This is a genomic window from Francisella sp. Scap27, assembly GCF_013394105.1.
Lineage (GTDB): Bacteria > Pseudomonadota > Gammaproteobacteria > Francisellales > Francisellaceae > Francisella > Francisella adeliensis.
The window spans coordinates 115,343-230,685 of the sequence record NZ_CP041326.1; the positions used below are offsets into that span (position 1 = coordinate 115,343).

Sequence of the window (115,343 nt, forward strand, 5' to 3'; positions counted from 1 at the left end):
ATTTATAGTAACTCCTGCATGCATAATTTTTTCACAGGTTTCATAAATATTATCAACTAAAAATGCTAAATGGCCAAAGTTACGGCCAGTAGAGTAGCTCTCTTCGCTGCCCCAATTATATGTAAGTTCTAATGTTGGAGCTTTTTCAACTTTAGCTTTTTCATAGTCTTCTGGTGCACATAAGAATATTAAAGTAAATTCTCCTTTGTCATTATCATAACGACTAACTTCTTTTAAACCTAAAACATTACAGTAAAAATCAAGTGATTTTTCTAGGTCTTTAACACGAACCATAGTGTGTAAATACTTCATTTTATCTCCGTTTAATATATTTAATTATGATAATAATATTATACTAAATTAGATGTTATAATACTAACAAAGCCTATATGTGATAATACTATGATCGAAACAGATAGAATAATTTCAGCAAATATAACTCAGTCGAATGACGAGAAAGTTATTGATCGAGCAATTCGTCCGAAAACTTTATCTGAATATGAAGGTCAACCTGTTGTTCGTGAACAAATGGAAATATTCATAGAAGCTGCAAAATCACGAAATGATGCCTTAGATCATACACTTATATTTGGTCCTCCAGGTCTTGGTAAAACAACATTATCAAACATTATAGCTACTGAAATGGGTGTGGAACTTAAACAAACTAGTGGTCCTGTACTTGAAAAAGCGGGAGATTTAGCTGCACTTTTAACTAATCTTGAAGAAAATGATGTCCTTTTTATAGATGAAATTCATAGATTAAGTCCGGTTATAGAAGAAATTCTTTATCCTGCAATGGAGGATTATCAATTAGATATAATGATTGGAGAAGGCCCAGCTGCAAGATCTATTAAAATTGATCTGCCTCCGTTTACACTAGTAGGAGCAACTACAAGAGCTGGCCTTTTAACATCACCACTTCGTGATAGATTTGGGATTATCCAGCGCTTAGAGTTTTATTCTATAGAGGATTTATCTAAGATAGTATATAGATCAGGAGAGCTTTTAGAGCTTGATATAACAGAAGATGGAGCAAAAGAAATTGCTAAACGATCGCGAGGTACACCTCGTATAGCAAATAGACTTTTGCGTAGAGTAAGAGACTACGCCCAGGTTAAAAGTGATGGGAAAATCACTTTAGACATAGCTGATAAAGCGTTAGGCATGCTAAAGGTTGATCCTGTAGGGTTTGATCATATGGATCATAAGTATTTGCTTACTCTTATGGAAAAGTTTGCTGGTGGGCCTGTAGGTTTAGATACTATGGCAGCAGCGTTAAGTGAAGAAAAAGGGACTATAGAAGATGTTATAGAACCTTACCTTATCCAGCAAGGTTATATAATGCGTACAGCAAGAGGGCGTATAGCTACTTTAATGGCGTATAATCATTTTAAACTTAAAATACCAGACAATTTGAACGCTGTTAATCAGCAGGATTTGGGACTTTAAGGTTATTTATTTATAGCATTGTCAGCTTTTTTCATTACAGTAGCAAGCATCATCATAAACCCTGCTAATATTAGTATTACAAAATCCATTCCATTTATTTCTGCTGTGATGAATCTTTCACCTACGGGATTGTTATAACTTAAAACAAGAGAGATCAAAGGACCGTATATTATTTGGGCAATAACCCAATATACAAATGCCCAACCTATTTTTTTATATGTAGTAGTAACTTTCTCGGAAAAAATTTCTAAGTTTTGGTAACAGCCGAATAATCTGATAAAAAGACGCAATATGTATAGTAAACTTAATGTGGGAATTAGACTTACACATAAAGCTAAGATTCTTGTATATATTGAGGGGGGATGATTTATTTGAAATAATTGCTCTTGATAAATGCCAAACTCAGTAAATAGATCTGTAGGAGTTTGTACAGTAGCCCAGTATAAGGGAGGTAAAATTATTGTTATAAGAAATATTAGAACAAATATTAATTTATAAACTGTATTGCATTTTTGGAAACGATTAGTCATAAGTTATCTATCACCTTAAGTTATTGAACGGAATTTATTTTCCTATACCAAATAAATAATACTACAGCAGCGCTTAATTTTGCAATACACGGGAATAAACAGTAAATAATTTTTAGAATTATCTCAAGATGATTATCGCTATTATTAAGTTGTGAGTTTAGTAAAGGTAAAGCAATAATCGTTGCTAATGCAAAACAAAATTTACCCAAAAAAGCTAAGATTGCATAGTAACCATTTCCAAGGTTTTTACGCTCTTTACAGTCAATCCACTTCGCTAAAAGTATACTTGGCAATATTAGCTCACTTGCAAATCCAGCACCTGCTAAGAAACTAATAACAGAGAAGCCTACTGTGTCTCCCTTACCTAATAGCAGAGCAAAAGCAAATACCAATACACAAAATATTAAAGCTAATCCCCAAGTTTTAATAATGCCTATTTTCATTGCAAGTTTCTTTATAAAAGGAATAAAAAGTATTGCTCCTAAGAAATACACAAAGATATATAAACCTGTTAATTCAGCTGTATCTAATATATATCTACTAAAAAATACTAAAGTAACAGCTGGAATAGCAGAACCTAAAGCACTCATAATATAAGCTATAAACAAGAACACTCCATCTCTATCGAATGCTTTAATATAGCTTGAAATCTTAAAGGCATGAATATTTTTGTTGGCAACTTTTGTAGTATTTAGCCATTTGATAAAAAAGATACTTGCTAAGATAATAAGTATACTTGCAACGATAGAGTAAATTAAATAGCTAGTTTTTTGTGAAAAAAATATTAATAAAATAAATGGTAATACTGAGGCTATCAAAACACCAGTTATATTGAAAGTCTCTCTTACACTGATTATAGTAGATTTATCATCATCACTTTTAAGCCAAAGAGCACCTTTTGTAGCTACAAATATAGTCAAATAACTAAATGAAATTGTTGCTAGAAATATACCGATAAATAAGTTGATGAGTTTATTGCTAAAAATTGGAGAGCAAGTAATCGTTACACCAATAATAAATGCTAAAATAATAACAACAAAGCTGACTTTTTCATAAGATTGAAACTTATCACAGTACCAGCCAATAAAAGGGTCTAATAATGCATCAAGTATTCTAAGACTAAAAAGAACTACACTAAGTAAAGTAAGGTTAACTCCAAAACTTTGATGGTAATAGTCTGGCAGAAATATATAAATAGGCACGCTAGCAAAAGCTATTGGCATAGCTATAAAAGAGTAGTTAAATATATGCTTTGTAGATGCTTCCATACTAATAATCTATATTTTTGTTAATATAATATTAGCACTTTGTAGTGTATGTTTGGATTAAGTTTTTGTAATGAGTAATGAGTAATGAAGTTAAGGAAGGAGCTCAAATATTGTTATTAATTTTATTTTTTTTAGAGTCTTCACATTTTATTTTTTCTTTATTATTCTTTTTGTCATTACAGGAGTATGCCGTTTCACTATCTATAATAAGGTAAAAAGGAACTTTATCTGCAAAAACAATATTTGCTAGCAGCGTAAAGGAAGTATAAGCTAAAAGTTTTTTCATATTCCATTCCTTTGTAATATAGTTTTAAATTTAAGAATTATTTCTATCTACATGATCTCCTGAGAACGCGTCAGAAGAGTTTAATTCACCAAGAGAGTCACTAAATTCTTGACTTGCTGTGTTTGTTTTGTCTGTGAAATTAGAGTCAGTTAGAGCCTGTTGACTTAATTCGGTATTTTTATCACTAATTTGAGAATTTATACTTGTTATTTCAGAGCTTAAATCTGGGGCAGCAGCCACACCAGTATCATAATTTGATTTAGCTGTTTCAAGATTTGAAATTTCTGTAGTTCTATTAGTTACAGCGGTATTAGCTGCTGTATATTCAGCGCTATCTGTATCTTCAATACTGTCACGATATGCAGTAAGTTCAGTTAGTCCAGCATTAGCAAACTCAGTTGGCGTTGATTCTGAGGTAAGAACATCACCGTTATCGTTGAGAGTACTTAGAGAAGATGAATAGTTAGCCTCTAAGTTCGAGGTATCATAAGGATTAAAATAATCATCCATTACACCTCTAGCATCATTTATTAAGTCAGTATTATTTTGTTGATTTGTTAAAGCGGCATTTTTTAAAACATTTAATGAACCTAGAGAGCCTTCTGTAGTAGTGTCATCAGTACTTGCATCAACATAATCTGTAGTTAAATCATTCCATGCTTGATGTGCTGCAGCTATAGCGGTATCTCTAATGCCTTCAAGACTTGTATATTCTTCATTATAGGCACTTTGATCATCATTTAAGTCTGTATCAGTAGAGTTACAACCATTTGGCATGGCTCCTGATGGTGGGGCGGAATTACTTGTTTCATTACGAATATTACATTCCCAATTTATTAAAGAGCCATTATCATTAATTCTAGGAGTCAATGCAATTTGATAAGTAGAGCCATTTATAACTGGGTGAGATAATAACGTACCATTATTTGCTTTAAGTTCACTCATTATAGCGACATTATCATCACCAAGATAATTATCTTTTACATTAGCAATACCAGATTGAAATTCTGCATCTGTAGTGACACCAGAGTTTTGAATGAAATCAGTAATAGCCTTGCGATAATTATCCATCTTACTAATCTCATCTTGAAAGCGTACCCTCATAATATAGTTTGAGTAGGCTGGAACAGATATAGCAGCAAGTATAGCTACGATTGCTATTACAACCATTAATTCTACTAAACTGAACCCTTTATTATTTTTTAAAAATTTCATAAACACAATATAATCAATAATATACATATATTATAAAGGATTATTTTTAATCTTCTAGGTACATTATTTACATAAAATGCTAAAATGCTAGGCAATATTATTTTTAATTAATCTTTACTATGAATGTTAGAAAACAAAATCCTTTCTTTATGTTGTGCTTTTTTGAGTACTTTGAGAGATTTGGTTATTATGGGTTTAGCTATACTTCTATATTATTCTTTATGAGTAATAATGGCTTTAATTTTGATGAAACACAAGCGGTATTATTATTTGGTAGTTTCGCTGCTTTAAGTTATGTATTTAATGCTGTTGGTGGTGTAATTGCTGATAGGGTACTAGGTATAAAACGCACAATGTTTGTCGGTGGTATTATGCTACTTATTGGGTATGCGTTGCTTGCTTTCTCAGCGATGATTGTTTTTAAACCACTTATATATGTAGCTGTAGCAACTGTAGTATTAGGGGCAGCACTATTTAAGCCTGCACCAACAAATCTTATCTCTAGAATATATACTGATCATTCAAAGATTGATTCGTTATATACTATATTTTATATGTCTATAAATCTTGGTTCGCTTACAGCGTCACTGTTTATACCATATTTGGCTAGTAATTTTGGCTATACTTTTACATATTCTTTATGTTCAGTCGGCTTTGTTCTTGCAATTGCAAATACTTTAATCAGCTATAGTAGTATAAAAGATATTGATAATTCTGTAGGACATTTAAGCCTAAATATTGGTATGTATCTAAAATTAGTTTTTGGAATACTATCTACAATATTTCTATTGAGTGTGATTTTAGCTCATGGTAATTTAGCTGATTTAGTTCTATGGGGTGGGGCGTTATTGATATTTACTATATTTGGTATGCAAATCTTTATAGAAAAAGATCCTTTAGCTAAAAGAAAGATACTTGTGGCAATAGTACTATTATTCTACGCAGTAGTTTTCTTTTGTATCTATCAGCAAAAGTTTACATCGTTTTTGCTGTTTAACATTCATCATGTGGATTTACATTTCTTAGGTTTTAGCGTAAATGCTCAATCTGTACCAGGAGTTTTAAATACTGCGGGAGTAGTTTTACTATCACCAATACTAGCAACTATTTATATTAAACTAAAAGATAGAGATTTGTGTTTACCACACAAGTTTGCTTTAGGAATATTACTTTGCGGTAGTGCGTATGGAGTTCTTTTCTTGGCCTGTTTCTTAAATGTTCCAACTTCTAAAATTAGTATTTGGTGGGAAGTTTTAGCTATTACAATTTGCTTTTCTTCTGCAGAACTTCTGATAAGTGCTTTAGGTTTAGCTTTGATGGCAAAACTTCTACCTAAGAGAATTATGGGTTTTGCAATGGGTACTTGGTTTATAACTAGTGCGATAGGTATAAAGCTTGGCACAATGATAGCTACTTATACAAGTAGTGGCGTAAAATACGATACTAGCAAAGGTTTTGACACAGAAACTACAATCGCTAGTTACTATGGTTATCAGCATTTGTTTGGCTCTATATTTGTAGTTGCGGTTGTTATAGCTATTTTTGCTTTTTTGATCGGTAAAAAACTAAATAAAATGATTCAAGAATAAATATTTCTTAATTTAAATAAGTAAGGAAAATTAATATGAAAAAGTTGTTTCTAGTAGTAGTTTTTGTTTTTACTATAGATGCATCTTTTGCAAGGGATATTGTAAATTATCCACTGTTTGAGTCTAATCAATTATGCTCTAATGCGAAGCCATATTGTGGTGGTAATTGTAGTAATACACCATTTTATCCAACAACATGTAAACCTACAAGCTATGGATCTGCTTGGTCTGGTGGCGGAGCTACAGTAGAGACAAAGCTATTATATTGTGCAAATTCAACATATGCGAACTGTCATTATTCTGGACCTTTAACTCCTACAGGCACAAATCCTGATAATATTGGCTTACCATGCAAAGTAAGTGAAGATGGTAAGACTGCTAATTGTAAGTGTAAAGTTTTTACAGGCCCCAATTATGTAAACATTGATGGAATTATGAACTTAGGTGCTTATTATGAAACAATAGCTGTATGTGGTAAAGATGGCTCCAAATGTAAAAATTTAACAACTTGTCATCCTGATGGTAGTGGAGATTGCAAAGGTATAGAGGCACCTGTATGTAAGTATATAGCTGAGCAAAATAGTGAAGATGATAAAACATCTTTTATACCAGGTGCTGATGTGATATCAACATACGGGTTTGATATGAATAAAGATTATAATATTGCAAAACCAGGTGATGGAGTAAAGTGTTCAAACATAGATGTTGCTGGATGTATGACTCAGCCATGCAAATATGAGAAAAGCTCAAAAGAATATGCAATTTGTAGTTGTCCGGTCACAAAAATGAAGGTGATGATGTTAAGTCAAAAAAATGTATCTTGCGATCTTCCAAAAGGGTATGTTTGGGAATAAAGATAGCTAAAACCAAAATATTTCTTATTAATTTTTTCTGGAAATTATATTTTTACTTTAAAGATGTTACATAAATACAATAGTCAAAAAGAACTGCTACCTATCTATTATGATGATTGTCTGAAACAACTACTCACATTAAAATACTTATAAAATATATATTTATAGCCTCTATCAATTCTAAAAAATTCCATATTTGCTATAATACTCATTAAGTTTTATAAAGGACATAAAAATGCAACTAGTCAATGATATGAAAGATAAGGCTCTAGCTGAGCTAAGTCTTGTCACAGATAAAAAATCAGTAGAAGATTTAAAAGTAAAATACCTTGGTAAAAAAGGTGAGCTTACAGGTATGATGAAGCTAATAGCTACTCTACCAAATGAAGAAAAACCAAAGCTTGGTCAAGCTGTAAATATAGCAAAACAAGCTCTTCAAGATGCTCTAAATATCAAGCTAGAGTTATTTGAAACTCAAGAAATCAATGCAAAGCTAGCTGCTGAAAAAATAGATGTAACGCTAGATGGTGTTGGTCAGAATCAAGGCTCACTTCATCCAGTTACAAAAACTTTGAATCGTATAGAAGCATTTTTTAAACAAAATGGTTTTAGCGTAGAAGTAGGCCCTGAGATAGAGAGTGACTATTATAATTTTGAGACATTGAATATCCCATCTCATCACCCAGCTCGTGCAATGCATGATACTTTTTATATAGATGATAATCATGTACTTAGAACTCATACTTCAGGTGTGCAAATTCGTACAATGGAAAATCAAGAGCCACCAATTAGAATCATCGCACCAGGTAGAGTGTATAGATGTGATTCTGATATTACTCATACGCCGATGTTTCATCAAGTAGAAGGTTTATTAGTTGAAAAAGATGTATCGTTTGCAGATCTTAAAGGTTTGTTACACGCATTTTTAAATTCATTCTTCGAGAGAGATTTGAAAGTTCGCTTTAGACCATCTTACTTCCCATTTACAGAGCCATCAGCAGAAGCAGATATGGAGTGTGTGATGTGTAATGGTAAGGGCTGTAGAGTCTGTAAACAAACAGGTTGGCTTGAAGTATTAGGTTGCGGAATGGTGCATCCTAAAGTGCTAACAGCTGGTAAGGTTGACCCTGAAGTTTATCAAGGTTTTGCATTTGGTATGGGTGTTGAGAGATTATCAATGCTTAGATACGGTATAGATGATTTGAGAATGTTCTTTGAGAATGATTTGAGATTTTTGAGACAGTTTTAATATATAGGAATTTTACATGAAATTTAGTCATAACTGGTTAAACGAGTACCTAAGTGATACTCAATCTAGCCAAGAATTAGCAGATACACTTACGCTAGCAGGCTTAGAAGTTGATGCTATAGAACCTGTAGTTGCAGAGAAAGTAAGCGGTGTAGTTGTCGGTCAAATAAAGACTATCACAAAACATCCTGATGCAGATAAACTAAACATCTGTAGTGTAGATATTGGTGAAGCTGAAAACTCTACTATAGTTTGTGGTGCTAAAAATATATACGAAGGTATGAAAGCACCTGTAGCGACTATTGGTGCGGTATTACCGGGTAATTTTAAAATCAAGAAATCAAAACTGCGTGGTCAAGAATCATTTGGGATGATGTGTTCTGAAGAAGAGCTTGGTTTAGCAGAAAAAGCTGATGGCCTTATGGATTTACCAACAGATGCTCCTGTGGGTCAAGATGTAAATACTTACCTAAATCTTGATGATAATATGATTGAGGTTGACCTTACACCAAATAGAGCAGATTGCTTGAGTGTGTTTGGTATTGCTCGTGAAGTATCAGCTCTTACAAAAGCAGATTTAAAAGAAGTTGCTATAAAAGATATTTCAACAACTATCAACGATACTAAAGAAGTTACAATCACGGCTACAGATGCTTGTAAATCTTACTATGGTTGTATTATTAAGAATGTAAATAATAATGCTCAAACACCTCTATGGATAGTTGAAAAATTACGCAGAAGTGGAGTTAGTTCTATATCATTTTTCGTAGATGTAACTAACTATATAATGCTTTTGACAGGTCAACCAATGCACGCATTTGACTTGGATAAATTAGATGGTGCTATAAATATTCGCTATGCTAATAATAAAGAAAAACTAACTCTTTTAGATGATACAAAAGTTGAACTTGAGTCAGATACTCTAGTAATTGCTGATGAGAAAAAAGCATTAGCAATCGCAGGTGTGATGGGAGGATTAGATTCATCAATTACTGGTTCAACCACAAGTATATTCTTAGAAAGTGCATTTTTTGTACCTGAAAAAATAGCAGGTAAAGCGCGCAAATATAATCTACACACAGATTCATCACATAGATTTGAACGCGGTGTAGATCCTAAACTTGCAAGTCAAGCGATGCAGTTAGCTATTAATCTAATAGTTGAAATTGCAGGTGGCGAAGTTGCTCCAATTCATGCTCAAGTTGATAATAATTTTGTAGAAAAGCAAGCTACTATTAGTCTTTGCATCAATAAACTAAATAGAGTTTTAGGTACAGAGTTTGATATTTCTTATGTATCAGAAGTGCTTAGCAATCTTCATATGCAAGTTACTCAAAAAGATGAGTGTTGTTTAGAAGTTGTAGCTCCATCTTATCGTTTTGATATGGAAATCCCAGAAGATTTAATCGAGGAAGTTGCTAGAGTATACGGCTACTCAAAACTACCTGAAACTATGCCAAGCTACAAAGCTAAGAAAATCAATATTTCTGAGACTAAGCAAGCTATAGCGACACTTGAGAGTAGACTTGTAGATAGAGGTTATCAAGAGGCGATAAATTATAGTTTTATTGACCCTAAATTTGATGAGTTTTTCTTTGCAGAAAAGGGTATAGCTATTAAAAACCCAATCTCTCAAGATTTATCAGTGATGAGACAGTCACTTATACCAGGGCTCTTGAATGCTTTTAAAGCAAATGTAACTCGCCAACAAACTAGGGTTAGATTATTTGAGAAGGGTGCTTGTTTTAAACTTGAGAATGGTACTAGAAAACAGTTTGATAGAATTGCAGGACTAGTATTTGGTGAGCTAAATAGCGTAAACTGGTCAGCAACTAAAAAAGTTGATTTCTACGATGTTAAAGCAGACTTAGAAAGCTTATGTTCTGATATAGTAGATTTAAACTTTGAAGTTTGTGATGATGTAAACTGGCTTCACCCAGGTCAATCGGCTTATATAGTAGCTAATGGTAAAAAGATTGGTGTGATTGGTGTGATTCACCCAACTACGCTAAAAACATTCCAAATAAAATCAAAAGCTCCGATAATTTTTGAACTTGATTTGGAAGTGCTAAACTCTAAAGAAATACCAAGCTTTAACAAAATATCTAAATACCCATCAGTATCAAGAGATGTATCTTTCTTGGTAGAAAAGGGTGTATTAGCTGGAGATATTGTCAAAGCTATCAATAATCTTGATATTAGCATTTTGCAAAATGTAAATATATTTGATGTATACCAAGATGATGCAAATCCACGTAAGAGCTTAGCTATTAGTATGCTTTTCCAAGATAACGCTCAAACTCTAGGTGATGATGTTATCAATGAGAATGTTGATAACATTTTAAATACTTTAAAAGATAAATTTGCTATTGAGCAGAGAGTTTAGATAGGTAGCTTAACTTCTTAATAAATACTATAATATTATTTAGTTTTTATTAATGCCATTCTAACCTAAAGGTACTATATGAAAGAAGCTCAAAAGTATTTTGTATTTATTATCTGTTTATTATTTGTTGTTTTAGCGTTTTTTTTGCAAGTATCTCCTGCAACAAATGCATCTTATATGGAAAGAGTTTTAAAATTAACTCATGAAAATAGCATAAATATATCTGCGATATATTTTTTACCATTTGTCTTATTACAAATACCTAATGGTATATTTTTTGATAAGTATGGCATCAAATATTTATTACCTATAGGTATATCTATAGTTATTTTAGGTAGTTTCGTATATTGGTTATCTATGGGAAGCATTACAGTTGCATTAGGACGTTTTATTACAGGGATAGGAGCTTCAATGGCTTATATCTCAGCTTTGTATGTAGCATTAAGAAGCTTCAAAAAACAATTTTTTCCTCTATGTGTAGGTCTTGCAGAAGCATCGTGTACATTGGGAGCTATTATTTCTGGAAATGTTTACCATTATGTTTTAAAAAATTTCGGCTGGGATACGGCAAATATAATTGTTATTGTATTTGCTTTTATTTTACTTCTAATCTCTATAGTTTTACTAAAAAACTACAAACCATCAAATACTTATTCGAATAAAAGTCAAAGCTGGTCTCAAACAATAGGGCAAATAAAAGAATTATTTAAGTCAAAAATACTATTATTTATATTTTTATATGCTTTTACAAGTTGGTTGATTATTATGAGTTTTGCAGGGTATTGGGCAAAAAGTTATTTTATGCAGATGCATGGGTATTCAGCGGAAAAGGCTATGACTTTAGGAGAAATATACTGGGCTAGTTTTTTAGTTTCAGGAGTTATCTCAGGTTTTTATTTAAAGACATTAAAAAGAATAAAACAGCATTTGTATCTGGTGGCTACACTTGGGGTTATATGTTATAGCCTTATGATTACACCAATCTTATTTAGCTACTCAACTCTTATAGTATTTGCGGTATTTGCAGGAATATCAGCATCTGGAGTTATTACCTCTTTTGCTTTGACATCGTATATAGTAAGTGATGATTTAGCTAGTACAGCGGCAGCTATTAATAATACTTTTGTTATCTTAGGAGGGGTTATTGGTCAGATAAGTTTTGGATATGTTGTAACAAATACAAATTTTAAAAATCTACCTATATCTGAAAATATAAATGTACCATTTTATATTGGACTTTGTTTTCTATATTTCTTCTCAATAATGGCTCTTTTATTTATAGCAGCAGCCTTAAGATCTATTAAAGATAAGTAGGTATAATGCCCAAACTTTGGGTAATGCTGTTATCAATAAGAATGTTGATAAAATTTTAAATACTTTAAAAGATAAGTTTGCAATTGAGTAGAGAATTTAAGATTTGAAAATCATATTTTCTTGTTTTCCTAATCCTTCTATTTCTAAAGTTACAATATTTTTTTCTTTTAAGTAATGAGTTTCTAGTCCTAAAATTTCATTTTCTAATTGAACTCCTTGCGGTGTACCAGTCAAGATAACATCACCAGGCTCTAAAGTAAAATATTCACTTAGCTTAGCTACTAACTGAGTTATTCCAAATATCATAGTTTTAGTTGAACCATCTTGGACAGTTTCATCATTTATTTTTGTTTTTATAGAAAGGTTTTCAGGATTAATCTCATCTTTAGTGACTATATATGGTCCAAGGGGGCAAAAAGAGTCGCAACTTTTCCCCATATTATATTGGCCTGGATTTTGAAGTTGTAAAGCTCTTTCAGATACATCGTTACCAATACAGTATCCTAAAATATGCTCTAAAGCTTCATTTTCAGATATGTTTTTTGCGGGTTTACCAATAATTACAGCTAGCTCATTTTCATAATCAAGTTTATTACAGTTTTTAGGTATATATATAGGATCATAAGGACCTGTTATGCTACTTGATGGTTTTTGAAAAAATATAAAATTTGTTGGTTTAACTTTAGGTCCACCGAGAAAGTTTATTCTTTCTAGATGATCTAAATAATTCATACCGATTGCTATAATTTTCCCAGGCTTTTGAATACAACTTGAAATATTTTTCTTTTCGATTTTACTAGTTAATATTGGTAAAAAGTTTAAATTAATATTGTTCTTTACTATCGATTCAAGCTTTAGAATATTGTTAGGGCAAATATCATCGACTAAGTTCTTAATGTTATATAAAGTATCTTCAGAAAGGATGCAAGGATAAATCGTTTTTTGATACTTATATCGTAAGAATTTCATATAACTTCAATCTCCGTGATAAATTTATTTTTTTAACTTTATTTAAGTTTAGAAATGATTTTTAAGAATTGCTATTGTTTATTATACTCTTATATTTGCTATATCGAATACTTAAGATATAGTGATTTATATAGTCATCAATGAAATACTGATCAAATTCAAATAATTTTTAATCATCATAAGCAATTTATAGGTTTCTTCTAAAAATCTTTATAATTTTATTCCCTTATGCTATATTTAATGGTGTTATTTTGTAACACTTTATATCTGTGATAAAAACATATTCATAAGAGGTTGTAATGAATCTAGAATTTGAAGGTAAATCTGAGTCAAGTGATAAAATTGTTTTATCAGATATCTATAAGAAAGATAAAAATATAGCTATATGGAAAAGATCTTTTAGTAAAGAACTACTGACTTCCATCGATAATTTTATTAGTAGTCATAAAAAAGATTCGACTCTTCCTATTATTGTAAAGCCTAATAATGTTTATGATACATTGATAAATGAACTACCTGATTTTGCTTTGAAATCTTATTTAATTGAAGATATCTCAACTATTGTTGATATGTTTTGCTACTTATTTGATTTAGAGCAAGCTGGCTTAAGATTAGCGACTATCAACAAAGCTATGTGTCCTCGTTTTCATGTGGATCGTGTACCTTGTAGGTTAATTAGTTGTTATTCAGGCAGTACAACTGAGTGGCTTAAGAGTATTGATGTAGATAGAAGTTTATTAGGTGTTACTGATGCTCCTTTTGATAATAAGAGTACTGAAATTCAAAGGCTAGATACAGGAGATGTTGCTTTATTGAAAGGAGAAGCATGGGAAGATAATGAAGGTAATGGACTTGTCCATCGATCACCAAATATTTTAGATAGTAAAACTAGGTTACTACTAACATTAGATTTTGCATAAAGTTTAGTTCTCTATATTTATACAGTTTTGGCATAGTCCTTTCATTTCTATATTCCAACTTTTAATTTGATGTTTAGTAAGTTTTTTTAGTTCTTCAAGAATTTTTGAATTACAAGTATGAGACTCATCAACAAAACCACAGTTTTGGCAAACAAAAACTTCGACACCAGTATGTTTGTGATTTTCTTTGCAAGCTATATATGAATTTATACTTTCAATCCGATGGATAAAATTATATTTAAGCCAAAAATCAATCGCTCGGTAAATAGTAGGGGGATTTATATCTCTATCGCAAGAAATGATTCTAAGAATATCGTAAGCACTAATTGGCTTAGTTGATTTATAAATTACATCCAAAACTTGCTGGCGTGGAGGTGTAAAGCGGAGTTTATTGTTTTCACAATAATGCTTTGCGTTTTTCAGATAATTACCCATCTTTAATTTCAGTCTATAATTTTGCACCAATTATAATCTAATGCTAATCCCAATACAAATTGGTACGATTTTAGCCTGTTGGTAAATATTAAAGAATTTTTTTATCTATCATTTTAAGTACTATTATAGCTAATGGAGGTAGTCCTATTATAAGCCCTAATGTCGCTTGATTTTTAACATAGATATATGAAACAGCTAATGAAAAAACTGCAGCTATAAATATTTTAATAAAACAAAATAATGCAGATGATGCCCCTACATGATTATCGACTCCTTTATATGCAGCGACATAAGTAGCTGTATATTGAAATGCATTACCACTAATAATTAATGTACAAAGAATTATTATTATTAATGGGTTTATTCCGACAGTAAAATAAGAGATTACTAGTAAAAAACTAAAAAATGCAGATATTAAAGCACAATATATCATAACCTTATCCATATTCATTCTGCTTATTCTATTTTTTAATAAAAGTATAAATATTACTGGAACAACTATCATTATTGCTGATGTTAAAGAATAGCTTATAGTTGAGAAACCCATTTTAACCTGAAATAAATAAGGAGTAACTTCAACAAAAGAGAACATTAATGAGGATGCTAAACCACTACATATAGAGTTTAAAATAAAAGATTTATTGCTCAAAACTTTTTTATATGAGTCTAACCATTTATCTTTAGTGCTTGCTAAAGGCTTTAAATGAAGGTAACTAAATATTAGATAGATTGTTACGATAGCTAATATAGCGTGAAGTGCAAAGTTACTTCTCCAGCCTATAAATTGTTGCATTACACCACCTATTAATGGTGATAAAGGAGGGACAAATAATACTATACTACTTACAATAAGGTTTGCATTTGCCAGAGATTGATTATTCTTATCAAAGGCATCCTTCATTATAGCTCTATATGATACAAAAGAACACGACATACCAATACCCTGTAAAAAACGGAAAAATAAAAGCTGGGTAGGTGATTGTGATATGCTGCAAAATATACTTGCAATAAAGAATATGGAGTAACCTATTATTAAGGATTTTTTTCTACCATATTTGTCAGATAAATGTCCAAAGATTAGCATCGAACAAGCCATACCAAAAAAGTATAGTCCAATAGTAAGTTTAGTAATACTCTCACTCGTATTAAAGTATTTTGTAATATAGGGCAGTGACGGCGTAAAACTATCTATTGCTAATTGAGACATTAACCCAAAAAAGCAGAGTAAAAAAATAATAGTTCTGTCAGAGGAGTTTCTATTCGTTTGGCTGTTAAACATATTTTTTATGGTTTATTCGTACTAAAAAGAATATTATAAACTAATATTTGGTAAAGTGTTATGTTGTAACACTTTGTTTTGTGGTGTATTATGTTGCCAAATAAATATAATTAATAAATCTTAATATGGATAAAATAATAGGAATAAATGATTTATATGAAGAAATTTCACAATTAAAAGATTTTTCTCCTAGTGAAAAAGTTAACAATGCTTTTAGTGATTTGGTTCAGCTAGCCATGAAGTTTGATAGAAAGCTTGAGTTATCTGAAGATAAGAAAGAACATCTGCAATATTTATCAGCAGAAGCTGAATATCAGCTTGAAAAATATTGGGCTGATAAGATAATAAATTCTATTGACCCTCTTAAAGAGCTAGAAACATTTCCTTATTTTAAGAATTATCAAGATTTAACCACTCTTGAATATAATAGTTTATATAGTTGCTCAGAACATAAAAGTCATAAAGTTATATTTATAGGAGGAGGTTTTTTGCCTTTAACATCAATTGTATTAGCAAGTAAATATAATATTTCATCGACAATAATAGATATAGATAAAGAAGTAACTGAAAAATCAAGAATATTGGTCAAAGCATTAAAATTAGATCATTTAATAGATATTCAAAATTCAGCGGGACAAACTTTTAACTATCAAAATTATAATACAATTTTTGTTGCAGCTCTTGCCGGATTAGATTCAAAAACTAAGACTGAAATATTTAATCAAATAAAATCAACTTCCCCAAAAAAATCTCATATAGTTGCTCGATCAAGCTGGAATAATAGGGAATTACTATATAGACCAATAGATGAGTCGATTTATAAAATTTTCACACCAATAATAAAGGTGGATCCCTTTCATGATGTAGTTAATTCTATTGTAATATTAGAAAATAGTTTATAAGTTGGTATAGAGAGTCTTATAATGGATAATGTAAATACAGTTAAATTGGCTTATACATTAATAGGAAAGAATGTGTAATATACACATTCTTTTATTTATTATGATTTCTAAACCAATATTATCAGTCAATAACTTAAGCCTTACTAATTCAAAGCATATATTGTTTAAAAACATTTCTTTTGACTTATTTCAAGGTGAAGTACTTGCAGTTATGGGGCCTTCAGGTATTGGTAAATCTATGTTGTCAAAAGCTGTAGCAGGCTTTTTACCACCAAGTATTTTAGTTGAAGGAAGCATAAAACTAAACGGTAATGAAGTTAGTCAATTAACAATGTCTCAGCGGACTAAACAACAGCGCCCTGCAGTCATTTTTCAAGATGCTTTGAGAGCTCTTAACCCTTTAGTATTAGTCGGGGAACAATTATGCTTAGCTTTAACAGAAAATAAAGTTCGATTAAACTCAAAAAATAAAAAAATTATTATATCACTTCTTAGAGAGTTAGATTTTGTAAATCCTGAGACAATACTTACAAAGTATCCAAGCCAACTTTCAGGTGGACAGCGTCAAAGAATTTGTATAGCAATTTCTTTGCTTGGAAATGCTAATTTTATTATAGCAGATGAGCCAACTAGTGGACTAGATCCAATTATAGAAAATAAAATACTAGAATTGTTCCGTTCGAGAATTCAGCAACATAATATTAGTGGGCTATTAATTACCCATGATTTATCAACCGCACTGGAGTGTGATAAGATATTAATTATCTCAGATAATACCGTTATAGCTTATGGTTCGCCACGAGATACTATTAAGCGTAGTAACCATCCTTTTTGTAAAAAAATTTCACAATTATTATTGCCATATAGCTTTTCAACTTTAAATCAACCTACTCAATATAATTCAATCGAAATTCGTTTTGAACAAGTGAATGTTCATTATTATTTAAAATCAAAGTGGATGGGTGGAAAACCTTTTATAGCATTAGACTCATTAGACTTAACGATAAAAGAACGAAATCTTGCAGTTATTGGGCCATCTGGAGCTGGTAAATCTACTTTTATAGAATTATTGTTTGGTCTCCGTAGACCAAGTTCAGGGGAGGTGTATATTGACGGATATCCTCTTTCAAGAATTTCAGTAAGACAACATCAAAAACTATGTAAGTATATTCAATTGATTCCACAAGAACCTCAATCAACTTTAAACCCCTTTTATACGGTAAGTCAAATTTTGTTAGAGCCTCTAAATAATATGGGTATACTTCATGATCAAAATAAGAAGGTTCAAGAGGTTCTCATCCAAGTTGGTTTAGATTTATCCCTTTTAGAGTGTAATCCACAACAACTTTCTGTTGGCCAAGCACAAAGAGTGGCAATAGCAAGAGCATTAATTATCAAGCCAAGTATACTTGTAGCAGATGAGCCAACAAGTAGTTTAGACCCAATTAGTCGCCAACAAATTATTGATTTACTAATAGAAATTAAGAAAAAGCATAAAATATGTCTGATTTTGGTTACTCATGATCTTTATGTTGCACAGGTTTTATCTGATGAAATTTTAGTTTTAGATAAAGGACAAGTAGTGGAATATGACACATCACAAAATATAGTAAATAATCCCAAGCATCCAACTACTAGAGAGTTATTAATCCCAAAAATTAAAAATAATAAGGTTTATTAGAGAGGTTTTGTATGTGCAATAAATTATTAAAATTAGTCTTTCCAATAGTTTTCAGTATCTTGCTGATAAGCTGCTCTGATTCTCAGAAAAGTAAAGCTGAAAATAAAAAAGAACATACAGGTAAAGAATCAAAAATTAGCATTGCAATGATGCAACCGCCAAGAACAGGCTTATCACCATTATCAGATGATGCCTTTAAATTATCGCGTTGGAGTACAGCGGAGACACTAGTAAAATTAAATGAGAAGTCAGATGCAATGCCAATGTTAGCGACTCAGTGGGATCAGATAGACCCATTAACATGGCACTTTAATATTCGGAAAGGAGTTAAGTTTCATGATGGTTCAGAACTTAATGCAAACACTGTCGCAAACTCACTGCAAAAAGCACTTGATGCAGCACCAAAACCACGCATACTAGATGGTATTGAGTGGAAAATTAATGTAATTGATGATTCTACCGTTGAAATTAAAACAACTTTTAATGATCCATTGTTACCAAGTCGTTTATCTAGCCCTCAACTATCCATTTTATCTAATAAAGCATATAAAGATGATGGTCGTGTTATTCCTATAAATGCAGGTACTGGACCATTTGTTTTGACTAATATCAATGGACAAACAAGTGCGAAATTAAAGCGTTTTGATAAATATTGGGGGGAAAAAGCAAAGATTAATGAGGTATTTGTTGAGTATGTTCCTAATGGTTTTGCAAGAGCCGCAGCTCTTCGTACAGATAAAGCCGATATTGTAGAAACTGTGCCTGTATCTCAAATTGCTATGATTGACTCCTCTAAACTTCATGAAGTTGCAATGCCACGAACAAATACACTTTATTTGAACAATAAATCTAAAGTATTTAAAAATATAAATCTACGAAAAACTGCTACAGAAGCCGTTAAACGAGAACAAATCATCAATATTGTTTATGAAAATCATGCAGATTTAGCTAAAGGTTTATTAGGTCCTGCATTAAAGTGGGCTGAGCCAATTCGAGAACAAAATCCTAGAGTTGATAATGTTAAAGAAGGGCGTGTTAATGGTGATAGGATTACTATTGGTACTTTTATGGACCGTGCAGAATTACCTGAAGTAGCAGTATTACTTAAGCAACAACTTGAAGCCGTTGGCTTTGTAGTTGATTTAGATATTCGTGAATATGCTCAAATTGAAAGCGATGCATTAGCTGGTAAATTTGATGCATTTTTATTATCCCGTGCAACAGTTCTTGATTCTGGAGACCCTGTAGCATACATGCAAAGTGACTTTGGCTGTAATGGTTCATTTAATCTTGGGCAGTTCTGTTCTAAAGATGTTGATACAGCATTAGCATATGCAGATAGCCAACCTTTAGGTAAATTGCGTCAACAAGCTATAATTGAAGCAGAAAATAAAATTCTTGAACAATATGCTGCAATTCCTTTATTACATGAACGCATTATTCAAGGTGAAGATAGCCGTGTAAAAAATGTCCAGCGTGACCCAAGAGAACGCAGGCTAATTGATCAATTTACTGAGGTAAATAGTTAAATGATTTGGTTATCACGCTTACTATCACTTTGTTTTATTATTGTGTTAGTCGGGCTGATGCCTGATATTGCGGGTATTGATCCTGCACAAGCTATTCTACGAGCCCGTGCAGGTGCCCAACAATTAATGACTAATGAAGCCCTTCAAGCGATTAATAATGATTTAGAATTAAGTCGAAGTACAGTTGAGCGTTTGTGGGATTGGTTAATACATGCATTCCAAGGAGATTTAGGAGTCTCTTGGGTAGATGGTTCATCTGTCACAGAACATATTCAGCATGCAGCTAAAACTTCATTGTTACTAATGACAAGTTCGCTTACTATAACTTTTATACTATGTGGTATTAGCATGCTATATAGTATTAAGCGTTTACAACAAGATTATGTTAACAATAATCACAATAGCTTAAGTTCGGCATTAATTTCTTTACCTGAGTATGTGGTTGCCTCATTATTGATTTTGATATTTTCCATTTGGTTAGGTTGGTTTCCACCATATGGCTGGCAGGGACTACAAAATCTTTGGTTACCAAGTTTTGCACTGGCGTTACCTGCAGCTGGTTTGTTTAGCCGTTTACTTAATGATAGTCTTAGACGTGTTTTGAGTGAACCATGGATAATTACTTGGCTTTCAGCTAATGTTAGCAGAGCAAAAATATTAAAATTTGCATTGCGGCGTGCTATTAGTAGTTTGATTCCACAAATTGCCATGATTATAATAGGCTTAACTGGTGGGGCTGTAGCAGTAGAAAAAATATTTTCTATTCCTGGTATAGGAAGTTTGATTTTAAAAGCTGTCAAATCACAAGACTTACCTTTACTTCAGGGTGGTTTATTAGCATTGCTAATATTTTCAATTTTAATAAGTAGTGCAAGCATTTTATTTCAAAGATGGTTATTAGGTCATAGCATCACAAATGGTAAATTAATAAGTAATCATAAAACATTTTGTTTCACACAAAGTTGGGCAAAAAGAATAATTAGTATAGTAATTTTCTCATCTCTAATATTTTGTACCGGTTGGGCATTACTACGAGATCCTTATTCTATCGAGTTTACTCGCTTAGCTTCTCCAAGTCTTGCAGCTCCATTTGGCGCTGACGCTGTGGGTAGAGATTTATTTGCTCGTGTAGGTTCAGGAATGTTCTCAACACTAGGAATAGGCATATTGGCAACATTTTTGAGTTTTGTAATTGGTTTAATGCTTGGTTTTATAACTCGGTTTAGTCAAGGATTAATTGAGATAACTAAAGGTGTACCATACATTGTTGCGGGTTTATTAGTAGCAGGAATGACAGGGATGAATCCAAACAGTGCTTTGATAGCTATTGTGTTAGTATCATGGGCACCATTAGCAGCCCATTGTGCCAGTTTAGTGTTAGAAGCAAGAGCCCAACCTTACACACACTTAGTTTCTGTTTGGGGAACAAGCCGATGGAGAGTGTTACGCTATTATTTATTACCATATATATTGCCTCCACTAATTCGACATGCTTTGCTTCGTCTTCCAGTTATAACCCTAAGTCTAACTTCACTTAGTTTTATAGGAGTAGGGGTAAAATCTCCAAATCCAGAGTGGGGATTATTAATTGCAGAGAACTTACCATATATTGAGCGATCTCCACAAGGAGTATTATTACCAATTTTAGGATTAATGCTTATAAGCATAGCTATTAATTTATTGTTTGATGATTGAATTAAAATCGTTCTGCCATATTGCTTATCGGGATCGTAGGGCAAGGTAGATGATTTATAATGTGTTATGTTGTAACACTTTGTAAATTTGTGTATCATAGGTTTTAATTTCAGAATCAAATATAAATATAAAAATGAAAAAACTTCCAGTTACAGTATTATCAGGTTTTTTAGGATCTGGTAAAACAACTCTTTTGAGTCATATATTAAACAATAGCAATAACTTAAAAATTGCTATGATTGTGAATGATATGAGTGAGATTAATATTGATGCAGAGCTGATTAAAAACCATGATTCTCATATTTCAAGAACAGAAGCTAAAATGGTTGAGCTAACAAATGGCTGCATCTGCTGTACTTTAAGAGAGGACTTACTTACAGAAGTTGAAGAACTTGCTAAATCTGAAAAATATGACTATCTAATTATAGAAAGCACAGGTATTTCTGAACCATTACCAGTGGCAACTACTTTTGAATTTAGAGATGAAGATGGAAAAAGCCTAGCTGATGTAGCTTATATAGATACAATGGTTACAGTAGTTGATAGTGTGAATTTTCTGAAGCATTATGGGTCAAATGAGTACTTAAAAGACTCTGGGGAAAGTCTCGGAGAAGAAGACGATAGAGCTATAGTTGACTTAATGGTCGAACAAATTGAATTTGCAAATGTGATAGTTCTAAACAAAGTAGATGATTGTTCAGTAAATGACAAAAAAGTTGTTAATTCTATCATTAAAGGATTGAATGTAGATGCTGAAGTTATTGAATCAAATTTCTCTAAAATTGATGTAAATAAAGTTATCAATACTAAAAAGTTTAATCTTGAAGAGGCTGAAAATCATCCTTTATGGAGTAAAGAATTATATAGCTTCAAAGAGCATATCCCTGAGACTGATGAATATGGCATACAATCTTTTGTCTACCACTCGATAAACCCGTTTAATCCAAAAAAGTTAATGAACTTTTTTAACAATGTCGAATGGCCAGGAATAGTAAGGGCTAAAGGCTTCTTTTGGATTTCAACTCGCCCTGACTTAGTAGGAGAAGTATCTCAGGCTGGTTCTTTGATTAGACATCAAGGTATGGGAATGTGGTGGGCTAGTATGGACAAAGACCAATGGCCAGATACTCCCGAATTTCAGCAATTAGTTAAAGATAGATGGCATGATGTAAGTGGTGATAGAAGGCAAGAAATAGTCTTTATAGGACTTAAAGATGAAATGAAAGAGGGAGTTGTTCGAGCAGAATTAGACAAGTGTTTAATCAATGATTATTGGGATAATCCTGATAAATATAAAAACCTATCAGACCCATTTCCACAATGGTTTGAAGATGACGACTTAGAGGAATAAATAATGGGTAACTTTGAAATTACAGTTTTATTAGTAATACTGGTTGTAACAGCTGTATCTGGCATATTTCCATTTATGAAGAAAGCATCTAATCCTGAAGGTTTTAGTTTTCCTATAGGGGATGCTTTGGCAAATGGGATATTTCTAGGAGCAGGGTTAATTCATATGCTATCAGATTCAGCAGGTGATTTTAGTGAACTAAATATAGACTATCCATTTCCATTTTTGATAGCAGGGATTACAATTTTGTTATTTTTATTAATGGAACATATTGGCGGTACGCTATCTAAAAATAATAAAGGTAATCTATCATTTATAGCAATTATGGCGACTATAATGCTATCTATACATAGCTTCTTTGAGGGTGCAGCTTTGGGTATATCAGCAGAACTGAGTGTTGCTTTTGTTATATTCTTGGCGATAATCGCACATAAGTGGGCTGCAAGTTTTGCTTTAGCGATAAATATAAATAGAACAAATTTAAAATTTGTTACTAGAATTACACTCTTTGGTATTTTTGTGATAATGACACCACTTGGGATATTATTCGGTCAAGTAGCACAAAATTATGTAACAAATCCACTTGTTGAGCCAGTATTTACAGCTATAGCTGCTGGTACTTTTATCTATATGGGTACTTTACATGGTTTAGATAGGTCTGTACTTATCAAAGATTGTTGTAATACTAAGCAATACACTTTTGTTATAATTGGTTTTGCAATTATGGCTGTCGTTGCTATTTGGACTTAGAATAATTACAAAAAATATTTTCTTTATGAAAATTTCACAAAGGTTACAGATGATAGAAAGAAATTATCAATTAACTTTACTAATTATTGATAGAATTAACCCTTATCTATCTCAATGGATTTATCTAATATAAGAGATAAATCATCTCCAGTTTTTTTATAATTATAAGTGTTTAACATCACCGAACCATCAGAGTTTCTGCTAGTTTCATAGATGAAGTAAGGATTACCATCAACACTATCATTATAAATTGTAGCAACACTTGCTAAATCTCCAGCATGAGATTTATCTGTAGCTTGAGTTCTAAAGGAATCTCTATCGATAAGTTGAGCTGTTTGATTTTGCTTTTTATCTTGGGATAGCATAACCATATTTGTATTTAATGGTAAACCAGCAACAGCAGGGTATATGCCTTCACCAATATTATTATGGTACTCAGCAGTTAGTATCATCTCTTTTTTAACTTGATCAAAACTTGGTTCAACCATGTAACCACTTAATGTATTTGTTCCATCAATATTAAATACTAATCCTGCTTGATAATCATGATTTCTTCCTGGCGTAGGTACTGGTTTTGTAAAGGTTGTCATCGCAAGATTATCACCCTTAATATCTTTAGGTATTTTTAAGTTAACCAACTGATTAAAGTCACTATACTTATCATTACCTTGATCATCAGCCGTTCTATTTACAGTATAAAAATACACTTCCATATTAGAAGAATCTAAACTATCAGAAGTGGCAAAAGTAAAGTACTGCTCTTTTTGTGTCTGCCAATTTTCTCCAGAATAAGCGATAGTAGGGTTATGGCCATTAGCTAGTTTTAGTTGTGTATGATCGTCTTTCTTATCATCATCTAGAATATCTTTAACAGAATAAATATATGCAAAATTTGACATAGAATCATTAGTTGCTAATACTAGAATATTATCATGCCCAATATTTATAAATTGATCTAATTTTCCTTTTAAACTTGTAATCTTTTTAGGTAAATTAACTTTTTCAAATTTCTCAGGGTTATCAATAGAAACTTTGACTGCTTCAATATCTTTCTGTTTACCGCTATTATATACAACAAGAAAATTTTCTTTATCCAAATTTACAATAAATTGTTCTTGTCCTTTTGGTTTAGCGGCATAAGCAAATGCTGTACTTAATAATAATGAGCTAATTAAAGTTTTTTAAAATATGTTTGTCATATTTACTGATTCCTATTTGAGTTTAAATTTCAGAATGAATATAACAAATTATTAATGCTTATACAACTTTATATAAATTCGTGTATTAAAATCTATTTAGCCTAGTTTAGGCAATTATGTATAGAGCACTAATAAACATATTGATTACATTAACGGTGTCAAAATCTTTAAAAAACTCTCAGCTATTAGACTACTTCGTTTATTACTCATATGATCTGTTTTTAATGTTGAGTCCTCTAAAAGCTTAGTTGCCCATTTATATACTTCACCTACATGGTGTGAGCTGTATAAAAATGTAGCAATTTCATAGTTAAGGAACAAGCTTCTATTATCTAGGTTTACAGAGCCAAGCATTGCTAAGTTATCATCAATTAATACAGCTTTAGCATGCATCATATTTGCAGTGAAATGGACATCTATACCACAAGCGACAAAATCTCTAGTATAGCTATCTCTAGCCTTATCTACAATTTTATGATTTGAGCTTTTAGGTGTAATAATTTTAATTTCTAAACCTCTTCGCTTTGCCAGTATAATAGTTTGATAAAGCTCTGCTGATGGAATTAAGTAGGGCGTTATTATCCATACTTTTTCTTTTGCAGAGTTGATAGCTGTCAGTAATCCTGCATATAATTGATCTTGTTGTAAATCTGGTCCTGATGGAATAACTTGTACAAAGCCTTCCTCCTCAACAGGGGTTGAAGGTGTAAACTGCAGTTCTTGATTTGTAGCAAAGTGCCAATCTGAAGAGAATATTTTTAAGAAATAGCTAAGAGATTCCCCCTGTATTTTAAATAGTAGATCATCCCACATTCCTTCATGTGCTATTGGTGACATATATTCATCTCCAATATTCATTCCGCCACTAAAAACAGTATGATTATCAAAAATATAAATTTTTCGATGATTTCTAAAATTAATATAGTTACGCAATGGATTAGATATCACAGGCATAAAAAAGACTATTTCTGCACCTAGTTTTCGCAAGTTCTTAAATATTCTTTTATTATGTCTATATACATAAAAAGACCCCAGAGAATCTATAAGCATTTTTATTTCGATACCTTCAGAAGCTTTTTTCTCTAAAGCTTGGACTATAAGCTTAGATGTAGAGTCATTTTTAAAGACATAAGTTTGGATATATATATTCTTTTTTGCAGAATTGATCGAATCAATAAAACTGTCAAAAGATTCTACACCATCAGTATACATCTCAAAAGTATTTTGTGAGGTAAGAGTATTCAACTCCATATTTGAAAATACATTTATAGTATTTGTCGGTAGTTTCTCGCAACTGTTATTATCAACAAGGCAAAATTCTTTAACATGAGGCTGTTTAATGCTCATCTTTTCTTTCTGCCAAAATTTTCGAGTATCTTTACGCTGAAATATAAAAAAGAATGGTATAGCAACATAAGGTATAAAAAGTATTGCTAAAAGCCACGCTAGAATATTTGAAGCTGACTTTTTATCTACTATCAATTTTAGTACAACAATTATTGTAAACAGTTGACACACAAATAGTATGATGTTTGCCTCTAATATGTATAATAAGCTTAGAAAGAAGTTTTCCATAATCTAAAAAAATGATTTTTTAATTATGCTAATTGTAGCATATAATTATAATCTTGATATATATTGATATTTTCGTATATATCTTTGATGAAGAAGATGTAATAGCTATAAAAGAAGTATTTATTTTCGATATACAAAAAGTATAAGCAGACAAACAATAAATACTATTAAACTTAAATATAGAGGTGATAGCATAAACCCGTGAGCTATCCCAAAGCTAGCAAGTGCTAGGAAAAAACCATTAAAAATAGCAAATGATATATTGTATACAGTGCCTAAGCCGCTTGCTCTTACACTTGGACTAAATAGCATGCTGCTATAATTTGCTGAAACACCTACGGCTAACCCCATAAAACAACTGTTAATGCACATTATATAAATTAAATATGGAGAGTGATTTACTATAGATATATAAAATAATGTACCAAAGACTAGTAAACCAAAAGTACCTATAACTAGTATATTCAAGGGATTATACTTGTCCGCCAACATTCCAGCTGGAATGCATATTACAGAAAAAATAAATAGATTAATCAGTATTAAAGAAGAGCTATCAGGTATATTATTTAGTGTGAAAAAAGACGGCAAAAATAATGAATAAAAACCAACTATTATGGCTATAATAGAAATAGAAGCCATAGCCTTCAATATGGCTACTTTTTCAGTTTTGAATAATGTTATTAATGGCATTTTGCTAATATTTTTATTTGATAAAAATGTATTAGTTTCGTGAATTTCTTTTCTCATAAAATAACTAATAATCGCAGCGATCCCACCAAGCATGAAAGCTATCCTCCAGGCATATTGATCACTAAAAAAATAACTGGTAATATCTTTTGTGATTTCAGCAAAAAATATACCAAAATTAATCAGGCAGTAAATCATTCCGCAAGCTAAACCACTGTGTTTATTAATTGATTCTTTAACAAACACTATCGCACTTGGTATTTCACCACCTATAGCTGCTCCTTGAATAACTCTCAAAATTACAAATAAGATGGTTACTGTAATGCCTGCAGTCGAGTAAGAAGGTAAAACAGCAATTAAAAAAGAGGCTGTACCCATTAGAAGTATAGTCATTAAAAATGATTTTTTACGACCGTATTTATCACCGATATGTCCAAAAATTATTCCACCCAATGGACGTGCTAAATACCCTACAGCAAAAACAGTAAATGCAGATAATGCCTGTAAAGCTTGGGAATTTTGTTGTGGGAAAAATGTTTGGCCAAGCACTATAGCAAACATACTAAATATAACAAAGTCATAAAACTCTAACATTCCACCGACACTTGTCAATAAAATCGTTTTAAAATCATCTTTTTTCAACATATCTTATAAAGTATAATGTTAACTAAATTTGCTAGATATTATATTAAATTATCTAAAACTGACATCAAAAAATGAAAAATATTACAAAAACTATAAAAAGAAAAGTCCAAGATGGTAAAAAGTTAATTCCAAATATTAAAAATATAATCCTCGTAGCATCTGGAAAAGGTGGAGTAGGTAAATCTACAGTAACTTCAAACCTAGCTATAACATTCGCAAAAATGGGAGCTAAAGTAGGAGTATTAGATGCGGATATTTATGGACCTAGCCAACCAACACTTTTAGGTTTAAAAGATAATCCTGAAACTACAGATAAAAAGAAAATTATGCCATTAGAAAAATATGGTGTAAAAATGATCTCTATAGGAAATCTTATAGACCCTAATTCAGCAGTAATCTGGCGTGGGCCTATAGTTTCTAGAGCATTAATGCAGTTACTTAATGACACTAATTGGGGTGATTTAGATTACTTATTTTTAGATTTACCTCCTGGTACGGGTGATATACAACTAACAATTTCAAAAAATATGCCTGTTACAGGAGCTGTAATTGTAACTACACCACAAGATTTATCCTTGATAGATGCTAGGCGTGCAGTTGCAATGTTTGATAAAGTTGGTATAAAAAACTTAGGTATAATTGAAAATATGAGTTATTACATTTGTCCAAAATGTGGTCACAATGATCATATTTTTGGTGAAGATGGAGCTCACCTATTATGTGGTAAACAAAATATTGAATTTTTAGGAAATCTACCATTACATAAGAAGATAAGAGAAAATGCAGATCTTGGTAAGCCTTATGTTAGTCTTGAAAAAGATGATAGTATCAATACTAGTTATATTAGTATTGCAGAAAATTTATTAAATGAAATTGAAAAACTACCTAAGGCAAGTAGTTTGGACTCTATTGGAATTAAATTAGAAAACTAAGTTATTAAAATTTTTGGAGAAAAAATACAATGACAATTAAAGCAGATAAGTGGATAAAAAAAATGTCAGAAGGTCATGATATGATTGAGCCTTTTGAAGCAGGTCAGATTAAACAAGTGAATGGTGAAAAGATAGTTTCTTATGGAACTTCTAGTTATGGTTATGATGTACGGTGTGCTGATGAATTTAAAATTTTCACAAATATAAACTCATCTATAGTTGACCCTAAAAATTTTGATGATAAAAACTTTGTAGACTTTAAAGGAGATGTTTGCATTATTCCACCAAATTCATTCGCTCTAGCTCGTACAGTTGAGAAATTTAAAATACCAAGAGATACTTTGGTGGTTTGTCTAGGCAAATCTACTTATGCTAGATGCGGGATAATTGTAAATGTAACACCACTTGAACCAGAATGGGAAGGGTATGTAACTTTAGAGTTTTCAAATACAACACCACTTCCAGCAAAAATATATGCTAACGAAGGTGTTGCTCAAATGTTATTTTTCCAATCAGATGAAGATTGTGAGACTTCTTATGCAGATAAGGGTGGCAAATACCAAGGTCAAATAGGTGTTACCTTACCGAAGTGCTAGGATAATTATATAAACTAATTATTTTTTTTATAATATATTTTATACATTATCGAGAAAAAACCTATTAATACTAATCCTGAGTATATAACTACTCTCTGATCAGGATCCCATAACATTCCTAAAATTACACATAAATTAAAAGCTATACTTAATATAGGGATAATTGGGAAAGCCCAAGCTCTAAACTTAAGATTATTTACTTGTTCTTTAGATAATGTTTTTCTGAAATATATATGACACAAGCTAATTATAATCCATATCATACAACCAACCATTCCAGATGATGAAACAACTAATATAAATAATTTTTCAGCACCAACAAACTTTGTCACTAAACAAAAAAGTGAGAGTATAGCTACAAAGATAACTCCATAAACAGGGACACTTCTTTTGTTTATTTTTGAAAATATTTTTGGAGCTTGGTTTTCATTAGCCATAGACCACATAAGTCTTGCACAAGTATAAAAACATGAGTTAATAGCTGATAAACTAGCAGTTAAAATTACAAGCTGCATTATAGTATCTATATATTTTATATTAACTAATTGTAGTATTGTGACAAAAGGAGTATTTGAAACGCTAGAATCTTTATAAGGTATTATGTAAGCTATTATAAAAGTTGAGAGTACGAAAAATACTAAAATTCGAACAGCTACACTTTTTATAGCCTTGCGGATATTTTTCTCAGGGTCTTTGGTTTCACCTGCGGCTATTCCAACTAATTCAGCTCCTTGAAAAGTACAAACTATTATCACTAAACCAAATAAAAAGGCTTTATATCCATTTGGAAAAAGTCCATCGGTATAGAAATTTACTAAGCCTCCTATTGGTTTATTCGTATGGAGCATTCCAGTTATTATGCACACTCCAATTATTATAAATAAGATTATAGTTAGTATCTTTATCCCAGCTAACCAAAATTCTATCTCAGCAAAAACTTTCACAGCACAAAAATTTAATGCACTTATTAAAATAGTTATAACTAAGCAGTATTGCCAAATGCTAATTCCAGGATAGAAGTTGTTACAAATTATACCAGCAGCAACTAAGCTACCAGCTGCTGCAGTTAGCCAATTTAAAAGATATAACCAACCAGTTAAAAAGCCAGAGTAGGGTGATATAAATTTTGTTGCATAAGCTTGGAAAGATCCACTAATTGGCATTTCTATAGACATTTCAGCTAGACTAATCATAACTAACATCATGATTATTCCACCTATTAAAAAACCTAAAACAGTTCCAAAAGCACCTACTGAATGTAAAATACTTCCTACACCTAAGAAAAAGCTAGCAGATATAGTACCTCCAAGCGAAATCATAACTATATGTCGTGCTAATATATCTCTTTTTAACTGATTTTGTTCTTCCATGGTTGTTTGGTTTATAAATAGAGGTGAGAGTTATTATTTCATAAGTTATTAAATATATAAATAAAAACATATATCTCTTATTAAAAGAAAGTTAAGTCATTTATGCAACATGAGATAAATATATAGGATTGCTCAGATATAAAAAATTAGTAAGAGAAAGAATGTAGAAATATTTATTGATCAATTCTACCACTGATAGATTGAAACGCTCTTAACTCAAAAATTGGCAAGCTAGCAAATATAAAGTCAAAAATATCCGCTTGGATTTTTTCATAATTAACCCAGTTAGTATCATTTGTGAAAATATATAGTTCAACAGGTAAACCTTTTTCAGTAGGTTGAAGTTCTCTAATTAAGAAAGTTAGACCTAGGTGAATTTTCGGGTGTTGACGAAGATAGTTCTCAACATAATTTCTAAATAATGTAATGTTTGTGATCTTTCCGTCAAAATTAAAGTTTTTAAGAAATTCTTCTTTTTTCAATTTTCCCAAGAGTTCTTCATTACAAAATTTGATGGTATCAATATCTAAGTTGATAGATCTTTTAATTCTACGGCCACCAGTTTCTTGCATTCCACGCCAGTTTTGTACACTATTACTAATTAGATTGTATGTAGGGATTGTAGATATTGTTTTATCAAAGTTACGGATTTTTACAGTGTTGATAGAAACTTCCATTACATCACCATCAACCCCAGCAGCTGGAACCGTAATCCAGTCACCAACACGCACCAAATCTAAAGCAGCTACCTGAATATTTGTGACAAAACCTAATATAGTGTCTTTAAATACTAACATTAGTACAGCAGACATAGCACCTAAACCAGTAAGGAATGCTATTGGAGACTTATTGAGCAATAGCGATACAACTAGTATGAATGCAATGAAATATAGTATTATCTTTATAATTTGGGCATAACTTTTTAGAGAGTGATTTTTAAAGTATGCAAGTGTTTGAAAAAAACTAAAAATAGCATCAACAAGAGATACTAAAAATCTTATTATAGAAATAGTTATATAAATTTGAGCTATTAACTGAATGGCATTTACAAACGTTAAAGTCCAATCGTGACCTGGAAATTCTGCAAATGACACACCTATGTATATAAATATACCTGGTGCAACATGAGATAATCTTTTAAAAACATCAAATTTCACAAGCATATTTGCAAGGTTTGACTCTGATCTATTAAGGAATGATTTTATAAATTTCACTATAGATTTATTGATTATAAATCCAACAATATATGATATAAATAGTACTATTATAAAAATAGTTAGCACACTAAGGAAGGTTGCCAAAAAATGATGCTCAGAAAGCCCCATGTAATAATTTCTTAAGTTCTCTAACATATTTATAGTTCCTTTTTTATTTTTTGATTAATTAAACTAATACTTTCGATTACTCTATATCTTGTTCAGAATCATCTGTATTTTGATCGTCAATTTTAGGGAGTAGGATAGCAATTTGCTGAAGCATATTGTTAATAAGTTGCGTTTGAAGATATACATATTGTCTATTTGCTTCACTAGCTTGTGAAAGTACAATACCTGAGTTAGACTGCCAGAACTGTCTTGTCTCTAATGTTTTAGTAGGTATTATAGGATCTTTTACATTTGGTTTAACAACATTATATGACATTCTTAAAATCAATTGATAGTTATTGTTTGAAGCACCACCTACAACACTGATTAATTTGTTATCTTTTACAACACTCTGAAGGTTGATTATATAATCAGCATCTGCATCATCTTCAACAATGATAGCTTTGTATGCTACTAAGTTTCTTTGTAATTCACGAGCATAATTACTAAAATTATTAGACTTAATACAAATTTTCATTCCTCTAAAGTTACTAAAGCTGCCAACATTACCAACTCCTCGGGCATGGAATCCGCAAGCTGTAATTATTAGAGCAAAGAACATCACGAATATATATTTATTAATACTTAATTTCATAATTCGCCTACTTAACTACTATATTCATTAGTTTTTGTGGAACATATATAATTTTAATTATTTCTTTGTTATCAGTATATTCGGTAATTTGAGGATCTGCTAAGACTTTATTTTCAATACCTTGTTTGCTCAAATTAGCATCTAATTCAATTTTAGCTCGTAGTTTACCATTGACCTGAACAATTAAAAGAAAGTCATCTTTTTTTAGAGCTTCATTATCAACTTGTGGGAAGCTTGCTTTTAAAATATCATTGCCAAAGTTTAGTTCTATCCACAAGTTATGGCATAAATGAGGTGCAAAAGGAGATAGAAGTCTTAGTAATATATTAAAACCTTCACTCTTAACTTCTTTTGATAAATTATCATAATTATTAAGAGAATTAATGATTTTCATGCATGCTGACACTACTGTATTAAATTGACTCTTATCAAAATCAAAAGTAGCTTGTTTAAGAGCGCTATGAATTTCAAAACGAGCTTTTTTATCATCTTTAGATAAATTTTCGGCTACAATTTTATTTGCGGTAAAGTATTCTTTATTTGACTGAGAGTAGTTAAATATTTTGCGTAAGAACTTGTTAGCGCCTTCAACACCTTTGTCTGACCATTCCAAAGATTGCTCAGGTGGGGCCGCAAACATACTAAATAATCTAACAGTATCTGCGCCATATTCGTCAATTAATGATTGTGGATCTACAGTGTTGCCTTTTGATTTAGACATTTTAGCACCATCTTTTAAAACCATCCCTTGAGTCAAAAGATTTACAAATGGTTCACTAGATGTTATTAAACCTTCGTCACGCATTAATTTATGAAAAAATCTAGCGTATAAAAGGTGCATAATAGCATGCTCAATACCGCCAATGTATTTATCCACAGGCAGCCAGTAATCTGCTTCAACATCAAGCATTTCTTCGGCAGTAGGGCAAGTATAGCGGGCATAATACCAAGATGATTCAAAGAATGTATCAAAAGTATCTGTCTCTCTTGTTGCTTTAGCACCACACTTAGGGCAAGTTACATCTAAAAATTCTGGCATATCTTTTAATGGAGAACCTGCTTCTGTAAGAGTTACATCCGTAGGTAATTTTACCGGTAGATTTTCTTCTTTTTCAGGTACTACACCACAACTATCACAATGAATCATCGGAATAGGGCAACCCCAATATCTTTGACGAGATATGCCCCAATCACGAATTCTAAAATTAGTTGTTTCTATACCTTTTTTATCATCGTAGATTTTTTTCTTTATGGCTTGATAAGATTTTTTGAAATTAAGCCCATCAAATTCACCTGAATTTATTAATATACCTTTTTCAGTAAAAGCCTCTTTTTCTAAGTCTACTTTTAACTTCTTATCGTTTGATGTGATTACTTGTTTGATTGCTATATTGTATTTTTTGGCAAACTCCCAATCTCTTTGATCATGAGCAGGTACACACATTACAGCACCTGTTCCATAACTCATCAATACAAAGTTTGCGACCCAAATATTTACTTCTTCACCAGAAATAGGGTGAATAACTGTTATATCAGTTTTAAAGCCTTTCTTTTCTTGTGTAGCTAAATCAGCCTCCATAGTAGATGACTTTTTACATTCTGCAATAAATTCTGCAAGCTCGGGATTTTTCTTTCCAGCTTCTAATGCTAAAGGGTGTTCAGGAGCTATTGCTAGATAACTTACTCCCATAAGAGTATCTGGTCTAGTAGTGAAAACTTCTATATTTTCATCACGATCTGCTAGTTTAAATGAAACTGTTAAGCCTTTTGATTTACCAATCCAGTTTGTCTGCATTGTCTTAACAGCTTCTGGCCAACCGTCAAGCTTATTTATATCTTGTAATAGCTCATCAGCATAATCCGTGATTTTTAAAAACCACTGTGGAATCTCTTTTTTCTCAACTAAAGCACCAGATCTCCAGCCACGACCATCGACAACTTGCTCATTTGCTAAAACTGTTTGATCAATAGGATCCCAGTTTACTACTGAGTTTTTACGATAAGCTAAGCCTTTTTTATAAAGCTGAATGAAGAACCATTGTTCCCATTTATAATAGTCTTCATCACAAGTAGCAACTTCTCTTGACCAATCAAATCCTAGACCAAGACTAGCAAACTGTTTACGCATATGCTCAATATTGCTTCTTGTCCATTCATGTGGCGAGCGTTGATGTTTGATAGCTGCATTTTCAGCAGGTAACCCAAATGCATCCCAACCCATAGGGTGAAGTACATTTTTACCTTGCATTTTTTGATAGCGAGCAATTACATCACTTATAGTATAATTTCTGACATGCCCCATATGAAGTGTACCACTTGGGTAAGGTAACATTGAAAGGCAATAAAATTTTTCTTTTGATTTATCTTTAATTGCTTTGAAACTTTGATTTGTAGCCCAAAAATTTTGAGCATTTTCTTCTATTTCTGTGAAGTTATATTCGTTCATAGCTGATAGGAGCCTAGTTTGATTAAATTATAAAATATATAAGAGTTAATTTTATGCGAAAATGACTAAAATATCTAGAAAGTTAGTATGTAAATACTTTATATTATTGAGAATTCACTGTTTTACGGTTAATAAAATATCCTCTTATCAATATTACTAGTATTAGTATACTAAATAAAAGCCTAATAACTGTATTGATGTTTATACTTTGAGTTAACAAATCATCTATAGCAAAGTATATTGTTGGAACAAATCCAAAACCATATATTAAAAATCCTAAAACATATCTTTGAGAAAGCATAAGCAATCCAACAAAAGAGACTTGATTTATCAGGAAAAAACTAAAGATTATAATTGTATCAGTGTATGAATTATGCTGAAGTAGATTATCAGAATAATTAATACATAACATTATAAGAACAATCACTGTGAAGGAGATACTAGCTTTTAATGTGATTTTTTTAGGATGATTAGGTTTCGCTACAAATAAGCTTAATATTCCTACTGTAGCTATTAGATAAGCGATCCAAAAAGCTCTAATATATTCAATAGTTGGTAATTCTGAAGATAATATATATAGGGTTAAGCTTGCAGTAACAGTACTAAAAAAATACCACAAAAACGAATCTTTCTTAAACTTTGTAATTCGTAAAGCAAAAATTGTTAATAATATATAGTTCAAAACTATAGTTATAATAAATAATGACATAAAACCTCCGTTGATAAGTTAATTATGTCTTGAAGTATCAAGTACGACAATATCTTTTTAAATTCTACCTGAATATGAGTTTTAAGACCATGACCTATATTTGGAACTCTCTTTTAACTAATCTGAAACTTTCAAATTATAATATAAACAATATATGTAGTAATATATTTATCAAAGCATCATTATTTTATATATGGAGTTGAGATATGATGAATGGAGTTGAGATTTTAAAATCTTTTATCAAAAAAAACGATATCAAATATATGTTTGGCAATCCAGGCACTACAGAGGCGTCTACTTTAGAAGCTGTGGCAAACAATGATAATATAAAATATATACTAGCATTACATGAATCAGTGGCAATAGGTATGGCAGCAGGCTATTCATTAGCTTCTGATAAAGTTGGTCTTGTGAATGTGCATACATACCCTGGGTTGGCAAATTCAATGTGTAATATATATAATGCTTATATGTCTGGCATACCGTTATTTATAACAGCTGGCCAGCAAACAACAGATAGCCTAATTCATACCCCAGTATTATCTGGTGATTTGACTAAATTAGCTGAGACAGCTACTAAGCAGCAGTATGAAGTTACAGATGTAAAAGATTTAGCTTTAGCTTTGCACAGAGGTTACACGCAGTCGCAGATATCACCACAAGCACCAACCTTTTTATCCATCCCTATGGATGTAATGAGTGATAAATGTGAAAATCCAGATATTAGGGTGACAACTTTATTTGATACTCCTACAATTTCAGATGCTGATGTTAGTAAACTTGCTTTACAATTAATAGGTGTACCAAATAGTGAGCTTGTATTTATCGCTGACTATGAAGTTGCATCATCAAAAGCACAATATGAATTAGAAGTTTTAGCAAATGTGTTAGAGGCGGATGTTTATATTGCACCATTTCATGTGGCTGGTTGTATTGCAACTAATAGCAGTTATTATAAAGGAACATTACCAAAAATGGGTGATGTGATGAGCAAAACATTATCAAAATACTCAACCGTAGTTATTCTTGGCGAGAAAATTAATATGTTTTTATCAAAAGGAGCTAATCTTTTTGATAATGGAAAAACTGTTATTCAAGTTTCGAAATCATCAAAAGTATTATCGTATGATTATGCATGTGAATTGGCCATTTTGAGTGATATAAAGCACTTACTAAAAGCTGTTGCGAATAAAATATCTACTACAGAAGTGAGCCTAAAAAAAGTAGAGAAATCCAGTGTTGATTTATCTATGTTTGAAGATATAAGATTAGCATCAAGTATTCATAAAATATTGCATTCTGTAGATGTTAAAACAAGGATTGTGACAGATGGTTCATCATTTGATACAATAGTGCAAGATATTGCATTATCTATGTTTTTTGATAACACCCATTTTTCACCTCGTGGTGGTGGTCTTGGCTGGGCAATGCCTGTTGCTACAGGCGCATCTTTAGCTACAAATGAGCATACTCTTTGCTTTATTGGAGATGGTGGTAGTATGTATTCTATACAAAGTATTTGGACTGCTGCAAAATATAGCATTCCTGTGATTTATATATGTGTATATAACAAAGAGTATAAAGTGCTAAAAGAGTTAGCTATGATGCAAAAGGGAGTTAAATCCAAAGATGATATGACATTTGTTGGTCTTGATTTGGATAATCCGTCTATAGAATTAGATTTAATTGCTAAAGGTTTTGGTGCTGAAGTTCATATTGTTAATAATGAAGATAATATATCAGAAATCATGAATACAGCATTAAAACATATTGGACCAAGTTTCATAATATTGAAATAAATTACAAAAGAATTATATAAAGTTTAAAATATGAAACGATAAACAACTTTTCTAAAACTGATCATCTTAAAAGCTTACTTATCTAGTATAAGGCTTTTGATGTTATTAAATGAATGATTAACAAGGAGATATCGATGTTCATTGCAATATCAGAATATTTAAAACCAATATCGGTAATGGATGAAAAAAGACCACAACACCAAGCTTTTCTGAAGGTACATTTTGCAAATGATAAGCTACTTACTTGTGGTCGTCTAAATTCACAAGATGGTGGAGTTATTATCACTAAAAATATCACAAGGTCAGAATTTGAAAATATTCTAAGTCATGACCCGTATGTAATAGCAGGCTATTGTAGATATGATATTACAGAATTTACGCCAACTATAAATCATGAATCTTTCAATCTATAGCAGGAGAGTGATATGAAGACGTTATTAGTACAAAAAAATTATAAAGATGCCGATGATATTAAATTAGATCTTTTGGATAAGCCAAAACCAGAAATTGATCCAGTAAATAATTGTCTAATAAAAGTATACTCTGTTGGAGTAAACCCATCTGATGCATTGGCAACAATTGGTTATTTTAGTCATGCTAAAGTACCACGAGTACCAGGTCGTGACTTCGCGGGTGTTGTTGAGCAGGGTCCACAGCATTTAGTAGGTAAATCTATCTGGGGCTCTGGTGGAGCAGCAGGTATTGATATAGATGGTTCATTGACTGAATATATTACATTGCCAGAAACTGCATTTGCGGTAGCTCCTAGTGATATGAGCTTACGAGTGGCTGGTGGGCAATTATTGCCATACATCACAGCTTATGAAAGCTTAGTTAAAAGAGCAATGGTAGCAAGTGGTGAAACTGTGTATATAGTTGGTGCTTTAGGTCAGGTTGGGCAAGCAAGTATGTCTATTTGTACTTGGAAAAATTGCAAAGCAATTGCTTTAGTTCATGGCAAAGAATCTATTGCAAAAGCCGAAGCTAGAGGCTGGATAGCTTATGATACTAGTGAACCAAATTTTGCAGATCATATAATTAAAGAGCATGGCAAGGCAGATGTTATATTGAATTCCGTCGGTAATCTTGTTTGGAATGAATATATTTGTTCATTAAGCGAATATGGCAGAATAGTCAATATTGGTGCTCAAGAAGGCAGAAGAGAAGCGATGGTTAATTTATTTAAGTTATATAGAGCTAATCAGGCAATAGTCGGTGTAAATACAGCTACATTTAGTTATGAGTATAATGCTAAATTACTTGATGAATTAAGAGTTGGTTTTGATAGTAATAAACTAGATCAATTAGAGTTGAGTGAGGATATAAAATTCTCACTTGATACAGCTATAGAAGCTTTTAAAAAAGTTCTAAAAAAATCAGACAACAAAAGAATCGTGGTGGATGTCAACTATGAGTGATTTAACAAAAAGAGTTTTAGATGCATATTCAAAATTTGATGACCCTCGCTCAAAAGAATTAACTCAGAGCCTTATTAAACATATTCATTCTTTTGTGAAAGATGTAAGACTTACAAATCAAGAGTGGGAATTTTGCTGGAAAACATTTCGTACAATGGCAGATTTTACTGGTGACGATAGAAATGAATTTTTGCTTATGGGTGATATTTTAGGAGTTAGTCAGCTTGTTGAAGAAGTTAATCATCAAGTAGATGGTGTAGAGAATAAATTTGCGTTAGTTGGGCCTTTTTTACGAGCAAACGCGCCGTTTAGAGATAATGGTGCTGTAATAATGAGTGATAATACTGCTGGTGAAAGAGTGGAAATTAAGCTAAATATAAAATCTACTAATAATCAGCCAATAGCTGGTGCGGTTATTGATGTATGGCAAGCTGCTACTAATGGTAAATATGAATGCGAGGATGCAAATCAGCCAGATATGAATCTGCGAGGTAAGTTTGTAACAGATAATGATGGTAAAGCATCACTAGTTGCATTAGTTCCTACGGCTTATCCTGTACCTAATGATGGGCCTGCTGGAGATTTACTAAGATCTGCTAAAAGAAACATTCTACGCCCAGCACATATACACTTTATAGTTGTTGCGGAAGGTTTTGAAACTTTAGTGACACAAGTGTTTATTGACGGAGACAAACAAACTGAAGATGACCCTGTCTTTACTGCAAATCACAGCATGTCAGAGCATTTTGTTAAGCAGGCTGATGATTATAGTTTAGAGTGTAATTTTGTGCTGTCTAAAGGTGAATCAACGTATCCTGAAGCACCAATAAAATAAAATATAAATGAGGTTATAAAATGCGTGACTCAAAGAACAAAATAATAGGTACTTGGAGGCTGGTGCACTCAATGGAAGTGCATGAGAATAATAAGATTCATTATCCGTTTGGTGAAGATGCAATTGGTTGTATTATTTATGATGAAAATGGTCGTATGGCTGTACAGATTTGCAGAAAAAATAGAAATAAATTTGAGAGCAAAAGTTTAAAAAGTGCAACAACTACAGATGCACTTGCTCTAACTCAAGATTATTTGGCATATTTTGGTAGTTATACCATCGATGAGGAAACACAGGTTGTAAGTCATGAACTAGAAGGACATTTATGTGCTAGCTTTGTTGGTAATATAGCTCGTAGAAAGATGAAATTCTATGATAACAAAATGTCTTTAAGACCATACAATGATGGTACAGATAGAGAGATTTTGTGGGAAAAAATTTAGTTTCGTAAAATATTATTAGACTTTTATATTATTAACTGATGTTACGCACCAAACATAAATTTGAGCAAGAAGATAAAGTGTTAGATGCAAGGCAGGTTTTTATTAGCATAGCAGTAGCAATGGTAGTAAAGTTCTAACGCAGTCAGATAATACTTTAGCTTTTTGTCCTTTAGGGATGATATAATTTGCATCAAATAGCGTCGTTACCAACGATTTGAAGCTACTAGTAGCTCCTACACCTTGTTGCCTCGCTCTTCAACACAACTTATAACACTCAAAATATATTAGGTGCGTAACATCAGTTATTAATTTTCCGACATCCAAGTCTCTAAAATAACACAAGCAGCAATAGCATCGACCTTTAAATGACTAACTTTTTTATTTTTAACACTCTCTAAACGCCATCTAGCTTCGCGTGTAGAGTAGGCTTCATTTATAAGATGAATAGGGCGTGGAGCATATCTTTCTTCAATGATTTTTGCAAAGTTTCTAGCATCTCGAGTTATGTCTGTATCAAGATCATTAGTATCAAGAGGCAAACCAACAATTATATCTGAAGGATTCCAGCGTTTTATAACCTTATCTAGTTCTATCCAATTTGGTTCACCATCATAAGCTTCTACGGTTCCAACTGGACTAGCAGTTTTTGTGATCATTTGTCCACTAGCAATACCAATTCTTGCTCTACCATAATCTATAGCTAAGTATGATTTAAACATTAGCCATGTCCAATATTATCAAAAAGCGTATCTAAATTATGTAGACTATATCCGGCATGTTCTACATGTTTTTGCCATTTAGATTCATTTTCATAGTTAAAAAGTATTTTTTTACTCAATTTAGTCGTAACTATCCAGTCATTTGCTTTAATTTCTTCACTAAGTTGCTCAGCAGTCCAGCAACTATAACCAATTACGGGTAAAAAATACTCAGGAAGAATATTATTAGCTAAATCTTCTAATATATCTAAAGATGCAGTTAAAGCAAGCCCTTCATCTAGTTTGATAGTAGAGTCATAGTTTCTACCATTTGTAGTATGAAGAATCAAAATTTTATTTGGGCTGATAGGGCCACCCATATAGAGAGGGTGATTAGCTATTTCAGCAAATGTATTAGAATGACCGATATTTAACTCTTCAAATACATCTTTTAAGGATTCGCCAGGTAATGGTTTATTTATAATTAAACCCATAGCTCCATGTCTGTCATTTTGACAAAGATATATTACTGATTTTGTGAAAATAATATCGTTTTTAACTAATGGTGTTGCTAAAAGGACTTCACTTTTGTGGTTTTGGAACATATTATTTGGTTATAACCTATAAATTTTTTAGTAAGATGGCGACAATTAATGCCTCAATAGCAGTAATTCTAGATGATAATGATAATAAAGTCTATATCAGCAAAAGGCAAAAGCATCAAACATACAGTGATTATTGGGAATTCCCTGGTGGTAAAGTAGAGAAAAATGAAACAACTAAAGAATGTATTATTAGAGAAGCATATGAAGAAATAGGCATTATTATTAAAAAATGTGAGTTATTTCACACAAAACAGTATTTTAATAATAAAAACGATAAAGTGAACTTAGAGTTTTTTTTAGTGAGCGATTTTAGTGGTGAGCCATACTCAAAAGAAAAACAAAAACTAAAATTAGTCAGTGTATCTAATTTGAGTGAGTATGATTTCTTACCAGGCAGTTTAGATGTTGTTGAGATGCTCCAAGATAGATTTTCATAATTATGCAATAAACAGCAGAGTGGGCTGTATAGTCCACAATCATTAGATTATATCTAATTTAACATAATATATATTATGCGAACAATCGTATTTGTGGGTGTGATAAGTTTAATGCACTTTTTTGGACAAAATGATGGGTTTTAGATAGATTTGGGGAGTTAGTTTTGAGGGATTTATTTTTAGATGTTTATAAGTTTTAGTTCTACTTGCGAGCTATAGTCTTGGATTCTTGAGAAAAAGTCGTCATTAGTTGAAGTTACAATAAAGCTCATATCTTCAGTTTTTTTATATAATCTGTTTATAAGGCTTTTTTTACAGTTATTTTCTAATAATCTAATCTCAAAGCCAATTGTAATCTGTAAATCACGCCAAGCATTTTTTATTATGCCTTTAATATCTTCATTTACCACATTGTTTAAAACATGTTCTAAATTAACCTCTTGAAGAGAATCTTTGTTATCAGACTCATAATGAGCCTTAATAATTGTTAGTAAGGTTCTCATTCTTTGGCTTTCTTTAATTACACAATATTTTTTAGACATAAGCGTTCTCCTTGGTCGTAGGTGTAAAGTGAGGCTATCCTTTCTTTAACACAATCATTTCTAATAACGAATGACTTAAGGAGATATTATCTGATAAAAAAAAATAAAATAGTCTTGAATATGTTTGTAACTTATGTTCAACCTTGGAAATACTGGGTATTTTTCTTAATAAGAAAATCTTATGGTAATAAATGTTGACAATATTTTTAAATCGAGACAAGGTTATTTTATGGTTAGTTTTTGACTAAAGTGCCCTGTTTATAGGGTTTTTAGAATATAAGTTAGACTTATAGTGCCTGGATTTTACTATTTCAGGTGTGGTTTGCTAGAAAAAAGAATAAGTTGCTCAAAAATTTCTTTTAGGTGATTGCTTGTGGATTGTTTTATGATTGGGGTTATGTTAATAATCTTGTTGGATGGCAAAATATTAACCATATGTTTTATAAAATAGATGATTAATATTTGTAAATATATTTTTTTATAAACTTAACCGAATGCTTATGTAATAAGCGTTTTATTGTATAGTTAAGTATGAATTTTGGTACTTTATATGTTGCTTGCTTTATAGAAAAAGTACTTTACAAACTCATGAATAGAAAGTACTATTATATAAATTGTAGAGGCACTTGAGATCAACATGTTTAATGATATATTACACCAACCAATTAGAACTCAGATAATGACATATCTGTATTCTGTCAAAAAAGCTTCTTTTAAAGATATAAAAACTACCCTCAATATTACTGATGGTCATATGAGCACACACATGAAAGTTTTTATTAAGAATGAGTATGTTGATAGTAATAAATCATTCACGACAGGTAAACCATTAACTACCTATACTCTTACTGTTAAAGGTATGAGAAACTTCCTAGAGTACATTGATGAATTAGATAGAATTGTGAATTATATTAAGAAAGTATGAATTCTATGCTTGAATGTAAATATGCTAAGTTTTTACCAAAACTAATGTGGATAACTTATTGGTGCTATAAATTTTAAATCAAAAATCTTAAAATCTTTTTTCTGGCAGATGATTTTGATAGACCTAATGTTATATAATGAGACATTTGCGAAAAAGTCCCCTCCCCCTCTTTTATAATTCTGGGGAAGCTAGTTTTATAAATATTTGTTTTTTAAATTGAAAAATATTTTTATAATAGAAATATTGTATAAATTGAATACCTACAACTATTAGCAAGCAAAATGATGAAATTACTGATACTAGAGGCCAGTTTAAAAATATTCCACTACTAATATCACAAAGTTTTAAGATTAGTGATAAAATTAAAAAGTAGATACTAAATCCATCTGCTCTTTTTTGTTTAAAATTTTTATATATTTGAGGTAGCCAGTAGGTATTATATGCTACGCTACTAGCGACTCCAAAAATCAATAGAAATTCTTTGTTAATACTTTTTATAAAAGTTATCAGAAATATACATACTAATAAAAATATAAATATACAAAAAGTATGTAGTATCATCAGCCTATTTCTTTTGTCTGATAATATTTGTAATTGTTGAATAAATAGAAAACTTAAAAGTACTACAGCAACACAGATGTATTGCCACTGAAAATTAAAGCCTACAGCATATACTAGATCAAGGCAGTTCGCCACAATCATAAATGAATGTGTCCAAAGACTAATATTTACGGTTGTGTGCTTAAACTGATTATGAATAGTTTGTGGTATGAAATGAATAAAGTAAATTATTAATGAGATGTTTAAAGTTATATAGCCTATATTTTGCATTGTTGTGTATTCTCCTACTATTTTATTTGCAAATAATAGAAGTTTGATTGAGATTTATACTGAAAATATCAAACAAACTCCCTACGCTAATGTTAATTAGATCAGGTGCAAAGGGTCTGACAATAGTCATCTCAGCTGAAGAAACAGCACCCCTGTTGTTGCTTGATTAATATAGCATAACAATGCTAGAGATCATATATTTAATTTGTATATGAGTGCGTCGCTATAGCTACCATCTTTATATTTATAGTAATTTTTACGCATTGAAATTTGTTTGAAGCCAATTTTTTTATAAAGTGCTATCGCATGAGTGTTATTTACGGATACCTCTAAAAAAAGCTCAGATATTGATTTGGTTTTTAAGTTGATAATGCTATCGGCTAAAAGTTTATTTGCTAGTTTTTTATTTTGAAAAACTTTATCAACACAAATATATAGTAGCTCAGCAGTATCTAATATGCTACTAAATATAGCTACAGCAATTAACTTATTTTCACCTTTTATGGAATAAATGATGTGATTATGGTCAAAGCACTCAAAAATCTGTTTATCGGACCAATTTAGGTTTTTATCTGTATTTCTAATTAATGATAATACTTGAGAATAATAATTACTATTTAGTTGTAAAGTCAGCATACTGGTAGAGCTTTTCTAATATATGTTTTTTACTCGCAATACTAAGAATTTCTTTGTCATCAAGCAGGCAATTTTTAAAATCTATGTTTATATTATTATCTCTAGCTTGGTATTCACCAACATAAATATTTGTAGATGAGTTATAAAAAAGTTTTTCACAGATATTTTTTATAAAACTTATATTTTTTTCTTCAGCTATAAAAATGTTAATAATCTTCGAGCTTTCATTTTTGGTTGAGTAAATTAACCTTGATTCTATAGTCTTTGTTTTATTTATTGGCTCAATTTTAATATCTGGTAGTTGAGATTCTTTAGGTTCTGATTTGATTAAATCTAGTTCCTTTTTATCTTTTTCTACAAATGTAGGTTTTATTAACCAAACATCTATATCAAAAATTTCTTGAATCTCATTATCAAAACTCATTTTTATCTCTCTAGTTTATCGATTAGTTTTTTAGGGAAATCGTATGCACTAAGTTTTACACTTTTACGCAAATTATTTACATCTGCTGGAGATAATTCCATAGTTTTACCTCGAGACACAAATTTTGGTAGTTTAATATCCCCAAATCTAACTCTAGTAAGTCTACTAACAGTACATTCAACTGCTTCAAACATTCTGCGGACTTCTCGATTTCGTCCTTCTGATAATGTTACAGTATACCAAATATTAGCACCCTCACCACCAGCAAATTTGATAGTATTGAATTTTGCAACACCATCTTCTAATTGCACTCCAGTCTTAAGTTTTTCGATAGTTTCATCAGATAATTGCTCGCTTAAAATTCTAACAGCATATTCTCTTTCTATCTCATATGATGGATGCATAAGTCTGTTTGCTAGATCGCCATCAGTTGTAAACATAAGTAAACCAGTAGTATTTATATCTAAACGCCCTATCATAATCCAGCGAGCTTTAGCTAACCTAGGTAGGGAGTCAAATACTGTTTTTCGCCCTTTTTCATCTTTTGTTGTGCAAACTTCGCCCTCACGCTTATGATATATAACAACTCTTGGACGAGTCATTGGTTGACCATAAAGGTACAAAGCTTTGTTATCAAAACTTACTTTATCTCTATCTGAAGCTTTATCACCTAACTTAGCAACTTTACCATTTACTCTTACACGGCCTTGTTCTATAAATTCTTCAATTTTTCTACGCGAACCTATACCATACTTAGCTAGTAATTTTTGTAATCTTTCAGGTGTGGATTCTTCAGTTCCACGAGAATATCTATTGTTCATTTTACTCATTTATTATCCTTATCTTCTACATCTGCAAAAAATTTCTCCATTGAATCATCATTGAAATCATTTGATGAAAAGATCAATCTAACTTTTGCGGCTTCATTTTTATTGTTTGCGTATTCTGCTAATTTAAGCCTTAACTCGAGTATTCTTTTATTATTAAAAAATGCTTTGTTATTTCTCATTCCATAAATAATTCTATAGCAATCTTTGTATCTCTTTTTATCATAATACATTTCAGCAAGATGTAATTTTGCAGATAAAAAGTTTATTTGAAATTTATTTGCTCTTTCCATGAGTTTAAGAGCATCATCATCTTTGCCTTGAGCAGTCATACACTCAGAGTACAAAAATAAAGTTTGAGCCATATCATTATTATCTGACATATACAGGGATTTAGTAAATAATTCATCTGCATCGGCATATTTGTGTCTACTTTGACATAAAAATTGAGCATAAAAATTCATTGCTTGATAATTGTTTGGATGTTCATCTATTGCTTTTTGATAATGCTTTTCAGCTACAGCATTTGAACCAATTCTTTGATAATAATATCCTGAAGCATAATCAACTATTGCCTCATTATACCCATGATCTTCTTCAAGTTGTTTTGCTCTTATTAATCTATCTTTTGCCATATCAAGATAACCATCTTGAGTGTATGTTATAGTAAGTTCAGCATAAAGTCTGGCAGCTTCTTTATAGTTTGCTTTTTGATTATTATTTTCTGTATAAAAAGTATATTCAGAAGAGTCATTCCCATTAAGCTGTTGTTCATCTTTAGCTTGGGATTCATTATTGTTTTTATTTGTATTAGATTGAGGGGTCATACAGCTAGATAAAATACAAGTTATACTTGCTGTAGTTATTAATTTAAGAAATCTACTATTCATTAATTTCGCCTAATTTCTTTAAATATCTTTCTTTACGACTAGTTTTATCCATTACATCTCCTGCTAACTGGCCACAAGCAGCATCAATGTCATCGCCGCGAGTTTTACGAATAGTAGTTACAAAACCATGATTCACTAATACATCTTTAAATCTGTGAATTCTGTTATTACTTGGCTTTTTATAAGGTGTCCCAGGATATGGATTAAATGGAATGAGATTTATTTTAGCAGGAACTTCTTGAGATCTAAGTAAATCTACTAACTCTTGTGCAGACTCTGGAGAATCATTGACCTCATTCATAAGAGTATACTCAAAAGTTATTTGTTTATGAGGGCCTTTTTCAGCATAAAGTTTACAAGCATCAAGTAGTTCTTTTATGTTATATTTTTTATTAATTGGAACTATTTCATCTCGTAGAGCATCATCTGGAGCATGTAAAGAAACAGCTAAAGAAACACCTGACTGCTCAAGTAAATCATAGATTCTTGGCACAACTCCTGAAGTACTAAGAGTAACTTTACGGCGAGATAATCCGTAAGCCATATCATCCATCATGATGTCCATTGCTGGAACTACATTATCAAAATTCATTAGTGGCTCACCCATTCCCATCATCACAATGTTTGTAACTGTAAAATCATGCTCGCCATTATTTTTTGAAAGTGTTCTCGCAGCTATCCATAGTTGTGAGATAATTTCACCAACAGAGAGATTTCTATTAAATCCTTGTTTACCAGTTGAGCAAAAACTACAATTTAAAGTGCAACCTACTTGAGAAGATATACACAAAGTTCCACGCCCTTCTTCAGGGATAAATACGGTTTCAATAGCACTTCCACCAACATCAATTAGCCATTTATGTGTACCATCTTTAGATGCTTTACTAAAAACAACTTTTGGTATAGTAATATGTGAGACCTCTTTTAGTCTTGCTTTTAGGTTTTTACCAATATCTGACATTTGATCAAAATCAATAACACCTTTGCGATGAATCCATTTAAATACCTGTTTAGCATGAAACTTCTTTTCACCTAAAGATATAAAAAATTCTTCTAATGCTTTTTGATTAAAATCTAATAGGTTTATTTTTTCTTGTTGCATTTTATTTCTCTTATAATTTATCCGTTATAGCCCATGTCGCCAGGAACCAAATAGTCATTATCATTTGTTAGATTCGCAAAACTAGCAAATTGACCATCAAATCTTACATTTACTTTACCAATTGGTCCATTTCTTTGTTTACCAATTATAATTTCTGCAAGATTTTTGTTATCTTCACTATCTTTATTATAGACCTCATCTCTATAAATAAACATAATCAAATCAGCATCTTGCTCAATTGCGCCAGATTCTCTAATGTCTGACATCATTGGACGGCGATCTTTACGATCATCTACACCACGATTTAGCTGCGATAATGCTATAACTGGGACATTTAATTCCCTAGCAAGTGCTTTTAATGAACGCGAAATCTCAGAAACCTCGAGTGTTCTGTTTGTTTCATACCCAGGGATTTTCATCAGCTGAAGATAATCCACAAGAATCATTGATAAACCATCATTATCATTGTAGAGTCTACGAGCTCTTGAACGCATTTCAGCTGGAGATAATGATGATGTATCATCAATATATATTGGCATATCGCGAAGTTTGCCAAAAGCTGAGCTTATTTTTACCCAGTGAGAATCATTCATTTTGTTACATTCTTGTAAGAGATTTAACTCTACTCTAGCTTGAGTGGCTAGCATTCTTGTAACAATATCTTCAGCTGGCATTTCTAAACTAAATATAAGAATAGGCTTATCAGCAGATTTTGCTATATTTTGAGCTATGTTTATACCTAAAACAGTTTTACCCATCGAAGGTCGTGCTGCTATGATATTTAGAGTTGAATCTCTTAAGCCAGAAGTCATACCATCAAGGTCTATAAACCCTGTAGATGAACCAACTAAACCAGAGCCTGAATCTACTACTGCATCCATTCTATCTATAAGTTTTGGAATAACAGTTTTTATAGATTCTGGACCTTTAGCTACAGTTTCTCTATCTTTAGCTATATCAAGGATCCTACTTTCTGCATAATCAATTACTTCATCAGGATTTTTTGAATCAGCAGAATAAATTTTTTGAATAATATCATTGATACTATCTTGTAAACTACGTAATTTTGCTTTGTCTTTTATAATTTCAGCATAAGTTTTAATGTTTGCAATAGATGGTGTATTTGCTACTAAATCTATAATATAAGATTCTCCACCAGCTTCATCAAGAAGCCCATCAGTTGCTAGATATTCGCTGATAATGATAACATCAAAAGGTGTATTTGCCTGGTTTAAAACACAAAGTTGCTTATATATAAGTTTGTGTCTTTTATCATAAAAATCATCAATTAAAAGCTGGTCTTCTACTAGTTCAATATTGCTATTATTTAAAAGTATATTACCTAGAACTGCTTTTTCAGCATCTAATGAATAAGTAGTCTCAGCTGCTTTGAATTGTTGTTCCATGAGAAATCCTTTTTTTATATACAAAAAAACCATGCTACTAACATGGTTTTTATATTATATATAAAGTTGTGAATTTAAGATATAAATTTGTTGATCAGTTTATAGAAAAACTAACCTTCAGCAGCTACTACTTTTACTTTGATGTCTGCATCAACATCAGTGTAAACATGTACAGTAAGTTCAAATTCACCAGTAGTTCTGATAACACCTTCAGGCATACGAACTTGGCTTTTAGAAACTTCTACGCCACTGTTTTTAGAAACTGCTTCTGCAACTTCAGCTGTACCAACAGAACCAAATAGCTTACCACCTTCACCAGCTTTAGCAGGGATAGTGAACTCTTTTTCGTTAATAGTTTCAGCAGTAGCTTTAGCAGCATCAAAACGAGCTTTTTCAGCTTTTTCTAAATCAGCTTTTTGCGCTTCAAACACTTTAACATTAGCTTCTGTAGCTTGAACAGCCTTACCGAAAGGGATAAGTAAGTTTCTAGCATAACCAGGTTTAACATTAACTACATCACCTAAAACACCTAGGTTTTCAACTTTTTCTTTTAAAATAACTTGCATTGTAATCTACTCCTAGAAATTAGTTAAAGTGACGATCACAGTATGGTAATAACGCTAAAAATCTTGCTCTTTTGATAGCTGTTGAAAGCTGTCTTTGATATTTAGCTGAAGTACCAGTTACACGACTAGGTACGATTTTACCAGTTTCAGTAATATACGCTTTTAGAGTACTTACATCTTTATAATCAATTTCTTTTACACCGTCTACTTTAAAACGGCAAACTTTACGACGACTCATTTTATATCCCCTTATTAAATAACTTCTTTTTCACTAGCTTCCATCATGATAGATGCATCTGTAATAGCTTCATCTTTTGAAAGTACTAAACGACGCAATACAGCATCATTATACTTAAGAGAAGTTTGTAGTTTTTCTAGTGATTCAGTACCACACTCTACATTAAACATAACGTAGTGAGCTTTGTGAAGCTTCTCTATAGGGTAAGCTAACTGGCGACGACCCCAGTCTTCGAATCTATGGATTTTACCACCGTTACTTTCGATGATTTCACGGTATTTACCTAGCATAGAATCAAGCTGATCTGATTGATCAGGATGAATCATTAACACGATTTCATAATGTCTCATTTTTCGTAAACTCCTTACGGTTTATCATTAATCTATTTTACACTGATAAGCTATATGTATTTGTATATAGCAAAGAGCGAAGAAAATTATACTAGCTAGGGGTTTAGAAAGCAAGTTTTATTTGTGTCTACAAGTATATCTCTCTTTGTATATCTTATAGAGATAGTCAATATATAAAAACTAAAGAAAAATGAAATACTCATGCAGACGGGTATCTTTTTAAGCATCTAGAAAAATGAAATAAGTCTTACCTTCGTTGGAATTACAAGATGTTTATGTTGAGATTGATATTATATAGTTGATGACATTTTTCTTTATAATTAGTTATAATATTCTTATACATCCGTATCGGTATTAAGTATCTATAATATTAAAGGTAAACCTATGCAACAAAATATTAACAAATTTGAGAAATTTCTAAATCAACTACAAGCTTCTATTACCTCAAAGCTAGAGTCTTGTGAAACTAATGATGCTAGATTTATTAGTGACAAATGGGAAAAGCCAAATACTCCAGAGCAAAAGCTTAAGGGTTACGGTAATTCAATGATAATCGAAGGTGGTGAAATTTTTGAAAAAGGTGTGGTAGCTTTCTCAAAAGTAAATGGAACTGCCCTACCTCCTTCTGCAACAAACAAACGCCCAGAGCTTGCGGGTAAAAAATTTGTCGCAACTGGAGTATCTTTAGTTATACACCCTCGCAACCCTTTTGTGCCGACTTCTCATGCTAATTTTAGATTATTTATGGCAGGTGCTGACACTGATAATCCAATATGGTGGTTTGGTGGAGGCTATGATTTAACGCCATATTATCCTCATAAAGAAGATGTTATACACTGGCACAAAGTTGCTAAAGATGTTTGTGATAAACATCATAACGACTATTATCCTAAATTTAAAAAATGGGCAGATGATTATTTTTACTTACCACATCGCGATGAGTGCCGAGGAGTTGGAGGATTATTCTTTGATGATTTGAATGATAAAACTTTTGAAGAATGTTTTAAGTTTGTGACAGAATGTGCAAACTCATTTGTAGAAGCATATATTCCAATTATAGAAAAAAGGAAAAATACTCCTTTTACACAACAGCAAAAAGATTTTCAGCTTTATCGTAGAGGTAGATATGTAGAGTTTAATCTTGTGCTAGATAGAGGTACTATTTTTGGCTTGCAAAGTGGTGGTCGTACAGAGTCTATACTCTCATCAATGCCACCAATGGCAACTTGGAAATATAATTATCGCCCTGAAGAAAATTCAGATGAAGCTAAAGTTTATGATTACATAAAACCAAGAGACTGGTTAAAAGGTTAAGAAAATATTTGTAAGAATTAATCCTTATTTCAATCGTCGCTTTTAGTTTTTTTATCTGTAGAGATGATATCATCAATTTCATCTTCAATAACTTTTTCTATATCTTTATTAAATGCACCAACTATATAGATAATTAAAGCTACACCAACTATTAAAATAAATACTTGAGAGTATCCACCATCTGCGATAGATAGTATTGCTAAAACTATTACTATTAAAGATATAATCTTAGATAGTAGATTTTGCATACTAAATTTCCAAGTCTTACAAGCACCTTTTTTAAATGTATCTAATGTTTTCTTTTGAAAATCATTCATCTTTATAACTCCTATTTTTACGATTTAAAACTTTAATATGTAAATACATATTGTCAGTAATTGTAGATGCTAAAAAGAGTAACTTCAAACTATTTGTATTTAATCTTCCAGCAATTATGGATATTTTTATTAGATAAAAAATCACGAGATAAGCATTTTTCATCAATATTTTCACAATTATATCTATCTAAAACTTCTTGGGACATTTTAAAGCGGCGATAATTGTTTGAAAAATATAGTACGCCATCTTTTGTTAGAGAGTTCATAGCAAGATTAACTAGCATTTCATGATCTCTTTGAACATCAAGAGTGTCATCCATTCTTTTTGAATTTGAAAAAGTTGGAGGATCTAGGAAAATTACATCAAATTTTTGAGTGTTTGATTTTAACCACCCTATACAGTCAGACTGGATAAATTCATGCTTAGAAGCATCAATGTTATTTAAAGTAAAGTTTCTCTTACCCCAATCTAGGTATGTGTTAGACATATCTACACTAGTGGTTTTAGCTCCTTTTAAAGCAGCATGAACACTAGCAGTACAAGTGTAACTAAAGAGATTTAGTAGAGATTTGTTTTTAGACTCTTTTGCGACAATTTGTCTAATTTTACGATGATCTAAAAATATACCTGTATCTAAATAATCTTCAAAATTCACATAAAACTGTGCATTTACTTCATTTATTACGAAGAAATTATTTTGATTATCTTCTTTTTGGTACTGATCTTTACCTTTCTGGCGTTGGCGTACTCTAGTATGGATATTTTCATACGCAATACCTAAAGTTTTATGGATCTGATAAATAGCTTGATAAAATCTTTGTTTAGCAATATTTTGATCAATAGTCGCATCAGCACGGTACTCTTGTAAAAATACATTTTCATTATAAATATCTACAGCAAGTGAAAAAGTTGGAATATCTGCATCATAAAGTCTATAGCATTCTATACCTGTCTGCTTTAGCCATGGTTTTAGATTTTTTAGATTTTTTTGAAGTTTATTACCAAAATCTATGTGTTCATCAGATTTAGCCGCAGCATTTTCTGCAATACGAATATTTTTCTCAAGCTGAGATTCATGTTTAAATACAGCGTGTTTATTTATATCTATCTGATAAAGAATAGTTTCAATAGCACCATTGTAGAATTTATTTCGTTTTGTAGTGCGAAGTTCCATTTCTTTAATACAATCACTAAAGCTTGTCAAAATTGCGACTTTCCAGCCACCAAAATCCTCACCTAGAGTATGACCAAATGCGTTGAAAATATCTAAAAGCTCATCTATTTGATTACTATAAAGTCTTTCACCGTACGGAGGGTTTGTAACTATAAGACCAGCACTCTCAAATACATTTTCAATATCTCGAATATCTTGTCTTTTAATATTCACCACATCATCAACATCTGCTTGATAGATATTTTTTTCAGCTTTATCTAAAACATTATTATCGATATCATAGCCTTGAATAATAGCGTTTGTAGGTTTTACAGCTTTTTGTGCTTCTAGCATTAGACTGCTAAAAAGTTCTTCATTGTGAAGTTTTGAATCAAATATTTTAAATGATTTATTTAGTAATAATGGAGCAATATTTTTTGCTATTAAAGCGGCTTCTATAAGTATAGTTCCTGAGCCACACATCGGATCTACAAGTATCGGCTGCTCTTTTTGTAGTTCATCTAACCACCCTGCTTTTAGTAATATAGCAGCAGCTAACGACTCTCTCAATGGAGCTTCTGCTTGATGTTGTCTATAAGTGCGTTTATGTAAACTATCAATATTTAAACATAAAAAAACATTTACAAAATGCTTATTAAGATGAAGTTTAATTATATTATCAGGGTTTTCAGTCTCAATGTTTGGACGTTCATTTGTTTTATGTCTAAACTGATCAACTATAGCGTCTTTAGTTTTTTGTGAAACAAACATAGTGTTGTTAAAATCATAATGTTTGCCTGATACTGCTATTTTGAAGTTTTTATCTACATCAAAGTAAGTATCCCAGTGAATATCCGAGATAAAGTTATATAGCTCTTCTTGTGTTTCAACTTTTTGGGTCGCTATTTTTAGCATCACTTGGCTAGCTAAACGAGAATGTATACAGGCTTTATAAGCCTGTTCAAGTGTACCTTCAAACTCAACACCTGCTAGCTTTTCATAAGCTACAATGTCTAGTCTTGCTAATTCTTCTTTTAGGAGTATTTCTAAACCTTTTGCACAGCTTGCAAAATATGTATTTATAGTCATTTAATTTTGATTGTAAGTATTATAACTTCAATGATATAGCAAATATGTTAAATAACAAATATAGACAGCTTATTTAGATAAATTAGCATGAAGTTAGTTATTTAATTGCTCTAATTTTTCAAGGTTTTCTAGCCACTCTGCTTCTGTTCCTTCTAGTTGAGTTTTTATCTGAGCATGTTTATCGAGAATTTCTTGTAGTTTAATTTTGTCATTATACAGCTCTTGATCTTCAAGTGTTTTTTCCATTTCTGAATTTTGTTTTTGAAGCTTATCGATAGTTCTCTCTAATTTTTTTATTTTATCTTGAATAGGTTTTTGTTGTCTTCTTTGATTTGAAGTGAGTTTTGTTTTTTCTTTTTTTTCAGTTACTACAGCTTTTTTAGGACTGTTCTCATTTTTTTTGACCTCAAGAATATATTTATAATAATCTTTCATATCACCATCAAAAGGTTTAACAGCCCCTTCGCCTACTAGCATATATTCATCTACTGTTGATTCTAGTAAGAACCTATCATGAGATACGAGTATAATAGCTCCCATAAAACTTTGTAATGCTACAGTAAGAGCTTCTCGAACACCTATATCTAAATGGTTTGTTGGTTCATCGAGCAATAAGAAATTAGGTTCTTGATAAACAATCATAGCCAAAGCTAAGCGTGCTTTCTCACCACCAGAAAATGTACCTGTTTTTGCCAGAGCTTTGTCACCAACAAAGTTGAAGCTTCCTAAGAAGGTTCTAAGTTTTTGCTGAGTTGCTTTAGGATCTAATCTTTGCATTTGTAACAAAGGAGATGCATCCATATCTAGCACATCTAAAGAATGTTGTGAGAAATAGCCAACTTTAAGGTTGGGATGTTTTTCCATCTCTCCAGATAAAATGTCAATTTCACCAATCAGTGACTTGATTAATGTTGACTTACCAGCACCATTTAGACCTAGCAAGCCAATACGCATATCATTATAGATGCCTAAGCCTATTTTTTGTAATATAGTTTTCTCTCCATATCCTAAATCAGCATTTTGTAAGCTTACTAAAGTACCACCAAGCTCTTTAGTTTCTTTAAACTCAAAACTAAAATCTGACTCTGATTTAACAGACTCAACTCTTTGGATTTTATCGAGCATTTTCATACGACTTTGAGCTTGTTTAGCTTTTGATGCTTTTGCTTTAAACCGATTAATAAAGCTTTCTAAATGATCAATATGCTTTTGTTGTTTATCAAAGCTTTTCTGTTGGAGGATCTTCTGCTCATACGATTGCTTTTCAAAAGATGAGTAATCACCGGTATAGCTAACTACTTGTCTTTCATCAATATGAAAAATCTGCTTAACAACATTATCCAAAAATATTCTATCATGTGAAATAAGTAGTAGAGAGCCTTTATACTCTTGTAAATATTGCTCAAGCCATAAAACCGCATCTAAATCTAAATGGTTTGTAGGTTCATCAAGCAGTAAAATATCTGACTCTTGTAATAACGCTTGTGCTAAGTTTAGCCTAATCTGCCAACCACCAGATAACTCTTTAACTTGTTGATCAAGTTGAGCAGTATTAAAGCCTAAACCTGATAATAGTTTACCAGCTTGAGCTTCTATACTATAACCACCAAGTGACTCGTATTCTTCATGATAATGAGAATAATCAACAAAGTTTTCAGTAGCTAAAGCATTAGACATCTTTTGTCTTAGATCTTTTACAAATGCAACACCATTAGCAACATAGTCTATAACCTTTACATCAAAATTATCAACATCTTGCTTAACGGTAACTATACGAGTATTTTTAGCAATTTCAAGGTCACCTTTATCAGGTACTATATTGCGCTGGATTAGGTTGAAAAGAGTGGTTTTACCTGTACCGTTTTTACCAACAAGACCAATTTTTTGATTTTGAAATATAGAAAAGTTGATGTCATTGAATAGTTCTTTTACATCTACTTGGTATGAAACATTTTTGAAGAATATCATTGATTATTGTATTTATAACTAGTTAGAGCTAGATTATATATTAAAGCTATATAGAAAAATATAAATGAATGAAATAGAAATTATTTAATCAAGTATTTGACAGTTAACATTAACAAATAAAGGGATATAAAAATTAGAATAATTCTGAACTATTTGGTGTCCTTGCTCATTCCATATATTTGGAAGTTCAAATCCATTTACATTATTGACATATTCAAAGACAAAGCTTAAGTTGTTGGTATTATCACTCTCATTTAATTCCTTAATGTCAGGATGAATTTTAGGAGCATAACTCATAAATAAGTTTTTACCTTTTTGTTTTATAGTACTCCATGGAGCTGGAACTTTATAGATAACACCATTATCTTGCCATTCACCCAATAAAGAATCTGAAGATAGCAATTTCACATCATAACTAAATGGAGAAATATAAACGGTATACCATTTATTATGATTTTCATTATAGTAAAAACTAGCTTCATTAGTAGCAGGAAGACCCTCGATTGACTTTAAATTACTTTTTAGGAGAGGTGTTTTGTCAGAATAGTTCTGCCAACTATTTTTTCCTTTAGTTAGAAATTCAATCTTTTTAAAGTCGGCATTTCTTATACTCTCGGTAGAAATTCTCGCAACATATAAGTTAGATAATAATGAGTTTTTTGAATCAATACCAAAAATATAAACATAATCATCGGCCCCATTAACTATAGATACATTCCATTTTAATTCACTAAATTCTTCACTGAAATCAAGCAGCTTATCAATATTATATAGTTTATAGTTCCAATCATTAGGCGCATCGTTTGGGTTATCAATTACAGCATATACTGTATCAAGAATTTCAAAAGAAGTATCTGTGTTTATTATAGTTGCAAGGCCAAGCATTAATTTATAATCACTTTTAGCACCGCTTAAAATCCAGAAGTACTCATCTTTTGTAGTACCCTCCGGCTTAAAAAACTCTGTAGGGTTTCCAAATTCATCTTTTTTAAAGTTAAAAGACATTTTAATATCATTAGAGTCTGAAGTATCCATAATTCCTATTGAGTCATGGATGAAGTATTTATAATCTTTATTTTGTATATATTTACCTAAAAGAGTATCACCAAAAGTCCATATATATTTATTATCAGCAATTTTGATTGAATTATCATTATCTCCGCCTAACCATTGAGTTAAAGAAGTCCCTTTATTATGAAATATTTTTTGGTACTGATTAGTTTGTGTAAATTCCTTTGACTCACATTTTAATGTATAACTATATGAGCTAGTTATTGTTAATAAAAATATAGTACTACAAGCTAGTTTATTCATTTTACTCATTAGTAAGATAAAGTCTATATTAATTATATCACTTTTTAGAGATTTAAAATTAAAGCTATAAGCTCTTGTAGATATTTTAAAGTATAATAAACCTATATTTATTAGTTTAATAAAACATAAACAATGATGGAAATAGTTACTGTTTTGTATAATGAATTTGAAACCTTAGATGTCTTTGGGCCAATAGAAATACTTGGAAGTTTTAAAGATATTTTTAAACCTGATTATTATTCTCTTGACGGAGGAGTGGTTACAAGTAGCCAGGGTGTAAAAATAGATACACAAAAGCTTTCTGGTGTAACTTCAAATGGTTATATACTTTTTGTGCCAGGAGGCGTCGGAAGCCGAGAGTTAATTTATGATAAACAACTTGTAGATACACTTTCTAAGCTAGCAGTAAAAGCGAAATATATATTTACTGTTTGTACTGGATCTTCGTTATTTTCTCAAACAGGCTTACTTGATAATAAAAATGCTACTTCAAATAAAAAAGTAATGTCTTGGACTAAATCTATAGCTCCAAATGTTAATTGGGTGGATAAAGCAAGATGGGTAAAAGATGGCAATATTTACTCAAGTTCCGGTGTTAGTGCTGGTATGGACATGAGCTTTGGTTTTATCAGTGATTTACTTGGATATGATATAGCTAAACAAAAAAGCATAGAGGTAGAATATAACTGGCAAGAAGATTCAAATATAGATCCATTTTTTGAGTTTTACCAGTAAATCAGATGAGTATAATTAGAAAAATAATTCACATAGATATGGACTACTTTTTTGCTCAAGTTGAAGAGAAGTCTAATCCAAATCTAGCTAATAAGCCTTTTGCTGTCGGCAGTACAAATCCTAAGAGAGGTGTTATCTCAACTTGTAACTATATCGCTCGTAAATATGGTGTTCATTCTGCAATGCCTACCTCTATAGCACTACAAAAATGCCCAAATTTGATACTTTTAAACTCAGATTTTGCTAAATATATCTCCGCTTCAAAACTTATAAAAGAAGTTTTTTATTCTTTTACAGATAAAGTTGAGCCATTATCTCTTGATGAAGCGTATCTTGATGTCACTGATGTATCACTATATAAAAATAGCGCTACTTTAATTGCAAAAGCTATCCAACAGAAAATATATCAAAAAACTGGATTAACTGGTTCTGCTGGAGTTGCTCCAAACAAATTAATCGCAAAAATCGCAAGTGATATAAATAAACCAAATGGAATCTGCGTAATTACACCTGATAATTTAGATGATTTTGTAAAGGACTTGCCTGTAAAAAAGCTTTTTGGAGTGGGTAAAGTCTCTCAAGAGAAATTAAAAAATCTAGGTGTTGAAACATGCTCTGAACTTCAAAAACTTAACTTAAACACATTGATAGAAAAATTTGGTAAATTTGGTAATAATCTATATAACTATTCTAGAGGGATAGATGATCGAGCTGTAAACCCTATTCGTATTCGTAAATCTGTAAGTGTTGAAAATACATATCAGCAGGATTTACAGACTTTGGATGAGTGCTTAAAAAAACTTCCTGAGCTATATGAGAAACTTACTAAAAGATTAACCCCCGAATACGCTAAGCAAATTGTAGGTGTTATAGTTAAATTTACAGATAATAAGTTTAATAAAACTAGCATAAATCGTATATCAAAAAGCCAAAACATCAAACTCTTTGAAAATTTGATTGCTCAATTATATGAAAAACAAAATTACCCTATTCGACTTATGGGTATTGGTGTACGGCTTGGTGAGACTGATGATAAACAAATGGAGTTATTTTTATAATTAATTTAGAGCAAAATTATCAATCAAACGAATTTTTTCTATCATAAAGGCATATAGTCTTCTACCACCTATATCATTTATATATATAATCTCAACATTAGATGTAAGTTCATTAACCTTTTGGGTTGCAATATCTGCATTTTTTTCTGAGTGAATGATATTAGACACTTTGCTTGCTAGTTCAACACCTTCGTTTGATAGTCTATTGTTACGAGAGCTCATAGCTAAGCCGGAGCCTAAACGAACTGTTTTACATGGGATGATATTTACATCTAGGAAAAAAGCTGAAACCATTTCTTGTATCAATTTCAACTGTTGGAAATCTTTTTCTCCAAAATAAGCATTCTTAGGTTTTATAATATTTAGTAATTTCATCACTACTGTAAGCATTCCATCAAAATGCCCTTTTCTACCACCTTCACACTCTGTTGCAAAATTTGATGTACAAGTTATACGAAAATCTAAATTTTCATGGTACATGTTTTCAGAAGAAGGTAAAAATACACAGTCAACTCCTAACTGCTCAGCAAGCTCTAAATCATTTTTTAGTGTTTTAGGGTAGTTATTGAGATCATCTTTATTATTAAACTGTGTAGGGTTTACAAATATACTTAATACAGTAATATCATTGTCTCTTATACTTTCTTTAAGAAGTGAACCATGTCCTTCGTGGAGATTGCCCATTGTTGGTACGAATCCTACATGAAAATCCCTATTAATGTTTCTTAGATAATCTTGAATATCATTAATAGATTCGAAAACTTTTATAGCTTTTTTACTCTTATCCGTAGGTATCGTAGTTTCAAAACTATGTTTAGAACATGGAAAAACTCCGGATTTTACCTCTTCACAAAATTTGTTTATAGCAGTTTTGACCTGACTTTCTCCTTGCATATATTTTTTTACAAATTTAGGTAGGAAATCCATATTTAAACCAAGCAAATCTTGTAGAACTAAAACTTGGCCATCTGTTTTATTACCAGCACCTATACCAATAGTAGCTATTGTTAACTCTTTAGTAATTCTTTCAGCAACATCTGTTGGTACACACTCTAGTACTATGCTAAAACACCCTGCTTTTTCTAATCTTTTAGCTTGATCAAGTAATATATTGGCACTTTCTTTTGTCTTGCCTTGAACTCTATAGCCACCCAGTGTATTTACAAATTGTGGTGTTAATCCAATATGCCCCATTACAGGTACACCAGAATGCACAAGGTGATTTATATATTCTTCATTGCCTTCGACACCTTCAAGTTTTATAGCATTTGCTCCAGCTTGCATCAGCTTCATAGTAGCCGTGTTTAATAAGTCTAAAGATCCTCGGTATGACATAAAAGGCAGATCAGCAACTACAAACTTTTTATTAACACCATTAGCTACCGCTTTAGTGTGCAAAGCCATCATCTCGATATCAGCACAAAGTGTATCTTGTTCTCCATGCATAGTCATTGCTAGACTATCACCTACTAATAAGCAGTCTACATCTGTAGTCTCAAAAATCTTAGCAAAACTATAGTCATAGCATGTCACAAAATTTATTTTTCTTTTTTCTGCTTTGAACTTTTGAAAATCATGTATTTTCATAATCGTATCCTAATTACTTTTTAGTTTGGTTTTCTAGATTATAAAAATCTAAAAATGCTTTATAAATTAACTTGAAGTCATCATTATTAAGACTATTTAAGTTCGTTTCAATTGTCTTAGTATCATTTCTTATAAATGGTCCAGTTAAGGCTGAGAACACATCATTTTGGATATTATTTGTAGTTGTTTCTAGATAGTAATGTACTTTATCAAAAGGAACATCAAACTCTTTCATCATCCGCTCTGCAAATGCTTGCCATAGTATGGTGGTAAAATTATTAGCACCTACACACAAAGCATGATAGTAAGCCTTTTTACTAGTATCTATAGGGTAGTTGGGGTTAGATAAATCAGGAAATATATCATTAAATGATAGTTGTAACTCATTGTTATCATAGAAAAAACATATTTTTCTATACTCATTGAGAGAGTATTTGGCTTCTTTTGTGAAGCTTTGTAACGGATGAACCCCAATTATTCCCTTAGATGCTAAAGAGCCTGAACAATGTATGGCTAGTTTGTCGCTATTAGGGTGCTTTATGATTTCACTTAAATACTTATTAGCAAATGCTTCAATAGCATTATCATTAATCAGAAGTAAAATACGATTGGCTTTTTTTACTTTGTTATTTAAGTCTTCGATTGAATTATCTTTACGAGACCAAGTTTCGAAAATCAAGTTTTGAAGACTAAAATAATGTGCCATATGACTGGCTAGCCTGCCATTACCTATAAATAGATAGCTTAATGATTGTTGCATATTAACTAGCTTTTTTATTTATTGAAGAGTCTATATAACCTTTAATTTCTTTTATTTCATTAGCTTCATCAACAAAAACTAGTTTAGGATTATGATTTTCTAATGCTTTAGCTTTATATGACGCATAAGACGCTACTATAATAACATCACCTTTTTGTACATGTCTTGCAGCTGCACCATTTACACACATCTCACCTTTTTCACCAAGTATTACATAAGTTGCAAACCTACTACCATTGTTGCAGTTATAAATCTCAACTTTCTCAAAAGGTAGAAGGTCTGCTTGCTCACATAAGTCTTTATCAATACTTATAGATCCATAGTAGTTTAGGTTAGCTTCTGTGATAGTAGCCATATGAATTTTTGATTTTAGCATAGTTCTTTTCATAGCAAATATTATTATGTATTTTAAATGTAAACAACATACATAAAATGTGGTGTAGTAGCAAGCTTAAAAGCTTTTTGCATCACTAATTTTTCACAGGAATTTATTTTACTTTACTCAAGTATGGCTCTTTATTTATATGATCTTTAAGTCTTTTTTACACCATCAATCATAAACCATTGCCCCATTTGCTTAGGCTTTGAAAATACTACATCATGCTCTTTAAATACTTCTTGAACTTCATCGACTTGATTTTCTATGATCCCTGATAGTGCTAATTTACCACCCTGTTTTAGACTACCAGCTATATTCTCCACTAAGCTTATGAGTATATTTGAAAATATATTTGCTACCACCAAATCAAATTTTTGAGTCGGAGAGTTATCACTAAAGTGAGTTTTATCTGCTACATTATTTTCTAGAGCATTTTTTTGTGATGATTCGATAGAGTTAGGATCAATATCTATGCCTTCAGCATACTTAGCACCTAGCTTTATAGCACCAATAGCAAGTACACCAGTACCACAGCCATAGTCTAAAACTGTAGTGTTTTTAGATACATTTTCTTCAAGCCATTCTAAGCACATCTTAGTAGTTTCATGATTACCACAGCCAAATGCTATACTAGGATCTACAATGATATATGTCTTTAGAGTATCAGTCGGAGGCTCTCGCCAATTTGGATAAACGACTATATTTTTACCAATTTCGATTGGCTCATAGTCATATAACCAAGCTGCTTCCCATTGCTGATCTTCTATAATCTCATAGTTTATTTGATCTTGTGTAACAGTGCTTATATCTTTAGTTAAATTTTTAAGAATTTGCTCAATATCATATTTAAACTCATATAATACTGTAAGCTTAGATTCATTATCGGAGTGTTCGGTATTTGTAATCGATCCAGCTGAGTTTTCAAAGAGATATTCTTCTATAGTTTCTAATTGTTTATTGTCTACTATAAATTCGATCTGATGCCATTTTTGCATGATTTATGAATTTTTTTTAATTTGAGTAAATATTATACACTGATGTTAGGCACATTCTAAACATACCTTAGCTTTTTGATGAACTAGTTATGGTTTGTTGATTATACAAACATTAAATAATTACTTTATTTTTAGTTATTTGCCCAAAACAATCTTTGAGCATCTTGATCTGGTCTAAACTCATTATTTCTTGAGTCAATATATTCACCACGTTGTGAGTTTATGAACTCTCTATCTGGTGGTACATAAGCAGAACCTTCTGCTCTTTCTTCAGAAACTTCTGGGCCGTTATACATAGCATAAGGATCTGCTGGTCGCATAAATGCATAACTCATCACACAACTTAGTAATCCTGCCGAGACTAAAATAGTTTTTTTCATAATATACCTCTAAAAGTTACTACTGCTAACATATAACATTATACCTTTTAGAAGAGATTAATTGCTATATTTCTCAATCAATTTTAAAACAACATATATAGCACCACTTATAATCGCTGAAACTATACATACCTTCAATGCAATGGGGAATAAATTAATAAAGATAGTAATAATACTTACTATTATTAAAACTCCGAAAAATATTGATAGAAACTTATCCATTCTAAAACTCCTTTATTTTATAACAATCTTTGCAAACTTTCGTTTACCAACTTGAAAAACATTTTCTGTTCCCTGCCCAAATAATGCTTTAGTATCCACTAACTTTTCACCATCAATTTTAACAGCACCCTGTTTAATCATACGGTTTGCTTCAGAAGTACTAGCTACAAGACCTGCTTCTTTTAGCAAATTTGCTATTGGTAATTCACCTGTATTTAATTCTACAGTATTTATGTCATCTGGTATCTGATTTTTTTGAAATCTTTGTACAAAATCTTGATATGCTTTTTCAGCCTCTTCTTTTGAGTGAAATCTTTCGATTAATTCTTGAGCTAATTCAATTTTGATATCACGAGGGTTTTTACCATTTTCAACATCAGTTTTTAGTTTAGCTATAGTTTCTAAAGATTTAAAACTTAAAAGCTCATAATAACGCCACATCAACTCATCAGATATAGACATGATTTTGCCAAATATTTCATTAGCAGGTTCTTCAATACCTATATAGTTCTGGCTTGATTTGGACATTTTTTTAACGCCATCAAGACCTTCTAAAAGAGGCATTGTGATTATGATCTGTGCTTCTTGATTATTTTGTTTTTGAAGCTCTCTGCCCATAAGAAGATTAAATTTTTGGTCTGTGCCACCAAGCTCAATATCTGCATTCATGGCAACAGAATCATAACCTTGTACTAGCGGATACAAAAATTCATGTATTGAGATAGATTGCCCACCCTTGTAACGCTTAGAAAAATCATCTCTCTCAAGCATTCTGGCTACTGTAGAGTTTGAGGCAAGTTTGATCATATCTGAAGCAGACATCTCGTTGAACCAGTCACCATTTCTACGCACGATAGTTTTTTCTTTATCAAGAATTTTAAAAACTTGTGTTGTATAGGTTTCAGCATTAGATGCTACTTCCTCAGCAGTAAGTGGCGGTCTAGTTGTATTCTTACCAGTAGGATCACCAATTTGCGCGGTAAAATCACCTATCAAGAAATGTATTTCATGACCTAAATCTTGAAGCTGCTTAAGTTTATTGATAACTACAGTATGTCCTAAGTGAATATCAGGAGCTGTAGGGTCGCAACCAAATTTTATGATTAGAGGTTTATTCTTCTCAAGCTTTTTTATAAGCTCAGCTTCAATAAGGACTTCATCAGCCCCTCTTTTTATAATTTCTAAAGTTTCTTTTATAGAAGGCATTTAGTCTTTTATACTATATGTTTGATAAAGCAAAATTATATCATAAAACACTTTTATAGCTGTAATAAAACCTTATACTTATTAAGCAAACAATATTATATTTTATAATTCATGAAGATTTATGTATCACTTAGTAATAACGTATATTTTAATTTAGCACTTGAAAACTGGCTTTTTCTTGAACAGCTTAAGGATGAGAAAATATTATTTTTATGGCAAAATGCTCCTTGTGTAGTTATTGGTAGAGCTCAAAATCCTTGGTTAGAGTGTAATTTAAAAGCTATGGATAAAGACAATATTCCTGTTGTTAGAAGACAAAGTGGTGGAGGTACTGTATACCATGATTATGGTAATTTGAACTATACTATTATCTCTCCAAAAGATCAGCACGATGTGAAATCTAATCTTGATTTAGTCTGTTCGGTAGTAAATAAGCTTGAGTTGAACTTATATCCTAATGAAAGAAATGATGTTGTAGTAGATCATGAAAATTTTACGTATAAGGTTTCTGGTAGTGCTTTTAGAGAGAAGAAAGATCGAGCATTTCATCATGGCACACTGTTGATACATACAGATACTACTAAACTTTACGATTATCTTCATCAACCTATTGATAATTCACTAGATACTAAGGGAGTAAAGTCTCATCGCTCTAAAGTACTTAATTTATCTGAAATTATCTCAGATATGCAAACTCAAGATATTACGCGTTCATTTATGAGAAATTTTGATTCTATTGAGCTGAGTCTTATAGATGAAGATACACCTCTACATAACAAAGAGCTTATAGATAAAGAAATATCAACACTTAGAAGTTGGGACTGGCGATTTGGTAAAACGTTACCTTTCACAAAAACATATACTAAAGATAATCAAGAACTAATAGTCGAAGTCCAAGCTGGTTTGATAGCGAGCATTTCTTTAGATGGTACAAAGAAAGATATGGGCTCTAAAAAGAAAAAGTTTGAGTATAGCTACTCGTTTGACTACTTGAAGAAGTTAACTAAGCCTAAAGATTTTTAGGAAATATATAAAAAAACTTTAATTTAAAATATATACAGCGCCCTTTATAAATAAAAGTTTTAAATGTTTATATTAAATTCATGAATTTATGATACCTATTAAGCTGATAACCCCATCAGTTTATAACCTGATCAATAATTTTCATTTGCACTCTGGCTACCGGACTATTTTTATCTTCAATATTGCAAAGTTCAAATGTCGCTTTCCACAGTGTCCAAGCTCGTGCTCTAAGCCAAGTATCATTACTGTGATCCATTTCTCTTATAAATATTCTCCGAGATTCTCCTTCAAATAATGTCCAAGCAATAACAAGATCACAAGCAGGATCGCCCATAGCAGTGCAACCAAAATCAATTACACCTGATAATTTATCATCTTTGATGAGTATGTTGCCAACTGCAAAATCACCATGGATCCAGATAGGTGCTTTGTTCCATTTAGTCCCACAGGCTCTTTCCCAGAGTTTTAAAGCACTGTTACTATCTATGACATCTGCTAAATTAGCAATTTGTTTGCGAGCCCCAGAATCATAAACACTAATATGATCGCCTCGCCAGTAATTATGCTGACCAGGTCCTGGGCCTTCTAGATCAGTAATGGCTTGTAGTTCTTTCAAAAAAGTTGCTAGCTTAAAAGCTAGTTTTTCTAATGATTGCCCATCAAGAGTTATATTATTGGCACTGCGACCATCAAGCCATCTGTATATAGAAAATGGGTGTGGATAGTCATCAGATGGTACCCCCATCTTGATAGGTGTAGGTATTGAAGTGGTTATATATTTTGCTAATTTTGGTAATAGATCTTGCTCTAAAGGTACTTTTAAAGCATAACTTTCTGCTGTTGGTAAGCGAATTAGTAAATCATTGCCAATTTTATAGGTTCTGTTATCATGCCCTTGTTTTTCTACAGATTTAAGTCCTAAATGTGAATATTCAGGGAATTGATTTTTTATAAGTTTATCTGCTAGCTTTAATGTAACATCTTGATACTTCATTACAAATTCACTCCAATTCTTTTACAAGCCAAATAATTAGGTCATCACCGATAATAACCGTTTCACCTGGAATAACTTTTTTATAATTTGAATATATCCCTTGCCCATCCAATTTATAGTTTAGCTTGTTATAAAGTTTACATGCGGGCTTATAATCTTCATACAATCCGACACCCAAGCCAATATAACGATATCCTAAATTATTAGCTTTTTTCTCATTATAAGAAATTAATCTTTCACCAATGCCTTGTCTTTGATAATCGTTGAGCACAAGTAGATCAGATATTTCAGGGATATTTTTCATATCTTTTAAGAATTTATCAATTTCTGAATTTTTTAGATTTCTTATCTCTAATGGAATCATTATATTAGCTGACTTATCATTTTTAAACTTAGAATTCCTTCATTTAAAAGAGATATATCACCAACTTGATGTGCATACCAAGTTATCGTAACAGAACTATATATCGCTCTAAGTATAGCAATAATATGAATATTATCTTCAACTTCTCCGTAAACATTCCAGAATATTAAGTGTGCCTCTTTAGGGAGGTATTGATATACAATGGCCAGGTCTATGGCTGGATGAATAAGCTTAGAGTCTCCCCAGTCTATAACACCATATAAATTCTTATTATCTATAATTAAATGCTTTGCATATAAATCTCCGTGGCATAATCTAACAGTATCAGGGATACTAATATTCATATTATCGTTATAAAAATGTTCAATTTTAGAACAATCTTCTAGTAAATTATTTTCTAGTAAATAGTCTATACGCTCCTTAAACTCTAAATATCTACGTTTAAAATCTAGCCTATCACTTTGATCTTTTTTTATACCCAATTCAACACATTTATCTATAGGAAAACTATGTAATTCTTTTAAAAAAAATGCCAAATTCTTTGCTATATTTATCCTATCGTTACGGTTTAATTTAGAATTATCAGCAGTCAACCCAGATACATAGTCATGAGCATAAAAGTTATATTCAAATAATTTTGGTGATAAGCATATATATTTTGGGTAAGGAACTCTAATGTATTTTGATCTAATGCATTTTGACAATATGTTTATTTCATTTGATAATAATATTGCAGCTTCCTCATGTTTGGGAAACCTAAAACATAAATTGTTATTAATAAGCCATGTAGTATTGTCCCACCCTTCTCCTAGTAGTTTAATATCATTAATTTCAATATTAGGTATGTTTGCATTAATAATTTCAGCAGCGTGATCAGCTGATATTATATTTTTATATTCCCATGGCTTTTCATTCATTTACTCTATACTCTTATTATAAAATTTATCTTTAAACCTCACCCTCAAACTCATCTATAAACTTCTGAGCTGCAGCTATTCTTTCTTTGCATATTTTGTAGGATTTTGAAGCCTGCTCTAGCATCGGAGCTAGTTCATCAAGTAGTGCTGGGTTATCTTGACTATCTTGTAGCTTTTCATTTATCTCTTCTAAGATTTCATAATTTTTTGCGAATTTTTTACTTTGAGTTGCCATTATTTTTTTACCTCGACGCTTAGTTGTCCATCACTGTAGACTATGTTTAAATTTGAATGTTTTTCTGCTTGCTCTTTTGTAGTTATATACTTACCATCTTTAGATTTTGTAATGCTAAAACCTCTATTTAAAGTAGGCTCTACTGATACTGATAATATCTGTCTGTACAAATACTCACTAGTTTGCGTATAATGACTAAGCATATTTTTTGATATTGTATTTGTATTTTTAAAGCATTCTTCAATACTATGACTGTAGTACTTAATTGAGTTTTTACCCGCAGTAATAATGCTAGTGTATTGTCCTTCTATAGCTTTCTCATAGAGTTTCAAGCTACTACTTGCTATAGATTTTGTATTTTTATAACTATGCTCAACTTGATAATCTATGTTTTGTAAATAATTTCCTAGCGTTACCTTAAAATCCTTATAAATACTTTCAAGATTTGCATTAGTTTGCTTTGCTAGGTTTCTAGTTATATTCACAATTGCTTTATAGTTATGGCTTGCATTTGTAGCATTATCAATTATTGAATTTGTGATGAAATTTATTACTTTTGATGGAGTGTCAAACTTCTTAGTACAAATCTCATCTAAAACTGTGCTATCTCGTTCATGGCCTATACCAACCATTACAGCTATTTCACTATTGCAAATACTTTCAGCAGGTAAGATGTTATTAAACCAATCCAAATCAGCCTGTGAACCACCCCCACGAATAAGCACTATAGCATCATATTTATCAGCCTTATTAGCAATATTATCAAAAGCTCTTGCTACTGATACTGCACAATCTTGCCCTTGCATTTTAGCTTCAAAAATATCAAATTTACATAGATTTAAACCTTGTAGTTTATCTGCTTCTTCAAAAAAATCACCCTTACCTGCAGCTGTTGTACTTGTAACTACAGCAACTCTTGTAAAGTCACTTGGTAGAGCTAAAGATTTATTTTTATTGATGATGTTTTTAGTTGTAAGAGTTTCGAGTATCTCAAGCTTACGAGCCTGTCTATCTCCTAGAGTGAATGCAGGTTCAATATCTATCACATTAAGACTAAGCCCAAAACTCACATGGTAGCTAACAGCGACTTTTAGCATTACCTTCATATCTGAGCGAAGACTCTCACCTGTCGTGCTAAAGAACTTACGATGAATATAGTCAGCTTTATTTGCCCAACAATTACATCTAGCTTTTGCAACTGGATATCTACTTATACCATCATGCTCTATAAGCTCACCATAATAGTGCTTGCCAGATTTTCGCCATTCAGATAGTTCAGCTCGCACCCAATAGCCATCATAGCCAAAGCCCATTTCTATGGTACTTTTTATAAGTCCGAGAAATTCGCTTAATTTTAGGGATTCTTGCATAGAATAATCTGTTATATAAGAAATTGTTTTGTAAATTTTTACACTTCTGTTGCAAATATACAACCTTTATCAAAATATGAATACTACTACCACCATACATTATGAGATAATTATATTATTTATTTAAATAACTAAGGAATCTAATACATGATTAATATCTCAAAAAACGCTATTACAGAGCTTTCAAGAATACGACAACATATACACCAGTATCCAGAACTAGGTTTCGATGTTCAAAACACAGCTTCTTATATAGTTGATGAACTTAAAAAATTAGGTTTAGAAGTCAAGGAAGGTATTGGTAAAACAGGAGTTGTTGCAGATCTAAAAGTATCTGAATCGTTTAAAACTATAGCTTTAAGAGCTGATATGGATGCTCTACCAATTCATGAAAAAAACAACTGTGATTATAAGTCAAAGATAGAGGGTAAAGCACACATGTGTGGGCATGATTCTCACTGTGCTATGGTGCTTGTTACTGCTCAACAACTAGTTGCTAATAAAGATAAGTTAAATGTAAATATTCGTTTTATTTTCCAACCTTCTGAAGAAGTACTTCCTGGCGGAGCACCTGCGATGATTAAAGATGGTGCTCTAATAGGTGTCGATCAAATATACGGTATTCATGTACTGCCAACTTTAGAAGAAGGTAAAATGCAAGTTTGCTCACCAGTAGCTCTTGCAGGCGTATCTTTATTTGAAATAACCTTTCATGGAAAAGGTGGTCATGCTAGCACACCTATGCTATCTAATGATCCTATAATTATGGCATCATCATTTGTAACACAGGTACAAACAATCGTATCTAGAAATGCTAATAGCTTTGACCCTATAGTTGTGTCTGTAACTGCTATTAATTCAGGTTCTGCTTTTAATGTCATACCTGATCAATCAACACTAAAAGGTGCTGTAAGATATCTTAGTTCTGATGGTCAGCAAATAGCTAAAAAAAGAATTTACGATATAGCAGAAGGTATAGCTAAAACTTATAATGGTTCTGTCGATATTGATTTTGTAAATGGTTATCCAGAAACAAGAAATTCCGATGAGCCCGTAAAGCGATCATTAGCCTCAATGAAAAAGGCTCTTGGGGAGCAGAATGCTATTCAATCAAGTATACCTTGGATGGCTTCGGAAGATTTTTCATATTTTGCTAAAGAAATCCCTGCTTGCTATGCTTTCTTAGGTGTTAGAAATGAAAGTAAAGGCTTTACTTCAATGGTGCATGAACCGACATTTGATCTATCAAATGAAGCTATGCTAAATGGTTTAAACTATTATATAAACCTTATATATAGTTTTTAGAGATAGTAGTTATTTAATTGCAGTACTATAAAGTTTATAAACTAACCTTTAAAACTCTTATCATATTTTATTCTAATGCCTTTTACTCCTGATCTTATAATATCAATGAGTTCTCTCTTATATGGTGAACTTCTATTTACTAAAATCATGTGTGACTCAACCGGATAATCAATCTCAAATCCCTCAACTTTTTTAATATTACTAAAGTCTGATACAAGAGTTTCATAACAGTATTCTGACATAATAGTTAAAACATTATCATTCATCAAAACTGGAATTTTCTGAGAGTCCGTATTTGCTATATAGACCACTTTATCTCGATTTAGTTTGTATAAGCTATTATCGTATAATGACTTAACTTTTTTAAGGTTAAAGTCATAGTCGTGGTAAATCATATTAGCTTTTAGTAGTTCTTTAGGTGAATTATGAAACTGTTCGACAAAATCTTTTTTACCATAAATATGTGCAGGAATAATCACATCATCAACAGAGTAACAAATAATCCAACGATCTAAATCTATATACTGAAGGTCATTTTCATATATTTCGATAATGCTATATGAGTCTAAATTATATTCTCTTCCATTGAGATCATGATTTAAATAGCTATTAAGATAAATATTTAAAGGTTTTTTTGAAATTTTTCTAATATCGGGTAGAACATTATTAATTAGCATTCTTAAGAATAGTGATGTCCCTAAGATTTTTAGTGCTTCACGCTGCTCAAAGCCATTATCTTTGACATTTATTATCGCATTTTCTAAACCTTTTAATTGCTCTTTACATGAATGATAAAATTTCAATCCTTCATCAGTTGGAAGGATGCGATTGTTTTCAGGTTTTGTAAGCTTTAAATCTAGATAATCCTCTAGTAGTTCTATTTTGTTTTTAACAGTGTTTATCTGAATATCATAATAAGATTTGACCGCACTATACGAGCCAAGCTCGACTAATTTACTAAAATAACGAGTTGCTTCAATAATATCTTTTCTTATAACCTTCATTAATTCACCCACCTATAACTTAACAATCATATCCTTATTATCCTTATAGTACCCACCTTTTTTGTGGTAAATAATAATTCCAATCAGCCCTACAAGACCACATATAACCCCAACAATAGCCGGACCTAAAAAGTGATAATCTGTCATAGTAATAATAGTTGTACTTACTAGTGGAGCTACACCACCTACTAATGCAAAAGCTAGGTTATAACTTAATCCAACTCCAGAAAGCCTAACATCTGTAGGAAATAAATCACAAAGTAAAAATATAAATGTACAAGCTACAAGAGCATAACATAGCATAATACCTATTGATGATATAACTACTGATATCACACTACCAAAACAACTCATAAAATAAAAAGCAGGAAAAGAGCCTAGCATCACTAGTATTGTTCCTAGTTTAAACATTTTAGCGATACCAAATTTATCTGAAAAATACCCGTAGATGAAAGAAAAACAAGTTAGAATAAACACACTTGGTGTAAGTATCAATGATATTTGCCCAGAGTTATAACCAGTCAATACACCCTCAACAAACTTATGAATATATAGAGTAAGCATAACGCCACCAAAAGCAACAATAACAACCATACAAATACCAGCAAATAAATTAAGGCCATAAGTAGATATTAATGAACTAAAGGAATGTCTTTTTTGCTGATCAATATTCTTAAATTGAGGCGTTTCATGTAAGTTTCTTCTGATGTAATAACCCACAAACCCAAGTAATCCACCGATGATGAAACCTGCTCTCCAAGCATAATCACCAAATGCGTATTGTAGAGCAAAACCAACTATATCTGAGAATAAAAACCCACAAGTCACAAATGTGAAAAGTATTGCACAGGCAAATCCAATTTTGCCTTTAACAGATTCATAAACGATAACATAAGCTCCAGGAAGCTCGCCACCTAATGCAACTCCTTGTAATATTCGTAATAGTACAAATGCAAAACTTGCAAATAAACCCCATTGAGCATAACCTGGCATTAACCCCATACATAGAGAGCAAGTTCCCATTAAAAGGATTGTGAAAAGTAGTAATCTCTTTCTACCTATCAAATCTCCTACTATACCAAGTATGGTACCTGCAAAAGGTCTAACCAAATATGCTATAGAGAAAATTAAGACTGTAAGGAAGGTTTTAATCGTTGGGTTTGTTATACCGGCAAAGAAAGTTGCAGATATCTCTTTTGAGAAGATTATATATAATACAAAATCATAAAATTCTAATACTGCCCCAATACCTGCTAAAAGGATTACATTTCTACTATTTTTATCGTACATATTTATATTTTTTTAAATTTATATCATCAAATATAATACATATCTCAAAAGCTTTTTAGAAGAAGTTTAACTAGCTATAAGAAATTATCTATATCAACAATTTTTAGGTAGTTCATTTTGGTATCTAAAAACATTTCACCTATTGATTTAAATTTGTGAGGTATATCTGTTACGAAAAATTCATATTTAGCAGAGTTAATTGATGAGTTTGATATGTTATTTTCTTGTAAAAGTTTTTTTAGCTCAATAGTTGCTAAATAAGATGGATCTATAAGCTCAATATCGATAAGTATATCCGCAAGAGTTTCTTTTATGATAGGATAATGAGTACAACCTAAAATCATACAGTTTAGTTTTTGATTCTCAAAATTCATCAAATATTCTTTTGCTATTATTCTAACAATATCTCCTGAAATAAATCCTTCTTCTATCATAGATACAAATAAACCACAGGCTTGAGAATAAACTTTAGCATTTTTATTTTGTAATAGTATGTTTTGCTCATAAGCATGGCTATTAACAGTAGCAGGAGTTGCAAGCACACCTATGTATTTAAAATTTTGCACAGATTTCACAGCCACACTAATCACATCTATTACAGGTATATCTTTTGCTATATTTTTAACAATATCTTTTGCTAAAGCAGATATTGTATTACAAGCTATTATGATAACTTTTACATCATATTGAACTAAGAACTTTGCTGTTTGAGCTGCAAATTTTTGAATTGTTTCTTTCGATTTGGTTCCGTAAGGAATTCTAGCAATATCTCCAAAGTAAACTATATTCTCATTGGGCAGTTGCTCCATGATGTTTTTAACTACAGTAAGTCCACCAACACCAGAGTCAAATACACCAATTGCTCGAGAATCAGACATTATCTTTTATCTAGTTTTCTAATTATTTTACGACGAGAACGCGTAGGCATTGATTCAAGATATTGCTCTTTAGCCTCAATGAAAGGCAGTAAAGTCTCAAGTTCTAAAACAGCTTGATTTGCATCATCTGCAATAAAGTTATCACTTAATTCGGCTTGATCATTTGCAAATATAACCACAGTAACTACGGGGATCCCCTTTATATATATCTTCTCATTATAAAGAAAAGTCTGTAGCACTTTTTTTTGTGCGAAAGTTTGTCTGATTGGGTTTTTAATAGTTTTAGCATAAACCTTTTTATTCTGAGTGGTTTTTTCTACCTGCCATTTGTCAGCCATATTTTCAACTTTAATAAAGCCACGATTGTTTTTAACCTCTACTATGTAGATACTCTTTTTTGATATAGCTATAAAATCTAACTCTCTTTCACCAACACTAGATTTTTGATCTGGCAGCACTATTCTATTAAAAAGAACAAATTCATTACTTAGCTTCTTTAACTCTGTTAGAACAGTAGTTTCACCTTCAGCACCAGATATTATAATATCTACAGGATTATCATCTTTTGTAATTAAAAAGAAAAACACGAATAAAATAAAAGCTAAAGTAAAGCCAACCTCTATTGATTGAGTTACAAATTCAACATTGCCTAGATATAAGTCAACACCGACTATTAAGCCACAAAGAATTATAGAGGCATATAGACTTTTTTTAGCCCTATAAAAGTAATTTTTTAGCCTAGCTATTGTAAAGCGTAAAAATAACCTATCTTTTTTTAATTTAGTTTCAATTGCCATGATTTAATAATTATTCTTATAATTCTAAGAATTTCTGTTTAATTTCCAAAATTTTGTCTCTAATATGTGTAGCTTGCTCAAACTCTAACTCTTTTGCATGAGCTCTCATTCGCTTTTCTAAGGCTCTAATAACTTTAGTTGCTTCACTACTACCTAGTATAGCTGAAACATCAATTTCATCAACCTTTATTCTAGAGTTGTTTTTGTACTCCCGTTTCTGCATTTCAGGAGAGCTATCAAGCATATCATCTATATTTTTAACGATAGTTTTTGGAGTTATTCCATTAGCTTTATTAAATTCATCTTGCAACTGTCGGCGACGAGCTGTTTCATCCATAGCTTTTTTCATAGATTTTGTGATGACATCTGCATATAATATCGCACGCCCTTTTTCATTACGAGCTACTCTACCTATCGTTTGAATAAGAGCTTTTTCAGAGCGTAAAAATCCTTCTTTATCTGCGTCAAATATCAAAAGTATACCAACTTCTGGCATATCAAGACCTTCTCGTAAAAGGTTAATACCTACTAGTACATCAAATACACCTTTACGTAAATCATGAATTATCTGAACTCTTTCTACTGTATCTATATCTGAGTGCAGATACCTTACATTTACACCGTATTCTGACAAATACTCTGTTAAGTTTTCTGCCATCTTTTTAGTAAGTGTAGTGATTAATACTCTTTCACTTTTAGCTATAGATTTATTTATCTCAGAAAGAGCGTCTTCAACTTGTATAGCTACTGGTCTTACAAATACTTCTGGATCTAAGAGTCCTGTTGGTCTAATGATTTGTTCAACTGTATTTTGAGATTTATCAAGCTCATAATTAGCTGGGGTTGCTGATACATATAGAGTTTGTGGTAGTATTTTCTCAAACTCTTCAAATTTTAATGGTCGATTATCAAGTGCTGAAAGCAATCTAAAACCATACTCTACAAGATTTGTCTTTCGAGATCTGTCACCCTTATACATTCCACCAAATTGAGGCAGTGTAGCATGGGACTCATCGACTATTACTAAAGCGTTTTCAGGTAGATAATCTAAAAGTGTTGGTGGTGGATCACCAGGGTTTCGCCCAGACAGTAGTCTTGAATAATTTTCTATACCTGTACAATATCCAAGTTCTTGTATCATTTCGATGTCATACTTTGTGCGTTGTTCTATTCGTTGAGCTTCTAGAAGTTTACCCTCTTCTTCAAAATGCTTAATTCGTTCTTTAAGCTCAACTTTTATTTTCTCAATTACTTCACCCTTTCGCTCTTTCGATGCTACATAGTGAGTAGATGGGAATATAGTCGCTCGATGAAGTTTTTTAATTTTCTTAGATGTAAGAGAATCAATAGTGCTTACAGCCTCAATTTCATCATCAAAAAACTCTACTCGTATAGCATCTTTTTCTGAGTCTGCTGGGAAAATATCCAACACCTCACCTCGTACACGGAAGCTACCACGACTAAAATCCATATCATTTCTTGAATACTGCATTTCCACAAGCTTAGTTTGAGCTTGCTTCATATCTAGAGTTTCACCAACTTTTAGATGGAGAATCATTTGCATATATTGCTCAGGATCCCCTAGACCATAGATAGCTGAAACTGTTGCGACGATTATTACATCTTTTCTCTCAAGTAATCCTTTAGTTGCTGAAAGTCGCATTTGCTCGATATGTTCGTTTACAGATGAGTCTTTTTCTATATAAGTATCCGATGCAGCTACATAAGCTTCTGGCTGATAGTAGTCATAGTACGATACAAAATACTCTACAGCATTATCTGGAAAGTATTGTTTCATCTCTGAATAAAGCTGAGCTGCTAGGGTCTTGTTATGTGCAACTATTAGGCATGGCTTTTGAGTTTGTTGAATGACATTAGCCATTGTGTAGGTTTTACCTGATCCTGTAACTCCAAGTAGTACTTGATGTTGAAGATCATTATTTATACCATTGACTAATGACTTTATCGCCTCAGGCTGATCACCTGCTGGTGAGTATTTGGTTACCAGGTTGAACTTGTTCATATCTTAAATTACTTAATGCCTATTTTAAACATCTATCGTTTATTTTTTAATTACTAGAGATATTTATTTTTTATCTATATCTATTTAAACAGAATATTATTTTTCTTACATCTAAAAACTATAACTAATTCCTGAAGTAATAAAATTAGCATACCCCTTATCAAAAGATCTAACATATAAATATGTCACTATAAAATCCATGTTTTTTATTATTCTAGAAGGTGTAGCTATAGATATTGGCAAAGCTATTAACCCTGAATAATTAGACTTAGCTCCGTCTATATTCTTTTTAAAAACATTACCAATTCCAAGCCCGACTCCAGCCCCAGCTTTTAAGTTATTATTGAAAAAACTATAGTTATATTTTACCAATCCCAAGTATGAATTACCATCTAGCTTAGTTTCTTTTTGATTTGCAAAATAACCAAGATACCTAAATTCTGCTGAAATATTTTCTTGAAGAAAATACCCTAGAGTTGCAGTAACTACGCCAGTATTATGAGGTGTTTCACTTACACTACCCCATCCTCCAGAAACTGTCGCAAAAAAATCTTTTTGATCTAAAGAGTTATCTTCAGATGTGTTTCCATAAGAAGTTATAACACTTATAAAAAAAATCACCACAGCTATTATTTTAAACATTTTTAGAATCATAATGATTGTGATGTATGCTTATACTCTCAACTTTAAAAAAAATTAAAAAACCTCGCTGTTTTTTAGCTACACCAATTATCATAAATTCTTCCTTACAATCTCTACTTTTTCTATCTTTTGCCGTGTCTGTTTATATACTGTGCGATACTATAATCTGCTCTAGACTTTCACAAAATGCTAGTATTTTCTGTCATCATCGAAATATTATAGTTATTTTTATCTCGTACTCGTTTATTTAAAAGGATACTTAATCGATAAAAGCTCTACTGCCGAAGACATCATTAGCTTGTTATTCATATAATAATTTGTAGTACTTTCAACCTCACCAATATCTTTACAATAAATTGTTTCTTGAATAGATTTATGTCTAGGTTGATTATTTTTAGGAGCTTGTTGCCATTTTTCTTCTGATACTGATTTTATACAGTTAGCATATTTATTGCCATTAATTATGATTTTTGGAACCGTTAAATGCTTGTAGTTTACTTTCGACTCTACCCCATCTTTTGTTTTAGATACATAAACATTACCGATTACAATCTTAGGTTTAAATACCTCTACTGTTTCTATATCTTTTACATTCTTCGGCTTTTTAGTTATTAAGGTCGAAAATACTCCATTTTTGGTATTTTTATAGATGTAATCCGTATAATACAACTTTTTATCTGTAGGCTTAACAAAGTTCAATAAATGCACACACTTATCACTACCTTCATTTCTACAACTAATTAAATTTTTCCATAGGTGTGATTCTGATATGATTTTATTGTCAGGTTTTTTTATAGTAATTTTATAATTATATTGAGCACCGATTTTATTAGGCACAAAATCCCAACCATTATAACTACTAGTTTCATTTGCCATCGCAATATTTGTCACTAAAGTTATAAGCCCAATATATACTATTTTATTCATTTTCATGACTCAGCTAAAAGCATATTTATAACTTTACCAATTACAATTGTAAGCACAAACGCCACTATTGCAATTCCTACATATATGGTAAATGCGTGATTATATACTTCTTTCATTTCTATAACATTTAAATTCTTAACACTATCAATAGCTGCAAATTTTGCAATAATTCCAGCTAAGAAACCACCTATACCCATTGTAACTAACCAAAGTCCCATAAACATACCAGTTTTACCTTTTGGTGCCAATTTTGTTGCTAAAGACAATCCTATTGGTGAAATACAAATCTCACTTAAAGAAAGCATCAAGTATGCAATAATAACCCAGTATCCTGCAATTTTTGCTAGCTCACTTGTAGTATTAATTCCTGATATTACAATCATAAAAACAAAGCAAAGTAAAAACATTCCTAAAATATATTTCTTCACATCATTTAGATAGTTCCAAAGCTTAATAATTGTAAAGCCAAAAACAATAACACCAACATTATTAGCAATGATAAATGATTGGGTTGTCATAGGAATACCAAAAAAACTATGCTCGACTAATCTATCAATAAACAAATTCATAGACAAAAACATCTGGTTATATATTCCCCAGAATACAATAGCTATTGCTAAAAACAGCAAGTATGCAATGGATTTTTTTAGCTGTTTAGTATCATGTATGCTTATCTTTATAACCACGAAAATACTTACAAAGATTACCAATACAAAGAAAATAACTGACACTTTTGGATTATAGATAATAAATGTAGCCACCACTATAGACACAAAAACCATCAGTATAGCACTTAGCCACTCTGTAAAACTCACATTGTCTCGAAGAGGCTTCAAATTTGATAGTTTAAATCCAAAATAAAAAATTAAAACACCTAATAAAACCCCACTAGCTGCAATACAAAAACTAATAAAACTTCCATAATGCTCATAGAAATATCCTGCTGTAAAATTAGCAAGCATTCCACCAATATTTATACCCGCATAAAAAATAGTGAATCCTTTATCTCTATTAGGATCACCAACCTCGTATGATAAACCCAATAAGCTGCTAACATTTGACTTCAACAACCCTGTCCCAACACTAATAATGCCCAGCCCAATACTTAGAATAAGTAGTGATGGAGCTATAGCAGATATTAAGTAGCCAATAATTAATACTATCCCACCTAATATAACCGAACGATAGTATCCAATAAATTTATCTGCTATGAAACCCGCTACTATAGACGTTATATATAGTAACCCTGTAAATCCACCAACTATAACAGCAGCCTGGGAATCATCTAGGTTGTATTTTTTTAAAAGAACAAAAACTAATAAACCTAGTAAAATTTTATACCCAAACCTCTCCCACATTTCGGTTGTAAAACATATAGGTAAAGCTCTAGGATGTTTTTTTGTTTGTATATTAGACATTATATTTCCGTGAATTTTATTTAGATTAGAACAAATACTCTTCTAACTCATAAAGTAAACCTTGCTGCTCTTCTGTTAGTTCGCGGTTTGTGCGCACATCTTGCATTTCTTGGTAAATATCTTCCAATGATTTACGCGGTTTGCCTCTATGGTCAATTAGCATCTCATCATTTTCTAGTGTTACAATACGATTTAGATATTCTTGAAATTCCATTTGTGCATTATCTGGTAGCTTAGAAAAATCTAATCGCCCAACTATTCGTAATGCTCTAGTATAGTAGTCTTTAGGGAGTTGATTAAGCATCTGAGCTTTTTTAGTAATATCTGAAACATGAAATTGATTACAACCTCTTTCATCAGCACTAGTCATAAAACCACTTTGATAAATACTTGCACTAGCATCAATATTTTCAATCTCAGAATACTTATACTCAAGTACAAATTCTACAAAATTTAAAAATATATCTTCATTATTCTTTATGAATTCTTTATTTGCCTTTATAAGATCTAATCGCTCTTGCGGTAATTTACCAACAAAACGGGATTTAGCTGGCAATATAAGAGGAATATCACCCCACTTCTTATTTAGAGTTAGACGCCAATGCTCTGCTTCAAGACTTCCATGTTCTTCAATAAATTCACTTAAAAGACAACTATCCAGTCGCATAAATATTTGTTGATTTTTATAATGGTGATGTTGACCAAGGTCTAGTATTGCAGACATGAAATTATTTTTATAACCAAATATTCCGCTAATAGCTATGGCTTGTTTATAATCTCTATCGTTTATATTCAAAGCAACATCAAGTTGACTCAAAACCTCTTCATCATTTTGTTTATCAAACTTGGCTAATAAGTATAGCCACATCTTAGGGTTTACTTGTTTCAGTCTCTTTGCTAGCTCTACTGTTACTAATACATCTGTGATAGCGTCATGCGCTCTACCACCACTATAAAAGTTATTTTCAGCATTGAGGTTTTCAAGTTTTAGAGAAGTTTTTTCTATACCATTTTCATCTGTGACTTTTGGCCATTTTAGAGCCTCTTCACAAAATATACTATAGCTAGTAACTATAGGAAACAAATCAGCTCTTGAGCATTCATTTTTAAACTGATGAGTATATGGTGGAAGCATATTTTTAAAAAAAGCAAAACGCAAAAACTCATCATCAAAACCCAAAGTATTGTAGCCTATACTTATAGTTCCTGGAGTGTTAATAATCTTATGTATCTTACGAATAGCTGCATACTCACTTACACCTGTATTTGCTTGTGCTATAGATATGTGATGTGTAATACTCGCTATAGGGCTTGGTGTAGTATCAGGATTTAATTTTACAAAAAAATTAAATCGTTCAATCTCGTTGAAATCAAGGTCTGTTCTTATAGCAGCAAATTGTACAACCTGGTCAAATGAGTTATTGATACCAGTAGTTTCTAAATCGTAAAATAAAAAAGTTTTATTGGGCATTATTATATTTATCTTTCACTAATCTTGATAACTATAATTTTAACATATTTGTTTTGAGAAGTAGTTGTTAATAGTTGATTATAATTGGAGTTAGGCAGGCTGTCTAGTTGCAGCGATTACGACTTCACGAATGTTGATATTTTGTGGCTGACTATACATAAACATAGCAGTACGAGCAATGTCATCAGCAACTAGCACTCCGCCCATAGATTCTTTCCAACCCTCATAATCTTCTTTAATTTGATCAGAAGTAGTATGACTAAGAAGTTCAGTTTCAACAGCACCAGGGCAAATTGTCATAACTCTTACATTATCATCAGCTACTTCTTCACGCACATTTTCACTCATTGAAGAAACTGCAAATTTTGTGCCCACATAAGCTGCATGGTTAGGAAAGGACTTCTTACCTGCAATTGAACTTACATTTATGATTGTACCGTGTTTTCTAGCTTTCATATCACTAAGCACTGCTTGCATACCATTAAGTAACGCTATCACATTTACATCATACATTTTTTGCCATTCAATTGGATCTTGATTATCAATCTGACCAAGAAGCATTAAGCCTGCATTATTCACTAATAACTCAACAGCTCCATATTTTGCTTCAGCGTCTTTTATAGCATTTCTTAAAGCTTGAGCATCTGTTACATCAACTTTACGAATCATAGTGTTTGGTAGATTTAACTCTTCCATTTTCTCTACTCTTCTACCAATCAATAAAAGCGAATGTCCTGCATCTGAAAATCTTTTTGCAATTGCTGCACCAATACCTGAACTTGCACCTGTGATTACTACTAATGATTTAGTCATTTTATTTCTCCTGTTTTATTTAAATTTTATTTACTTCGTTTTACTGATTGTAAATTCTATAGAAACTTATTAGACTGATAAATATCTATAATCATAAAACATTGTTATAAAATAATGAACAATATACATTGGCGAGGTGTTTACTCGTTTATTCATGTTGCAGAACAGCAGAGTTTTACAAAAGCTGCAGATATTCTAGGAGTTGCAAAATCTAATCTTAGCCAAAGCATTAAGGATTTAGAAGCACATCTAAAAATACAGCTTTTTTATAGAAGCACTAGACATGTCAGACTAACCGAAGTAGGCAATGAATATTACAAAAGATGTAAAAAAGCTCTTCAAGATTTGGATATAGCAACACAACTAGCCTCTCAAGAAAGCAATGAGATAAATGGCACTATAAAAATAAACTGCGTCGGGGGAATGCTAGGAGAAGATGTAGTAGCACCATTATTACTTAAATTTCAGCAATTAAATCCCAATATAAAGATTCACCTAGATTTTTCTAGTAAACGAATAAATCTATTAGAAAGTGATTATGATTTTGTAATACGCATGGGTAATTTACCAGACTCGAACCTTATTGTTTCATCTCTTCGAACAGTATCTACAAGATATGTCGCTAGTAAAGAGTTTTTGAAGAAACACGGAGAAATAACAAGTCCCCACGAGCTTGAAAGACTTCCCTTAATTTACGGTAGCATCAAGCAATGGAACCTAGTCTCTACAAACGATAAATATACTCTACATATTCATAATAACGGCACTCACGCTACAAATGGTAGAGTAATGAAACAAGCAGCACTATTAGGGTTAGGAGTCACAAGGCTTGTAGACCTTTATGTAGATGCTGCTATTAATAATGAAAGTTTAGTTGAAGTATTGTCCGAGTATGCTGAAAATACTCAATTATCTATAGTATCTCAGCCTGTCAGGTATCAGCTAAAACGAGTTAGTTCACTTATTCAGTATTTAAAACAAAATTTTAATCAAAAATATTCGGATATCATGGCAAAATAAACTTTTCATGATATGTATGTCTTTTAACTTTGTAAAATGATCCTGTCATAGCGAACTGTCAGCTTTTTAAAGTTTTTATTGATTTGCTTATTAGTATAGTCAACTAGTTCTTTATAAAGTTCATTACCATGTTTTTTTTGCTGAACAAATAATGTACGGTAAGTTTTTAAATTTATTAAAAGTTCATCCATTAAGACAACGATTTTCCTATACTCATTATATTTATCTTTTGAATAAAATTCATATCTTGCATTAACAAGTGTTTCATTTAATTTAATATTTTTTTCCACTAAGGCTATAATTCTCTTATTTAAAATATGAGTATCCACATCATCAACAATCTTCTTAAATTCGATATAATTTATATAAACCTCTTTAATAAATTGTGTTCTATATTTTTTGCCTCTAGAAATGAATGTAACCATCACTATACAGACTGTACCAATAGTTACACTAACAACTCTAATGATAAATAAATCCAAACTCCAGCCAACAAACAAGCCAAAATACATAACTAAATATATGTGGATAAAAAACACACTAGTAGCATAATTTAAAAATAATGTATAAATGTAAAAAGCTAATGCAATACCGCATAATATAGCTAGTAATGTAAAGTATCCATCTATGTACTTTTGAATTAGCATTAAAGTCATAGATCCAATTGCTGTCCCTAGTAAGGAAAAAACTACAATAGATTTTGCTCTTTTATAAACAACACTTGTACTAGTACTTGCTGCAACGCTTACAACAGCTATCACTATCCAATATATTCTGTCACGAAAATGTTGTTCTCCAGATAATGAAAAAACCACATAGCCTATAAGTAACCCTAAGGTACAAGCTACCAGTACCCTTATAGCGAGTAAAGTTGTGTCAGAAAGCTTATTGATATACTTATCCTTCACAAAGATCATCATAAGCCTCTTTTAGATTTTTTACATTAATAAACATATCATCAAGAAGTAATACGCTATCAAACAAAATTGGTTTTTTTAATTCATCGAGGTGGTATTTTTCTATATAATTTATTTCAAATTTATACTTTAAATGATCAAGTTCATCAAGTTTTCTCGCCATATCAGTATTTGCTCGCTGGCTATATAAGAATAAAAATAGAGTTTTTTTAAAGATGGTTTCTAAATTTTTAAGCAAATTTTCTACCTCTTTATGATCATTAAACCCTATTTTTATATGATTATTACTTAGTCGTTTATAATTTAATATAAACTTAGCTATAAGTCTGTTTAGTAGAGCTATGTTATAGCAAAAATATCTCCATTTCTCATGTTTTGCTTTTTTTAAGAACATCAAACCATGGTCTTGCAATACTACAATATTTTTAAATTTAGATCTATTAGCTTCATATACTTTGGATTGTGTAAATCTTCGGTAACTAGCTTTTTCAAAAGTTTCGAAAGTATTTCTAACAAATAATTTAGAAAAATCTAGAATGACTTTTTTTATTTCTTCATCTGTCATAGGTTTATAGCTTCTAATTAGCAAGATATAAAAAGCTAAACCAATAATTACTGCTGTAACAGTAAAGGTTAGGTGATTATCTTTATCTAAAGGGAATCTTACAAAACAGATACATGTTAGTACTGTTATCATTATTGGAAAAAATGCAAATGCTGGACCAAACCTTCTACTCCAGAATGCAAAAAAAGCAATAAGTATTATTAGCATAAAATCATCTTCAAAAGCTGGGTGAACTAATGGTGAAAGGTTAATCATAATAATAGCTATGAGCATATATAAGAAAAATGCCAGCCTTTTTGCTTCAATACTCCCAATTAAAACACTAGCCGCTAGATTAGCGATAAAAAGAATACTTATAACAATTAGGTTTCTATCAAAATCAAGATAAGTTGCAACACTCAAAAAAACAAAGAATATCAAAGAAGCTTTAATCGCACCATCTTGTAAAACCTTAATAGGATCCTGGTCAATATATTTGTGGTAAATTTTATTAATGTCTAGCATTTTAAGTGCTCTTAAAACATATTGACTACGATAATCGCAATTATATTGTAAAAGCTAGATGATTAATATCTTTGTATAGTTATTTTTTGATAAAAGTGTAGTAAAATTTAGGAGATTGAAATTTAAAAACACTATTTGATGATATATAAAAATACTTATGATGTAATTGTAGTAGGCGGAGGTCATGCTGGCGTTGAAGCAGCTGCAGCTTCAGCAAGAATTGGTGCAAAAACCCTCCTTCTTACTCATAATATTGACACTATTGGTCAAATGTCTTGCAATCCTGCTATAGGTGGTATTGGTAAAGGACACTTAGTTAAAGAGATAGATGCTATGGGTGGCATTATGGCTAAAGCTATAGATGCTGCTGGCATCCAATTTAGGATACTAAATTCACGTAAAGGCCCTGCTGTAAGAGCAACTCGCGCTCAAGCAGATAGAGTTCTTTATAAAAAAGCTGTCAATGATCACTTGAATAATCAAGAAAATTTAGAAATCTTCCAAGATGCAGTGGATGACTTAGCTGTTGAGAATAATGTAGTTATTGGGGCAATAACAAAAACTGGAATAACTTTTAAGGCAAAAAAAGTTATTCTAACAGTTGGTACTTTTCTAGGTGGTAAAATTCATATAGGTAAAACTACTCAATCTGGAGGCAGAGCTGGAGATCAGCCATCAAATGCTTTAGCTGAAAGGTTACGAGCATTACCTTTTAGGGTTGATAGATTAAAAACAGGTACTCCTCCACGAATAGATAGCCGAAGTGTAGACTTTAGTGTGATGGATGTTCAGCATGGTGATGACCCAACACCATTTTTTTCGTACTTTTCAAGAGAAAAAATAGCACATCCAGGACAAATACCTTGTCACATTACTTACACTAACCAAAGAACTCATGACATTATTAATAATAACCTTGATAAATCTGCAATGTATAGTGGTGTTATCGAGGGTATTGGACCTCGTTACTGCCCCTCTATTGAGGATAAGGTAGTAAGATTTGCTGATAAAGATCGCCATCAAATATTTGTTGAGCCAGAGGGTCTAAACTCTATAGAGCTTTATCCTAATGGCCTTTCAACGAGCTTACCATTTGAAGTACAGCTTGAGTATATTCACTCAATCAAAGGTTTTGAAAATGCTTTTATAATGCGTCCAGGTTATGCGATTGAATATGATTTCTTTGATCCTCGTGATTTACGCCCTACTTTAGAAACAAAATTTATTAAAAACCTATATTTTGCTGGGCAAATAAATGGTACAACAGGTTATGAAGAAGCTGGGGCACAAGGTCTAGTTGCAGGTATAAATGCTGCTATTAGTGTAGATAGTGACAAATCATGGTATCCAAGCCGTTCAAATAGTTATATGGGTGTGTTGATCGATGACCTTATAACTAAAGGTACAAAAGAACCTTACAGAATGTTTACTTCTCGTGCCGAATATAGACTAGTTTTGCGTGAGGATAATGCTGATTTGCGTTTATCGGATGTTGCTTGTGAGCTTGGCCTGTTAAATGCTCAAGATAAAGGTAGCTTCTTAGCAAAAAAAGACGCTATAAATGAGAATATTAGCAAAATGCAAAGTACTTGGATTGGTCCTCAAACTCAAAAAGCTCGTGATTTAGAGCAATATTTAGATAAAAAAATGACTAGAGAAAGTACTCTCTTTGACTTATTGAAACGCCCAGAGATTGATTACGATAAGCTAAGCAAGATTGACGGCTTGGAGTTAAATCTTGAGGATGCAAGTGTTATTGAGCAAATTGAGATATCTGCTAAATATGCTGGCTATATTGATAGACAAAATAAAGATATTGAAAAGTCTGCGGTATTAGAGCTAAAAGAAATACCTTCGGAATTTGATTATTCTCAAGTTAAAGGTCTATCTAACGAAGTTTTACAAAAACTGACAGAGCAAAAACCTACAACTCTTGGTGAAGCATCTCGAATACCAGGAATTACTCCTGCAGCGATATCGTTATTAACGATATATATGAAAAAAACTGGATTTATAAAATAGGAGTTACTATGAAAAATAATTTTTTGAAGATTTTTGTTTTTTCGATATTGATATTTAGTTTATTTTCTTGTGCAACTAGACAGAAATATGTAGAACAGCAGAAAGCTTGGATTGGTCAAAGTTTTACTGATTACATGAAAGAGTTTGGTTACCCTAATAGCTCTATGGATGTATCACCTAGCCCTGATGTTAAAACTTATGTGTATCAAAGAACAGCAGTTAATCCAAATACACCGATGTTGCGTGGAAATCCTGTACAAACTCTTATGGTGGCACAAAACAACCCTCAATTTGTTCAGCTCGGTGCTTTAAAATGCACCACTTGGGTATCAGTAAATGAAAAAACTCAAATAATTAAAAACATTACTTTCCGTGGTAATTACTGCGTAACCAGAAATTAGGGGTATATATTTATGAACATTAAACAAACAGCGCAACCTCTTGTAACTGGAATAATTGCTACCGCGCTATGTTTCAGTTTAGGTTTTTTTGAAAGTGTATTTAAATATAATGGGTTCCAGTTTTTTTATGCATATATAGCGTTTACTTTATTACTATGTTATCCAATGAACATTATTGCAATATACTTGGAAAAAGTACATCCAGAAATTAATACCCACAGTAAGCTAATTAAGAAATTAACCGGTAGCTCAAAACTTAAACCATTGAGTGTATTACTGACAGGTTCTATGGTTGTTATTTTATCAATTGTGATTTTTTCAATAACTTCATATTTTTTAGATTTCGTTGATAATGTTCCTGCTATAGATAAATTAAGTAGTGCTAGCTTAAGCTTTGGTTCTAGTTTTCCAATGTATATTAGCTTAGTAGTGATTTTAGTCATAATGGTATTGATGTTAGTGTTAATATCTAAAAAAGTGATTAATATAAATAACCTTATTGTCATAATATCTCATAATGCTTTATATTTAATTTTGATATTAGCAATTATTACTTTTACTTATATACCTCATAGTAGTATTGGGATAGATGATTTTTTATTCGGTTTAAGTTATCAAACTAATACACAAATCCATAATATGATGGCAATGGCGATGATCTACGCTATTCTTAGTAACTTTGTTTCATTAGCTCTTTATAAAAATATTCTAGGAGTAGTAGATAATGATGCAAATATCAAATTAGCAGCTTTCAAAAGTGTTTTTTATAATATAATTATTTCAATAATTTTTTGTATTGTTATATATGCAGTATTAGGAGACTACAGGCCTTACCATGAGCCGGTAGAAAATATTCATATTAGTAGTATATTTATTGTAATAAAAGTATCTGCGCCTATATATTATTTAATGCTAGAAGCTATATTTATTACTTTTAATATCATCGTATTTGTAGCTGCTATAAAATATATTTGTGAAATTACGCGTAAGCTACACTTAGAATTTTTAATATTTCTTATACCTTTTATAATAACTACATGTTTTATTTGTAGAGGTTGTACAAACATATATTTTTCTATGATGTTTGGTTTTCACTTGGTCATCATTTATTTGTTTTTATTCGATATATTTATGGTTGGTTGGGTTTATGATGCTCAGAAATTTAGTTATGAAATTCTTAAAAATACAGGAACAAAACTTTCCCCTATTTTTAATGTTACTGTGAGAATTTTTACACCATTAATTTGCTTATTTGTAACTATTGGATATATAGTACCCACTATTAGCTTACTAATACAGTTGCTTATAGCTTTTGGGTGCACTGTTATTTATATAATCAAAGGCTCAATTTTTAACAATATTTTTAACAAGAGAAAATTTTAACTATGATTTTTAAGAAAAAAGACAATCAAAATGAACTTAAAAAATTAGCTGCAATAGAAGCTGCTAAACAAATCACCACTGAAATCACTCTTGGTGTTGGTACTGGTAGTACAGTTGGTTTTTTTATAGAAGAACTTGTCAACTATAAAGATAAAATCAAACAAGTAGTATCAAGCTCTGAAGATTCTACTAAAAAGCTTAAAGGTCTTGGTTTTGATGTGGTTGATTTAAACTATGCTGGCGAAATTGATCTATATATTGATGGTGCTGATGAATGCAATAATCATAAAGAACTTATCAAGGGTGGTGGTGCTGCCCTTACGCGCGAGAAAATCTGTGTAGCAACGGCAAAGAAATTTGTTTGTATCATAGATGAATCTAAGCTTGTAAACATTCTTGGTGAGTTCCCACTACCTGTAGAAGTAATCCCTATGGCTAGAAGCTTTGTAGCTCGTGAGATTGTCAAACTTGGTGGTCAACCAGTCTATAGAGAAGGTGTAACTACAGATAACGGCAATGTAATCCTAGATGTCTTTAACCTAAAGATTGATAATCCTCTAAAGCTTGAAACTGAACTAAATCAAATTACAGGTGTAGTGACTAATGGTATCTTTGCCCTAAAACCTGCTGATGTAGTGATTATGGCAAAAGCTGACGGTGAGATTAAGAGTTTCTAGAATGATTTAAAGTGCATTAATAAATTTCTCAACCATACTCTCATCAGTTGCCCAAGAGGTAACTAATCTCACCATTGAACTTTGTTCATCAATCTCACTCATAACAAAAAAAGTAAACCTTTCTTGTAAAGACTCTATTACAGAATTTGGTAATATTGCAAAGATTTGATTACTTTGTGTAGGTTGTACAAGCGTATAGCCTGCTTTAGCTATTCCTTGAGAAAGCTTCTCTGCCATTTTATTAGCATGACTAGCTAGATCAAAGAAAAGATTGTTAGAAAACAACTCTCTAAATTGAAGTCCTAGCACACGCCCTTTTGCTAATAATGCCCCTCGTTGTTTAATATTAAAAGCAAATTCATTAGCAAGCTCTTTATTAGGTATGACTATAGCTTCTCCAAATAATATCCCAGTTTTAGTCCCACCAACCCAAAATATATCTGTAAATTCTGCAATGTCTGCCAAACTTAGGTTATTAGCATTTGCCGTCAAAGCTGCTCCCAATCTTGCTCCATCCATAAATAACAGCAAATCATTTGTCCTACAAATTTTAGATATTGCTTGTAATTCTTCTTTAGTATAAACCGTTCCCATCTCTGTTGTATTAGATATATACACAAGTTTTGGCTTTGCCATATGTGGTGCATGAGAATTATTTTTTATAACATTTTTTATATCATCAGGAGTCAACTTACCAATTTCTGAAACAACAGAGATAATTTTATGCCCTGTAGCTTCAATTGCCCCTGCCTCTCTTAATGCAATATGTCCACTATTAGCAGAGATTACAGCTTCATAAGGCTTTAATATACTTGAGATACATATAATATTCGCAAGTGTGCCACCTGCAACAAAATGTACAGCAACATCATTTCGATTAAAATGTTTACAGATTAAATTTTTAGCTTGTGCGGAATATTCATCATTTCCATAAGCTGTTTGTTGAACTAAGTTAGTATTTATTAATGCTTCAAGAATATCTGGATGACACCCTTCGCTATAATCGTCTGAAAAACTATATTTATTCATTTGTTTGTTATATTTTTAGTTGTTATCTTAGATATTAAATCAAACTTATTAAAATTTAGCTATATACAAAACTAGAGAGTGTTTACATTTTCAAGTTTCTTAAATAGTAAATATCCTATGATATAATTAAACCTCGAGCTTAATAAGATTGCCTTTGTAAAATCTTACAAAGTGATAAAACATAAAATACTTGGCATAACTATGACAAAGAAACTTAGTTTTATAAATCAAAATACATTTGTAATATGTTTTAGGCTTCTGCTTTCTGCAATTATAGTTTTGATTGTTACACTAAACTTTAACCTATATAAACCAATGTGGGGTATTATTGCAGCTTTATTTTTACAGTTACGCCCAGAAACAGGATTTGTTATAGAAAAAGCATTATGTCTTGTTGCAGGTACTTTTATAGGGATTGTAGTCGGTTGTTTAATCTTATTTTTATTTATTGGCCAGCCTATTTCTAGTTTTATTTGTTTAGTTGTTTTTTTATGTATATGTTCTCTTATTTCTGCAGGCATTAATCACTCTAATTTTGTTTATGGAATTGCCTTAGGAAATATCACAGCAATAATAGTAGTCCTATATTCTATTAGTAATCCACAAGATATAACTATAGTAAATGCTTTAAATTTTGCATCTGCTAGATTAATTGAGATATGTATAGGAGCTACTGCAGCTTGTATATCAAGCTTTTTAATAATGCCTCACTCAGTTAAAAAAATCTATCAAAATCATAGTAAACAGTTACTTAATTTTACAATAAAACATTTAATATCTCTAACCAATACACGACCAAACAACTTTTGTGTTAATTTAGCAACAAGAGATATATTAGAATCAACAATTTCTATTCATAACGATAGTAGTGCTAGTACTTATGAAAAATTAGCTACTAAAAATAATCATGTTTTATTCTCGAATAAAGCTCTATCTTTTTTAAGACTTATAAAAGACTACTATAGATACATAGAATCAAATAATAGCTCAGAGTTTCAAAGCTATGCAAAAACGTTAAATGCTCAACTAAATAAAATATCTCAAGGTGATACAAAAAGTGTTATTAAAACATTAAGAAAATTCTCTAAACCCACAAATACTCCTATAGTTATCAAAAATATTTATTTAGCCTTGGTAGAGTTACTTTTAACATATAATTCACTAAATAATTTTAAGAAATCACTTTATGAGCTTAAACTTAATAGGATAAAAAACTATTATAATCCTATTATTATTGCAACTGCTACAGTCAGAAATGTAGTCATTTTTTTAGTATGTGCAATAATCTGGTCAATTTCAGGAGGAAGTTTAGGTATGCTTTTAGCTACAGCAATTATGACACTTCTATCACAATTGTTTGTGGGAATACCAAATGCTTTCTCGCTTGTTAAAAAAGTACTTATAGGACTATTGATTAGTGTTCCTATAGCTCTTATAGTTAAATTTTGTTTTATATATCAGTTTACTGAAAGCTTTAAACATCTATTGTTTTTCTTTTGCTTGGGATTATCTGCTGGAGTAGTATTATTATCTATATCTAAGCTCCAAATGTATGGTTTAGGATACTGTTTAGGCTTTATTTTTGTAGTTCAACCATCAAATCAAATGAGCTTTAATGTAACTCCTTCACTATCGATTTGTTTAGGTCTTATTTTTGGAGGAGGAGTTTTTTATGTCGTGTATAAGCTTTTACCAAATGCCCCTAACATAATTACTCAAAAATTAGCACTACTATCATTATATGGTGATTATAAAAAAATTGGTAAAACTATAACTACAAGAGAACAGTTTTCTATTAAAGTTGCTAAAAAGGCTTTATGTGTGTATAAATATCAGCTTCATGATAATTTTGAATCAAGCTATATAGTTAAAAGATTGCATAGGCTTCTTGAACGATCTAATAAAAAACTTGGTGATCTATAAAATAATAATTTTATTAAATTTAATATAGAAATTGTAGACAGAGAATATGAACCTTAAAAAGATTATTTACCTAGAAACTTGACAACTCTACTATGTAAATTATCCATTTCTTTAGGAATAAGTTTTGAAAAGTTTATGAATCCATGCACTAAACTATCAAAATGATAGTGTTGTACTTCAACATCATGTCTTAAAAGTCTTTCAGCAAAAAGTAAACCCTCATCTTTTAGTGGGTCATATCCAGCTGTCATAACTAATGTTCTAGGCATGTTATTAAGGTTTTTTATATAAAATGGTGATATTTCTGGTGATTTGGCATCTATATCATCTGGTACATAAAGTTCTGAATACCAAGTTGTTTTTGCTTTAGTTAATATATATCCACTCTCAAAATCTTGTAGGGATTTAGTCAGCATATGTGATAAATCTACAGATGGGTAAAGTATAATGTTATTAGCAATATTTATTTTTTCATCTTTTATAAGATTATAACTAGCAAGTAGTGTTAAGTTAGCTCCTGCACTATCACCCATTAAGGTATAATTCTTTCTGGAAATATTATGTTTTTTATAATGTTTATAAAAATATTCAGCAGCAAATTCTACATCATTAAGTCCTGCTGGAAATTGGTGTTCTGGAGCTAGTCTATAGTCAACTGCAAAAACAACTCGGTTAGTTGTAATCGCAATTTTACGACAAAAAGCATCAAATGAATCTAGAGTCCCAGATACGAATCCCCCGCCATGTGAGAAAATTATAGCTTCAGGATTAGAGTCTGTGGTTGGTCTATATATTCTAACTGGTATCTCGTGAGCATCAGGATGCTTAATTGTTATATTCTCTATTCCAGATAGATCTAATTTTTCATAGCTATACAAGTCAAGTGTAGCAGCAGCTTTTCTAGTTGCTTCAATATCTTTTCTGTTATTGCCTTGATCGTACTTACTTATAAATGTCAGCAAATCTTTTAGTTTTGGAGGTATAGCTTTAATGCCTCCATATAAATCTGGTACTTTTTTAAGTATTTCAGTATCTCTAGCATCTTTAGTCTTTGAGTTATCTTTAGCAATAACCTGCAACCATGCTCGTTTATTTGGTGGTAAATTTTCTAAAGGAGTAGATAAATATCTAGCGATACCTAGTTCATGACAATCATTTTCCGCATAAAAAGATAAGTTATTTACTAACCATGTTAGTAATGTTTCAGCTTTAGTATTATTTGTTTGACGGATTTCTAAAATATTATATTCGTTTTTAACATCATAAGACCATGGTACGAAATCTACTATAAAGTTACAGCTTATATAGTTAAGCCCAGCTTCTCTTGCTAAAGCAAATTCAGGAAAAGCTGTCATACCAATTATGCCACCTCCCATTGTTTGATAGCATTTGGCATCAATTATAGTAGGAAACTGTGGACCTTCAATACATACATAACACTGCTTAAAATGAATTGGGAAATCAAAATCATTTTTTTTATGTCTTAGTTCTTCAGCAATGCTTTCTGTAACTGGCTTTGATAATGATACATAGTTTAATAAGCCTTGTTCACAAAAAGTAAATTCTCTTAAAGATCTAGTTCTATCAATAAACTGGTATGGAATAACCATATCACCAGGCTTTAAATCTTCCCGCAAACTTCTTACTGAAGATAGAGCTATTATGCTTGTAGCACCATATTTTTTAAGGGCGTAAATGTTAGCTTTATAGTTTATCTGATGAGGTAGAATGTTTTGTTCAAGACCTGTCCGGTTTAAAAATAATGCTTCTCGACCATCTACTTTAACCTTAAATAAACCATTTGAACATAGTCCAAAAGGAGTCTCTCTTGATAGCTCTTCTATAATCTCAAAACTATCAAATGATTCAAAACCACTACTTCCAATTATCGCCCACATACTAAGCCTTATTTCTTAAAGATTATTTAAATTCTGCTTCTAAGATCACTTCTTCATTACAACTTAATTCTAATATGAATGTATCATCAGGATTTATAATGCCAACACCTTTAGGAGTACCTGTCATTAATAAATCATTTTGGCATAGTGAGATATTACTTTTCTTAAGAAAATCTATAACCTGTTGTGGTTTATACATCATCAAATCATAGCTACCATGTTGAATAAGTTTACCATTTTTGTATGCTTTGAAACTTAAATAAGGAACTTTTGATTCGTCAATAGTTATAAAGTCACTAATAACAGCACTATTATCAAAACTTTTTGCTAGCTCCCATGGAAGTTTTTTAGCTTTAAGTTCTGATTGTAGATCTCTATCTGTTATGTCAAGACCAACACCAACAGCACAAATTTTACTGCTTCGATCAAATGCGAAAATTATTTCACATTCATAATGTAATTCTCGTCCTTTTATTAATTTTAAAGATTTAGAAATTGCTGTATTTGGCTTGATGAATATCACTGGATTTGAAGGTATTTCATTGTTTAATTCATTAATATGTTCAACATAATTTCTACCCACGCACACTACTTTAGAGTTTGTAGTATTTATCATAATTTGAAATCTTCTCCTAAGTAAACTTTTCTAACTGTTTCATCTTCTAAAACTTCTTCAGGAGTACCGGAAGCTAGCATATTACCAGCATTTACAATATATGCTCTTTCACAAATATCTAAAGTCTCTCGAACGTTATGATCTGTAATAAGTACACCGATTCCACGATCTTTAAGGTGTCTTACTACTTCTTTTATCTCAATTACTGAGACTGGATCGACACCTGCAAAAGGTTCATCAAGAAGTATAAATTTAGGGTCCATTGCTAATGCCCTAGCTATCTCCACCCTTCTTCTTTCGCCACCTGATAAGCTCATTCCTAAACTTTTGCGAATGTGCTGAATACTAAACTCATCTAATAATTCATTAAGCTTTTCATCTATTTGAAGTTTTGTAAGTTCTTTACGGGTTTCAAGTATGGCTACAATATTATCTTCGACTGTTAGTTTACGAAATACTGATGCTTCTTGAGGTAAATAACCAAGTCCTTTTCGTGCTCGAAGATGTATGGGCATTTTTGTTACATCCATATCTCCCATTCGCACTTTACCTCTTGTTGCAGCGACTAGTCCAACTATCATATAAAAAGAAGTAGTCTTACCAGCACCATTTGGGCCTAAAAGTCCAACAATTTCACCTGTAGACACCTTCATTGAAACATTATTTACAACCCATCTAGATCCGTATTTTTTACCTAGTCTTCTAGCTTCTAATGTATATTTTTCCATTCTAAACCTTGTTTTATATAAATATCGCGATAATTTATTTAGTAATTGTAGGAAGTCCTGTGTCAATTTTAGTCTGTTTTTCTACTCCATCTAAAATTATATTAGATCTTCTTTGTTTACTACCTGGAATATTGATCAAATCATGTTCAATATCATAAATTATTTTGTCACCCTTATATTGATTTTGATTTTGATTTACTACTGCCTGTTTATGCAGAAACAAATCTTTATTAATTATATCGTATGTTACTTGTTTAGCATTTCCCTTTAGAGGACCTTTAGTTACTTTCTTACTTTCACTGAAGTCTGAATTAGCATCTATTGGATAAGTATAGAACTCAGAATTTTCAATACCCTCAGAATCCATCACCAAAGTTTTTATCTTTTTTTCTTGAGTTAATTGAATAGTTAGTTTTTGCCCAGAAATAAAATTACACTCTTTTTGTTTGGCGCATATCTTTTTAGCTTTAGTCATCCATTTCTCTTGTAATTGTTTAAAGCTATAACTTTTATCCCTCGTAAAATATTCTGAACTTTTTTTTAATTTTTTTGGCTTATGACAAAGTATATGTTGATTATGTACCTGCATTACAAAAACATTTCCGGTGTATATTAATGTACCTTGATTACCATCATAAAATGCTCTATCAGAACAAATAGTTAAGGGACCATAAGCTTTTAAACCATTATTATCATCATTGTTTTCTTTTTCATTCGTAGCCACATTTTCTTTTTTTAAAGCTGATTGGTCTACTCCTGTAAAGCTTTTAGAGTCTTGTATGTTTGGAGGCGCTAATTGTTCTGCACAAGAGATATTAATAGCACTAACAATTGATAAAACTGATAATGTAATCACTTTAGCCAAATGCATAATAGCTCCTTACATTATTATTTAAATTTATTTTTTTTGTTTCTGAGTTACCAAATACCCCATTTCCTGTTGTATTATTACCATTGGCAGGATCAAACATTTTAACAAACTTTGAAGTATAAAAATCTTTTGTTTCTGTATTGTAATACATTTCTGAAGATATAATATGTATCTTTTTAGGAGCCTGCTCATCTGATGTCTTTCCTTTTGAGGAGTCTGATGAATCACTCTTAGTATAAACTATTGAATTTACGCCATCATATAAATGAATAAGGTCTCCAGTTGTGATTTTCTGAGTTGTTGCATGATGAGATTTAAATTGCCATGTGATCTTTTGAGTAACAGCATCATAGTTTTTCTCAATTATGTTTGTCATTTTAAGATTTTGGTTTACATACTGTTCTAATTTTTGAGCAATAAAATACGTTGATAGCTTTCCATTTTCATCATAACCATTATAGTGAAAATTATATGCTGTAAGTTCTACACTATCACCAGGATCTTTATCATTTGGATCACGCCCACCATCAAGAGCCCTGTCTCCTATATATAGTACTCCAACAGTAACAATAAGTATTGATGCTACATTAGATATGAAAGAATATTTAGTGAAAAATTTCATATTACTATTTTATTCCACCCTCTTCTAGGAAGCTCTGTAATACTTGTTCATATGCTCCAATATGTTTGATTAGATATTCACAAAATTCTCTAACAGCACCTTCGCCACCATTATTTTGACATCTTACATCAGCATAATCCTTAACAATATCCATAGAATTCGCTGGAGCAGCAGATATCCCAACTTTATTCATAAGAGTTATATCAGGCAAATCATCACCCATATAAGCAATTTGTGAATCGTTGAGACTATAACGAGTTTTTAGAGTCTCATAGGCTTTGACTTTATTTTTTTGTCCTTGAAAAATATCATTAGAATCAACACCTAGAGCAGATATTCTATCTGCAACAATTCTAGACTCTTTACCCGTTATTATCGCAATTTTAATACCTAGCTTTTGCAATAAAACCATACCTAAGCCATCTTTAACATCAAAGTTTTTATATTCATTGCCATCATTAGAAATGATAATTTTACTATCTGTTAAAACGCCATCGACATCTAAAATTAATAGTTTAATTTCTTTGGAATTGTTTTTTTTCATAATCTATCCTAAAAAGAATGTTTACATTCAATAAGGATATTATCACAAATAAGAAAAAGACTGAATTAGTTAAGAGAAAAGAGTTTAGATTATTTATGGTTTTTCACTGATTTGATAATTTCTTTTCGAGCAAATTCAGCATTATCCCATCCATCAACTTTAACCCACTTACCAGAGTCAAGATCTTTATAGTGGGTGAAGAAATGCTCTATTCTAGCTTTAAGTGTGTCAGGAAGATCATCAATATCATTAATATGATCGTATTCTTTTGAAAGTTTTGGGCTAGGTACCGCTATTATTTTAGCATCAATGCCACCATCATCTTCCATTTTAAATACGCCAACAGCTCTACAGTTAATAACACAGCCAACAGCAAGTGGATATGGAGCTAAAACTAATACATCAATTGGATCACCATCATCATACAAAGTATTTGGAATAAAACCATAGTTTGCAGGGTATCTCATAGTTGAAGACATGAATCTATCAACTACTACCATATTGCTGTCCTTATCAAACTCATACTTAATAGGGTCGCCATCTTGTGGTATTTCTATAACCACATTAAAATCATTAGGAATATCTTTTCCGCAAGGTATGTTTTTTAACATATAGCTTATTTCTCTCCTGTATTTTTTTTATTAGTTTACTTGGCTACTTTATAAATCTCAGTCTATCATAAAAACCTTTGTATTTATAATGCATAAATATTAAAATACACATAGAAAATATAATAAATCAATATAGATATTCCAAAATCTTTTAAAAGGAGCCTTATGAATAAACTAAAGAAAATAGCAATTTTAGGAGCTACTCTAAGTTCAGCGGTAGCTATAGCTGCTCCAAACATTGCAGCTAACTCTGACCCATACTTCAACGGTGCTAGTGATGTCGCTCAAAAAGACATAATACTAAAACCAGTACAATTAGATTTAGATGCTGCTGCTTGGGTTGCTATGAATTATCGTACAGGTGATATTGTTAGCCAAAAAAATATGGATGTTAGAAGAGAGCCTGCGAGCCTCACAAAAATCATGACTTCATATATTGTTGCTAGTGAAATTAAGGCTGGTAATCTTAAGTGGGATACGATGGTTCCAATTAGTCATTCTGCCTCTGCTACAGGTGGCTCTAAAATGTATGTTGAAGCAGGTAAAAAAGTATCTGTTAGAGATCTTGTAAAAGGTATGGATATTGTATCTGGAAATGATGCAACTATTGCTCTAGCTGAATTTATTGCTGGTTCTTCAAATGCTTTTACAAATCTTATGAATCAAACTGCTAAAGCTATTGGTATGAATAACACTCATTTTGCTAACCCGGATGGGTTGCCTGGTGGAAATCAATATACAACAGCTCATGATATGGCAATGTTGGCTAGATCTTTTATTTATAATTTCCCTGAAGCATATGACATATACGGTGAAAAAGGTTTGGTATGGAATGCTACTAAACAACAATCTGTTTCAATTACTGATCGTAAAATGTGTATGCCTAAATTTGATAGATCAAACGGTATGGTAACTCAAAGTTATTCATCATCAAAACTTAATGATGAAGATAAAGATAAATGTACAAAACTATTCCCTAAAAGAGACAACTTTGTACTACAAAATAACAGAAATAAACTTCTATTCACATTTGATGGAGCTGACGGTATGAAAACAGGTCATACTAATGCTGCAGGGTACTGTTTAGTTTCATCTGCCACTCAAAATAAAGAAAGATTTATATCTGTAGTTCTAGGAACTAAAAGTTCTTCTAAGCGTGAGTCAGAGTCTGCTAAACTACTTAGATATGCGTTATCTAAATTTGAAAATGTAGTTTTATATAAAGCAAATACACCTGTTACAGTGAGTGCAGACAATATCGCAAATGCTCAAGCTGGTCAAAAAATAACTGTATCTGCTGCTCAAAATATCTACAAGTCTGTACCTAGAAACTATTTACCTTACTTGAAGCAAGGGGTAGCATTTAATCCAAACTTAAAAGCACCAATAGCTAAAGGTCAAACTGTAGGTAATATAGTAATTACAGTTAATGGTAAAGAAAAATTAGCCGAAGTTCCTGTTGTTGCAAATAATAATGTTGAGCAAAAAGGTTGGTGGTAATTCACCCAATATAAAAGGATATAATATGACTGAAAAAAATATTACAGACCAAAAAGAAACATTCTTTGAGTTTCCTTGTCAATTCCCTATTAAGATAATGGCAAATCCTCAAAAAGAAACTACTGAAGCAATACTTAGCGTGTTTGAAAAATATGTACCTGAACATAATAAGATTGACTTTAAAACTAAAGAAAGTAAAACGGGTAAGTACATTTCTATAACAGCAATATTTCAAGCCGATAGCAAAGAACAGCTTGATAATATTTATAGAGAAATATCATCTAACCCCGAAGTTCATATGGTACTTTAAGTTATCTTCATATTTTTCTAACTGACCTCTAATTTATATGGCACAAATTCACTATGAATATTAAAAAGCTTGGGCTTCAAGATTATACAATTACTTTTAATCAGATGATAGACTTTACAGCTAGGCGTAATGAAGCTACCGCTGATGAAGTTTGGTTTGTTGAGCACCCTGCTGTTTTCACTCAAGGAAAGCATGGTAAACCTGAACATATTTTAAACTTAAATGGCATTCCTATCGTTGATACAGATCGTGGTGGACAAGTAACCTATCATGGTCCTGGGCAAGCTATAATATATTTTTTACTTGATGTAAAAAGAAGCAAGCTAGGTGCTAAAAGGCTAGTATCTGCGGTAGAACAAGCCTGTATAAATATGCTTAATAACTACTATAATCTACAAGCTCATACTGTAGAAAATGCCCATGGAATATACATAAATAACGCAAAAATTGCATCTTTGGGACTTAGAATCAAACAAGGTAAAACATATCATGGTATTGCCATAAACACAAATATGGATTTAAAACCATTTGATTACATTAATCCTTGTGGCTATAGTGGCTTACAGATGTGTCAAATTTCAGATTTTGATCGTTCAGTTACTATTGAAAATGTCCAAGAACAATTCTTTGCAGAGTTTCAAAAGTTAATAGATTCAATATGATTAAAGTTTTCTAGTTTCCATTCCCAGTTTGGTGATCCTACTTCTCCCGGTGTATTAAGTCGAGCAGTAGCATCAAGTTGCAGTAAGTCTTGTACTGGTACTATTACAATATCAGCATTACATGAATACATGTATTTTAATATTTTTGAGATGATATTTTTATCATTAGCTTTAAAATATCTCTTGATAAGTTTCCGTTGCCACTTACTTAAATCATCATACCAGCCTTTCAGCGTGTTATTATCATGAGTTCCTGAATAAGCTACTATATTAGTATCATCAATAAACTGCCCTGTCTTAAAGTCAAAATGGAACTGAAAAACTTTCATGCCTTTTAAATTATAATGATCGCGAAGCACAAAAACTTCTTGACGCAAATCACCTAAATCTTCGGCTATAATGTTGGCAAGTGGTAATTCCTCATAAACAGTATCAAAAAACGTATATCCTGGAGCTTCAAGCCATTTACCATTAATTGCTGTTGTCTCTTGTGCAGGTATTTGCCAATAAGTATCAAAAGCCCTAAAGTGATCAATTCTGACTATGTCAAAAAGTTTAAAGTTACCTTTTAATCGCTCTATCCAAAAAGCAAAATCAGATTGTTCAAGCTTCTGCCAATCATATAAAGGGTTACCCCATAATTGTCCTGTTTCTGAGAAAAAGTCTGGAGGCACACCTGCTACAAATGTAGGCTTAAGACTTTCATCTAGCTGAAAATACTGATGATGCTCCCAAATATCTGCAGAATCAAGCCCTAAATATATTGGTAAATCCCCCATAATTTCGATACTATGAGAGTTTGCATATTTTTTAAGCTCAAACCATTGTTTATAGAAAATAAACTGTAGAAATAGCTGATAATTTATTTGCTGTTGATATTGAGCTAGATCAATGTTTTTGTCTTTACACCAATATTTATAGTCATCAGGCCATCTATGCCAAATCTCACCATTATTCGCCTGCTTAAAGGCTTGAAATATAGCGTAATTTTTAACCCATTGATTATCTGCTAAAAAATCATTGTATTCATTTTCAAATTGGCTTTTTGAAGTTTCAAAATTATCAAATGCTTTAGCTAAAAATTTATCTTTATGTATTCTTACTGCATCATAATCGACACTACAATTATTTACATTAAAATTTTCCAGAGAATCTTTACTTAAAAGACTATATTCTACAAGCTTATTGAGGCAAATATAAATTTCATCACCAGCAAATGATGAACTTGATTGATATGGAGAATTACCATAACCTAAAGGGGTTAATGGTAAAACCTGCCATATTTGAGTTTTATTTTTTGCTAATATATCAACAAATTTATAAGCATTTGAACCTAAGTCACCAATGCCATATTGGCTTGGTAAACTTGATACGGCTAATAATATACCTTTTGTTTTCACAGACTAAATTTTCCAGATATCCTCATTATACTGACCGATAGTTCTATCTGAACTAAAGAAACCTGCTTTAGCTATATTCACCAAGCTCATTCTTAGCCAATGATCGCGATCTTCATAGTCATTAAGCATCTGATCTTTTACTTTAATGTACTCAACTAAATCAATTAAAGTCATAAACCAATCTTTATTTATTAGCTCATTAAAAAGCTCATTTAATTTATGTTTATTTCCGATTGCTAACATTGTTGGAGAAACTATAAAATCAACAATGTTTTTAATGATAGGATTATTATAGTAATCAACAGCTTTATAACCACTAGTTTTATATAGACCAATTATTGTTTCACTATCTTTACCAAATGTGTAGATATTAGCGTCACCTACAAGCTCAGCAATCTCGACATTCGCCCCATCCATAGTACCTAGTGTAATAGCTCCATTAAGCATAAATTTCATATTACCAGTACCACTAGCTTCTTTCGATGCTAATGATATTTGCTCAGAAATGTCTGCGGCTGGAATTAGTTTTTCAGCTACACTTACATTATAATTTTCTACGAATAGCACTTTGATATGTTTGTTTACGTCTTCATCATTATTGATTAGCTCTTGTAAGCATAAAATCAAATGGATTATATCTTTTGCAATAGTGTAAGCAGGAGCAGCCTTCCCACCAAAAATAAAATTTATAGGTCTTTTAGGTTTAGGATATAAGCCGAACTTTATCTCTAAATATTTATGAATGATATAAAGGGCATTCATTTGTTGGCGTTTATACTCATGCATTCTTTTAATTTGCACATCAAAAATACCGTTTGCATGCAGATTAACACCAGACGAATAACTCGCAAATTCTACAAACTGCTCTTTTTTAGTTTTCTTAATACTATCTAATCTCTCAAGAACAGACTTATCATTATGGTAAGCGAGTAATTTTTCTAACTTCTTAGAATCATTAATGAAATCACCACCCATTAATTTATGCAGATAATTAGTTAACTCTGGATTTGCTTGCTGTAGCCATCTTCTAAATGTAATACCATTCGTTTTGTTATTAAACTTCTCTGGATAAATATCATTAAAATGCTTCAACTCAGTGTTTTTTAAAATTTCTGTATGTAATGCTGCTACACCATTAACACTATAACTATAATGAATACTCATGTGAGCCATGTGCACAACATTATTTGTATCTATTATAGCTAGCTCTTCTTGAGGGTATTTTTCTTTAGATTTTTTATCTAAATATTTAATTATATCAATAAGTTCTGTAGTCAAAACTTTTTCAAGATACTTTAATGGCCATTTTTCTAATGCTTCAGCTAAAATTGTATGGTTAGTATATGCTACAGTTTTTTTAACTAATTCTAGAGCATTATCTATACTTATACCTTCTTTAACTAACTGTCTTACAAGTTCTGGAATGACTAAAGTTGGGTGAGTATCATTTATCTGTATAACAACATGTTCATTTATCTTCTCAAGTGCTTGCCCTTTTTCACGCATCTCTGTAAATATTAGGTTTACTGCATTGCTAACCATAAAATACTGCTGAAAAATTCTAAGTAAATGTCCATTTTCATCACTATCATCAGGGTATAAGAATAGTGTTAAATTTTTAGCAATATCCGTTTTATCAAAGTTAATGCCCTTATTAATAATACTTTCATCAACACTATCAACATCAAATAAACATAGGTTATTTATAAAGCTGTTTTGAGAGCCAATAACATCAATATCATACATATTTGATATAAGGTTAAAATCTTTAAAAGCGATCTCAAAACTTCTTTTTTTATCATTCAACCAGCCTTCATTTTCAATCCATGGGTTTGGTTTTTCATCTTGAGAATGATCTTTAAAATGCTGTTTAAACAACCCGTAATGATAGTTCAAACTAACACCTGAAGCAGGAATTTCCAAAGATGCAATTGAATCTAAAAAACATGCAGCTAAACGACCTAAACCACCATTACCTAAAGAAGGTTCTGGCTCAAACTCTTCTATTTGAACAATGTCTTTATTATCAGCTTTAAGAATATCGCAAATATCATTATATACACCTAAATTGATTAAGTTACTTATTAACATCTTACCAATTAAGAATTCACTAGATATATAATATAGTTTTTTATTAGCATTATTCGTAGTAATTTTATTAGCTTTACTTTTTGCATAAGTCATTAATGCATAGTATAAATCTTCACTATTTGCATTTTTAATATCACAACCTAAAATTTCTTCTAAGGATTGTTTGATTTGTATTTTGTTATCCATTTTAAACCTTATATAAAAAGTTATTTATTAGTTAATAATTGAGTATAAATATCTAATACTTGCTTAGCTGCAATATCCCAACCAAATTTTTGTCTCATAGCATTTCTTGTGACTTTCTTCCAATCTGCTTTACGATTGTATAAAGCAAAAGCTCGCCTTATAGCTCTGTTATAATCTGCTCTTGTAAATTCGTCGAATACAAAGCCAGTAGCTGAATCATCTGCTATATTTTCTAGTGAAGAATCTGTAACAGTATCAGCAAGACCTCCAACTTTATGTACTAATGGTAAAGTACCATAGATTAATCCATAAAGCTGTGTCAAACCACATGGTTCAAACCTTGAAGGTACTAAAATCAGATCAGATCCCGCTATAATTCTATGAGCTTGCTCCTCATCATAACCTATTTGTATACCTATAGATTTGGGGTACTTTTTAGCTAGTGCTTTAAATTCTTTTTCTAACTCAGCCTCACCACTCCCTAAAAGAGCTACTTGACCATTATTTTTAATGATTTCATTTATTTCATCTAAAACCAGCTTTAAACCTTTTTGTTCAGTAAGTCTTGTTACTATACCAAATATAGGATGCTTATTTTGTTGAGTTAAACCATACATTTTTTGTAAAGCTATTTTACACTCTAATTTTTTAGAAACTGTAGTTAACCCATAATTACACGCAATGAGTTTATCTGTCTTAGGATCCCAAACTTTTGGATCAACTCCATTTAAAATACCTAATAAATCATCTTTTCTGCCAGCAAGCAATCCCTCTAAACCACAACCTTGTTCTTCTGTTTGAATCTCTTTTGCATAGGTTGGGCTTACAGTTGTTATTTTATCTGCAAAAAATAATCCTGCTTTAAGAAATGAGACGTTTCCATAAAACTCAAGACCTTCGACCTTCATAAACTGCCAAGGTAAATCTAGTTCATTAAAGACACTAAAAGAAAATATGCCCTGATAAGCTAAATTATGAACTGTAAAAACAGATTTGGTGTTTGTACCATGATATATCTGCGAAGCTTTAAGGTATGCTGGAACTAGCCCTGCATGCCAATCATGAGCATGTACTATTTGTGGTTTCCAACTATTATCAAGACCTTCAGCAATCTTAGCAGCTACCCAGCCAAGTAAAGCAAATCTTAGATAGTTATCTGGATAAGCTTGGTTATTTTCATCTGCATAAGGGTTGCCATCTCTACTATATAGGTTAGGGGCATCAATAATATAAATTTGTACACCAGTGTCAGCCATTTTTGCAAGATAAATGTCAATTTTACCCGCCCCGAATTTCGCGGGTAATTCAGCAATAAGTTGTTTTTTTTCTAGCTTTTGCATAAAGTTTGGAAAGCCTGGAACTAAGACTCTATTTTGTGTTCCAAGTTTAGTCAAAGCTGGTGGTAAAGCTGCCGTAACATCTGCTAAGCCTCCAGTTTTAAGCAGAGGAAAAACCTCGCTACATACATGTAATATTTGCATTTAGATTTCTCAATTAGATAGTGATTATTTTTTAAGTTTTTCAATCATTTTAGCTGTAACCAAAACCACTCCATTTTCAGTACGATGGAATCTTTTAGCATCAAGAATAGGATCTTCACCAATTATAGTGCCAGCAGGAATTTCACAACCTCTATCTACTATCACTTTTTTTAGCTTACAGTTTTCACGAACTCTTGACTGTGGCAGTAGTACAGACTGATCAATACTACAAAATGAAGAAACTACAACACTTGAAAACATTACTGATTTCGATATTTCAGAACCTAATACTATACAACCGCCGGAAGCCAGTGTATTTGTGATTACACCATGTTTACCATCTTTTCCTGGCACAAACTTTGCTGGAGGTAGTTGTTCTTGAGCTGTCCATATTGGCCACTCTTTATCATATAGATTTAGTTCTGGCATGTTGCTTGCTAAGTCAAGGTTTGCAGCCCATAAAGAATCTATTGTACCAACATCTCTCCAGTATGGTTCAACACCATTTATTTGTGGAACACAAGACATATTAAATGGGTGTGCTAACGCTTGAGCTTTTTTCACGGCAGCTGGGATAATGTCTTTACCAAAATCATGACTAGAGTTAGGATCAGCTATATCAGCTTCTAGCATCTTATATAAATATTTAGTATTAAAAACATAAATTCCCATGCTTGCTAAACACTTATCATCTTTGCCAGGTACAGTTGGAGCATTGGTTTGTGGCTTTTCAACAAAATCCGTAATATTTCTATCTTTATCTATACCCATAATCCCGAATGCAAAAGCTTCGTCTTTAGGTATTTCAACACAGCCTACAGTACACTCTTTACCACTTTTAGCATGATCACGAAGCATTTCAGAATAATCCATTTTATAAATATGATCACCTGCTAATACAACGATGTATTCCGCATCATAAGATTTTAGTATATCAATGTTTTGATAAACAGCATCTGCTGTACCACGATACCAGTGTTCTTCATCTACTCTTTGCTGAGCTGGTAGCAAGTCTACAAACTCATTAAGTTCGCCTCGCAAAAATCCCCAGCCTCGCTGAATATGTCGCAACAATGAGTGAGATTTATATTGTGTAACCACACCAATTTTTCGTATACCTGAATTAAGGCAGTTTGACAAAACAAAATCTATAATTCTAAACTTGCCACCAAAATGTACAGCAGGTTTAGCTCTAGCATCCGTAAGATCATATAGTCTAGAACCACGCCCTCCCGCTAATACAAGTGCAACAGTTTTTTTGTATAATTGATGTTGTGAATTATTGTCACGCATATTGATACTCCTTTATCTAGGTAATTACCGTAGGTTTTGACATTTTTGTTAATTCTTTAACTTTTGTGATTTGCTCAGCTATATCAATAAGACCACTAAGTGTATCTTGTACATCATCATTGAATTTATCGGCATTTGGTTCATATTTTTCAAAGTAAATTCTTAGAGTAGCACCTTGCGTTCCAGTACCTGATAGTCTAAACACAATTCTAGAACCATCTGTAAAAATAATACGAATACCTTGCTTATCTGCAACAGAATCGTCAATTGGATCTGTATAGCTAAAGTCATCTGCATATAAAACTGTTTTATTACCATATTTAACAGTAGATAGATTTAAAACTTTAGTTCTTAAATCAGCCATTATTTGATTTGCTATGTTGCTATCAATAGCTTCATAATCATGGCGTGAATAAAAATTACGGCCATATTTTTGCCAATGGCTTTCTACTAATTCATCTACACTTTTGCCAGTAATTGCAACCAGGTTCAACCAATACAGAATAGCCCATAAGCCATCTTTTTCACGAATGTGATCAGAACCTGTTCCATAACTTTCTTCACCGCAAATATTTATTTTCCCTGCATCTAATAAGTTACCAAAAAATTTCCAGCCTGTTGGAGTTTCAAAACATTCTATACCCATACATATAGCAACTTTATCTACTGCTGTAGATGTTGGCATAGACCTCGCAACGCCTTTTATACCATTCTTATAACTTGGTAATAACGCTGCATTTGCTGTCATAATCGCTAGGCTATCTGATGGTGCTACATCAATGGATTTTCCTACAATCATATTTCTATCAGCATCTCCATCTGAAGCTGCTCCAAAATCATAATCCCCGCTACGCATATACGTAATAAGATCATCAGCATTAACAGGGTTAGGGTCAGGATGCATACCTCCAAAATCTGGAAGAGGATCAGCATTTACTACACTTCCATCTGGAGCACCTAATACATCTTCAAAAATATGCCTAGCATAAGGTCCAGCTACAGCACACATTGTATCTATACGAATAGCATACCCATCTTTAATAATTTCTTTGATGGCATCAAAATTAAATATTTTTTTCATTAACTCTGTATAGTCAGCAACAGAATCTATTATTTGAATTTCTGTATTTTCTATCTTATAACGGCCGATTTTATTTATACACACAGGTTTTTCATCTGTATCAGCCATCAAATATTGCTGTATTTTTGTTGTATTATCATATATTTTTTCAGTGATTTTTTCTGGAGCTGGTCCACCGTTAGATGTGTTATATTTGATTCCAAAATCCCCATCAGGTCCACCAGGATTATGGCTTGCTGATAATATGATTCCACCGAAAGCTTTATATTTTCTAATGATACAACTAGCAGCAGGAGTTGAAAGAATACCTCTTTTACCAACTATCACTTTACCAAAACCATTCGCCGCAGCCATCTTCAAAATTTTAATGATAGCAATATCATTGTAATACCTACCGTCACCTCCCACTACTAAAGTTTGACCTTCTATGTTTTCTAGTGAGTTAAATATAGATTGAACGAAATTTTCAAGGTAATTTTCTTGCTTAAATGCAGTAACTTTATTTCTGAGTCCTGAAGTGCCAGGTTTTTGATTTTCTATAGGTGTTGTTTTATAAGTTTTTATACCCATTGTTTTCTCATGTTTTTTAATTAACAGAATTAGATTTCAATCAACTAGAAATCAGTATTATCAATGTTAGCATTAATTTTTTATAATTTTTAGAGTTATTATAAAAAAATAAACATACTCTAGTGCTATAAAGTTACTTAGTATAAAATGTATGATTACTATTTTATTATTTTTTATAAATTTATGCTTTTTAAATCTTTTAATATTAATGATGATGACAAATATTACTTTCATTCTGGAAAACATACACAAGCCTATAAATTTATGGGAGCTCACTTAAGCCATGAAAATGGCAGTGACGGAGTCAGATTTACCACCTGGGCTCCAAATGCTGAAAGTATATGTGTAATTGGTGACTTTAGTGATTGGCAGCAACGTGATGAAAATTTTATGTCTCGAATAAGTACTGGAGGATTGTGGAGCGTATTTATTACTAATGCCCAAGAACAGCAAAAATATAAATTTGCAGTAGCAAGCAATGGTCATCAAGTTTATAAAAGTGACCCTTTTGCAGTATTTTCAGAGTTTCGCCCAAATACAGCCTCAATAATAACTTTAGAAGAAGACTATAAATGGTGCGATAAAAAGTGGCTTGAACAACGCCAGAATTTTAATCCATTTGACAGTGCTATAAATATTTATGAATTGCACCTTGCTTCTTGGAAAACTGAAGATGGTAATTTTTTGACTTATCACGAATTAAGTGAGATTTTACCTGAGTATGTTAAATATATGAATTATACTCATATTGAATTAATGCCTCTTCACGAGCACCCTCTTGATGCTTCTTGGGGTTACCAACCTACTGGTTTTTATTCTGTAAATTCACGCCATGGTGATTTAGTTGGTCTGAAAAAATTAATAGATAAACTTCATGCTGAAAATATAGGTGTGATTTTAGACTGGGTTCCAGGGCATTTTTGTAAAGATTCTCATGGATTAATAAACTTTGATGGTAGTCCATGCTACGAGTACCAAGATTTTAATAAGGCTACAAATAAAGGTTGGGGAACAAATAACTTTGATCTAGGTCGTAATGAAGTGAAATCATTCTTAATATCTAATGCTTTATATTGGATAAATGAATTTCACATTGATGGTATTCGTGTTGATGCGGTATCAAATATTCTTTATCTTAATTATGATAGAGAGCCTGATGAGTGGCAGCCAAATATACATGGTGGTAATGAGAACTTAGAAGGTATTGCATTTTTAAAAGAGTTAAACTCTACAATTAAACATAATTGCCATGGTGTGATGACAATCGCAGAAGAATCATCAGCTTGGCCAAATATAACTACAGATGTTGAGCATGGTGGTTTAGGCTTTACATTTAAGTGGAATATGGGCTGGATGAATGATACCTTACGATTTGTCGAAGAAGATCCTATTAACCGTAAGCATCATCATCATTTGCTTAACTTTTCAATGGCTTATCATTATTCTGAGAAATTTATACTTCCAATATCTCATGATGAAGTTGTGCATGGAAAAAAATCTCTCGTTAACAAAATGTGGGGAGACTTATGGAATAAGTACTCGGGATTAAGGCTTTATATGGCTTACATGATAGGCCACCCTGGTAAAAAACTACTATTTATGGGTAGTGAGTTTGCTCAATTTGTTGAATGGAGAGAGTATGAAGAGCTTCAATGGAATGTAATCCATGAATATCATGCTCACAATGATAGCTTAACTTTTTTTAAAGAACTTAATAATTTCTATAAATCTGAGCCTGCATTATGGGAACAAGATTTTAGTCATGATGGTTTTCAATGGATTGATGCCGATAATTCAGACCAAAGCATTCTTTCTTTTATTCGTTATGCTAAAGATGGTAGTTTTATTATATGTATTTATAACTTTACTCCTGTTGTCTATTATGATTATAAGGTTGGTGTGCCCAAAGCTGGATCTTATGAAGAGGTTTTTAATACTGATTGCTCAACTTTTGGTGGGTCTGGACAATTGATTGATAGTAAACTCTTTACAGAGCAATCACACTCCCATGGATTTGAGCAGAGTTTATCTGTGAAAATACCTCCAATGGCAGCTATAGTATTAAAATATTCAGCATAGTTTAGCTAACTTTAAACAACCTAGTTCTACTTAAATTGAGACCTATATATGGATTCTAAGAATAAAAAAATTTGGTTAATTGATAAAGATGGTAACCCCTCTATCTCTCATTTTAAATATCAAATACATTTGGATTATGAAACTAATACCGTTCAGTTTCGCATACAAGCTACAGGATTTATAAATGGCTTTGTTGTCGGTGATTTTAATAACTGGTATAAATCTAAAGAATTTGAGCTTAGCTGGGTTGCAGATACCACAGATGGCAGTCTTTGGCTTACAGCTACAACTTATAATGTTAAAAACCTTAAAGAAACTAATGATTTCTCATTTACTCTGATAGATTTACATGGTGATGAATTTAGAGTTTCAAGCTGTGAAAAACCTTTTGCTCCTTTATCATTTAAATGGGTTTCACATAAAAAAGAAATGCAAATTAAAGCTTCTGAGAATACTATTAGTAAAGGCTACCCCTTAGAAATAATTGCTATTAAAGAAAGTGTGAGTGGAATTCAAGAAATTGTAGATGTTGATTGGCAAATTTCTCCTAAACTTGATGGTATCAAACTCTTAGATAACAAGCTTACTATAAGCCCTGAAGTTGATATTACTAAAGTTGAAATATCTTGTATAAGTAAAAATGATAAAAACATTAAAGCAACAAGAGATTTTGTTGTTAATAATGAAAAAAGAAAAGGTTCTTTAGTTCATTTTATAAAAAAAGACAGACAATATAATGGTGATAATTTCTGTTGGGATTTATGGACATACAATGAAGGAAAAAAAGCAAAACCTGTTGAATTATCACATATCAATGATTTTGGCGTTTATAATACTACCAATAAATCAAATTTAATTGCTCGTAAAAAAACATGGTCTGATCACTGGCAAGATGACTGGAGTGAGCAAACTATAGCATTTGATATATCTTCAAAAGCAGATAATTACTATATTATTCATGGAGATGAGAATATTTATACATCTTTAAGAGAGGCAATTAATAGATTAAATCCAACAATTACTTATGCAGTAATGGATGAACCTAATAAAATAGCAGCATATTTATCTGAAAAAGTACGAGTTGGTACTATATTTGAATTATGGATAAACTCAAAGAATATTAAAGATGTTTGTATAGTAGCTAAACAAAATACAAAGCAATTAATATTTACTAATCTTCCTCCAGATATCAAAGGTTCAGATCTTATCGAGATTAGAGCTAATAATACTTTTTTACCCACTAAAGTAGTTATGGGTAACTATTTAGATAAATTTTATTATCCAGATAATGATATGGGTGTGGTGTTTAATGATGAAAATGTATCTATTCGTCTTTGGGCACCTACTGCGATAAAGGTAGATCTACTTTTATTTGATGAAGATAATCCCAATAATAGTATTGATTTTAATCATATCTATCAGCTTAAAAATGAAGAAGGCTATGGTACTTTCTTTATAAATCTTACTCGCGAGCAATGTGAAAACAAATATTATCTTTTTAAGCTATATTTTGATGAGCTAGATGCAAACGGTGATAAATATACTAAAACCACTTATGCTAGAGATCCTTACGCATATGGTTTATCAATTAATGGTCAAAAAGGTTTTATTTTAGATATTGATAATTTAGAACTTAAGCCTACTGACTGGGATAATCAGAATTTTACAGAAATATCAAATCCTCAAGATGCTATTATTTACGAAGCACATATTCGTGATTTCACAATAAGTGATGATAGTGGAGTAGAAAAACTATATAAAGGTAAATTCTTAGGTGCCGTTCAAGGAAATACTAAGTATATAGAACAAGATCAAAGCGTTTCAACAGGTATAGATAGTATAGTTGAACTAGGTATTACTCATATTCACTTATTGCCAATTTTTGATTTTTCATCTGTTGATGAAACTAAACTTCATAAAAAAAATAATCGTAACTGGGGTTATGATCCTGAAAACTATAATGCTCCGGATGGAAGCTACTCTATAAATCCTTTTGATCCATCTCAAAGAATATTGGGGGTTAGAACAATGGTTCAAGAGTTTCATAACAAGAATATCGGAGTAGTCATGGATATGGTTTATAACCATATGACAGATACTACAAATCTTGATAAGATAGTTCCTAAGTACTATTTTAGGACAGACCTATACGGTCGATTTACTAATGGTTCTGGATGTGGAAATGAAGTGGCATCTGAGCGCCCTATGGTAAGTAAATTTATCCAAGATTCAGTATTGCATTGGGTAAAAAATTACAAAATTGATGGCCTTAGATTTGATTTAATGGAGCTAATAGATTTAGATACCATAAAAAATATTGTTGAAAAGGCTAAAAAAATAAATCCTAGTGCTCTAATTTATGGTGAACCATGGAAAGCTGCAGATTCGCCATTAATGAACTGTACTTATAAAGGAACTCAACGGAACAATGATTTCGCTATATTTAATGATACCTTTCGTGATGCTGTAAGGGGAAATAATGCTCCAGGAAATGGGTTTATTAATGGTTCAACTCATAATAGTGAATTAATGGGTAAAGTTGTTGAAGGTTTATATGGCTCAGTTCATACACTAACTGCCAACGCAAATGAATCAGTAAACTATGTTGATGCTCACGATAACTATACTCTTTGGGATCAAATTGAAAAAAGTCAAAATCATAGCTTAAAAACAGGAGATTATCGAAAAAACTTACCAGAGAATATATTTGATAACCACATTGTTCGTCAAAATGCTTTGGCTATGAGTATTATTTTAACTGCTCAAGGCATTCCATTTATACATGGAGGTGCTGAATTTCTACGTACAAAACATGGTGATCATAATAGCTATAAAAGTGGTGATGATATAAATGCTTACCACTGGTCAGATAAGTTACATAATAAAGTGTTTTTTGATTTTATAAAAGGTCTTATAACTATTAGAAGAAACCACCCTGCTTTACGAATGAGCTCTCCTGAGATGATCAAAAATCATTTAACAATCACACCAGCTTATAATGACTATAATTCTGGTGTGATAATTGCTCATTTTAAAGATTATGCAAATGGTGATAGCTGGAAAGATATTGTTATAGTCTATAATGCTACAGCAATAGATAATTATGATATAAATGCTCAGTTACCAACAAATGATAATGATATATGGCATATAGTTGCAAATCATGAGAAAGCTGGGGAAGAAACTATAAAGCAAGCTAAAATTGGAGAAATTCCAATGCTCAAATCACATTCAATAATGATTCTTAGAGATTAAACTAAATGAGTAGTCTACTAGATATAACATCCATCTTTTTCATCTTATTACTAATAATATGTTTTTGCTGTAAAAGTAAACTTAAGCTATTTATCGTAATAGTTACCTTAGTTTACTATCTTGTTGGATCTGGTGCTTTAGGTAAGATAATTATCTCGAACAATAATTATTCTACAAATATAGAGGTTTGTGAAAATACCTCTGCTATTATTGTTTTAGGTGCTGGAACAAACAATAAAGAGCCCAGTTTAAATGCTTATGATAGGATATTGAAAGCTGCTGAAGTATATGATAACTATCCTCAAAAAATAATTATTAGCGGTGGCTATACTTCATCAAGCAATAAATCAGAGGCACAGATTTATGCAAAAGATTTTAAGAAATTAGGCGTAAATAAAAATGACCTGATTTTAG

General features: G+C 31.5%; 107 protein-coding genes, 2 pseudogenes and 1 riboswitch (2 of these 110 running past the window's edge). Of the genes and pseudogenes, 39 read left to right on the plus strand and 70 right to left on the minus strand.

Annotated features, from left to right (window positions below; translation table 11 throughout):
• Positions 1 to 312, minus strand: partial view of a lactoylglutathione lyase gene (gloA, locus tag FLM55_RS00560; RefSeq protein ID WP_178947527.1) — the 5' portion only. The gene continues 132 nt to the left of window position 1, outside the view; only the first 312 of its 444 coding nucleotides appear in the window; its start codon is at positions 310 to 312; its stop codon lies beyond the left edge, outside the window.
• A 90-nt stretch (positions 313 to 402) separates the two neighbouring features.
• Here gloA and ruvB point away from each other — a divergent pair, with 90 nt between their 5' ends.
• Positions 403 to 1,449 (plus strand): Holliday junction branch migration DNA helicase RuvB, encoded by a 1,047-nt coding sequence (gene ruvB, locus FLM55_RS00565; RefSeq protein ID WP_178947528.1) that lies wholly within the window; start codon positions 403 to 405, stop codon positions 1,447 to 1,449.
• Between the two features lie 2 nt (positions 1,450 to 1,451).
• On the opposite strand, the gene FLM55_RS00570 is transcribed toward ruvB, so the two are convergent.
• The 4 genes from FLM55_RS00570 to FLM55_RS09525 form a co-directional block, all read right to left on the minus strand.
• Positions 1,452 to 1,979, minus strand: a complete 528-nt coding sequence (locus FLM55_RS00570) for a DUF2975 domain-containing protein (RefSeq protein ID WP_178947529.1) — start codon at positions 1,977 to 1,979, stop codon at positions 1,452 to 1,454.
• A gap of 20 nt (positions 1,980 to 1,999) precedes the next feature.
• Positions 2,000 to 3,247: an MFS transporter gene (locus tag FLM55_RS00575; RefSeq protein ID WP_178947530.1), complete on the minus strand. Its 1,248-nt coding sequence runs from the start codon at positions 3,245 to 3,247 to the stop codon at positions 2,000 to 2,002.
• 103 nt (positions 3,248 to 3,350) lie between these two features.
• Positions 3,351 to 3,533, minus strand: coding sequence for a hypothetical protein (locus FLM55_RS00580; RefSeq protein ID WP_178947531.1), 183 nt, complete (start codon positions 3,531 to 3,533; stop codon positions 3,351 to 3,353).
• A 30-nt stretch (positions 3,534 to 3,563) separates the two neighbouring features.
• Positions 3,564 to 4,748 carry a prepilin-type N-terminal cleavage/methylation domain-containing protein gene (locus FLM55_RS09525; protein ID WP_178947532.1) on the minus strand — a complete coding sequence of 395 codons (1,185 nt, stop codon included), beginning with the start codon at positions 4,746 to 4,748 and terminating at the stop codon, positions 3,564 to 3,566.
• Between the two features lie 119 nt (positions 4,749 to 4,867).
• Here FLM55_RS09525 and FLM55_RS00590 point away from each other — a divergent pair, with 119 nt between their 5' ends.
• The 5 genes from FLM55_RS00590 to FLM55_RS00610 all read left to right on the plus strand — a co-directional run bounded on the left by FLM55_RS00590 (position 4,868) and on the right by FLM55_RS00610 (position 12,140).
• Entirely contained in the window at positions 4,868 to 6,337 is a 1,470-nt protein-coding gene (locus FLM55_RS00590) for a peptide MFS transporter (protein WP_178947533.1), read from the plus strand.
• A 35-nt stretch (positions 6,338 to 6,372) separates the two neighbouring features.
• On the plus strand, positions 6,373 to 7,191 hold the full coding sequence (locus FLM55_RS00595) for a hypothetical protein (RefSeq protein WP_178947534.1): 819 nt from the start codon (positions 6,373 to 6,375) through the stop codon (positions 7,189 to 7,191).
• A 235-nt stretch (positions 7,192 to 7,426) separates the two neighbouring features.
• Positions 7,427 to 8,440: a phenylalanine--tRNA ligase subunit alpha gene (pheS, locus tag FLM55_RS00600; RefSeq protein ID WP_178947535.1), complete on the plus strand. Its 1,014-nt coding sequence runs from the start codon at positions 7,427 to 7,429 to the stop codon at positions 8,438 to 8,440.
• 16 nt (positions 8,441 to 8,456) lie between these two features.
• Complete coding sequence (pheT, locus tag FLM55_RS00605) at positions 8,457 to 10,826, plus strand: phenylalanine--tRNA ligase subunit beta (protein WP_178947536.1); 2,370 nt, start codon at positions 8,457 to 8,459, stop codon at positions 10,824 to 10,826.
• Positions 10,827 to 10,904: 78 nt separating this feature from the next.
• A complete protein-coding gene (locus FLM55_RS00610; RefSeq protein WP_178947537.1) occupies positions 10,905 to 12,140 on the plus strand; it encodes an MFS transporter in 1,236 nt (411 codons plus the stop codon).
• Between the two features lie 96 nt (positions 12,141 to 12,236).
• Here FLM55_RS00610 and FLM55_RS00615 read toward each other — a convergent pair whose 3' ends face one another.
• On the minus strand, positions 12,237 to 13,109 hold the full coding sequence (locus FLM55_RS00615; RefSeq protein ID WP_178947538.1) for a fumarylacetoacetate hydrolase family protein: 873 nt from the start codon (positions 13,107 to 13,109) through the stop codon (positions 12,237 to 12,239).
• Positions 13,110 to 13,408: 299 nt separating this feature from the next.
• On the opposite strand from FLM55_RS00615, the gene FLM55_RS00620 reads away from it, so the two are divergent.
• Positions 13,409 to 14,029, plus strand: a complete 621-nt coding sequence (locus FLM55_RS00620; RefSeq protein WP_178947539.1) for a DUF1826 domain-containing protein — start codon at positions 13,409 to 13,411, stop codon at positions 14,027 to 14,029.
• A 3-nt stretch (positions 14,030 to 14,032) separates the two neighbouring features.
• Here the strand turns inward: FLM55_RS00620 and FLM55_RS00625 are convergent, their stop codons facing one another.
• Positions 14,033 to 14,464 (minus strand): Fur family transcriptional regulator, encoded by a 432-nt coding sequence (locus FLM55_RS00625; protein ID WP_112870068.1) that lies wholly within the window; start codon positions 14,462 to 14,464, stop codon positions 14,033 to 14,035.
• Between the two features lie 88 nt (positions 14,465 to 14,552).
• A complete protein-coding gene (locus FLM55_RS00630; RefSeq protein WP_178947540.1) occupies positions 14,553 to 15,743 on the minus strand; it encodes an MFS transporter in 1,191 nt (396 codons plus the stop codon).
• A gap of 125 nt (positions 15,744 to 15,868) precedes the next feature.
• On the opposite strand from FLM55_RS00630, the gene FLM55_RS00635 reads away from it, so the two are divergent.
• The 6 genes from FLM55_RS00635 to FLM55_RS00665 all read left to right on the plus strand — a co-directional run bounded on the left by FLM55_RS00635 (position 15,869) and on the right by FLM55_RS00665 (position 23,651).
• The gene (locus FLM55_RS00635) at positions 15,869 to 16,645 is read left to right on the plus strand and encodes a nicotianamine synthase family protein (RefSeq protein WP_112870066.1); all 777 of its coding nucleotides are present in this window, start codon (positions 15,869 to 15,871) and stop codon (positions 16,643 to 16,645) included.
• 70 nt (positions 16,646 to 16,715) lie between these two features.
• On the plus strand, positions 16,716 to 18,326 hold the full coding sequence (locus FLM55_RS09420) for an ABC transporter ATP-binding protein (RefSeq protein WP_218644481.1): 1,611 nt from the start codon (positions 16,716 to 16,718) through the stop codon (positions 18,324 to 18,326).
• Positions 18,327 to 18,337: 11 nt separating this feature from the next.
• On the plus strand, positions 18,338 to 19,855 hold the full coding sequence (locus tag FLM55_RS00650; RefSeq protein ID WP_178947541.1) for an ABC transporter substrate-binding protein: 1,518 nt from the start codon (positions 18,338 to 18,340) through the stop codon (positions 19,853 to 19,855).
• Complete coding sequence (locus FLM55_RS00655) at positions 19,856 to 21,550, plus strand: ABC transporter permease subunit (protein ID WP_178947542.1); 1,695 nt, start codon at positions 19,856 to 19,858, stop codon at positions 21,548 to 21,550.
• 133 nt (positions 21,551 to 21,683) lie between these two features.
• The gene (locus tag FLM55_RS00660; protein ID WP_178947543.1) at positions 21,684 to 22,901 is read left to right on the plus strand and encodes a GTP-binding protein; all 1,218 of its coding nucleotides are present in this window, start codon (positions 21,684 to 21,686) and stop codon (positions 22,899 to 22,901) included.
• A gap of 3 nt (positions 22,902 to 22,904) precedes the next feature.
• On the plus strand, positions 22,905 to 23,651 hold the full coding sequence (locus FLM55_RS00665; RefSeq protein WP_178947544.1) for a ZIP family metal transporter: 747 nt from the start codon (positions 22,905 to 22,907) through the stop codon (positions 23,649 to 23,651).
• Positions 23,652 to 23,746: 95 nt separating this feature from the next.
• Here FLM55_RS00665 and FLM55_RS00670 read toward each other — a convergent pair whose 3' ends face one another.
• The 3 genes from FLM55_RS00670 to FLM55_RS00680 form a co-directional block, all read right to left on the minus strand.
• Positions 23,747 to 24,748: a hypothetical protein gene (locus FLM55_RS00670; RefSeq protein ID WP_178947545.1), complete on the minus strand. Its 1,002-nt coding sequence runs from the start codon at positions 24,746 to 24,748 to the stop codon at positions 23,747 to 23,749.
• A 246-nt stretch (positions 24,749 to 24,994) separates the two neighbouring features.
• On the minus strand, positions 24,995 to 26,425 hold the full coding sequence (gene cls, locus FLM55_RS00675; RefSeq protein ID WP_178947546.1) for a cardiolipin synthase: 1,431 nt from the start codon (positions 26,423 to 26,425) through the stop codon (positions 24,995 to 24,997).
• Between the two features lie 120 nt (positions 26,426 to 26,545).
• The gene (locus tag FLM55_RS00680) at positions 26,546 to 27,757 is read right to left on the minus strand and encodes an MFS transporter (RefSeq protein WP_178947547.1); all 1,212 of its coding nucleotides are present in this window, start codon (positions 27,755 to 27,757) and stop codon (positions 26,546 to 26,548) included.
• A 71-nt stretch (positions 27,758 to 27,828) separates the two neighbouring features.
• Between FLM55_RS00680 and FLM55_RS00685 the strand changes: the two genes are divergently transcribed.
• Together FLM55_RS00685 and dcd are read left to right on the plus strand one after the other, a co-directional pair.
• Complete coding sequence (locus FLM55_RS00685) at positions 27,829 to 28,689, plus strand: Mrp/NBP35 family ATP-binding protein (protein ID WP_178947548.1); 861 nt, start codon at positions 27,829 to 27,831, stop codon at positions 28,687 to 28,689.
• Positions 28,690 to 28,718: 29 nt separating this feature from the next.
• Positions 28,719 to 29,285, plus strand: coding sequence for a dCTP deaminase (gene dcd / locus FLM55_RS00690; RefSeq protein ID WP_112870055.1), 567 nt, complete (start codon positions 28,719 to 28,721; stop codon positions 29,283 to 29,285).
• Positions 29,286 to 29,299: 14 nt separating this feature from the next.
• Here the strand turns inward: dcd and FLM55_RS00695 are convergent, their stop codons facing one another.
• The 5 genes from FLM55_RS00695 to FLM55_RS00715 all read right to left on the minus strand — a co-directional run bounded on the left by FLM55_RS00695 (position 29,300) and on the right by FLM55_RS00715 (position 35,769).
• On the minus strand, positions 29,300 to 30,655 hold the full coding sequence (locus FLM55_RS00695) for an amino acid permease (protein ID WP_178947549.1): 1,356 nt from the start codon (positions 30,653 to 30,655) through the stop codon (positions 29,300 to 29,302).
• A 173-nt stretch (positions 30,656 to 30,828) separates the two neighbouring features.
• Positions 30,829 to 32,007 (minus strand): mechanosensitive ion channel domain-containing protein, encoded by a 1,179-nt coding sequence (locus tag FLM55_RS00700; protein WP_256868888.1) that lies wholly within the window; start codon positions 32,005 to 32,007, stop codon positions 30,829 to 30,831.
• A gap of 49 nt (positions 32,008 to 32,056) precedes the next feature.
• The gene (gene lptE, locus FLM55_RS00705; protein WP_178947550.1) at positions 32,057 to 32,614 is read right to left on the minus strand and encodes an LPS assembly lipoprotein LptE; all 558 of its coding nucleotides are present in this window, start codon (positions 32,612 to 32,614) and stop codon (positions 32,057 to 32,059) included.
• Between the two features lie 7 nt (positions 32,615 to 32,621).
• Entirely contained in the window at positions 32,622 to 35,060 is a 2,439-nt protein-coding gene (gene leuS, locus FLM55_RS00710) for a leucine--tRNA ligase (RefSeq protein WP_178947551.1), read from the minus strand.
• A gap of 103 nt (positions 35,061 to 35,163) precedes the next feature.
• Positions 35,164 to 35,769 (minus strand): hypothetical protein, encoded by a 606-nt coding sequence (locus FLM55_RS00715; RefSeq protein ID WP_178947552.1) that lies wholly within the window; start codon positions 35,767 to 35,769, stop codon positions 35,164 to 35,166.
• Between the two features lie 206 nt (positions 35,770 to 35,975).
• Here FLM55_RS00715 and FLM55_RS00720 point away from each other — a divergent pair, with 206 nt between their 5' ends.
• The 5 genes from FLM55_RS00720 to FLM55_RS00740 all read left to right on the plus strand — a co-directional run bounded on the left by FLM55_RS00720 (position 35,976) and on the right by FLM55_RS00740 (position 40,264).
• Complete coding sequence (locus FLM55_RS00720) at positions 35,976 to 37,568, plus strand: thiamine pyrophosphate-binding protein (RefSeq protein ID WP_178947553.1); 1,593 nt, start codon at positions 35,976 to 35,978, stop codon at positions 37,566 to 37,568.
• A gap of 134 nt (positions 37,569 to 37,702) precedes the next feature.
• Positions 37,703 to 37,981, plus strand: a complete 279-nt coding sequence (locus FLM55_RS00725; protein WP_178947554.1) for a YciI family protein — start codon at positions 37,703 to 37,705, stop codon at positions 37,979 to 37,981.
• 12 nt (positions 37,982 to 37,993) lie between these two features.
• On the plus strand, positions 37,994 to 38,986 hold the full coding sequence (locus tag FLM55_RS00730) for a zinc-binding alcohol dehydrogenase family protein (RefSeq protein ID WP_178947555.1): 993 nt from the start codon (positions 37,994 to 37,996) through the stop codon (positions 38,984 to 38,986).
• Positions 38,979 to 39,821 carry a dioxygenase gene (locus FLM55_RS00735; protein ID WP_218644482.1) on the plus strand — a complete coding sequence of 281 codons (843 nt, stop codon included), beginning with the start codon at positions 38,979 to 38,981 and terminating at the stop codon, positions 39,819 to 39,821. Before FLM55_RS00730 ends, FLM55_RS00735 begins: the two co-directional genes overlap by 8 nt.
• 20 nt (positions 39,822 to 39,841) lie before the next feature.
• The gene (locus tag FLM55_RS00740) at positions 39,842 to 40,264 is read left to right on the plus strand and encodes a lipocalin-like domain-containing protein (RefSeq protein ID WP_178947557.1); all 423 of its coding nucleotides are present in this window, start codon (positions 39,842 to 39,844) and stop codon (positions 40,262 to 40,264) included.
• A 305-nt stretch (positions 40,265 to 40,569) separates the two neighbouring features.
• On the opposite strand, the gene ruvX is transcribed toward FLM55_RS00740, so the two are convergent.
• Complete coding sequence (gene ruvX / locus FLM55_RS00745) at positions 40,570 to 40,983, minus strand: Holliday junction resolvase RuvX (RefSeq protein WP_178947558.1); 414 nt, start codon at positions 40,981 to 40,983, stop codon at positions 40,570 to 40,572.
• Positions 40,983 to 41,567 (minus strand): YqgE/AlgH family protein, encoded by a 585-nt coding sequence (locus tag FLM55_RS00750; protein WP_178947559.1) that lies wholly within the window; start codon positions 41,565 to 41,567, stop codon positions 40,983 to 40,985. The genes ruvX and FLM55_RS00750 overlap by 1 nt, the downstream gene beginning before the upstream one ends.
• 35 nt (positions 41,568 to 41,602) lie before the next feature.
• Here FLM55_RS00750 and FLM55_RS00755 point away from each other — a divergent pair, with 35 nt between their 5' ends.
• Positions 41,603 to 42,004, plus strand: coding sequence for a (deoxy)nucleoside triphosphate pyrophosphohydrolase (locus FLM55_RS00755; protein WP_178947560.1), 402 nt, complete (start codon positions 41,603 to 41,605; stop codon positions 42,002 to 42,004).
• 179 nt (positions 42,005 to 42,183) lie between these two features.
• Here FLM55_RS00755 and FLM55_RS00760 read toward each other — a convergent pair whose 3' ends face one another.
• Positions 42,184 to 42,546 (minus strand): normocyte binding protein 2b, encoded by a 363-nt coding sequence (locus tag FLM55_RS00760; protein ID WP_178947561.1) that lies wholly within the window; start codon positions 42,544 to 42,546, stop codon positions 42,184 to 42,186.
• A gap of 637 nt (positions 42,547 to 43,183) precedes the next feature.
• Here FLM55_RS00760 and FLM55_RS00765 point away from each other — a divergent pair.
• On the plus strand, positions 43,184 to 43,471 hold the full coding sequence (locus tag FLM55_RS00765) for a transcriptional regulator (protein WP_178947562.1): 288 nt from the start codon (positions 43,184 to 43,186) through the stop codon (positions 43,469 to 43,471).
• Positions 43,472 to 43,642: 171 nt separating this feature from the next.
• Here the strand turns inward: FLM55_RS00765 and FLM55_RS00770 are convergent, their stop codons facing one another.
• From FLM55_RS00770 to rpsF, 10 genes are all read right to left on the minus strand, one after another.
• Positions 43,643 to 44,302, minus strand: coding sequence for a PQ-loop repeat-containing protein (locus FLM55_RS00770; RefSeq protein WP_178947563.1), 660 nt, complete (start codon positions 44,300 to 44,302; stop codon positions 43,643 to 43,645).
• A 60-nt stretch (positions 44,303 to 44,362) separates the two neighbouring features.
• A riboswitch (TPP riboswitch) is annotated at positions 44,363 to 44,466 on the minus strand.
• Between the two features lie 28 nt (positions 44,467 to 44,494).
• Positions 44,495 to 44,938, minus strand: coding sequence for a GNAT family N-acetyltransferase (locus FLM55_RS00775; RefSeq protein ID WP_178947564.1), 444 nt, complete (start codon positions 44,936 to 44,938; stop codon positions 44,495 to 44,497).
• The gene (locus FLM55_RS00780; protein WP_178947565.1) at positions 44,916 to 45,362 is read right to left on the minus strand and encodes a hypothetical protein; all 447 of its coding nucleotides are present in this window, start codon (positions 45,360 to 45,362) and stop codon (positions 44,916 to 44,918) included. The genes FLM55_RS00775 and FLM55_RS00780 overlap by 23 nt, the downstream gene beginning before the upstream one ends.
• 2 nt (positions 45,363 to 45,364) lie before the next feature.
• A complete protein-coding gene (gene rluB / locus FLM55_RS00785) occupies positions 45,365 to 46,183 on the minus strand; it encodes a 23S rRNA pseudouridine(2605) synthase RluB (RefSeq protein ID WP_256868926.1) in 819 nt (272 codons plus the stop codon).
• Positions 46,184 to 46,188: 5 nt separating this feature from the next.
• Positions 46,189 to 47,079, minus strand: coding sequence for a pilus assembly protein PilF (locus FLM55_RS00790; RefSeq protein ID WP_178947567.1), 891 nt, complete (start codon positions 47,077 to 47,079; stop codon positions 46,189 to 46,191).
• A complete protein-coding gene (gene rlmN, locus FLM55_RS00795) occupies positions 47,072 to 48,181 on the minus strand; it encodes a 23S rRNA (adenine(2503)-C(2))-methyltransferase RlmN (RefSeq protein ID WP_178947568.1) in 1,110 nt (369 codons plus the stop codon). The genes FLM55_RS00790 and rlmN overlap by 8 nt, the downstream gene beginning before the upstream one ends.
• A 17-nt stretch (positions 48,182 to 48,198) precedes the next feature.
• Positions 48,199 to 49,587, minus strand: a complete 1,389-nt coding sequence (gene dnaB, locus FLM55_RS00800) for a replicative DNA helicase (RefSeq protein ID WP_178947569.1) — start codon at positions 49,585 to 49,587, stop codon at positions 48,199 to 48,201.
• 110 nt (positions 49,588 to 49,697) lie between these two features.
• Complete coding sequence (gene rplI / locus FLM55_RS00805; RefSeq protein WP_112870038.1) at positions 49,698 to 50,153, minus strand: 50S ribosomal protein L9; 456 nt, start codon at positions 50,151 to 50,153, stop codon at positions 49,698 to 49,700.
• Between the two features lie 19 nt (positions 50,154 to 50,172).
• On the minus strand, positions 50,173 to 50,391 hold the full coding sequence (rpsR, locus tag FLM55_RS00810; protein ID WP_178947570.1) for a 30S ribosomal protein S18: 219 nt from the start codon (positions 50,389 to 50,391) through the stop codon (positions 50,173 to 50,175).
• Positions 50,392 to 50,405: 14 nt separating this feature from the next.
• Positions 50,406 to 50,741, minus strand: coding sequence for a 30S ribosomal protein S6 (gene rpsF / locus FLM55_RS00815; protein ID WP_112870036.1), 336 nt, complete (start codon positions 50,739 to 50,741; stop codon positions 50,406 to 50,408).
• 384 nt (positions 50,742 to 51,125) lie between these two features.
• Here rpsF and hemF point away from each other — a divergent pair, with 384 nt between their 5' ends.
• Positions 51,126 to 52,055: an oxygen-dependent coproporphyrinogen oxidase gene (hemF, locus tag FLM55_RS00820; RefSeq protein WP_178947571.1), complete on the plus strand. Its 930-nt coding sequence runs from the start codon at positions 51,126 to 51,128 to the stop codon at positions 52,053 to 52,055.
• Between the two features lie 29 nt (positions 52,056 to 52,084).
• Here the strand turns inward: hemF and FLM55_RS00825 are convergent, their stop codons facing one another.
• The 4 genes from FLM55_RS00825 to FLM55_RS00840 form a co-directional block, all read right to left on the minus strand.
• Entirely contained in the window at positions 52,085 to 52,372 is a 288-nt protein-coding gene (locus FLM55_RS00825; protein ID WP_178947572.1) for a hypothetical protein, read from the minus strand.
• Between the two features lie 89 nt (positions 52,373 to 52,461).
• Positions 52,462 to 54,615 (minus strand): bifunctional 23S rRNA (guanine(2069)-N(7))-methyltransferase RlmK/23S rRNA (guanine(2445)-N(2))-methyltransferase RlmL, encoded by a 2,154-nt coding sequence (gene rlmKL / locus FLM55_RS00830; RefSeq protein WP_178947573.1) that lies wholly within the window; start codon positions 54,613 to 54,615, stop codon positions 52,462 to 52,464.
• Between the two features lie 93 nt (positions 54,616 to 54,708).
• Positions 54,709 to 56,583 carry an ABC-F family ATP-binding cassette domain-containing protein gene (locus tag FLM55_RS00835; protein ID WP_178947574.1) on the minus strand — a complete coding sequence of 625 codons (1,875 nt, stop codon included), beginning with the start codon at positions 56,581 to 56,583 and terminating at the stop codon, positions 54,709 to 54,711.
• Between the two features lie 84 nt (positions 56,584 to 56,667).
• Positions 56,668 to 57,897 (minus strand): DUF4185 domain-containing protein, encoded by a 1,230-nt coding sequence (locus FLM55_RS00840; protein ID WP_178947575.1) that lies wholly within the window; start codon positions 57,895 to 57,897, stop codon positions 56,668 to 56,670.
• Positions 57,898 to 58,029: 132 nt separating this feature from the next.
• Here FLM55_RS00840 and FLM55_RS00845 point away from each other — a divergent pair, with 132 nt between their 5' ends.
• Both FLM55_RS00845 and dinB read left to right on the plus strand, forming a co-directional pair.
• Positions 58,030 to 58,632, plus strand: coding sequence for a DJ-1/PfpI family protein (locus FLM55_RS00845; RefSeq protein ID WP_178947576.1), 603 nt, complete (start codon positions 58,030 to 58,032; stop codon positions 58,630 to 58,632).
• 5 nt (positions 58,633 to 58,637) lie between these two features.
• Positions 58,638 to 59,690 carry a DNA polymerase IV gene (gene dinB, locus FLM55_RS00850; protein ID WP_178947577.1) on the plus strand — a complete coding sequence of 351 codons (1,053 nt, stop codon included), beginning with the start codon at positions 58,638 to 58,640 and terminating at the stop codon, positions 59,688 to 59,690.
• Here dinB and panC read toward each other — a convergent pair whose 3' ends face one another.
• The 7 genes and pseudogenes from panC to tyrS all read right to left on the minus strand — a co-directional run bounded on the left by panC (position 59,691) and on the right by tyrS (position 65,219).
• Positions 59,691 to 60,485 carry a pantoate--beta-alanine ligase gene (gene panC / locus FLM55_RS09450; protein WP_256868927.1) on the minus strand — a complete coding sequence of 265 codons (795 nt, stop codon included), beginning with the start codon at positions 60,483 to 60,485 and terminating at the stop codon, positions 59,691 to 59,693.
• 6 nt (positions 60,486 to 60,491) lie between these two features.
• Positions 60,492 to 61,277 (minus strand): annotated as a pseudogene (gene panB / locus FLM55_RS09455) (3-methyl-2-oxobutanoate hydroxymethyltransferase); the annotation flags it as partial.
• A 13-nt stretch (positions 61,278 to 61,290) separates the two neighbouring features.
• Entirely contained in the window at positions 61,291 to 62,037 is a 747-nt protein-coding gene (locus tag FLM55_RS00860) for a DUF2520 domain-containing protein (protein WP_178947579.1), read from the minus strand.
• Position 62,038: 1 nt separating this feature from the next.
• On the minus strand, positions 62,039 to 62,413 hold the full coding sequence (gene panD, locus FLM55_RS00865) for an aspartate 1-decarboxylase (protein ID WP_256868889.1): 375 nt from the start codon (positions 62,411 to 62,413) through the stop codon (positions 62,039 to 62,041).
• Positions 62,414 to 62,568: 155 nt separating this feature from the next.
• Positions 62,569 to 63,411, minus strand: a complete 843-nt coding sequence (gene prmA, locus FLM55_RS00870) for a 50S ribosomal protein L11 methyltransferase (RefSeq protein WP_178947581.1) — start codon at positions 63,409 to 63,411, stop codon at positions 62,569 to 62,571.
• A gap of 131 nt (positions 63,412 to 63,542) precedes the next feature.
• Entirely contained in the window at positions 63,543 to 63,791 is a 249-nt protein-coding gene (locus FLM55_RS00875) for a hypothetical protein (RefSeq protein ID WP_112870025.1), read from the minus strand.
• Between the two features lie 234 nt (positions 63,792 to 64,025).
• Complete coding sequence (gene tyrS / locus FLM55_RS00880; RefSeq protein WP_178947582.1) at positions 64,026 to 65,219, minus strand: tyrosine--tRNA ligase; 1,194 nt, start codon at positions 65,217 to 65,219, stop codon at positions 64,026 to 64,028.
• A 111-nt stretch (positions 65,220 to 65,330) separates the two neighbouring features.
• Here tyrS and FLM55_RS00885 point away from each other — a divergent pair, with 111 nt between their 5' ends.
• On the plus strand, positions 65,331 to 66,242 hold the full coding sequence (locus FLM55_RS00885) for a lipoate--protein ligase (RefSeq protein ID WP_178947583.1): 912 nt from the start codon (positions 65,331 to 65,333) through the stop codon (positions 66,240 to 66,242).
• Between the two features lie 115 nt (positions 66,243 to 66,357).
• Here the strand turns inward: FLM55_RS00885 and FLM55_RS00890 are convergent, their stop codons facing one another.
• From FLM55_RS00890 to xseA, 5 genes and pseudogenes are all read right to left on the minus strand, one after another.
• A complete protein-coding gene (locus tag FLM55_RS00890) occupies positions 66,358 to 67,236 on the minus strand; it encodes an aminoglycoside phosphotransferase family protein (protein WP_178947584.1) in 879 nt (292 codons plus the stop codon).
• Between the two features lie 7 nt (positions 67,237 to 67,243).
• The gene (locus FLM55_RS00895; RefSeq protein ID WP_178947585.1) at positions 67,244 to 67,600 is read right to left on the minus strand and encodes an N-acetyltransferase; all 357 of its coding nucleotides are present in this window, start codon (positions 67,598 to 67,600) and stop codon (positions 67,244 to 67,246) included.
• Entirely contained in the window at positions 67,600 to 68,517 is a 918-nt protein-coding gene (locus tag FLM55_RS00900) for a phosphotransferase family protein (protein WP_178947586.1), read from the minus strand. The genes FLM55_RS00895 and FLM55_RS00900 overlap by 1 nt, the downstream gene beginning before the upstream one ends.
• Before the next feature lie 31 nt (positions 68,518 to 68,548).
• Positions 68,549 to 68,752 carry an exodeoxyribonuclease VII small subunit gene (gene xseB, locus FLM55_RS00905; RefSeq protein ID WP_178947587.1) on the minus strand — a complete coding sequence of 68 codons (204 nt, stop codon included), beginning with the start codon at positions 68,750 to 68,752 and terminating at the stop codon, positions 68,549 to 68,551.
• Positions 68,736 to 70,122, minus strand: a pseudogene (gene xseA, locus FLM55_RS00910) (exodeoxyribonuclease VII large subunit). The gene xseB and the pseudogene xseA overlap by 17 nt, the downstream one beginning before the upstream one ends.
• 147 nt (positions 70,123 to 70,269) lie before the next feature.
• Here xseA and FLM55_RS00915 point away from each other — a divergent pair.
• Positions 70,270 to 71,427, plus strand: a complete 1,158-nt coding sequence (locus FLM55_RS00915) for a M20 family metallopeptidase (RefSeq protein WP_178947589.1) — start codon at positions 70,270 to 70,272, stop codon at positions 71,425 to 71,427.
• Between the two features lie 41 nt (positions 71,428 to 71,468).
• Here the strand turns inward: FLM55_RS00915 and FLM55_RS00920 are convergent, their stop codons facing one another.
• The 10 genes from FLM55_RS00920 to FLM55_RS00965 form a co-directional block, all read right to left on the minus strand.
• Positions 71,469 to 72,431: a LysR family transcriptional regulator gene (locus FLM55_RS00920; protein WP_178947590.1), complete on the minus strand. Its 963-nt coding sequence runs from the start codon at positions 72,429 to 72,431 to the stop codon at positions 71,469 to 71,471.
• A gap of 12 nt (positions 72,432 to 72,443) precedes the next feature.
• Entirely contained in the window at positions 72,444 to 73,721 is a 1,278-nt protein-coding gene (locus FLM55_RS00925) for an MFS transporter (protein ID WP_178947591.1), read from the minus strand.
• Between the two features lie 74 nt (positions 73,722 to 73,795).
• A complete protein-coding gene (gene murI, locus FLM55_RS00930; RefSeq protein ID WP_178947592.1) occupies positions 73,796 to 74,599 on the minus strand; it encodes a glutamate racemase in 804 nt (267 codons plus the stop codon).
• Positions 74,599 to 75,396 (minus strand): nuclease-related domain-containing protein, encoded by a 798-nt coding sequence (locus FLM55_RS00935; protein WP_178947593.1) that lies wholly within the window; start codon positions 75,394 to 75,396, stop codon positions 74,599 to 74,601. Before FLM55_RS00935 ends, murI begins: the two co-directional genes overlap by 1 nt.
• Positions 75,397 to 75,412: 16 nt before the next feature.
• Positions 75,413 to 77,419, minus strand: a complete 2,007-nt coding sequence (gene uvrB, locus FLM55_RS00940; protein ID WP_178947594.1) for an excinuclease ABC subunit UvrB — start codon at positions 77,417 to 77,419, stop codon at positions 75,413 to 75,415.
• Between the two features lie 111 nt (positions 77,420 to 77,530).
• Positions 77,531 to 78,061, minus strand: coding sequence for a hypothetical protein (locus FLM55_RS00945; RefSeq protein WP_178947595.1), 531 nt, complete (start codon positions 78,059 to 78,061; stop codon positions 77,531 to 77,533).
• A 243-nt stretch (positions 78,062 to 78,304) separates the two neighbouring features.
• Positions 78,305 to 78,988: a hypothetical protein gene (locus tag FLM55_RS00950; protein ID WP_178947596.1), complete on the minus strand. Its 684-nt coding sequence runs from the start codon at positions 78,986 to 78,988 to the stop codon at positions 78,305 to 78,307.
• 2 nt (positions 78,989 to 78,990) lie between these two features.
• Complete coding sequence (locus tag FLM55_RS00955) at positions 78,991 to 80,406, minus strand: peptide MFS transporter (RefSeq protein WP_178947597.1); 1,416 nt, start codon at positions 80,404 to 80,406, stop codon at positions 78,991 to 78,993.
• 25 nt (positions 80,407 to 80,431) lie between these two features.
• Complete coding sequence (locus FLM55_RS00960; protein WP_373193960.1) at positions 80,432 to 81,877, minus strand: exonuclease domain-containing protein; 1,446 nt, start codon at positions 81,875 to 81,877, stop codon at positions 80,432 to 80,434.
• Positions 81,878 to 81,967: 90 nt separating this feature from the next.
• Entirely contained in the window at positions 81,968 to 82,690 is a 723-nt protein-coding gene (locus tag FLM55_RS00965) for an SDR family oxidoreductase (protein ID WP_178947598.1), read from the minus strand.
• Between the two features lie 114 nt (positions 82,691 to 82,804).
• Between FLM55_RS00965 and FLM55_RS00970 the strand changes: the two genes are divergently transcribed.
• Positions 82,805 to 83,710 (plus strand): LysR family transcriptional regulator, encoded by a 906-nt coding sequence (locus tag FLM55_RS00970; RefSeq protein WP_178947599.1) that lies wholly within the window; start codon positions 82,805 to 82,807, stop codon positions 83,708 to 83,710.
• Between the two features lie 23 nt (positions 83,711 to 83,733).
• Here FLM55_RS00970 and FLM55_RS00975 read toward each other — a convergent pair whose 3' ends face one another.
• Together FLM55_RS00975 and FLM55_RS00980 are read right to left on the minus strand one after the other, a co-directional pair.
• Positions 83,734 to 84,627, minus strand: coding sequence for an FUSC family protein (locus FLM55_RS00975; RefSeq protein ID WP_178947600.1), 894 nt, complete (start codon positions 84,625 to 84,627; stop codon positions 83,734 to 83,736).
• Positions 84,608 to 85,696 (minus strand): hypothetical protein, encoded by a 1,089-nt coding sequence (locus FLM55_RS00980; protein WP_178947601.1) that lies wholly within the window; start codon positions 85,694 to 85,696, stop codon positions 84,608 to 84,610. The genes FLM55_RS00975 and FLM55_RS00980 overlap by 20 nt, the downstream gene beginning before the upstream one ends.
• A 138-nt stretch (positions 85,697 to 85,834) precedes the next feature.
• On the opposite strand from FLM55_RS00980, the gene mnmG reads away from it, so the two are divergent.
• Genes mnmG through rpiA form a run of 4 tightly spaced genes read left to right on the plus strand, consistent with a single transcriptional unit; the run spans position 85,835 to position 90,179 of the window.
• Entirely contained in the window at positions 85,835 to 87,718 is a 1,884-nt protein-coding gene (gene mnmG / locus FLM55_RS00985; protein ID WP_178947602.1) for a tRNA uridine-5-carboxymethylaminomethyl(34) synthesis enzyme MnmG, read from the plus strand.
• A gap of 8 nt (positions 87,719 to 87,726) precedes the next feature.
• Positions 87,727 to 88,119, plus strand: coding sequence for a hypothetical protein (locus tag FLM55_RS00990; RefSeq protein WP_178947603.1), 393 nt, complete (start codon positions 87,727 to 87,729; stop codon positions 88,117 to 88,119).
• Positions 88,120 to 88,131: 12 nt separating this feature from the next.
• A complete protein-coding gene (locus FLM55_RS00995) occupies positions 88,132 to 89,502 on the plus strand; it encodes a hypothetical protein (RefSeq protein WP_178947604.1) in 1,371 nt (456 codons plus the stop codon).
• Between the two features lie 2 nt (positions 89,503 to 89,504).
• Positions 89,505 to 90,179 (plus strand): ribose-5-phosphate isomerase RpiA, encoded by a 675-nt coding sequence (gene rpiA / locus FLM55_RS01000; protein ID WP_178947605.1) that lies wholly within the window; start codon positions 89,505 to 89,507, stop codon positions 90,177 to 90,179.
• Between the two features lie 6 nt (positions 90,180 to 90,185).
• Here the strand turns inward: rpiA and FLM55_RS01005 are convergent, their stop codons facing one another.
• Positions 90,186 to 91,208 (minus strand): low specificity L-threonine aldolase, encoded by a 1,023-nt coding sequence (locus tag FLM55_RS01005; RefSeq protein WP_178947606.1) that lies wholly within the window; start codon positions 91,206 to 91,208, stop codon positions 90,186 to 90,188.
• A gap of 201 nt (positions 91,209 to 91,409) precedes the next feature.
• Between FLM55_RS01005 and FLM55_RS01010 the strand changes: the two genes are divergently transcribed.
• Positions 91,410 to 93,131, plus strand: a complete 1,722-nt coding sequence (locus tag FLM55_RS01010) for an FUSC family protein (protein WP_178947607.1) — start codon at positions 91,410 to 91,412, stop codon at positions 93,129 to 93,131.
• A 62-nt stretch (positions 93,132 to 93,193) separates the two neighbouring features.
• On the opposite strand, the gene FLM55_RS01015 is transcribed toward FLM55_RS01010, so the two are convergent.
• The 7 genes from FLM55_RS01015 to ppa all read right to left on the minus strand — a co-directional run bounded on the left by FLM55_RS01015 (position 93,194) and on the right by ppa (position 99,021).
• Complete coding sequence (locus FLM55_RS01015; protein ID WP_178947608.1) at positions 93,194 to 95,029, minus strand: alpha/beta hydrolase fold domain-containing protein; 1,836 nt, start codon at positions 95,027 to 95,029, stop codon at positions 93,194 to 93,196.
• A 22-nt stretch (positions 95,030 to 95,051) separates the two neighbouring features.
• On the minus strand, positions 95,052 to 95,648 hold the full coding sequence (locus FLM55_RS01020; protein ID WP_178949028.1) for a fumarylacetoacetate hydrolase family protein: 597 nt from the start codon (positions 95,646 to 95,648) through the stop codon (positions 95,052 to 95,054).
• Positions 95,642 to 96,373 (minus strand): LPS export ABC transporter ATP-binding protein, encoded by a 732-nt coding sequence (lptB, locus tag FLM55_RS01025; RefSeq protein WP_178947609.1) that lies wholly within the window; start codon positions 96,371 to 96,373, stop codon positions 95,642 to 95,644. Before lptB ends, FLM55_RS01020 begins: the two co-directional genes overlap by 7 nt.
• Before the next feature lie 34 nt (positions 96,374 to 96,407).
• Positions 96,408 to 97,244, minus strand: a complete 837-nt coding sequence (locus FLM55_RS01030) for an LptA/OstA family protein (protein ID WP_178947610.1) — start codon at positions 97,242 to 97,244, stop codon at positions 96,408 to 96,410.
• Positions 97,231 to 97,866, minus strand: a complete 636-nt coding sequence (gene lptC / locus FLM55_RS01035; RefSeq protein WP_178947611.1) for an LPS export ABC transporter periplasmic protein LptC — start codon at positions 97,864 to 97,866, stop codon at positions 97,231 to 97,233. The genes FLM55_RS01030 and lptC overlap by 14 nt, the downstream gene beginning before the upstream one ends.
• A gap of 4 nt (positions 97,867 to 97,870) precedes the next feature.
• Positions 97,871 to 98,410 (minus strand): HAD family hydrolase, encoded by a 540-nt coding sequence (locus FLM55_RS01040; protein WP_178947612.1) that lies wholly within the window; start codon positions 98,408 to 98,410, stop codon positions 97,871 to 97,873.
• A gap of 89 nt (positions 98,411 to 98,499) precedes the next feature.
• Positions 98,500 to 99,021, minus strand: a complete 522-nt coding sequence (gene ppa / locus FLM55_RS01045; protein WP_178947613.1) for an inorganic diphosphatase — start codon at positions 99,019 to 99,021, stop codon at positions 98,500 to 98,502.
• Positions 99,022 to 99,186: 165 nt separating this feature from the next.
• Between ppa and FLM55_RS01050 the strand changes: the two genes are divergently transcribed.
• From FLM55_RS01050 to lipB, 3 genes are read left to right on the plus strand one after another with little or no spacing between them, the layout of a single operon-like run.
• Positions 99,187 to 100,521 (plus strand): D-alanyl-D-alanine carboxypeptidase family protein, encoded by a 1,335-nt coding sequence (locus FLM55_RS01050; protein ID WP_178947614.1) that lies wholly within the window; start codon positions 99,187 to 99,189, stop codon positions 100,519 to 100,521.
• 25 nt (positions 100,522 to 100,546) lie between these two features.
• Positions 100,547 to 100,831 carry a YbeD family protein gene (locus tag FLM55_RS01055; RefSeq protein WP_178947615.1) on the plus strand — a complete coding sequence of 95 codons (285 nt, stop codon included), beginning with the start codon at positions 100,547 to 100,549 and terminating at the stop codon, positions 100,829 to 100,831.
• Positions 100,832 to 100,884: 53 nt separating this feature from the next.
• Entirely contained in the window at positions 100,885 to 101,493 is a 609-nt protein-coding gene (gene lipB, locus FLM55_RS01060) for a lipoyl(octanoyl) transferase LipB (RefSeq protein WP_178947616.1), read from the plus strand.
• Here the strand turns inward: lipB and malQ are convergent.
• Genes malQ through FLM55_RS01085 form a run of 5 tightly spaced genes read right to left on the minus strand, consistent with a single transcriptional unit; the run spans position 101,469 to position 109,595 of the window.
• Positions 101,469 to 102,893 (minus strand): 4-alpha-glucanotransferase, encoded by a 1,425-nt coding sequence (gene malQ / locus FLM55_RS01065; protein WP_178947617.1) that lies wholly within the window; start codon positions 102,891 to 102,893, stop codon positions 101,469 to 101,471. The two genes, lipB and malQ, sit on opposite strands and share 25 nt — an antisense overlap.
• Before the next feature lie 3 nt (positions 102,894 to 102,896).
• Complete coding sequence (glgP, locus tag FLM55_RS01070; protein WP_178947618.1) at positions 102,897 to 105,170, minus strand: glycogen/starch/alpha-glucan family phosphorylase; 2,274 nt, start codon at positions 105,168 to 105,170, stop codon at positions 102,897 to 102,899.
• Positions 105,171 to 105,190: 20 nt separating this feature from the next.
• The gene (gene glgA / locus FLM55_RS01075) at positions 105,191 to 106,651 is read right to left on the minus strand and encodes a glycogen synthase GlgA (RefSeq protein WP_178947619.1); all 1,461 of its coding nucleotides are present in this window, start codon (positions 106,649 to 106,651) and stop codon (positions 105,191 to 105,193) included.
• 24 nt (positions 106,652 to 106,675) lie between these two features.
• Entirely contained in the window at positions 106,676 to 107,944 is a 1,269-nt protein-coding gene (gene glgC, locus FLM55_RS01080; RefSeq protein WP_178947620.1) for a glucose-1-phosphate adenylyltransferase, read from the minus strand.
• Between the two features lie 16 nt (positions 107,945 to 107,960).
• The gene (locus FLM55_RS01085; protein ID WP_178947621.1) at positions 107,961 to 109,595 is read right to left on the minus strand and encodes an alpha-D-glucose phosphate-specific phosphoglucomutase; all 1,635 of its coding nucleotides are present in this window, start codon (positions 109,593 to 109,595) and stop codon (positions 107,961 to 107,963) included.
• Positions 109,596 to 109,778: 183 nt separating this feature from the next.
• Between FLM55_RS01085 and glgB the strand changes: the two genes are divergently transcribed.
• The 3 genes in view from glgB to FLM55_RS01100 are tightly spaced (at most 48 nt apart) and all read left to right on the plus strand, a layout consistent with a single transcriptional unit that may run on beyond the window.
• Complete coding sequence (gene glgB / locus FLM55_RS01090; RefSeq protein ID WP_178947622.1) at positions 109,779 to 111,674, plus strand: 1,4-alpha-glucan branching protein GlgB; 1,896 nt, start codon at positions 109,779 to 109,781, stop codon at positions 111,672 to 111,674.
• 48 nt (positions 111,675 to 111,722) lie between these two features.
• Complete coding sequence (gene pulA, locus FLM55_RS01095; RefSeq protein ID WP_178947623.1) at positions 111,723 to 114,929, plus strand: type I pullulanase; 3,207 nt, start codon at positions 111,723 to 111,725, stop codon at positions 114,927 to 114,929.
• Between the two features lie 5 nt (positions 114,930 to 114,934).
• Positions 114,935 to 115,343, plus strand: partial view of a YdcF family protein gene (locus FLM55_RS01100; protein WP_178947624.1) — the 5' portion only. It continues 275 nt past the right edge of the window; the window shows 409 of its 684 coding nt (coding positions 1-409); its start codon is at positions 114,935 to 114,937; the stop codon falls past the right edge of the window.

Coding starts and splice junctions, on each gene's coding strand:
- ruvB (WP_178947528.1), top strand. CDS start 403: ATGATCGAAACAGATAGAATAATTTCAGCAAATATAACTCAGTCGAAT.
- FLM55_RS00570 (WP_178947529.1), bottom strand. CDS start 1,979: ATGACTAATCGTTTCCAAAAATGCAATACAGTTTATAAATTAATATTT.
- FLM55_RS00575 (WP_178947530.1), bottom strand. CDS start 3,247: ATGGAAGCATCTACAAAGCATATATTTAACTACTCTTTTATAGCTATG.
- FLM55_RS00580 (WP_178947531.1), bottom strand. CDS start 3,533: ATGAAAAAACTTTTAGCTTATACTTCCTTTACGCTGCTAGCAAATATT.
- FLM55_RS09525 (WP_178947532.1), bottom strand. CDS start 4,748: ATGAAATTTTTAAAAAATAATAAAGGGTTCAGTTTAGTAGAATTAATG.
- FLM55_RS00590 (WP_178947533.1), top strand. CDS start 4,868: ATGAATGTTAGAAAACAAAATCCTTTCTTTATGTTGTGCTTTTTTGAG.
- FLM55_RS00595 (WP_178947534.1), top strand. CDS start 6,373: ATGAAAAAGTTGTTTCTAGTAGTAGTTTTTGTTTTTACTATAGATGCA.
- pheS (WP_178947535.1), top strand. CDS start 7,427: ATGCAACTAGTCAATGATATGAAAGATAAGGCTCTAGCTGAGCTAAGT.
- pheT (WP_178947536.1), top strand. CDS start 8,457: ATGAAATTTAGTCATAACTGGTTAAACGAGTACCTAAGTGATACTCAA.
- FLM55_RS00610 (WP_178947537.1), top strand. CDS start 10,905: ATGAAAGAAGCTCAAAAGTATTTTGTATTTATTATCTGTTTATTATTT.
- FLM55_RS00615 (WP_178947538.1), bottom strand. CDS start 13,109: ATGAAATTCTTACGATATAAGTATCAAAAAACGATTTATCCTTGCATC.
- FLM55_RS00620 (WP_178947539.1), top strand. CDS start 13,409: ATGAATCTAGAATTTGAAGGTAAATCTGAGTCAAGTGATAAAATTGTT.
- FLM55_RS00625 (WP_112870068.1), bottom strand. CDS start 14,464: ATGGGTAATTATCTGAAAAACGCAAAGCATTATTGTGAAAACAATAAA.
- FLM55_RS00630 (WP_178947540.1), bottom strand. CDS start 15,743: ATGTTTAACAGCCAAACGAATAGAAACTCCTCTGACAGAACTATTATT.
- FLM55_RS00635 (WP_112870066.1), top strand. CDS start 15,869: ATGGATAAAATAATAGGAATAAATGATTTATATGAAGAAATTTCACAA.
- FLM55_RS09420 (WP_218644481.1), top strand. CDS start 16,716: ATGTGTAATATACACATTCTTTTATTTATTATGATTTCTAAACCAATA.
- FLM55_RS00650 (WP_178947541.1), top strand. CDS start 18,338: ATGTGCAATAAATTATTAAAATTAGTCTTTCCAATAGTTTTCAGTATC.
- FLM55_RS00655 (WP_178947542.1), top strand. CDS start 19,856: ATGATTTGGTTATCACGCTTACTATCACTTTGTTTTATTATTGTGTTA.
- FLM55_RS00660 (WP_178947543.1), top strand. CDS start 21,684: ATGAAAAAACTTCCAGTTACAGTATTATCAGGTTTTTTAGGATCTGGT.
- FLM55_RS00665 (WP_178947544.1), top strand. CDS start 22,905: ATGGGTAACTTTGAAATTACAGTTTTATTAGTAATACTGGTTGTAACA.
- cls (WP_178947546.1), bottom strand. CDS start 26,425: ATGGAAAACTTCTTTCTAAGCTTATTATACATATTAGAGGCAAACATC.
- FLM55_RS00680 (WP_178947547.1), bottom strand. CDS start 27,757: ATGTTGAAAAAAGATGATTTTAAAACGATTTTATTGACAAGTGTCGGT.
- FLM55_RS00685 (WP_178947548.1), top strand. CDS start 27,829: ATGAAAAATATTACAAAAACTATAAAAAGAAAAGTCCAAGATGGTAAA.
- dcd (WP_112870055.1), top strand. CDS start 28,719: ATGACAATTAAAGCAGATAAGTGGATAAAAAAAATGTCAGAAGGTCAT.
- FLM55_RS00695 (WP_178947549.1), bottom strand. CDS start 30,655: ATGGAAGAACAAAATCAGTTAAAAAGAGATATATTAGCACGACATATA.
- FLM55_RS00700 (WP_256868888.1), bottom strand. CDS start 32,007: ATGTTAGAGAACTTAAGAAATTATTACATGGGGCTTTCTGAGCATCAT.
- lptE (WP_178947550.1), bottom strand. CDS start 32,614: ATGAAATTAAGTATTAATAAATATATATTCGTGATGTTCTTTGCTCTA.
- leuS (WP_178947551.1), bottom strand. CDS start 35,060: ATGAACGAATATAACTTCACAGAAATAGAAGAAAATGCTCAAAATTTT.
- FLM55_RS00715 (WP_178947552.1), bottom strand. CDS start 35,769: ATGTCATTATTTATTATAACTATAGTTTTGAACTATATATTATTAACA.
- FLM55_RS00720 (WP_178947553.1), top strand. CDS start 35,976: ATGATGAATGGAGTTGAGATTTTAAAATCTTTTATCAAAAAAAACGAT.
- FLM55_RS00725 (WP_178947554.1), top strand. CDS start 37,703: ATGTTCATTGCAATATCAGAATATTTAAAACCAATATCGGTAATGGAT.
- FLM55_RS00730 (WP_178947555.1), top strand. CDS start 37,994: ATGAAGACGTTATTAGTACAAAAAAATTATAAAGATGCCGATGATATT.
- FLM55_RS00735 (WP_218644482.1), top strand. CDS start 38,979: ATGAGTGATTTAACAAAAAGAGTTTTAGATGCATATTCAAAATTTGAT.
- FLM55_RS00740 (WP_178947557.1), top strand. CDS start 39,842: ATGCGTGACTCAAAGAACAAAATAATAGGTACTTGGAGGCTGGTGCAC.
- ruvX (WP_178947558.1), bottom strand. CDS start 40,983: ATGTTTAAATCATACTTAGCTATAGATTATGGTAGAGCAAGAATTGGT.
- FLM55_RS00750 (WP_178947559.1), bottom strand. CDS start 41,567: ATGTTCCAAAACCACAAAAGTGAAGTCCTTTTAGCAACACCATTAGTT.
- FLM55_RS00755 (WP_178947560.1), top strand. CDS start 41,603: ATGGCGACAATTAATGCCTCAATAGCAGTAATTCTAGATGATAATGAT.
- FLM55_RS00760 (WP_178947561.1), bottom strand. CDS start 42,546: ATGTCTAAAAAATATTGTGTAATTAAAGAAAGCCAAAGAATGAGAACC.
- FLM55_RS00765 (WP_178947562.1), top strand. CDS start 43,184: ATGTTTAATGATATATTACACCAACCAATTAGAACTCAGATAATGACA.
- FLM55_RS00770 (WP_178947563.1), bottom strand. CDS start 44,302: ATGCAAAATATAGGCTATATAACTTTAAACATCTCATTAATAATTTAC.
- FLM55_RS00775 (WP_178947564.1), bottom strand. CDS start 44,938: ATGCTGACTTTACAACTAAATAGTAATTATTATTCTCAAGTATTATCA.
- FLM55_RS00780 (WP_178947565.1), bottom strand. CDS start 45,362: ATGAGTTTTGATAATGAGATTCAAGAAATTTTTGATATAGATGTTTGG.
- rluB (WP_256868926.1), bottom strand. CDS start 46,183: ATGAACAATAGATATTCTCGTGGAACTGAAGAATCCACACCTGAAAGA.
- FLM55_RS00790 (WP_178947567.1), bottom strand. CDS start 47,079: ATGAATAGTAGATTTCTTAAATTAATAACTACAGCAAGTATAACTTGT.
- rlmN (WP_178947568.1), bottom strand. CDS start 48,181: ATGCAACAAGAAAAAATAAACCTATTAGATTTTAATCAAAAAGCATTA.
- dnaB (WP_178947569.1), bottom strand. CDS start 49,587: ATGGAACAACAATTCAAAGCAGCTGAGACTACTTATTCATTAGATGCT.
- rplI (WP_112870038.1), bottom strand. CDS start 50,153: ATGCAAGTTATTTTAAAAGAAAAAGTTGAAAACCTAGGTGTTTTAGGT.
- rpsR (WP_178947570.1), bottom strand. CDS start 50,391: ATGAGTCGTCGTAAAGTTTGCCGTTTTAAAGTAGACGGTGTAAAAGAA.
- rpsF (WP_112870036.1), bottom strand. CDS start 50,741: ATGAGACATTATGAAATCGTGTTAATGATTCATCCTGATCAATCAGAT.
- hemF (WP_178947571.1), top strand. CDS start 51,126: ATGCAACAAAATATTAACAAATTTGAGAAATTTCTAAATCAACTACAA.
- FLM55_RS00825 (WP_178947572.1), bottom strand. CDS start 52,372: ATGAATGATTTTCAAAAGAAAACATTAGATACATTTAAAAAAGGTGCT.
- rlmKL (WP_178947573.1), bottom strand. CDS start 54,615: ATGACTATAAATACATATTTTGCAAGCTGTGCAAAAGGTTTAGAAATA.
- FLM55_RS00835 (WP_178947574.1), bottom strand. CDS start 56,583: ATGATATTCTTCAAAAATGTTTCATACCAAGTAGATGTAAAAGAACTA.
- FLM55_RS00840 (WP_178947575.1), bottom strand. CDS start 57,897: ATGAATAAACTAGCTTGTAGTACTATATTTTTATTAACAATAACTAGC.
- FLM55_RS00845 (WP_178947576.1), top strand. CDS start 58,030: ATGATGGAAATAGTTACTGTTTTGTATAATGAATTTGAAACCTTAGAT.
- dinB (WP_178947577.1), top strand. CDS start 58,638: ATGAGTATAATTAGAAAAATAATTCACATAGATATGGACTACTTTTTT.
- FLM55_RS00860 (WP_178947579.1), bottom strand. CDS start 62,037: ATGCAACAATCATTAAGCTATCTATTTATAGGTAATGGCAGGCTAGCC.
- panD (WP_256868889.1), bottom strand. CDS start 62,413: ATGCTAAAATCAAAAATTCATATGGCTACTATCACAGAAGCTAACCTA.
- prmA (WP_178947581.1), bottom strand. CDS start 63,411: ATGCAAAAATGGCATCAGATCGAATTTATAGTAGACAATAAACAATTA.
- FLM55_RS00875 (WP_112870025.1), bottom strand. CDS start 63,791: ATGAAAAAAACTATTTTAGTCTCGGCAGGATTACTAAGTTGTGTGATG.
- tyrS (WP_178947582.1), bottom strand. CDS start 65,219: ATGCCTTCTATAAAAGAAACTTTAGAAATTATAAAAAGAGGGGCTGAT.
- FLM55_RS00885 (WP_178947583.1), top strand. CDS start 65,331: ATGAAGATTTATGTATCACTTAGTAATAACGTATATTTTAATTTAGCA.
- FLM55_RS00890 (WP_178947584.1), bottom strand. CDS start 67,236: ATGAAGTATCAAGATGTTACATTAAAGCTAGCAGATAAACTTATAAAA.
- FLM55_RS00895 (WP_178947585.1), bottom strand. CDS start 67,600: ATGATTCCATTAGAGATAAGAAATCTAAAAAATTCAGAAATTGATAAA.
- FLM55_RS00900 (WP_178947586.1), bottom strand. CDS start 68,517: ATGAATGAAAAGCCATGGGAATATAAAAATATAATATCAGCTGATCAC.
- xseB (WP_178947587.1), bottom strand. CDS start 68,752: ATGGCAACTCAAAGTAAAAAATTCGCAAAAAATTATGAAATCTTAGAA.
- FLM55_RS00915 (WP_178947589.1), top strand. CDS start 70,270: ATGATTAATATCTCAAAAAACGCTATTACAGAGCTTTCAAGAATACGA.
- FLM55_RS00920 (WP_178947590.1), bottom strand. CDS start 72,431: ATGAAGGTTATAAGAAAAGATATTATTGAAGCAACTCGTTATTTTAGT.
- FLM55_RS00925 (WP_178947591.1), bottom strand. CDS start 73,721: ATGTACGATAAAAATAGTAGAAATGTAATCCTTTTAGCAGGTATTGGG.
- murI (WP_178947592.1), bottom strand. CDS start 74,599: ATGTCTGATTCTCGAGCAATTGGTGTATTTGACTCTGGTGTTGGTGGA.
- FLM55_RS00935 (WP_178947593.1), bottom strand. CDS start 75,396: ATGGCAATTGAAACTAAATTAAAAAAAGATAGGTTATTTTTACGCTTT.
- uvrB (WP_178947594.1), bottom strand. CDS start 77,419: ATGAACAAGTTCAACCTGGTAACCAAATACTCACCAGCAGGTGATCAG.
- FLM55_RS00945 (WP_178947595.1), bottom strand. CDS start 78,061: ATGTTTAAAATAATAGCTGTGGTGATTTTTTTTATAAGTGTTATAACT.
- FLM55_RS00950 (WP_178947596.1), bottom strand. CDS start 78,988: ATGAATAAAATAGTATATATTGGGCTTATAACTTTAGTGACAAATATT.
- FLM55_RS00955 (WP_178947597.1), bottom strand. CDS start 80,406: ATGTCTAATATACAAACAAAAAAACATCCTAGAGCTTTACCTATATGT.
- FLM55_RS00960 (WP_373193960.1), bottom strand. CDS start 81,877: ATGCCCAATAAAACTTTTTTATTTTACGATTTAGAAACTACTGGTATC.
- FLM55_RS00965 (WP_178947598.1), bottom strand. CDS start 82,690: ATGACTAAATCATTAGTAGTAATCACAGGTGCAAGTTCAGGTATTGGT.
- FLM55_RS00970 (WP_178947599.1), top strand. CDS start 82,805: ATGAACAATATACATTGGCGAGGTGTTTACTCGTTTATTCATGTTGCA.
- FLM55_RS00975 (WP_178947600.1), bottom strand. CDS start 84,627: ATGATCTTTGTGAAGGATAAGTATATCAATAAGCTTTCTGACACAACT.
- FLM55_RS00980 (WP_178947601.1), bottom strand. CDS start 85,696: ATGCTAGACATTAATAAAATTTACCACAAATATATTGACCAGGATCCT.
- mnmG (WP_178947602.1), top strand. CDS start 85,835: ATGATATATAAAAATACTTATGATGTAATTGTAGTAGGCGGAGGTCAT.
- FLM55_RS00990 (WP_178947603.1), top strand. CDS start 87,727: ATGAAAAATAATTTTTTGAAGATTTTTGTTTTTTCGATATTGATATTT.
- FLM55_RS00995 (WP_178947604.1), top strand. CDS start 88,132: ATGAACATTAAACAAACAGCGCAACCTCTTGTAACTGGAATAATTGCT.
- rpiA (WP_178947605.1), top strand. CDS start 89,505: ATGATTTTTAAGAAAAAAGACAATCAAAATGAACTTAAAAAATTAGCT.
- FLM55_RS01005 (WP_178947606.1), bottom strand. CDS start 91,208: ATGAATAAATATAGTTTTTCAGACGATTATAGCGAAGGGTGTCATCCA.
- FLM55_RS01010 (WP_178947607.1), top strand. CDS start 91,410: ATGACAAAGAAACTTAGTTTTATAAATCAAAATACATTTGTAATATGT.
- FLM55_RS01015 (WP_178947608.1), bottom strand. CDS start 95,029: ATGTGGGCGATAATTGGAAGTAGTGGTTTTGAATCATTTGATAGTTTT.
- lptB (WP_178947609.1), bottom strand. CDS start 96,373: ATGGAAAAATATACATTAGAAGCTAGAAGACTAGGTAAAAAATACGGA.
- FLM55_RS01030 (WP_178947610.1), bottom strand. CDS start 97,244: ATGCATTTGGCTAAAGTGATTACATTATCAGTTTTATCAATTGTTAGT.
- lptC (WP_178947611.1), bottom strand. CDS start 97,866: ATGAAATTTTTCACTAAATATTCTTTCATATCTAATGTAGCATCAATA.
- FLM55_RS01040 (WP_178947612.1), bottom strand. CDS start 98,410: ATGAAAAAAAACAATTCCAAAGAAATTAAACTATTAATTTTAGATGTC.
- ppa (WP_178947613.1), bottom strand. CDS start 99,021: ATGTTAAAAAACATACCTTGCGGAAAAGATATTCCTAATGATTTTAAT.
- FLM55_RS01050 (WP_178947614.1), top strand. CDS start 99,187: ATGAATAAACTAAAGAAAATAGCAATTTTAGGAGCTACTCTAAGTTCA.
- FLM55_RS01055 (WP_178947615.1), top strand. CDS start 100,547: ATGACTGAAAAAAATATTACAGACCAAAAAGAAACATTCTTTGAGTTT.
- lipB (WP_178947616.1), top strand. CDS start 100,885: ATGAATATTAAAAAGCTTGGGCTTCAAGATTATACAATTACTTTTAAT.
- glgP (WP_178947618.1), bottom strand. CDS start 105,170: ATGGATAACAAAATACAAATCAAACAATCCTTAGAAGAAATTTTAGGT.
- glgA (WP_178947619.1), bottom strand. CDS start 106,651: ATGCAAATATTACATGTATGTAGCGAGGTTTTTCCTCTGCTTAAAACT.
- glgC (WP_178947620.1), bottom strand. CDS start 107,944: ATGCGTGACAATAATTCACAACATCAATTATACAAAAAAACTGTTGCA.
- FLM55_RS01085 (WP_178947621.1), bottom strand. CDS start 109,595: ATGGGTATAAAAACTTATAAAACAACACCTATAGAAAATCAAAAACCT.
- glgB (WP_178947622.1), top strand. CDS start 109,779: ATGCTTTTTAAATCTTTTAATATTAATGATGATGACAAATATTACTTT.
- pulA (WP_178947623.1), top strand. CDS start 111,723: ATGGATTCTAAGAATAAAAAAATTTGGTTAATTGATAAAGATGGTAAC.